General features: G+C 64.1%; 118 protein-coding genes and 1 riboswitch (2 of these 119 cut by a window edge). Of the genes, 55 read left to right on the forward strand and 63 right to left on the reverse strand.

Annotated features, from left to right (window positions below):
• The 3 genes from glcF to L6637_RS22075 all read left to right on the forward strand — a co-directional run.
• A protein-coding gene (gene glcF / locus L6637_RS22065; RefSeq protein WP_237864555.1) for a glycolate oxidase subunit GlcF crosses the window boundary here: on the forward strand, positions 1-301 show its 3' portion. The gene continues 1,022 nt to the left of window position 1, outside the view; the window shows 301 of its 1,323 coding nt (coding positions 1,023-1,323); its start codon lies off the left edge, out of view; it ends in the stop codon at positions 299-301.
• Positions 302-370: 69 nt separating this feature from the next.
• The gene (locus tag L6637_RS22070; protein WP_237864554.1) at positions 371-727 is read left to right on the forward strand and encodes a histone; all 357 of its coding nucleotides are present in this window, start codon (positions 371-373) and stop codon (positions 725-727) included.
• Positions 728-1,156: 429 nt separating this feature from the next.
• Positions 1,157-2,161: a TorF family putative porin gene (locus L6637_RS22075; protein ID WP_237864553.1), complete on the forward strand. Its 1,005-nt coding sequence runs from the start codon at positions 1,157-1,159 to the stop codon at positions 2,159-2,161.
• A 338-nt stretch (positions 2,162-2,499) separates the two neighbouring features.
• Here the strand turns inward: L6637_RS22075 and L6637_RS22080 are convergent, their stop codons facing one another.
• Positions 2,500-4,263, reverse strand: a complete 1,764-nt coding sequence (locus tag L6637_RS22080; RefSeq protein ID WP_237864552.1) for an ABC transporter ATP-binding protein/permease — start codon at positions 4,261-4,263, stop codon at positions 2,500-2,502.
• 314 nt (positions 4,264-4,577) lie between these two features.
• Between L6637_RS22080 and L6637_RS22085 the strand changes: the two genes are divergently transcribed.
• The gene (locus L6637_RS22085; RefSeq protein ID WP_237864551.1) at positions 4,578-6,242 is read left to right on the forward strand and encodes an L-lactate permease; all 1,665 of its coding nucleotides are present in this window, start codon (positions 4,578-4,580) and stop codon (positions 6,240-6,242) included.
• A 137-nt stretch (positions 6,243-6,379) separates the two neighbouring features.
• A complete protein-coding gene (locus tag L6637_RS22090) occupies positions 6,380-6,778 on the forward strand; it encodes an META domain-containing protein (protein WP_237871978.1) in 399 nt (132 codons plus the stop codon).
• A 54-nt stretch (positions 6,779-6,832) separates the two neighbouring features.
• Here L6637_RS22090 and L6637_RS22095 read toward each other — a convergent pair whose 3' ends face one another.
• The 3 genes from L6637_RS22095 to L6637_RS22105 form a co-directional block, all read right to left on the reverse strand.
• A complete protein-coding gene (locus L6637_RS22095) occupies positions 6,833-8,038 on the reverse strand; it encodes a hypothetical protein (protein ID WP_237864549.1) in 1,206 nt (401 codons plus the stop codon).
• 136 nt (positions 8,039-8,174) lie between these two features.
• Complete coding sequence (gene groL / locus L6637_RS22100; RefSeq protein ID WP_237864548.1) at positions 8,175-9,806, reverse strand: chaperonin GroEL; 1,632 nt, start codon at positions 9,804-9,806, stop codon at positions 8,175-8,177.
• Positions 9,807-9,923: 117 nt separating this feature from the next.
• Positions 9,924-10,220 carry a co-chaperone GroES gene (locus L6637_RS22105; RefSeq protein WP_014491914.1) on the reverse strand — a complete coding sequence of 99 codons (297 nt, stop codon included), beginning with the start codon at positions 10,218-10,220 and terminating at the stop codon, positions 9,924-9,926.
• Positions 10,221-10,536: 316 nt separating this feature from the next.
• Between L6637_RS22105 and L6637_RS22110 the strand changes: the two genes are divergently transcribed.
• A complete protein-coding gene (locus L6637_RS22110; RefSeq protein ID WP_237864547.1) occupies positions 10,537-11,058 on the forward strand; it encodes a hypothetical protein in 522 nt (173 codons plus the stop codon).
• 197 nt (positions 11,059-11,255) lie between these two features.
• Here the strand turns inward: L6637_RS22110 and L6637_RS22115 are convergent, their stop codons facing one another.
• On the reverse strand, positions 11,256-12,020 hold the full coding sequence (locus L6637_RS22115) for a protein phosphatase CheZ (RefSeq protein ID WP_237864546.1): 765 nt from the start codon (positions 12,018-12,020) through the stop codon (positions 11,256-11,258).
• A 316-nt stretch (positions 12,021-12,336) separates the two neighbouring features.
• Between L6637_RS22115 and L6637_RS22120 the strand changes: the two genes are divergently transcribed.
• Positions 12,337-13,152, forward strand: a complete 816-nt coding sequence (locus L6637_RS22120; RefSeq protein WP_237864545.1) for a L,D-transpeptidase — start codon at positions 12,337-12,339, stop codon at positions 13,150-13,152.
• A gap of 69 nt (positions 13,153-13,221) precedes the next feature.
• Here L6637_RS22120 and L6637_RS22125 read toward each other — a convergent pair whose 3' ends face one another.
• The 6 genes from L6637_RS22125 to L6637_RS22150 all read right to left on the reverse strand — a co-directional run bounded on the left by L6637_RS22125 (position 13,222) and on the right by L6637_RS22150 (position 18,870).
• Entirely contained in the window at positions 13,222-14,061 is an 840-nt protein-coding gene (locus tag L6637_RS22125) for a DUF2076 domain-containing protein (protein WP_237864544.1), read from the reverse strand.
• A 139-nt stretch (positions 14,062-14,200) separates the two neighbouring features.
• Positions 14,201-15,046, reverse strand: a complete 846-nt coding sequence (locus L6637_RS22130) for a ChbG/HpnK family deacetylase (RefSeq protein ID WP_237864543.1) — start codon at positions 15,044-15,046, stop codon at positions 14,201-14,203.
• On the reverse strand, positions 15,043-16,164 hold the full coding sequence (locus tag L6637_RS22135; protein ID WP_237864542.1) for a glycosyltransferase family 2 protein: 1,122 nt from the start codon (positions 16,162-16,164) through the stop codon (positions 15,043-15,045). The genes L6637_RS22130 and L6637_RS22135 overlap by 4 nt, the downstream gene beginning before the upstream one ends.
• Before the next feature lie 104 nt (positions 16,165-16,268).
• Positions 16,269-17,243, reverse strand: a complete 975-nt coding sequence (hisG, locus tag L6637_RS22140; protein WP_237864541.1) for an ATP phosphoribosyltransferase — start codon at positions 17,241-17,243, stop codon at positions 16,269-16,271.
• 3 nt (positions 17,244-17,246) lie between these two features.
• A complete protein-coding gene (locus tag L6637_RS22145; RefSeq protein WP_237864540.1) occupies positions 17,247-18,398 on the reverse strand; it encodes an ATP phosphoribosyltransferase regulatory subunit in 1,152 nt (383 codons plus the stop codon).
• A 274-nt stretch (positions 18,399-18,672) separates the two neighbouring features.
• Complete coding sequence (locus L6637_RS22150) at positions 18,673-18,870, reverse strand: hypothetical protein (protein WP_237864539.1); 198 nt, start codon at positions 18,868-18,870, stop codon at positions 18,673-18,675.
• A gap of 228 nt (positions 18,871-19,098) precedes the next feature.
• Between L6637_RS22150 and L6637_RS22155 the strand changes: the two genes are divergently transcribed.
• Entirely contained in the window at positions 19,099-19,665 is a 567-nt protein-coding gene (locus tag L6637_RS22155; RefSeq protein WP_237864538.1) for a hypothetical protein, read from the forward strand.
• Between the two features lie 10 nt (positions 19,666-19,675).
• Complete coding sequence (locus L6637_RS22160; protein ID WP_237864537.1) at positions 19,676-20,683, forward strand: helix-turn-helix domain-containing protein; 1,008 nt, start codon at positions 19,676-19,678, stop codon at positions 20,681-20,683.
• Positions 20,684-20,712: 29 nt separating this feature from the next.
• Here the strand turns inward: L6637_RS22160 and L6637_RS22165 are convergent, their stop codons facing one another.
• The gene (locus tag L6637_RS22165; RefSeq protein WP_237864536.1) at positions 20,713-21,459 is read right to left on the reverse strand and encodes a 16S rRNA (uracil(1498)-N(3))-methyltransferase; all 747 of its coding nucleotides are present in this window, start codon (positions 21,457-21,459) and stop codon (positions 20,713-20,715) included.
• 210 nt (positions 21,460-21,669) lie between these two features.
• Between L6637_RS22165 and L6637_RS22170 the strand changes: the two genes are divergently transcribed.
• Both L6637_RS22170 and ubiA read left to right on the forward strand, forming a co-directional pair.
• Positions 21,670-22,329, forward strand: coding sequence for a hypothetical protein (locus L6637_RS22170; RefSeq protein ID WP_237864535.1), 660 nt, complete (start codon positions 21,670-21,672; stop codon positions 22,327-22,329).
• A 141-nt stretch (positions 22,330-22,470) separates the two neighbouring features.
• Complete coding sequence (ubiA, locus tag L6637_RS22175; protein ID WP_237864534.1) at positions 22,471-23,427, forward strand: 4-hydroxybenzoate octaprenyltransferase; 957 nt, start codon at positions 22,471-22,473, stop codon at positions 23,425-23,427.
• A 119-nt stretch (positions 23,428-23,546) separates the two neighbouring features.
• Here the strand turns inward: ubiA and L6637_RS22180 are convergent, their stop codons facing one another.
• Positions 23,547-24,065, reverse strand: coding sequence for a DUF6101 family protein (locus tag L6637_RS22180; RefSeq protein WP_237864533.1), 519 nt, complete (start codon positions 24,063-24,065; stop codon positions 23,547-23,549).
• A gap of 279 nt (positions 24,066-24,344) precedes the next feature.
• Between L6637_RS22180 and L6637_RS22185 the strand changes: the two genes are divergently transcribed.
• From L6637_RS22185 to L6637_RS22215, 7 genes are all read left to right on the forward strand, one after another.
• On the forward strand, positions 24,345-25,742 hold the full coding sequence (locus L6637_RS22185) for a TldD/PmbA family protein (protein ID WP_237864532.1): 1,398 nt from the start codon (positions 24,345-24,347) through the stop codon (positions 25,740-25,742).
• Positions 25,729-26,541, forward strand: a complete 813-nt coding sequence (locus L6637_RS22190) for a 3'(2'),5'-bisphosphate nucleotidase CysQ (protein WP_237864531.1) — start codon at positions 25,729-25,731, stop codon at positions 26,539-26,541. Before L6637_RS22185 ends, L6637_RS22190 begins: the two co-directional genes overlap by 14 nt.
• 62 nt (positions 26,542-26,603) lie before the next feature.
• The gene (locus tag L6637_RS22195; RefSeq protein WP_237864530.1) at positions 26,604-26,849 is read left to right on the forward strand and encodes a DUF4170 domain-containing protein; all 246 of its coding nucleotides are present in this window, start codon (positions 26,604-26,606) and stop codon (positions 26,847-26,849) included.
• Positions 26,846-27,559 (forward strand): lysophospholipid acyltransferase family protein, encoded by a 714-nt coding sequence (locus L6637_RS22200; protein WP_237864529.1) that lies wholly within the window; start codon positions 26,846-26,848, stop codon positions 27,557-27,559. Before L6637_RS22195 ends, L6637_RS22200 begins: the two co-directional genes overlap by 4 nt.
• Positions 27,522-28,886, forward strand: coding sequence for a 3-deoxy-D-manno-octulosonic acid transferase (locus L6637_RS22205; protein ID WP_237864528.1), 1,365 nt, complete (start codon positions 27,522-27,524; stop codon positions 28,884-28,886). Before L6637_RS22200 ends, L6637_RS22205 begins: the two co-directional genes overlap by 38 nt.
• Positions 28,879-29,895 (forward strand): tetraacyldisaccharide 4'-kinase, encoded by a 1,017-nt coding sequence (gene lpxK, locus L6637_RS22210; RefSeq protein ID WP_237864527.1) that lies wholly within the window; start codon positions 28,879-28,881, stop codon positions 29,893-29,895. Before L6637_RS22205 ends, lpxK begins: the two co-directional genes overlap by 8 nt.
• A gap of 136 nt (positions 29,896-30,031) precedes the next feature.
• Positions 30,032-30,334, forward strand: a complete 303-nt coding sequence (locus L6637_RS22215) for a hypothetical protein (protein ID WP_237864526.1) — start codon at positions 30,032-30,034, stop codon at positions 30,332-30,334.
• Between the two features lie 16 nt (positions 30,335-30,350).
• On the opposite strand, the gene L6637_RS22220 is transcribed toward L6637_RS22215, so the two are convergent.
• Positions 30,351-30,578: a DUF2093 domain-containing protein gene (locus tag L6637_RS22220; RefSeq protein WP_237864525.1), complete on the reverse strand. Its 228-nt coding sequence runs from the start codon at positions 30,576-30,578 to the stop codon at positions 30,351-30,353.
• A 158-nt stretch (positions 30,579-30,736) separates the two neighbouring features.
• Between L6637_RS22220 and L6637_RS22225 the strand changes: the two genes are divergently transcribed.
• Both L6637_RS22225 and L6637_RS22230 read left to right on the forward strand, forming a co-directional pair.
• The gene (locus L6637_RS22225) at positions 30,737-31,567 is read left to right on the forward strand and encodes a dienelactone hydrolase family protein (RefSeq protein ID WP_237864524.1); all 831 of its coding nucleotides are present in this window, start codon (positions 30,737-30,739) and stop codon (positions 31,565-31,567) included.
• A gap of 143 nt (positions 31,568-31,710) precedes the next feature.
• Positions 31,711-31,860, forward strand: coding sequence for a hypothetical protein (locus L6637_RS22230; RefSeq protein ID WP_237864523.1), 150 nt, complete (start codon positions 31,711-31,713; stop codon positions 31,858-31,860).
• A gap of 144 nt (positions 31,861-32,004) precedes the next feature.
• Here L6637_RS22230 and xseA read toward each other — a convergent pair whose 3' ends face one another.
• Entirely contained in the window at positions 32,005-33,645 is a 1,641-nt protein-coding gene (gene xseA, locus L6637_RS22235) for an exodeoxyribonuclease VII large subunit (protein ID WP_237864522.1), read from the reverse strand.
• 350 nt (positions 33,646-33,995) lie between these two features.
• Between xseA and L6637_RS22240 the strand changes: the two genes are divergently transcribed.
• From L6637_RS22240 to L6637_RS22255, 4 genes are all read left to right on the forward strand, one after another.
• Positions 33,996-35,006 carry an alpha/beta hydrolase gene (locus L6637_RS22240; RefSeq protein ID WP_237864521.1) on the forward strand — a complete coding sequence of 337 codons (1,011 nt, stop codon included), beginning with the start codon at positions 33,996-33,998 and terminating at the stop codon, positions 35,004-35,006.
• The gene (locus tag L6637_RS22245; RefSeq protein WP_237864520.1) at positions 35,003-35,560 is read left to right on the forward strand and encodes a hypothetical protein; all 558 of its coding nucleotides are present in this window, start codon (positions 35,003-35,005) and stop codon (positions 35,558-35,560) included. The genes L6637_RS22240 and L6637_RS22245 overlap by 4 nt, the downstream gene beginning before the upstream one ends.
• Positions 35,560-35,859, forward strand: a complete 300-nt coding sequence (locus L6637_RS22250; RefSeq protein ID WP_237864519.1) for a winged helix-turn-helix domain-containing protein — start codon at positions 35,560-35,562, stop codon at positions 35,857-35,859. The genes L6637_RS22245 and L6637_RS22250 overlap by 1 nt, the downstream gene beginning before the upstream one ends.
• 143 nt (positions 35,860-36,002) lie before the next feature.
• Positions 36,003-36,890, forward strand: coding sequence for a hypothetical protein (locus tag L6637_RS22255; protein ID WP_237871980.1), 888 nt, complete (start codon positions 36,003-36,005; stop codon positions 36,888-36,890).
• Positions 36,891-37,185: 295 nt separating this feature from the next.
• Here L6637_RS22255 and L6637_RS22260 read toward each other — a convergent pair whose 3' ends face one another.
• The 5 genes from L6637_RS22260 to L6637_RS22280 form a co-directional block, all read right to left on the reverse strand.
• Positions 37,186-38,091 (reverse strand): restriction endonuclease, encoded by a 906-nt coding sequence (locus tag L6637_RS22260; RefSeq protein ID WP_237864517.1) that lies wholly within the window; start codon positions 38,089-38,091, stop codon positions 37,186-37,188.
• Positions 38,092-38,184: 93 nt separating this feature from the next.
• The gene (locus L6637_RS22265; protein WP_237864516.1) at positions 38,185-38,661 is read right to left on the reverse strand and encodes a hypothetical protein; all 477 of its coding nucleotides are present in this window, start codon (positions 38,659-38,661) and stop codon (positions 38,185-38,187) included.
• A 19-nt stretch (positions 38,662-38,680) separates the two neighbouring features.
• Positions 38,681-39,196, reverse strand: coding sequence for a hypothetical protein (locus L6637_RS22270; RefSeq protein WP_237864515.1), 516 nt, complete (start codon positions 39,194-39,196; stop codon positions 38,681-38,683).
• 16 nt (positions 39,197-39,212) lie between these two features.
• Positions 39,213-39,713 (reverse strand): AbiU2 domain-containing protein, encoded by a 501-nt coding sequence (locus L6637_RS22275; RefSeq protein ID WP_237864514.1) that lies wholly within the window; start codon positions 39,711-39,713, stop codon positions 39,213-39,215.
• Positions 39,714-39,890: 177 nt separating this feature from the next.
• Positions 39,891-40,868: an Abi-alpha family protein gene (locus tag L6637_RS22280; protein WP_237864513.1), complete on the reverse strand. Its 978-nt coding sequence runs from the start codon at positions 40,866-40,868 to the stop codon at positions 39,891-39,893.
• 371 nt (positions 40,869-41,239) lie between these two features.
• Between L6637_RS22280 and purD the strand changes: the two genes are divergently transcribed.
• Together purD and L6637_RS22290 are read left to right on the forward strand one after the other, a co-directional pair.
• Positions 41,240-42,523: a phosphoribosylamine--glycine ligase gene (gene purD, locus L6637_RS22285; protein WP_237864512.1), complete on the forward strand. Its 1,284-nt coding sequence runs from the start codon at positions 41,240-41,242 to the stop codon at positions 42,521-42,523.
• Positions 42,524-42,739: 216 nt separating this feature from the next.
• On the forward strand, positions 42,740-43,645 hold the full coding sequence (locus tag L6637_RS22290) for an alpha/beta fold hydrolase (RefSeq protein ID WP_237864511.1): 906 nt from the start codon (positions 42,740-42,742) through the stop codon (positions 43,643-43,645).
• On the opposite strand, the gene L6637_RS22295 is transcribed toward L6637_RS22290, so the two are convergent.
• Positions 43,642-44,100 carry a nucleoside deaminase gene (locus tag L6637_RS22295; protein WP_092230031.1) on the reverse strand — a complete coding sequence of 153 codons (459 nt, stop codon included), beginning with the start codon at positions 44,098-44,100 and terminating at the stop codon, positions 43,642-43,644. The genes L6637_RS22290 and L6637_RS22295 overlap by 4 nt on opposite strands.
• A 119-nt stretch (positions 44,101-44,219) precedes the next feature.
• Here L6637_RS22295 and L6637_RS22300 point away from each other — a divergent pair, with 119 nt between their 5' ends.
• Positions 44,220-46,274, forward strand: a complete 2,055-nt coding sequence (locus L6637_RS22300) for a pseudouridine synthase (RefSeq protein ID WP_237864510.1) — start codon at positions 44,220-44,222, stop codon at positions 46,272-46,274.
• A 1-nt stretch (position 46,275) separates the two neighbouring features.
• Positions 46,276-46,833, forward strand: coding sequence for a 16S rRNA (guanine(966)-N(2))-methyltransferase RsmD (rsmD, locus tag L6637_RS22305; RefSeq protein WP_237864509.1), 558 nt, complete (start codon positions 46,276-46,278; stop codon positions 46,831-46,833).
• 1 nt (position 46,834) lies between these two features.
• Here rsmD and mutL read toward each other — a convergent pair whose 3' ends face one another.
• On the reverse strand, positions 46,835-48,649 hold the full coding sequence (gene mutL / locus L6637_RS22310) for a DNA mismatch repair endonuclease MutL (protein ID WP_237864508.1): 1,815 nt from the start codon (positions 48,647-48,649) through the stop codon (positions 46,835-46,837).
• Positions 48,650-48,899: 250 nt separating this feature from the next.
• Here mutL and L6637_RS22315 point away from each other — a divergent pair, with 250 nt between their 5' ends.
• Positions 48,900-49,250 carry a hypothetical protein gene (locus L6637_RS22315; RefSeq protein WP_237864507.1) on the forward strand — a complete coding sequence of 117 codons (351 nt, stop codon included), beginning with the start codon at positions 48,900-48,902 and terminating at the stop codon, positions 49,248-49,250.
• A 57-nt stretch (positions 49,251-49,307) separates the two neighbouring features.
• Here L6637_RS22315 and arfB read toward each other — a convergent pair whose 3' ends face one another.
• From arfB to L6637_RS22350, 7 genes are all read right to left on the reverse strand, one after another.
• Positions 49,308-49,724: an alternative ribosome rescue aminoacyl-tRNA hydrolase ArfB gene (gene arfB / locus L6637_RS22320; protein ID WP_237864506.1), complete on the reverse strand. Its 417-nt coding sequence runs from the start codon at positions 49,722-49,724 to the stop codon at positions 49,308-49,310.
• 117 nt (positions 49,725-49,841) lie between these two features.
• Entirely contained in the window at positions 49,842-51,215 is a 1,374-nt protein-coding gene (locus L6637_RS22325) for a M16 family metallopeptidase (RefSeq protein ID WP_237864505.1), read from the reverse strand.
• Positions 51,212-52,606 carry a M16 family metallopeptidase gene (locus L6637_RS22330; protein ID WP_237864504.1) on the reverse strand — a complete coding sequence of 465 codons (1,395 nt, stop codon included), beginning with the start codon at positions 52,604-52,606 and terminating at the stop codon, positions 51,212-51,214. The genes L6637_RS22325 and L6637_RS22330 overlap by 4 nt, the downstream gene beginning before the upstream one ends.
• A 193-nt stretch (positions 52,607-52,799) precedes the next feature.
• Positions 52,800-53,525, reverse strand: a complete 726-nt coding sequence (locus L6637_RS22335; RefSeq protein WP_237864503.1) for a hypothetical protein — start codon at positions 53,523-53,525, stop codon at positions 52,800-52,802.
• A 101-nt stretch (positions 53,526-53,626) separates the two neighbouring features.
• Entirely contained in the window at positions 53,627-54,121 is a 495-nt protein-coding gene (lspA, locus tag L6637_RS22340; RefSeq protein WP_237864502.1) for a signal peptidase II, read from the reverse strand.
• Between the two features lie 10 nt (positions 54,122-54,131).
• Positions 54,132-57,140: an isoleucine--tRNA ligase gene (ileS, locus tag L6637_RS22345; protein ID WP_237864501.1), complete on the reverse strand. Its 3,009-nt coding sequence runs from the start codon at positions 57,138-57,140 to the stop codon at positions 54,132-54,134.
• Between the two features lie 205 nt (positions 57,141-57,345).
• Entirely contained in the window at positions 57,346-58,317 is a 972-nt protein-coding gene (locus L6637_RS22350) for a bifunctional riboflavin kinase/FAD synthetase (protein WP_237864500.1), read from the reverse strand.
• A 232-nt stretch (positions 58,318-58,549) separates the two neighbouring features.
• Here L6637_RS22350 and L6637_RS22355 point away from each other — a divergent pair, with 232 nt between their 5' ends.
• Entirely contained in the window at positions 58,550-58,945 is a 396-nt protein-coding gene (locus L6637_RS22355; RefSeq protein WP_027551917.1) for a response regulator, read from the forward strand.
• A gap of 68 nt (positions 58,946-59,013) precedes the next feature.
• On the opposite strand, the gene L6637_RS22360 is transcribed toward L6637_RS22355, so the two are convergent.
• The 9 genes from L6637_RS22360 to uvrC all read right to left on the reverse strand — a co-directional run bounded on the left by L6637_RS22360 (position 59,014) and on the right by uvrC (position 67,798).
• Positions 59,014-59,868 carry a TIGR01459 family HAD-type hydrolase gene (locus tag L6637_RS22360; protein ID WP_237864499.1) on the reverse strand — a complete coding sequence of 285 codons (855 nt, stop codon included), beginning with the start codon at positions 59,866-59,868 and terminating at the stop codon, positions 59,014-59,016.
• A 15-nt stretch (positions 59,869-59,883) separates the two neighbouring features.
• Positions 59,884-61,371 carry an EAL domain-containing protein gene (locus tag L6637_RS22365; RefSeq protein ID WP_237871982.1) on the reverse strand — a complete coding sequence of 496 codons (1,488 nt, stop codon included), beginning with the start codon at positions 61,369-61,371 and terminating at the stop codon, positions 59,884-59,886.
• 154 nt (positions 61,372-61,525) lie between these two features.
• Positions 61,526-62,656, reverse strand: coding sequence for a YihY/virulence factor BrkB family protein (locus L6637_RS22370; protein ID WP_237864497.1), 1,131 nt, complete (start codon positions 62,654-62,656; stop codon positions 61,526-61,528).
• Complete coding sequence (locus L6637_RS22375; RefSeq protein ID WP_237864496.1) at positions 62,656-63,243, reverse strand: phage holin family protein; 588 nt, start codon at positions 63,241-63,243, stop codon at positions 62,656-62,658. Before L6637_RS22375 ends, L6637_RS22370 begins: the two co-directional genes overlap by 1 nt.
• 78 nt (positions 63,244-63,321) lie before the next feature.
• Entirely contained in the window at positions 63,322-64,281 is a 960-nt protein-coding gene (prmB, locus tag L6637_RS22380) for a 50S ribosomal protein L3 N(5)-glutamine methyltransferase (RefSeq protein ID WP_237864495.1), read from the reverse strand.
• A complete protein-coding gene (locus L6637_RS22385; protein ID WP_237864494.1) occupies positions 64,281-64,763 on the reverse strand; it encodes a molybdenum cofactor biosynthesis protein MoaE in 483 nt (160 codons plus the stop codon). The genes prmB and L6637_RS22385 overlap by 1 nt, the downstream gene beginning before the upstream one ends.
• 3 nt (positions 64,764-64,766) lie before the next feature.
• Positions 64,767-65,018, reverse strand: coding sequence for a molybdopterin converting factor subunit 1 (moaD, locus tag L6637_RS22390; protein ID WP_237864493.1), 252 nt, complete (start codon positions 65,016-65,018; stop codon positions 64,767-64,769).
• Complete coding sequence (gene pgsA / locus L6637_RS22395; RefSeq protein WP_212236107.1) at positions 65,015-65,632, reverse strand: CDP-diacylglycerol--glycerol-3-phosphate 3-phosphatidyltransferase; 618 nt, start codon at positions 65,630-65,632, stop codon at positions 65,015-65,017. Before pgsA ends, moaD begins: the two co-directional genes overlap by 4 nt.
• 93 nt (positions 65,633-65,725) lie before the next feature.
• Positions 65,726-67,798, reverse strand: a complete 2,073-nt coding sequence (gene uvrC / locus L6637_RS22400) for an excinuclease ABC subunit UvrC (RefSeq protein WP_237864492.1) — start codon at positions 67,796-67,798, stop codon at positions 65,726-65,728.
• 251 nt (positions 67,799-68,049) lie between these two features.
• On the opposite strand from uvrC, the gene L6637_RS22405 reads away from it, so the two are divergent.
• Positions 68,050-68,673 carry an outer membrane protein gene (locus L6637_RS22405; protein ID WP_237864491.1) on the forward strand — a complete coding sequence of 208 codons (624 nt, stop codon included), beginning with the start codon at positions 68,050-68,052 and terminating at the stop codon, positions 68,671-68,673.
• An 88-nt stretch (positions 68,674-68,761) separates the two neighbouring features.
• On the opposite strand, the gene L6637_RS22410 is transcribed toward L6637_RS22405, so the two are convergent.
• The 4 genes from L6637_RS22410 to L6637_RS22425 form a co-directional block, all read right to left on the reverse strand.
• A complete protein-coding gene (locus tag L6637_RS22410; RefSeq protein ID WP_027534220.1) occupies positions 68,762-68,977 on the reverse strand; it encodes a cold-shock protein in 216 nt (71 codons plus the stop codon).
• Between the two features lie 253 nt (positions 68,978-69,230).
• Positions 69,231-70,091 carry a 23S rRNA (adenine(2030)-N(6))-methyltransferase RlmJ gene (locus tag L6637_RS22415; RefSeq protein ID WP_237864490.1) on the reverse strand — a complete coding sequence of 287 codons (861 nt, stop codon included), beginning with the start codon at positions 70,089-70,091 and terminating at the stop codon, positions 69,231-69,233.
• A gap of 159 nt (positions 70,092-70,250) precedes the next feature.
• A complete protein-coding gene (locus L6637_RS22420; RefSeq protein ID WP_237864489.1) occupies positions 70,251-70,949 on the reverse strand; it encodes a ribonuclease T2 family protein in 699 nt (232 codons plus the stop codon).
• Positions 70,950-71,068: 119 nt separating this feature from the next.
• Positions 71,069-71,530 (reverse strand): hypothetical protein, encoded by a 462-nt coding sequence (locus tag L6637_RS22425; protein WP_237864488.1) that lies wholly within the window; start codon positions 71,528-71,530, stop codon positions 71,069-71,071.
• A 182-nt stretch (positions 71,531-71,712) separates the two neighbouring features.
• On the opposite strand from L6637_RS22425, the gene L6637_RS22430 reads away from it, so the two are divergent.
• A complete protein-coding gene (locus L6637_RS22430) occupies positions 71,713-72,021 on the forward strand; it encodes a hypothetical protein (protein WP_237864487.1) in 309 nt (102 codons plus the stop codon).
• Positions 72,022-72,091: 70 nt separating this feature from the next.
• Positions 72,092-72,622 carry a DUF3617 domain-containing protein gene (locus tag L6637_RS22435; protein ID WP_237864486.1) on the forward strand — a complete coding sequence of 177 codons (531 nt, stop codon included), beginning with the start codon at positions 72,092-72,094 and terminating at the stop codon, positions 72,620-72,622.
• A 45-nt stretch (positions 72,623-72,667) separates the two neighbouring features.
• On the opposite strand, the gene L6637_RS22440 is transcribed toward L6637_RS22435, so the two are convergent.
• Genes L6637_RS22440 through L6637_RS22450 form a run of 3 tightly spaced genes read right to left on the reverse strand, consistent with a single transcriptional unit; the run spans position 72,668 to position 75,339 of the window.
• Positions 72,668-74,053 carry an ATP-binding protein gene (locus tag L6637_RS22440; protein WP_237871984.1) on the reverse strand — a complete coding sequence of 462 codons (1,386 nt, stop codon included), beginning with the start codon at positions 74,051-74,053 and terminating at the stop codon, positions 72,668-72,670.
• A gap of 18 nt (positions 74,054-74,071) precedes the next feature.
• Positions 74,072-74,803: a response regulator transcription factor gene (locus L6637_RS22445; protein WP_237864484.1), complete on the reverse strand. Its 732-nt coding sequence runs from the start codon at positions 74,801-74,803 to the stop codon at positions 74,072-74,074.
• A complete protein-coding gene (locus L6637_RS22450) occupies positions 74,800-75,339 on the reverse strand; it encodes a MarR family winged helix-turn-helix transcriptional regulator (RefSeq protein ID WP_237864483.1) in 540 nt (179 codons plus the stop codon). Before L6637_RS22450 ends, L6637_RS22445 begins: the two co-directional genes overlap by 4 nt.
• A 339-nt stretch (positions 75,340-75,678) precedes the next feature.
• Here L6637_RS22450 and L6637_RS22455 point away from each other — a divergent pair, with 339 nt between their 5' ends.
• From L6637_RS22455 to L6637_RS22470, 4 genes are all read left to right on the forward strand, one after another.
• Positions 75,679-76,761 (forward strand): branched-chain amino acid aminotransferase, encoded by a 1,083-nt coding sequence (locus tag L6637_RS22455; RefSeq protein WP_237864482.1) that lies wholly within the window; start codon positions 75,679-75,681, stop codon positions 76,759-76,761.
• A gap of 199 nt (positions 76,762-76,960) precedes the next feature.
• Positions 76,961-78,481, forward strand: a complete 1,521-nt coding sequence (gene hisS, locus L6637_RS22460) for a histidine--tRNA ligase (protein WP_237864481.1) — start codon at positions 76,961-76,963, stop codon at positions 78,479-78,481.
• Positions 78,482-78,595: 114 nt separating this feature from the next.
• A complete protein-coding gene (locus L6637_RS22465; protein ID WP_008144861.1) occupies positions 78,596-78,799 on the forward strand; it encodes a tautomerase family protein in 204 nt (67 codons plus the stop codon).
• 174 nt (positions 78,800-78,973) lie between these two features.
• Positions 78,974-79,366, forward strand: a complete 393-nt coding sequence (locus L6637_RS22470; RefSeq protein WP_237864480.1) for a thioesterase family protein — start codon at positions 78,974-78,976, stop codon at positions 79,364-79,366.
• 122 nt (positions 79,367-79,488) lie between these two features.
• Here the strand turns inward: L6637_RS22470 and proC are convergent, their stop codons facing one another.
• Positions 79,489-80,313 (reverse strand): pyrroline-5-carboxylate reductase, encoded by an 825-nt coding sequence (gene proC, locus L6637_RS22475; RefSeq protein WP_237864479.1) that lies wholly within the window; start codon positions 80,311-80,313, stop codon positions 79,489-79,491.
• A gap of 198 nt (positions 80,314-80,511) precedes the next feature.
• On the reverse strand, positions 80,512-81,012 hold the full coding sequence (locus tag L6637_RS22480; RefSeq protein ID WP_220006469.1) for a type III secretion system chaperone family protein: 501 nt from the start codon (positions 81,010-81,012) through the stop codon (positions 80,512-80,514).
• Positions 81,013-81,405: 393 nt separating this feature from the next.
• A riboswitch (FMN riboswitch) is annotated at positions 81,406-81,565 on the forward strand.
• A gap of 74 nt (positions 81,566-81,639) precedes the next feature.
• On the opposite strand from L6637_RS22480, the gene L6637_RS22485 reads away from it, so the two are divergent.
• From L6637_RS22485 to L6637_RS22525, 9 genes are all read left to right on the forward strand, one after another.
• Positions 81,640-82,194, forward strand: coding sequence for a 6,7-dimethyl-8-ribityllumazine synthase (locus tag L6637_RS22485; protein WP_237864478.1), 555 nt, complete (start codon positions 81,640-81,642; stop codon positions 82,192-82,194).
• Between the two features lie 100 nt (positions 82,195-82,294).
• Complete coding sequence (locus L6637_RS22490) at positions 82,295-83,482, forward strand: MHYT domain-containing protein (protein WP_237864661.1); 1,188 nt, start codon at positions 82,295-82,297, stop codon at positions 83,480-83,482.
• 165 nt (positions 83,483-83,647) lie between these two features.
• A complete protein-coding gene (locus L6637_RS22495; protein ID WP_237864477.1) occupies positions 83,648-84,511 on the forward strand; it encodes an FAD binding domain-containing protein in 864 nt (287 codons plus the stop codon).
• Between the two features lie 12 nt (positions 84,512-84,523).
• On the forward strand, positions 84,524-85,024 hold the full coding sequence (locus L6637_RS22500; RefSeq protein ID WP_237864476.1) for a (2Fe-2S)-binding protein: 501 nt from the start codon (positions 84,524-84,526) through the stop codon (positions 85,022-85,024).
• Entirely contained in the window at positions 85,021-87,441 is a 2,421-nt protein-coding gene (locus tag L6637_RS22505; protein ID WP_237864475.1) for an aerobic carbon-monoxide dehydrogenase large subunit, read from the forward strand. The genes L6637_RS22500 and L6637_RS22505 overlap by 4 nt, the downstream gene beginning before the upstream one ends.
• Positions 87,442-87,543: 102 nt before the next feature.
• The gene (locus L6637_RS22510) at positions 87,544-88,410 is read left to right on the forward strand and encodes an AAA family ATPase (protein ID WP_237864474.1); all 867 of its coding nucleotides are present in this window, start codon (positions 87,544-87,546) and stop codon (positions 88,408-88,410) included.
• Entirely contained in the window at positions 88,407-89,615 is a 1,209-nt protein-coding gene (locus tag L6637_RS22515; protein WP_237864473.1) for a vWA domain-containing protein, read from the forward strand. Before L6637_RS22510 ends, L6637_RS22515 begins: the two co-directional genes overlap by 4 nt.
• A gap of 11 nt (positions 89,616-89,626) precedes the next feature.
• Positions 89,627-90,466, forward strand: a complete 840-nt coding sequence (locus L6637_RS22520; protein ID WP_237864472.1) for an XdhC family protein — start codon at positions 89,627-89,629, stop codon at positions 90,464-90,466.
• 10 nt (positions 90,467-90,476) lie between these two features.
• Positions 90,477-90,935 carry an SRPBCC family protein gene (locus L6637_RS22525; protein ID WP_237864471.1) on the forward strand — a complete coding sequence of 153 codons (459 nt, stop codon included), beginning with the start codon at positions 90,477-90,479 and terminating at the stop codon, positions 90,933-90,935.
• Positions 90,936-91,054: 119 nt separating this feature from the next.
• On the opposite strand, the gene L6637_RS22530 is transcribed toward L6637_RS22525, so the two are convergent.
• From L6637_RS22530 to L6637_RS22565, 8 genes are all read right to left on the reverse strand, one after another.
• Entirely contained in the window at positions 91,055-92,089 is a 1,035-nt protein-coding gene (locus L6637_RS22530) for a D-alanine--D-alanine ligase family protein (RefSeq protein WP_237864470.1), read from the reverse strand.
• Positions 92,086-93,114 (reverse strand): putative zinc-binding metallopeptidase, encoded by a 1,029-nt coding sequence (locus L6637_RS22535; protein ID WP_237864469.1) that lies wholly within the window; start codon positions 93,112-93,114, stop codon positions 92,086-92,088. Before L6637_RS22535 ends, L6637_RS22530 begins: the two co-directional genes overlap by 4 nt.
• A gap of 246 nt (positions 93,115-93,360) precedes the next feature.
• Entirely contained in the window at positions 93,361-94,314 is a 954-nt protein-coding gene (locus L6637_RS22540; protein ID WP_164933654.1) for a ribose-phosphate pyrophosphokinase, read from the reverse strand.
• Between the two features lie 216 nt (positions 94,315-94,530).
• Positions 94,531-95,148: a hypothetical protein gene (locus L6637_RS22545; RefSeq protein ID WP_237864468.1), complete on the reverse strand. Its 618-nt coding sequence runs from the start codon at positions 95,146-95,148 to the stop codon at positions 94,531-94,533.
• A 120-nt stretch (positions 95,149-95,268) separates the two neighbouring features.
• Positions 95,269-96,036: a peptidoglycan editing factor PgeF gene (gene pgeF, locus L6637_RS22550; protein WP_237864467.1), complete on the reverse strand. Its 768-nt coding sequence runs from the start codon at positions 96,034-96,036 to the stop codon at positions 95,269-95,271.
• Positions 96,036-97,154, reverse strand: a complete 1,119-nt coding sequence (locus tag L6637_RS22555; RefSeq protein ID WP_237864466.1) for a class I SAM-dependent methyltransferase — start codon at positions 97,152-97,154, stop codon at positions 96,036-96,038. Before L6637_RS22555 ends, pgeF begins: the two co-directional genes overlap by 1 nt.
• Before the next feature lie 21 nt (positions 97,155-97,175).
• Entirely contained in the window at positions 97,176-98,018 is an 843-nt protein-coding gene (lgt, locus tag L6637_RS22560; RefSeq protein ID WP_237864465.1) for a prolipoprotein diacylglyceryl transferase, read from the reverse strand.
• A gap of 14 nt (positions 98,019-98,032) precedes the next feature.
• Positions 98,033-98,764 (reverse strand): dienelactone hydrolase family protein, encoded by a 732-nt coding sequence (locus L6637_RS22565; protein ID WP_237864464.1) that lies wholly within the window; start codon positions 98,762-98,764, stop codon positions 98,033-98,035.
• Positions 98,765-98,970: 206 nt separating this feature from the next.
• On the opposite strand from L6637_RS22565, the gene L6637_RS22570 reads away from it, so the two are divergent.
• The 4 genes from L6637_RS22570 (at position 98,971) to ychF (ending at position 102,007) form a co-directional block, all read left to right on the forward strand.
• A complete protein-coding gene (locus tag L6637_RS22570) occupies positions 98,971-99,222 on the forward strand; it encodes an accessory factor UbiK family protein (RefSeq protein WP_128953911.1) in 252 nt (83 codons plus the stop codon).
• A 289-nt stretch (positions 99,223-99,511) separates the two neighbouring features.
• On the forward strand, positions 99,512-100,237 hold the full coding sequence (locus tag L6637_RS22575) for a 50S ribosomal protein L25/general stress protein Ctc (protein WP_237871986.1): 726 nt from the start codon (positions 99,512-99,514) through the stop codon (positions 100,235-100,237).
• Positions 100,238-100,298: 61 nt separating this feature from the next.
• On the forward strand, positions 100,299-100,904 hold the full coding sequence (gene pth, locus L6637_RS22580; RefSeq protein ID WP_237864462.1) for an aminoacyl-tRNA hydrolase: 606 nt from the start codon (positions 100,299-100,301) through the stop codon (positions 100,902-100,904).
• A 5-nt stretch (positions 100,905-100,909) separates the two neighbouring features.
• Positions 100,910-102,007, forward strand: coding sequence for a redox-regulated ATPase YchF (gene ychF / locus L6637_RS22585; protein WP_237864461.1), 1,098 nt, complete (start codon positions 100,910-100,912; stop codon positions 102,005-102,007).
• 23 nt (positions 102,008-102,030) lie between these two features.
• Here the strand turns inward: ychF and L6637_RS42420 are convergent, their stop codons facing one another.
• Both L6637_RS42420 and L6637_RS22595 read right to left on the reverse strand, forming a co-directional pair.
• Positions 102,031-102,591, reverse strand: a complete 561-nt coding sequence (locus tag L6637_RS42420) for an acyltransferase (RefSeq protein WP_338076556.1) — start codon at positions 102,589-102,591, stop codon at positions 102,031-102,033.
• Between the two features lie 190 nt (positions 102,592-102,781).
• Complete coding sequence (locus L6637_RS22595) at positions 102,782-103,078, reverse strand: DUF4282 domain-containing protein (protein ID WP_027534247.1); 297 nt, start codon at positions 103,076-103,078, stop codon at positions 102,782-102,784.
• 153 nt (positions 103,079-103,231) lie between these two features.
• On the opposite strand from L6637_RS22595, the gene L6637_RS22600 reads away from it, so the two are divergent.
• The 3 genes from L6637_RS22600 (at position 103,232) to L6637_RS22610 (ending at position 104,510) form a co-directional block, all read left to right on the forward strand.
• Positions 103,232-103,684 carry a MaoC family dehydratase gene (locus L6637_RS22600; protein WP_237864460.1) on the forward strand — a complete coding sequence of 151 codons (453 nt, stop codon included), beginning with the start codon at positions 103,232-103,234 and terminating at the stop codon, positions 103,682-103,684.
• A complete protein-coding gene (locus L6637_RS22605) occupies positions 103,684-104,163 on the forward strand; it encodes a MaoC family dehydratase (RefSeq protein WP_237864459.1) in 480 nt (159 codons plus the stop codon). The genes L6637_RS22600 and L6637_RS22605 overlap by 1 nt, the downstream gene beginning before the upstream one ends.
• A gap of 200 nt (positions 104,164-104,363) precedes the next feature.
• Positions 104,364-104,510, forward strand: a complete 147-nt coding sequence (locus L6637_RS22610) for a hypothetical protein (RefSeq protein ID WP_237864458.1) — start codon at positions 104,364-104,366, stop codon at positions 104,508-104,510.
• A gap of 42 nt (positions 104,511-104,552) precedes the next feature.
• Here the strand turns inward: L6637_RS22610 and L6637_RS22615 are convergent, their stop codons facing one another.
• From L6637_RS22615 to L6637_RS22635, 5 genes are all read right to left on the reverse strand, one after another.
• Complete coding sequence (locus L6637_RS22615) at positions 104,553-104,690, reverse strand: hypothetical protein (RefSeq protein WP_237864457.1); 138 nt, start codon at positions 104,688-104,690, stop codon at positions 104,553-104,555.
• Positions 104,691-104,841: 151 nt separating this feature from the next.
• A complete protein-coding gene (locus L6637_RS22620) occupies positions 104,842-105,267 on the reverse strand; it encodes a hypothetical protein (protein ID WP_237864456.1) in 426 nt (141 codons plus the stop codon).
• A 173-nt stretch (positions 105,268-105,440) separates the two neighbouring features.
• Positions 105,441-106,361, reverse strand: coding sequence for a hypothetical protein (locus tag L6637_RS22625; RefSeq protein WP_237864455.1), 921 nt, complete (start codon positions 106,359-106,361; stop codon positions 105,441-105,443).
• A gap of 281 nt (positions 106,362-106,642) precedes the next feature.
• Positions 106,643-107,083, reverse strand: coding sequence for a nuclear transport factor 2 family protein (locus L6637_RS22630; RefSeq protein WP_237864454.1), 441 nt, complete (start codon positions 107,081-107,083; stop codon positions 106,643-106,645).
• A 276-nt stretch (positions 107,084-107,359) separates the two neighbouring features.
• Positions 107,360-107,809, reverse strand: a complete 450-nt coding sequence (locus L6637_RS22635; protein ID WP_237864453.1) for a nuclear transport factor 2 family protein — start codon at positions 107,807-107,809, stop codon at positions 107,360-107,362.
• A gap of 277 nt (positions 107,810-108,086) precedes the next feature.
• On the opposite strand from L6637_RS22635, the gene L6637_RS22640 reads away from it, so the two are divergent.
• Together L6637_RS22640 and L6637_RS22645 are read left to right on the forward strand one after the other, a co-directional pair.
• Positions 108,087-108,320 carry a hypothetical protein gene (locus tag L6637_RS22640; RefSeq protein ID WP_237864452.1) on the forward strand — a complete coding sequence of 78 codons (234 nt, stop codon included), beginning with the start codon at positions 108,087-108,089 and terminating at the stop codon, positions 108,318-108,320.
• Between the two features lie 147 nt (positions 108,321-108,467).
• The gene (locus L6637_RS22645; RefSeq protein WP_237871988.1) at positions 108,468-108,854 is read left to right on the forward strand and encodes a hypothetical protein; all 387 of its coding nucleotides are present in this window, start codon (positions 108,468-108,470) and stop codon (positions 108,852-108,854) included.
• 15 nt (positions 108,855-108,869) lie between these two features.
• On the opposite strand, the gene L6637_RS22650 is transcribed toward L6637_RS22645, so the two are convergent.
• On the reverse strand, positions 108,870-110,098 hold the 3' portion of the coding sequence (locus tag L6637_RS22650; protein WP_237864450.1) for a non-canonical purine NTP pyrophosphatase. It continues 352 nt past the right edge of the window; only the last 1,229 of its 1,581 coding nucleotides appear in the window; its start codon lies beyond the right edge, outside the window; it ends in the stop codon at positions 108,870-108,872.

Here is a 110,098-nt window from a genome sequence, read left to right on the forward strand (position 1 = left end):
CACAGGCCTTCCGAAAGAATTGCTTTCCAAGAATGGATTCGTGGTGAAAGATGTGCCGGAGAGCCATTTGTGTTGCGGTTCGGCGGGGACCTACAACATTCTCCAGCCCGAGCTTGCGGGCAGGTTGCGTGATCGCAAGGTCGCCAACATCGCCAGCGTCAAGCCGGACATGATTGCCGCAGGCAATATCGGCTGCATGGTGCAGATTGCCAGTGGCACGTCAGTTCCGGTCGTACACACGATTGAGCTTCTCGATTGGGCTACGGGCGGGTCGCGGCCGGCATTGAATGCGTCGAGCTGAGCCCTCGTCCCGAGGTGACAGCTGAAGGCGCCCGATCGACCATTGTTCGGCGGCAACAGGAGGACCACGATGGCGAAAGCGAGCAAGAAGAAAAGCAAGAAGGCTAAAAAGGCCAAGAAGGTTGTAGCGGCGAAGAAGGCGACGAAGAAGAAGGCGGCCAAGAAGTCTGCCAAGAAGGCAGCGAAGAAATCGGCCAAGAAAGCCGCACCGAAGAAGACAGCGAAGAAGGCCGCTGCCAAGAAGGCGGCGCCGAAAAAGGCCGCCAAGAAGACTGCGAAGAAGGCGGCACCGAAGAAGGCGAAGGCAGCTCCCGCTCCGAAGCCGGCGGCCCCAGTAGCCGCACCAGCTCCCGAGCCCGCCGCCGAGACCAGCTGGGCGATGCCTTCGTCTTCTGCGGAACCGACGCCGGCCGAAGGGCAGGGTTAGGCCCAGAGTTCGGCCAAGGCCAGGTTCACCGGACCAGGCTTCCCCCTCGGGCGACCGATCGACAACAGGAAGGCCGCAGCGGCGATGCTGCGGCCTTTTTGCATCTACGTCAGGGATTACCGGAGGCTGCCCGTTTTTGAGTCAGCTGATTCGTAGCGCGCGGGCCACGGAGCAACGGGCCTCCGTAGTATCCCGGCCGCCTCTGTGCACTTCGGCGTGAAAATAATGTGATCGAGAAGCAACACCGGCTGACAACCTTTCGCGGAATCGTCAGAACGCCCAAAAAGTCGGCAAATGCTCGTGTTTTTTGCTTCTCGCTTTGCGTCTGTCCATCCAAATTGCCTCAGTTACGAAATTTGCAAACAGGTCGGGTGCTCTGGGGGGCTTCCGGAGCTCGGCCGGGGTCAGAACTTGGTGATGGGGATCGAAATGAAGAAAGTGGCTTTGTTGGCAACGGCGCTGGCAATGGTGACGGGTTCGGCTTTCGCGGCGGACATGCCCTTGAAGGCTGTGAAGGCTCCTCCCGTGCCCGCGTTCGATCCCTGGGATGTCGCCTTCGGCGGCGCGATCATGAACGACTACATCTTCCGCGGCGTGACCCAGTCGAACCACAAACCGTCGGTCGCGGCCTATTTCGAGCCGCGCTACAACGTCACCAAGGACCTCCAATTGTACGCCGGCGTGTCCGCGGAGAGCATCTCCTTCGCCAACCGCGCCGCGGCTGAAGTCGACATCTACGGCGGTATCCGCCCGACCTTCGGCGCCTGGGCCTTCGATATCGGCGTGTGGGGCTATCTGTATCCGGGCGGAAGCTGCGCCGACAACGTGCTCACCGGCGGCGTCCCCGGCGGCGGCGTCTGCCCCGTCAGCACCACGACCATCTTCCTCGCCGACGGCAACGTCATGAAGAAGGACGTCAGCTTCTTCGAAGTCTACGGCAAGGTGAACTACACCATCAACGACAGCTTCACGGTTGGCGCGACCGAGTTCTACTCGCCGAACTTCCTGAACTCCGGAGCCTGGGGCAACTACGCGTCGTTGACCGCCAAGTACACGGCGCCCAGCACGATGTTCGGTGCTTCCGGCGTTGGCATGTACGTGTCGGGTGAATTCGGCCGGCAGTGGTTCGGCACCTCGGATGCCTTCTACGGCACCGGTGCTGGCACCGTGTTCGCCAACGGCATTCCCTACAAGGATTACAACACCTGGAATATCGGCGTCGGCTTCACCTACAAGGTGTTCACGCTCGATCTGCGTTACTCCGACACCGATCTGAACAAGGGTGATTGCAACGCCTTCACCAGCGCCTTCAACGCCACCGGCACCACCAACGTCACCCCGATCAACCCGGGCGGCGCCGGCTCCAACTGGTGCGGCGCGGCGGGTATTGCCAAGCTGTCCTTCGACCTGACGGCGATGACCAATCTGAAGTAAGTTTTGTCCCGAGACGACTAACAAGGGCGGCAGAGCGATCTGCCGCCCTTTTGTTTTGGGGGACTGTGCGAGCGGGAGAACGGAGCCGGAGCGTCACACTCCGTTCATTGCGAGCGCAGCGAAGCAATCCAGAGTCTTTCCGCCGAGACAGTCTGGATTGCTTCGCTGCGCTCGCAATGACGAGGTCTGAGCTGGGACCTCGCCCTCAGCGCGCGTAGCCCGGATGGAGTGCAGCGAAATCCGGGTCTATCGGCGCAGTGAGATATTCCCCGGATTGCGGGGAGCCTGTCATCGGGCGGCGCTTCGCGCCGACCCGTTGGCTCCCTCCGGGCTACCCCTCAGCGCGCTGCGCTCGGCTCCGGTTCGACTGGGGTACTGTCCTTGCCCAGCACATGGATCGCTCCGTCCTTCATCATCGCCACCTTGCGGGTGTGGAAGGCATCGAGCGTCGAGCGATGGCCGATCGAGACGATGGTGGCCTGCGGCAGCTTCTCGGCCAGCAGCCGGTAGAGGCGGGCCTCCGATGGTTCGTCGAGCGAGGCGGTGGCCTCGTCCAGGAACAGATAGTCCGGCGCATGCAGCAGCGCGCGGGCCAGCCCCAGGCGCTGCTGCTCGCCGAGCGACAGCATCCGGTTCCAGTGCCCGTCTTCGCCGAGCCGATCGGCGAGGTCGGGCAGGCCGACCGATATCACCGCGTCCCGGATCTGGCTTGCCTGGAATGCGCCGGGCGCTGCTGGATAGATCACGGCATCACCCAGCGCGCCGACCGGGAAATAGGGACGTTGCGGCAGCATCATCAGCTTCGCCTGGGCGGGGACGACGATGGTGCCGGTACCGAACGGCCAGATGCCGGCAATTGCCCGGAACAGCGTCGACTTGCCGGAGCCCGACGGCCCGGTCACGAGCACGCGCTCCGACGTCTGGATGGCAAAGCCGTCGGCTGCCACCAGCGGCTTGCCGTTGGGCAGATACACGCAAAGCTTCTCAAGCCCGATATTGCGGCTGCCGCCGGCCGCCTTGAGCTCGATCGTCGCCTGATGCGCCGGCAGGTTTACCGCGCTGTCGACCGACATCTCGAAGCCGTCGAGACGCGCGACGATCGCACGCCATTCGGCGATCGAACGATAGGCCGTGACGAAGAAGGACAGAGCATCCTGCACGCTGCCGAAAGCCGAGCCGGTCTGCATCATGTCGCCGAGCTGGATGCTCTTGGCGAAGTAAGCTGGCGCCACCACCACATAGGGAAAGATCACCGCTGCCTGACTGTAGCTCGCTGTGAAAGCGGTCAGGCGCTTGGTGCGCCCCATGATCGCATACCAATTGCCGATCACGAAGCCGAAGCGGTCCAGCAGGCGGCTGCGCTCGGCGCCTTCGCCCTTCAGCAGCGCGATCTGCTCGGAGTTTTCGCGGACGCGAACCAGATTGAAGCGGAAATCGGCCTCAAAGCGCTGCTGCTCGAAATTGAGGTTGATGAGCGGCGCGCCGATCCAGTGCGTCAGCGCCGTACCCAGCACCGCGTAAAGCAGCGCACACCAAAACAGAAAACCGGGGATGACGATATCGGTGCCGTAAAGGTGCAGTGGTGCCTTGTTGGACAGACCCCACAGGATCACGACGAACGAGGCCAGCGTCACGATGGACGACAGCAGGCCCAACCCGATCACCAGCGTTTGCTCGACGAAATTCTTGACGTCCTCGGTGATGCGCTGATCCGGGTTGTCGGCGGCGTCACCCGTGAGCTGCATGCGATAGTGCGTGGCCTCGTCGAGCCATTCGCCGAGGTAGTGCCTGGTCAGCCATTGCCGCCAGCGGATCTGCAGCCACTGGTTCAGATAGAGTTTGTAGACGGCGAGCGCGATGAAGACGGACGCGAGGCCGAGGAATATCCAGATCTCCGTGACGAACCGGGCCAGATCGTATTCCTGGATGGCCGTGAAAAACCGGTTCTGCCACTGGCTGACGAGGACATTGATCGCGACCAGCGCCAACTCCATCGCGATCACCGCGGCGAGCAGGCCGCGACCGGCCCATCTGTCCTCCGATCGGAAATAGGGGATGGCGATTCGCCAGACGATCGCGAGCGTGGCGCGGATGTTGTTCACAGAGGGATATCTCCTGAGGGATATTCACAGCGGCCCTGACGCCAGGCGGCTGAGGCCATGGCAGAAAGCGGCGCACTTAGACTAAAGTCGCAAGTTCTGCAATTTGCGTTGGCGAGCCGCAGCTTGCAACCCTAGCATGGGCATAACGGCGTGGGGTGGGGACCTCCAGATTTTCGCGAGCTTGTGAGCAGGGGCGGAACCGCTGCTTTCGCGAGGAATTCGCGTCCAACTCGGGGGTTATCGCTTGCAACGTCAAGCAGGTCTGGCCGTCCACGCGGGCCACCTGCCGCACACATGCGTGGGGGAGGAAGACCATGTGGAATCAAATCTATGATCCGTTGCACAGCCCCGTGCTGTCGACGATCGCGGCGGCGATACCTGTCGTCACGCTGCTGGTGCTGATCGCGAGCGGGCGCGTTCAGGCTCACATTGCGGCCATCGTCGCCGTGATCGTGACCAACCTGATCACGATCTTCGTGTTCACGATGCCGGTGAACATGTCGGTCCGCGCCTCGATCCTCGGCATCGTGACCGGCTTCTTCCCGATCGGCTGGATCGTTCTCAACGTCATCTTCCTCTACCAGGTGACGGTGACCACCGGTCGCTTCGAGCTGCTCAAGCGCGCGGTCGGCGGCGTCACCGAGGACCGGCGATTGCAATTGCTGCTGATCGCATTTTCGTTCGGTGCGTTCTTCGAGGGCGCCTCGGGCTTCGGTACGCCGGTGGCCATCACAGGTGCCGTGCTGATCGGTCTCGGCTTCTCGCCGCTTGCGGCCTCCGGCCTGTCGCTGATCGCCAACACCGCGCCGGTCGCCTTCGGCGCGCTGGGCACGCCGATCCAGGGCCTCGCCTCGGTCACCGGGCTTGATCCCTACATTCTCGGCGCGATGGTTGGACGGCAATTGCCGCTGTTCTCGCTGATCGTGCCGTTCTGGGTGGTGTGGGCGTTCGCGGGCTGGAGAGGCATGAAGGATGTCTGGCCGGCGATCCTCGTCACCGGCGTGTCGTTCGCGGTCCCGCAATTCGTGATCTCGAACTTCGTCAATCCCTGGATCGTCGACATCGGTGCGTCGCTGATCTCGATGGGCGCGCTGATCCTGTTCCTGAAGGTCTGGCAGCCGAAGCAACTCTGGCTGTCGCCGGCGCTGCGCGGGCACGATGAATCGGCGGCAACGATGGCGACGGCAAAACCGATCGACAAGACGCCGCTGACGCAAAGCGAGCTGTTCAGCGCGCTTCTGCCGTGGATCATCGTCTGCGTCGTGATGCTGGTCTGGGGCAATGGCGCCTTCAAGACCTGGGCGAACAACATCTTCGTCTGGAACTATCCCGTTCCCGAACTGCACCAGATGATCAACAAGATGCCGCCGGTCGCGCCGGCGCCGACCAAGGAAGCGGCGGTGTTCGGCTTCACCTACCTGTCCTTCACGGGCACCGGCATGTTGATCGCGGCGATCATCTCCGGCTTCCTGATGGGTGTCGGTCCGGGCCGGCTCTTGCTCGAATACGGCCGCACCATCCGGCTCTGCGCGATCTCGCTGATCACGATCTCGGCGATGCTCGCGATCGGTACGTTGACGCGGCTCTCCGGCGTCGACGCGACGCTGGGTCTCGCCTTTGCCGCAACCGGCGTGCTCTATCCCTTCTTCGGCACGCTGCTCGGCTGGTTGGGCGTGGCGCTGACGGGATCGGATACGTCGTCGAACATCCTGTTCGGCAACCTCCAGAAGATCACGTCGCAGCAGCTCGGCCTCTCGCCGATCCTGATGGCGGCGGCGAATTCATCCGGCGGCGTGATGGGCAAGATGATCGACGCGCAATCGATCGTCGTCGCCTCCACCGCGACCAACTGGTACGGCCACGAAGGCACCATCCTGCGCTTCGTGTTCTGGCATTCGATCGTGCTGGCCTGCCTCGTCGGTGTGTTCGTGACGTTGCAAGCCTATGTCTATCCGTTCACGGCCCTCGTCCTGAAGTAACAGGCGCCTCCGGCCCCGATACAAATCCCCGCGGGCTTGTCCCGCGGGGATTTTTGTATCTTGAACCGACGAACCTTCTCAAAGGCCTTGCCGTCTTATAGAAGACCCCCGGCAAATCGGGTCGGTTGAGAGGTCTCATGGTGTTGTTGAAGCGGATGGTGTGCACGGTCGCTGCAGTGCTTGCGATGTCCGCCGTTGCGCGTGCGCAAGAGGGCTTTCCCTTCGGCACCGAGATGACGCTGGAGGCCGTTCCTCAGCCCGGCTCCAAGCGGATTCCCAACCTCGAGATCGGCGACAATGGCGAGGTCGTGCTCGAGCTCTGGTGCAAGGGCGGAAAAGGCCAGTTCTCGGTGGCCGGCAATACCGTGATCTTCGTCCCCGGCCAGATCCAGGATCGTTCCTGTCCGCCGGCCAGGGCGCAAGCCGACGACGAACTCGTCGCCGCGCTAGCCGCCGTCGAGACCTGGAAGCGCCAGGGTGAGGTGCTCACGCTGATCGGCCCCAAGACGCTGCGCTTCCGCCAGAACGGGAATTAGCCCTCTCCGTCATGCCCCGCGAAGCGGGCAATGACAGCGAGTTTGTCGCTTCGCCTACTTCCACACCGACTTGTCGGCGTCCCAGCGCTGGCCTTTCAGCTCCTTGGCGAGCGCTTCGATCGAGCCGTTGTCGTCGGGCTGGTCGCCTTCCTCATCGGCCGTCGCCTCGTCAGAGACATTGAGCTTGGCGCCGGTGCTTTCGTCGGCGGTCGTGGTCGAGGGGCTGCCGATCCAGAGGATCAGCTTGTCTGATGTCCCCGGCTTGTCGGCGGAAACGAGGCCCGCGACCTCGATCGTGTCGGTGAGCTCGAGCGCCGGGAAATCCTGGTTCGGCCGCTTGAACACCAGCTTGAGCTTGCCGGTGGCGGCGTTGAAGCTCTGCGAGACCGGCTTGGCCGCGAGCGTCCTGCTGAGCACGCCGGCGATCGCGCCTGCGAGCTTGTCGCGGTTGATCTTGTCGCCGTCGCGCCAGTCGGCAGCGCCAACGCGGATGGTGCGATCCATTTCCACCAGTCCGGCGGTCCAGCCTGCGGCCGTGACGCCTGGCATCGCCTTGAATTTTGCGAGCAGCGCGGCCGCGCGCTCCGGATCGACCGACATGTTGATGGTCTGCTCGCCGGCGCGCAGCGCGTCACAGCCGACGGTCAGGCTTGCCAGCGTCACCTCGACGTCCTGGCCCTTGAGGCCTTTCAGGAAGTCGGTCGCGGCATCGAGCTTGACCTTGACCGCGATCGCCTCCGGCGAGACTTCAGTGAAATCCTTCGGCTGGGGCGTGATGCCGTCGTCGGTGGTCTGGTTGTCCAGAAACTCCTTCTCGCTGAGATCGGCATTATCAGGCGAGGTCACTTCGGTCACGGCCTGGCCGATGCCGATCTGGCCGCGGAATTCAAAGGTGTCGCCGGTGGGCTTGCGCGTAAGCTTGACCGTGACAGGCGCCTTCGCGCCGAGGCTCGTGGTCGTGCCGGTCAAGGTCTGGCCGGAGACCTGGAGATTGACGACGAAGCGATCCTTGCGATCGGAATTCTTCGCCACGGGATAGCAAACGTCGAGCACGGCCGCGGTGACCGTCTTGCCCTGCCGCGTCTCCTTCAGGATGACGTCGGCGTTGCCGTCCATCAGCCCGTCGATCGAGGTGAAATAGCGCGTCTCGGTGCCGCCGGGCGCCGCGGCCTTCGGCGACAGCTTCATCTGGGCTGATACGAGCCCTGGAGACATGACGAGCAGGCTTGCCAAGAGAGCCGTCGGAAAAAGCGCGCGCATTGACGAAATCCTCAAATCAGAATCGGCGCGCCACCGTAGTGGGTTTTGTCCGCCGGTTGAAGCGCGGGCCAGTCTCGACAAAAAAGAAGGCCGCCCGGAGGCGGCCTTCGCAACAGTGTCAGGGGGAAGGATGGGCTCAGAAGCCACCCATGCCGCCGCCGGCCGGCATGGCGGGCGGGGCATCCTTCTTCGGCGCCTCGGCGACCATGGCTTCGGTGGTCACCAGCAGGCCGGCCACGGAGGAGGCGTCCTGCAGCGCGGTGCGCACCACCTTGGCGGGATCGATGATGCCCTTCTCGATCATGTCGACATAGTCCTCGGTCTGGGCGTCGAAGCCGAAGGTCTCGGACTTGTTCTCCAGGATCTTGCCGACCACGATCGACCCCTCGACGCCGGCATTCTCCGAGATCTGGCGGATCGGAGCTTCGAGCGCCTTCAGCACGATGTTGATGCCGGCCTGCACGTCGGCGTTGGCGTTGGTGAGACGGCCGACCGCCTTCTTGGCGCGCAGCAGCGTCACGCCGCCGCCGGGGACGATGCCTTCCTGCACCGCGGCGCGGGTGGCGTTGAGCGCGTCCTCGACGCGGTCCTTCTTCTCCTTGACCTCGATCTCGGTCGCGCCGCCGACGCGGATAACCGCGACACCGCCGGCAAGCTTGGCCAGACGCTCCTGCAGCTTCTCACGGTCGTAGTCCGAGGTGGTCTCCTCGATCTGGGCCTTGATCTGCCCGACGCGGGCCTCGATCTCCGGCTTCTTGCCGGCGCCCTTGACGATCGTGGTGTTCTCCTTGTCGATCACGACCTTGCCGGCGCGGCCGAGCATCTTCACCGTGACGTTCTCGAGCTTCATGCCGAGATCGTCGGAGATCAGCTGGCCACCGGTGAGGATCGCGAGGTCTTCCAGCATGGCCTTGCGGCGATCGCCGAAGCCCGGCGCCTTGACGGCGGCGACCTTGAGGCCGCCACGCAGGCGGTTGACGACCAGGGTCGCCAGCGCCTCGCCCTCGACGTCCTCGGCGATGATGACGAGCGGCTTGCCCGACTGCACGACGGCTTCGAGCACCGGCAGCATGGCCTGCAGGCCGGAGAGCTTCTTCTCGTGCAGGAGGATGTAGGCGTCCTCGAGCTCGGCGGTCATCTTCTCGGGGTTGGTGACAAAGTACGGGCTGAGATAGCCGCGGTCGAACTTCATGCCCTCGACGATGTCGACTTCGGTGTCGAGCGACTTGTTTTCCTCGACGGTGATGACGCCTTCGTTGCCGACCTTCTGCATCGCCTGCGCGATCATCTTGCCGATGGCGGCATCGCCGTTGGCCGAGATGGTGCCGACCTGGGCGACCTCGGAAGAGGACGCGACCGGCTTGGCGCGCTTCTCGATGTCCTTGACGACGGCATGGACCGCGATGTCGATGCCGCGCTTGAGGTCCATCGGGTTCATGCCGGCGGCAACCGATTTGGCGCCTTCGCGCACGATGGCCTGGGCCAGCACGGTCGCGGTGGTGGTGCCGTCGCCGGCGAGGTCGTTGGTCTTGGAGGCGACCTCACGCACCATCTGGGCGCCCATGTTCTCGAACTTGTCCTCGAGCTCGATCTCCTTGGCGACGGTGACGCCGTCCTTGGTGATGCGGGGGGCGCCGAATGACTTCTCGATGACGACGTTGCGGCCCTTCGGACCGAGCGTCACCTTGACCGCGTTGGCGAGAATGTCGACGCCGCGCAGCATGCGATCGCGCGCGTCTCCGGAAAACTTGACGTCCTTGGCAGCCATTGTCTGCAATCCCTGTTGTGTCGTGATGTGTCGTGCGTGGTGATGTGCGGCGGAACGATGGATGCCCGGACCTGATGATCCGGGCATAGCATTCAGCGGCCGTTCAGGCTGACGGCCTTAGGCCATCACGCCCATGATGTCCGACTCCTTCATGATCAGGAGCTCTTCGTTGTCGATCTTGACCTCGGTGCCCGACCACTTGCCGAACAGCACGCGGTCGCCGACCTTGAGGTCGATCGGGATCAGCTTGCCAGCCTCGTCACGGCCGCCGGGGCCGACCGCGACGACTTCGCCCTGGGACGGCTTTTCCTTGGCTGTGTCGGGGATGATGATGCCGCCCTTGGTCTTTTCCTCGGCGTCGATACGTTTGACCACGACACGGTCATGCAGCGGACGAAATTTGGACTTAGCCATGACGTTTCCCTTTGGAGGCTCGCTTTTTTCGAAAGCAGCGGAAGTGGGTGGCGGCGCCGCCGTCCTTCCTCTTCCCGAGGGGCGAACGGCGCGCTTAGCAATCGGTCTTTCCGAGTGCTAATAGTGCGCAGGGGATATGGCTTGGCTGCGATCCTGTCAAGCAAAGGTGGTTAAGCGATTGGTGAGGCGGATATAGGATGGTGGCATTGGAAACTTGTTCGGGGCTCGGGCGTATCAAAGGACGTCATTGCTCTGGCAGCGGTTTTGCGCTTGGCTGCGGGAGGGGTGCGGCCATGGTCTTGTTCGGGGGAATGCCATGATCAGTTCAGCTCACGCGCGCACGGTTGCCAATCTGGCGGCGGCCTCTTGCCTGGCGCTGCTGTTGGGGGCCTGCGGCGGCGGCATGAGCCTGCCGTCCTTCTCTTCGTCCCAGCCTGCGCCTGAGGCCGAGCCCGGCGTCGCGCCGGAAATGCCGGCCTCGATCCGCGCCGACGAGATCGTCGGCCGCTGGGGCCTCGCCTCGTTCCAGAACCCGGCCGACCGCGCCCGCACCGAGGCGGCGGCGAGGGCCCAGTGCAAGAATCCCTACGTGATCGGCGCCGGGTCCTCCGGCGGGGTGGTCATGCATCTGGCCGACCAGGCAACGCCCCAGGAGCTGCGGCTGAAGGGCTCGCCGAGCGGCAAGAACTATATCGGCCCGTCCGGTCCGACGCCCGGCGAGCAGGACCGCGAGATCGTCTCTTTCGACGGCCGCGTCATGATCACCCGCTTCGTCGACAAGGACGCCGCCACCCGCTACGGCAACATGGTCTATGTCCGCTGCGCGCCGCGGGCGTGACCGGGGTTTCGGCCTAACCACTCGTCATTGCGAGCGAAGCGAAGCAATCCAGTCTGTCTCCGCGGAGGCAGCTTGGATTGCTTCGTCGCTTCAGCGCAAAATTGCTGCGCGATTTTGTCGCGAGCTCCTCGCAATGACGAGAAACAAAAAATGCCGGCCCGAGGGCCGGCATTTTGTTTGTCTGTTTGCGCGTCCGCTTAGTCGAACAGCGCGTCGATGTCGTCCTGCGAGGCATGGCCGACGTCGCCGGCGAGCTTCGGGCCGTTGAGGAGCTTGTCGTCCTCGCTGCGAGTGTCGACCGGAGCCGGCACGTGAGCCTTGATGGCGTCGACGCCGCCCCAGATCTCCATCATCGCGTTGATGTGCTGCTCGATGAACTTCATCGTGCTCATGACCTTGCTGATGCGCTGGCCGGTCAGGTCCTGGAAGTTGCAGGCTTCGAAGATCGAGATGACCCGTTCCTGGATGTCGTCGGCAAGCCGCTTCTGCTGGTCGGCCGATTGCACCTTGGACATCGCGCTGGCCGCCTGGTCGATCGACTCGGCGGCTTCGAGGATCTGCTGGGTCGCCTGTTCGGTGCCGCCGACCACTGCACCGAGCTCGCCATTGACCTTGGCCATCTCGCCGCCGTCGAAGCTCTTGCCGTGCAGGGTCGCGATCTCGCGCTTGGTGCGGTCGATGGCGTCGTGGATGAGGTCGAGCTCGACCTTCAGCTTCTCGCACTGTTCGATCTGGGCGCGGTAGGTTTCCAGCAGCGCGCGCGTATCGGCAACTTCCTGCGCCACGACGGCATCGCTCGGCGGCAGCGCGGCTTGGCTGCTTCGTGCCATCTGGGCGCGGATCGCGCGCAGCTCCGCCATGATTTCGCTATGCATCGGGCCGGCCTCTTCAGTCACGTCTAAAACTGGCATCTCGCCACCGGCGATATCCTCGACACGAAAACGCTTGCGGTGAACAGCCATCAGGATACTCCCCCCACCTCACTCACGCGTCTTTGTAGACAGAAGCAATTTAACACGAGGTTCACGTCAGGAACTGTTGTGCAGCCGCGCGCGACGGCGCGCAAACGCACGATTAACCATGAGGCTTTGCCTTTCATCGAAAATAAACGCTGATCGGGAAATTGCAGCGTTGCTCGCGACGTGGTGAATCGAAACGCCTGATCTGTTTACCAAACGCAACGGAGTTTGCTCTTTATTGACCACGTCGGGGACGCGAAAAATCAGCCAGCGCGTTCGGCGGCGAATGCAACTAGACGAAACAGTACAGAGTACGTCGATGTTCAAGAAAATGTCTGTTGCGCTGCTCGGCAGCGCATGCGCCTTCATTGTCGGCGCGACCAGCGCCAGCGCCTTCGACAATAGCGTGCCGAACGATCCGCCCGCGGTGCTCTACCAGCCGCGTGTAACCCCCGCGCCGGTGCGCGTCGCCTCCAATGCCAGTATGGGCGGCGGTTTCATCGAGTTCCTGTTCGGCGACGGACCCGGCCGCGGCCCGGCCTATGCGCCGGAGCAGCCGATCTATCAGCAGCAGCCCGCTTACGCCGATCCGCGTCGCATGCCGCCGATGGGCGAGCCGCAGATGCAGGGCGGTTATCAGCAAGGCGCAAGCTACCAGCAGGAAGCGATCGATCCGCGGCAGCGTCCGTTCGATCCGAAATTCGAGAAACAGCTGGTCGACTATAGCGGCAAGGAAGGCGCCGGCACCATCGTCGTCGATTCCAACAACAAGTTCCTCTACCTCGTCGAAGGCAACGGCCGGGCGCTGCGCTATGGCATCGGCGTCGGACGCGAGGGCTTCACCTGGACCGGCGTGAAGTCGATCACCGCCAAGCGCGAATGGCCCGATTGGACGCCGCCGGCGGAAATGATCGCCCGCCGTCCCGACTTGCCGAGGCACATGGAAGGCGGCCCGGAAAACCCGCTCGGCGCGCGTGCAATGTATCTCGGCTCCACGCTCTATCGCATCCACGGCTCCAACGAGCCCTGGACCATCGGCACCAACGTTTCCTCCGGTTGCATCCGCATGCGCAACGAGGACGTCATCGACCTCTATGGCCGCGTCAATGTCGGCACCAAGGTCGTGGTGATGTGAGACTCTGACGTTTGATGTGAAAACGGCCGCCTCATCGGCGGCCGTTTTTGTTTGGCGCGTCGCGCGGCTTTACGCGTAGTCGCTGCCGCCATCGTCACCGCCGCCGAAATCGCTGTCGTCGGCCGTGTCCATATTGTCGTTGTTGTCGTAGTTCTGGTCGTCGTTGTCGCGATCGTTCGAGGCCTGGTCGAAGAAGCCCTGACGGGAATCCCGGTTCGACCCGATGTCATCGAGGCCGGCGTCGCGCGCGAGCGAGCCGCCGGACTGGTCGCCGCCCCAGGGACTGCCACCCGTGGAGCCGCCACCGCGCTCCTCGATGATGGTGGTGTCGCCGAAAGCCTGATGCGATCCGCCGCCCATCATGCCGCGAATGCTGGAGAGCAGCAGCGAGCCGCCGACCACGCCGGCCGCGGCCGCCGCCGCGGTGCCGAGGAACGAGCCGCCGCCACCGCCGACCGGCGGCGCGCCATAGCCCTGTCCGTATCCTTGTCCGTATCCCTGGCCTTGTCCGTAAGCCTGACCGTAAGGCGGCTGGCCGTAGCCGGGCTGGGCCTGCTGCATCGCCTGACCGCTGTTCCAGACCGGCCGCTGCTCGCGCGGCGGCACATTCGGAACCGAGCCGCGCGATTGGCTCGTGCCAAACAGCGTGTCGCGCATGGTGTCGAGAAAACCGCCGGACTGCGGCTGCTCGGGCGCATGGGCCGCTTCCAGCTCCTGGATGCGGTTATGCGCGCGCTTGAGCGCTTCGTCCTGCAACAGCGTGGTCTGCACCAGCGCATAGACCGCGCCGGGTGCCTTGCGTAAGCCGTCCGAAATCGCGGCAATCGCGTCGGGATCGCGCGGTGCATTTTCCAGTTTCGAAAGCCGGTCGAAAAGCTCGTCGACGAGTTGGCGTTCCTGCGGCGTCATGGTCAGTCTCCCTCGCGCGAAACAAGCGCAAGCGGGATGTAGGGTTCCATTGTGGCCCCAACAGTGGCTGCAGGATTAAATTTCGGTATGCGACAGACTGCCCCAAAGCTTAGCCTTTCAGGGTCGGCTTTCGCCGATTTCATCCCAATGTCACATGGCTCGTCGCGAGGAGCTGTGCGAAGGCGTCGCTTGCAAGATAGGCATGCTCGCGTTCCCTGACATCGGTCATCGGGTCGAGACCGGCGAGAACCTCGTCGACAAAGCCGGGATGGCACATGACGAGGCCGCCTTCGGGCAGGCCTGCGAGGAATTGCCGCATCAGCTCGCCGAACTCGGCCGCGCGGGTGAAATCATAGGCGCCGGCAAAGGCGGGATTGAATGCAAGGCCGGCGCGGCCCGCACGGCGGCGGAACGGTGCGCTGAGCAGATCGAGCAACAGGGCTTTCGGAGAGGCCAGCCGCTGCATCAGCGGCAAATCGCGTCCGCCCTGGCGCACCCAGGCCTTTGGCGCGATCTCGCTGACGGCCTCGACAAAGCCGTCGCGCACTTGCGGAAACAGCTGCACGTGCTGATGGCCGTCGACGAAGTCGGGCGCCCGGCCGAAGGCTTCCGCGAACGCCAGCAGCTGCGCCCTCACTTCGTTGCGAAAGAACTCGCTGTCGAGCCGCCGCAAAAATCCTGCACGCAGCAGTTTTGGAAAGGCCATGAACATGTCGCCGTCCAAGGGGCGGAAATGCATGGTGAGGGGGCGGAACGGCGCCGACAGCGTCACATGCAATCCGATCGCGCAGCGCGGGCTCGCCGTCGCGGCGGCAGAAAGCGCGTCGACCTCGCGCTGCTCGATCGCGGGGCCGACCATCATCACAGACGTCGCGTTGAGGCGGCCGCGTTCGATCAGGTCGCGAATGGCGCGGTTGACGCCGGGGCTGATGCCGTAATCGTCGGCGCAGAGCCAGATCTGCCGCAAGCGCGCGGCCGTGCTCATTCGGCCGCGGTCCTGTTGGATGCGTCCTGGCTCGAAGCGTCCTGGCTCGAAGCGTCCTGGCTCGAAGCGTCCTGGCTTGAAGCGTCCTGACTTGAAGCGTCCTGGGCCTTGTCGGCACCAAAATGCTTTTCGCTGTGCTCGGCGACGAAGTAGATCGGACGCGCCTTCAGCTCGGAGAGGATCTTGCCGATATATTCGCCGACGATGCCGATCATGATCAGTTGCACGCCGCCGATCGTCATCAGGCCGACCACGAGCGAGGGATAGCCCGGCACCTGCTTGCCCGTCGTGAACACCTCCCACAGGATCGAGAGGCCGAACAGGAAGGCGACGCCGGCAAGCGCGACTCCGAGCAGGCTGGCGAAGCGCAGCGGCGCCACCGAGAACGAGGTCAGGCCCTCGATCGACAGGCCGAGCAGGCGGGCAGCGTTGAAAGTGGTGACGCCATGGGCGCGCGCCGCAGGCTCGTAATCGACGCGAATCTGGCGGAAGCCGATCCAGCTGGCCAACCCCTTGAAGAAGCGGTTGCGCTCCGGCAGTTGCCGAAGCGCGGTGACCGCGCGCGGCGAGAGCAAGCGGAAGTCGCCGGCGTCCTCCGGAATCTTCTGGCGCGCGCCCCAATTGATCAGCGCGTAGAAGCCGTGCACGGCGAGGCGGCGCAGGAAGGTCTCGTTGTCGCGATGCGCCTTGGCGGTGTAGACGACGTCATAGCCGTCATCGATCCAGTGCCGCACCAGCTGCTCGATCAGGGCGGGCGGATGCTGACCGTCGCCGTCCATGAACATGACAGCGCCGAGCCGGGCATGGTCGAGGCCGGCCATCAAAGCCGCCTCCTTGCCGAAATTGCGCGACAGCGAGACGACCTGGACGTCGATCGCGTCGGCTGGCAGCGAGCGTGCGATCGACAACGTGCTGTCCGTGCTGCCGTCGTCGACATAGACGACCTCGCAAGAGAGGCGGTAGCGCTGCCGCAAGGTCTTGGCGAGATCGCAGATGCGCTGGTGCAGGGCGGCCAGGCCCGCCGCCTCATTATAGACGGGGACGACAATCGACAGCCCCTTCGCAGCGGCATTCGCTGCGGTGGTCGTCAGGGCGGAAACATCAGAGCCCAGCGTCATCGATCAAGGTTCCAGAGCGCGTTCAGGATCATCGGGGCAGCATATGATAGCTGCAGCTTGCTGTCGCTACGCTGAACGGAGCTGCTCAACGAGCTTTGGGCTCACTACCGCAGGAAAGTCTCAAGCTTGGCGAACAGCGGGTTTTCCCGATCGAACACGTAGTCGAGCGAGACCACCGAGACGGTCTCGGCCCCGTGTTCGCGCAGGAAGCTCGCCAGCGCATAGATCTGCCCAGGTGGGCAGTGCAGCGTGAGCATGCCCGACGAGGTCGGCCCGCCGAACGGAGCCTCGACGCCGAAGCGGCTGTGAGCTTCGCCGAGCAGGGTGGCGTCGCATTGCCGGAAGCGGGTCCGGACCTCGCGGTATTTGTTGGCGCGCGCCCGGGCCGCGATGTGGTCGAGGATGATGCGCGCGGTCTCGCGGGCTTGCGGCGACCAGTCGGCATCTTTCGAGGCGACCAGATTGGCCTGGCTGCGCAGGATCACGCCGTCGTCGAGCACCCGCAGGCCGTTGGCGGCAAGCGTCGCACCCGTCGTGGTGATGTCGACGATCAGCTCGGCGCTGCCGGCCGCCGGCGCGCCCTCGGTCGCGCCCGCGCTTTCGACGATGCGGTAATCGCTGATGCCGCGCTGCGAGAAGAACGCGCGGGTGAGATTGATGAACTTGGTCGCGACCCGCATCCGCATGTGATGCTGCTCGCGGAAGCCGGTGGCGACGTCGTCGAGATCGGCCATGGTGCGGACGTCGATCCAGGCCTGCGGCACCGCGACCACGACGTCGGCATAGCCGAACCCCAGTCCGTCGATCAGCGACACGCGCTTCTCCGCGTCCGCGATGTTGTCGCGCACCAGGTCTTCTCCGGTGACGCCGAAATGCGCGTAGCCGCGCGACAATTGCGCGGCGATCTCGCTCGCCGAGAGATAGGCGACCTCGACATTGTCGAGGCCCGCGATCGTGCCGCGATAGTCGCGGGCGCCGCCGGCCTTCGACAGCTTGAGGCCGGCGCGGGCGAAGAAGGCTTCGGTATTTTCCTGAAGGCGGCCCTTGGAGGGAACGGCCAGGACGAACGGCGCGCTCATGGCTTAAGCTCCCACCTTGCGGCCGATGCTGGTCAGCGCATCCACCCAGACCGAGAAGCCGACCGCCGGTATAGGAGCGGCCGCTCCGAGCTGGGTCATCAGTCCATCATAGCGACCACCGGCAACCAGCGGCTCGGTGCCGTTACCCCTGTGATGCACTTCGAATTCAAACCCCGTGTAGTAGTCGAGGCCGCGCCCGAACGCGGTCGAGAAGCGCGTGCTCTTCACGTCGATACCGCGCGCGGCCATGAAGCCGACCCGGCTCTCGAGCTGGTCGATCGCGCCATTCAGATCGAGCCTTGCCTCAGCGGTGAGCGCCCGCAGCGCGGCGACCGCCTCGTCCGGATTGCCCGATATCGACAGAAAGCGCTTCAGCACGGCGATCGCCTCGCGCGGCAGCGCGCCACTCTTCAAGGTCGATTGCTCGAGGAAGCGGTCGGCGATCTCGGCCGTGGTGCGGCCGCCGACATTGGTGGTGCCGGCAATCGACATCAGGTCGGTGACGAAGGCCAGCGCCGCCTTGCGGTCGGAGCCGGCGAGCGCCGCCAGCACGCCCTCATATTCGCTACGGGTCGCGGTAGTCTCCGCTGCCAGCCGCTCCAGATCCTGATCGAGGCTGATCTTGCGATTGAAGTCCTTGACCAGGCGGCGGCGCCAGACCGGATAAAGATTGAGTGCGTCGAGCAGCGCGTTGAACAGCGCGACGTCGCCGGTGCGGACCTCGACGTCGCGCACGCCGAAAGCGGCGGTCGCCTCCAGCGCCAGCGCCAGCGTCTCGGCATCGGCGGCAGCGCGATCCTGGCGGCCGAACGATTCGATTCCGGCCTGAAGGAATTCGCTGGCCTGTCCGCTGCGGTAGCGGAACACGGGACCCAGATAGCTGAACCCGGCCGGCTGGCCGGCGCGGCTGGATGCGAGGTAGTCGCGCGCCACGGGGATGGTCAGGTCGGGGCGCAGGCAGAGCTCTTCGCCGGACAGGTCCGTCGTCAGATAGAGGCTCTTGCGGATGTCCTCGCCCGACAGGTCCAGGAATGGCTCGGCCGGCTGCAGAATGGCGGGCTCGGCCCTGACATAGCCGGCCTGCGCGAACGACAGCAGCAGCGTGTCCGCCCAGGCGGCGGAGCCGGCAGCATTTGAGGTGGCAGTCGCGGTCATAACAGGGGTCCATCATCCCGGGAGAGCCGGGCAGGCAAGGGGAGGCCAAAGAGAGGCCAAGGAAAGGCAGAGGAATTGGCGCAGCCCTTAGCATGGTCGGAAAACGGTTTCGACCTCCAAAGGATCAATCGCTTAACGACTTTGGGACGGCCCAGGCGGCCCAGGCTGGATTCCCTGCTGGGCTCACGAAGCCGGAGGGCGATTCGCGAGGAAGGTATTATTATACCTAAATCGGCCTTTGCAGCCTCGTCAGAGTGGCCGGAGCAGCCTTGCTTCACTCACAGCCAGGGCAGTCTCCGCGCTCTTCCACAATCGATGCTTCGTGCACGCCAGCTTCTGGGGCGTCGGAGATCGCGCCATCGGCGAGTTGCTCTGCCAGATCGAGAATTCTCTGCCTCTTGCGCGCGTCCGTGATGCCGCGAAAGGCTTTGATCAGACCTAGTGCCTGGCGCTCCCAAACATCGTCGTCCATGGCCATTCATTCCTGTCGGGCCGCCGGCTGAACGGAGCAGGCATCATCGAAAGAGTTGGATGCTGTCGTGCATCGAAGTCACAGCAGCCATCGACCTGACCGCCGTCTCGCAGCCGCGATGTCGATCGGAACATCGTCCGACGCGCGTCTCATCCATCCGCAACGTCACTGTCAGTCACAATGAGAGATTGAGAATACTTGGCAAGTTGTCACATACTCAATCTGGGTATGCCTGATGGTACGATCGCGGCTGCCTTCGTCTACAACATGAATGCTGGTTTTCGATTCATGCCCAATGCTTCTGATGTCATCCGGACGGTCTCGCGGCATACGCTGGCCTACATGCTGTTTTCGATCAGCGAGATGTTCCGGAACTACGAAGAATTCGATCCGATGGACCTTCTGATTGTTCATGCGATTCTCAATGCGAACGTCATCAGTGTGATGAACGATCCGTCGCTGGACGAGAAGTTTTCGAGCATTCACACGGTCGAGCCGGACGCGATCAAGCAGGGCGTGTCGCGAGCGGCGCTCTCCCGTTTCCTGAGCCTGCCGCTGGAGACGGTTCGCCGCCGCGTAGCGGGACTGAAGCGGCGGAAGATTCTCGCCGAGACCAAGGCCGGACTGATCGTGACCGAGCAGAACGCATTCAAGTTCGGCAACAACCACGAACTGCAGAAGACCAATATGCTGCTGCTCACAAAATTGCTTCGCGATCTCAAGCGCGCCGGCATCAACGGACCGGATGATCTGAGTGCAGCCAAATTCGCGGTCGCGGCGAAGGAAGCGAAGTAAGCGACGGGATATGGATCAAAGCCTTCTCAACATCACCCGCGACGGCGCGAACAAGAGTGCGGCGGAACGCTTGTTGTCGTTCCAGGGACTCAAGCCGTCCTCGGCGCTCGAGCTGCAGACCTACGACATCGATCATTTCGGCGACAGTGAGAAATATGCCGGCGCGTCGAGCATGCCGTTATCATCAGGCTCGACTGCGATCATGCGTGCGCGGCTCAGCCTGCCGAATCTGAGCCTGTCGCTGGTGAAGACCTTCCCGCGGATCATTCGCGGGTATCAATTGGCACACGCCGCGGCCGTGGTGGTGCCGATGGACCAGGTGACCTCGACGCGCATCAATGGGCAGTCAATCGGCAGCTCCATCGTCGTTCTGAAGGGCGCCTCCGACTGCCTGGTCCATGAGCCGGTCGGCCGTCTGATCGGTGTCATCTACTTCACGCCGCCGGCGTGCGAGCCCTGGTCTCGCCTGGATGGTTATCATTTGCTGAGCCCGGCATCGGACATGCTAGCGTCCCTGCGCGGCCAGATTTCCGCGACGCTTGAAACTGCGGCCAACGATCCGGACTTGCTGAACGAGCCGGAGTCGCGAGCGGCCGTCGAACAATCGCTGCTCAGCGTGATGAACGCTGCCATCGCAACCAGCGTGGACAGCCGTTCGGCCCACGCCACGACGTCGACCTATCTGCGGATCGTCGCCGAGATGGAAAGCTTGATCCGGCACGATCTGACGATCTGGCACAAGACCACCGAAATGGCGGAGCGGGTGGGCGTGTCGGTCCGGACTCTCCAGAGTGCGACGCAGGCTATCTGCGGCATGAGCCCGCATCGCTATTCCAGGGTCTTGCGCCTCTGGTCGGTGCGCCGGCAGCTGCGCACCGGCCCGGCACGGCGCAGCGTGAAGGCCTGCGCCATTGCGCACGGCTTCTGGCATTTGAGCGAGTTCGCCGCGAGCTACAGGGCGGCGTTCGGAGAGTTGCCATCCGAAACTCTGCATCGATCGCTGCGCGAGCATGGCTAGGGCCATGATCGTTCGCCCGGCGTGACGACCTAGCTGCCCCAATCGCCCAGCACGGCCTGGACCAGTGCCAGCGCCGCCACTGCGGCCGTATCGGCCCGCATGATTCGCGGGCCCAGGGCCAGCCGCAGGATTTTCGGCTGCCTCAGCAGCAGGGCACGCTCTTCCTCGGCAAAGCCGCCCTCCGGGCCGATCAGCACGTCGATACCTTGGCCCGCCTCGCTTGCGCCTTGCAGGCTTTGGATAGGGCTTTGGACCTCCGCCGCCTCGTCGCAGAAGATGAGCAGGCGGCCGGCAGGGCGCTGACCGAGATACCGCTCCAGCGGCACCGGTTCGGCAACCGCGGCGATGCTCAAAATGCCGCATTGCTCCGCGGCCTCGACGACGTTGGCGCGCATCCGCTCGGTGTTGACCCGGGAGGCCTGGGTGAACCGGGTCAGGACCGGTTGAAGCCTGGCGGCGCCCATCTCGATGGCCTTCTGCACCATATAGTCGAGCCTGGCGTGCTTGAGCGGGGCGAAGACATAGGCGAGGTCGGGCAGCCGGTCCTGGGGGCGGACCTGCTGGAGGATGATGAGGCTATCGGGTCGCTTGCGGCCCTCGATCGCGGCCTGCCATTCGCCATCGCGGCCGTTGAAGGCGAAAACCTCGGCTCCAGCGGCAAGCCGCAGCACATTGCCGAGATAATTGCTCTGGTCGCGGTCGAGCGGAACCCTGGCGTCCTGGGCCAGGGCGGCGTCAACGAACAGGCGGGGGCCGCGAAAATCGTGGGAGGGCATTCGCTCAGGTCCGGTTTGTGGCCGTTCTTAACCGAAAGCCGTAGATTGGGGGGTAAATATCGCCGGATTGGTGCGTCGGCGCGCCGCGCTATTGCCCTATTCGACGGGTTGTTAAGCGCTGGCGGGAATCGTAAAAACGCCAGCACGCTGGTCGCGCTTCAATTGGGAAGACGCCTGAACCCCGTAGCTCCTGCCGGAGAGACACTCTTGATGATCCGTCGTTTGATGGTTCCGATCACTGCCGCCATGGTCGTCATGGGCGCCGCGGGCGCTTATGCCCAGGGGTTCCCGGCCCCGCTGCCCAATCAATCCGCGGCCGATCCCGCATTTCCACCCGTGAACGGCCGGGCGCCGGTCGCCTCCGTCGGCGCCGCGCCACAGGCCTCGTTCCCGGTCAATGGTGCAGCTCCTATTGGCGGCGCAGGCGCCTTCAGCGCCGCTCCGCCGACCCAGGCCGGTCCCGGCGAGGAGTGCATGAAGGCCTTCGTGCCGCTGCGCGAGGACGCCGAGAAGCGCGGCAAGATGATCAAGGCCGCGAGCGATCGCCATGCCCCGCCTGACGAGGCCTGCAAGCTGATCAGGGGCTTCGGCCAGGCCGAGCTCAAGATGATCAAATACATCGAGACTCATGCCGCCAAATGCGGAATCCCGCCGACCGTCGCCGCGCAGATGAAGGAAGGTCACAAGAACACCGAGTCCATGCAGACCAAGGTCTGCAACGTCGCGCAGCAGATGGCGAACGGGCCGCGCGGTCCGGCCGGTCCGTCGCTGAGCGAGGTGGTGGGCACGGGCGCGGCGCCGGAAGCCAATGCCAGCAAGAAGGGCGGCAGCACCTTCGACACGCTCAACGGCAACGTCCTCACCCGATGATACACGTGCCGCCGATTTGAAGTTCCTACGGTGCATGCCGCGAGATCCTCATAGGAACTTCAAATCGATAAGCGGCACGTGAATTAAAATTTCTTGCTAGTGCCCTTGTAGTTTTCGAAGTTCGTACCGGAATACGCCGCGATGGAATACGAACTTCGAAAACTGGGCACTAGCACATCCGCCCGCGTTGCCGATTCCACCGGCAACTGGGTCGATACGCTCGCGCCACAATGGGCGCGGCCTTACTTGCGCGTCTCCCGCTTCGATCGCCCGATCGGGTCCTGGCTTTTGCTGATGCCGTGCTGGTGGTCGGTCGCGCTCGCGAGTGGCATGGCGCATGACACGAGCCGCCTGCCGCTCACCATCGTCCTGTTCTTCATCGGCGCCTTCGTGATGCGCGGGGCGGGCTGTACCTGGAACGACATCACCGACCGCGACCTGGATGCCAAGGTCGAGCGCACCCGCTCGCGGCCGCTGCCCGCGGGGCAGATCAGCGTGAAGCAAGCGCTGGCCTTCATGATCGCGCAAGCGCTGATCGGCCTCGTTGTGCTGCTCCAGTTCAACCGCTTTGCGGTGGCGACCGGCATCGCCTCGCTCGTGGTCGTCGCCATCTATCCTTTCATGAAGCGTGTCACCTGGTGGCCGCAGGTCTTCCTCGGTCTTGCCTTCTCCTGGGGCGCGTTGATGGGCTTTGCCGTCATCTTCGGACGCATCGACCTCACTGCGCTGGTGCTCTATGCAGGGTCGATCGCCTGGGTGATCGGCTATGACACCATCTATGCGCATCAAGACTCCGAGGACGACGCGCTGATCGGGGTCAAATCCACTGCGCGCCTGTTCGGCGCGCATACACACCAGGCGCTGATCCTGTTCTATGGACTTGCCGTAGTGCTGATCGGCGTTGCGCTGGCGTCAGGCGATGTGCGCTGGCCAGCCTGGCTTGGCCTTGCGGCCTTCGCCGGGCACCTGGCCTCGCAGATCATGCGTTTGAGGATCGAAGACCCGGAACTGTGCAAGCGCCTGTTCAAGTCGAACCGCGATGCAGGGCTTTTACTGTTTGCGGGATTACTGGTCGACGCGGTGATGCGGGCGGCGTAGGTGGTGTCGTAGGGTGGGCAAACGCGCCCTTGCGCCGTGCCCATGATCTCTCAATGATTTAGATGGAAAAGGTGGGCACGCTTTCGCTTTGCCCACCCTACTGCACCTGTGATTGCCGCTCAGTTCCGCGCGATGATCTCGCGTTCCTCGCGGTGGACCGGCAGTTCGCGCGCCGTGGCGGTGCGGCGGCGCATCAGGAATTTCGGACGGCGGGCGCGGATCGCGTTGGCGCGGCGGCGGCGCGGTGCCGGCTTGCGGGCGCCTTCGTCGAGCTGCGGCAGCGCGAAGATCTCGCTCCAGATCGCCCAGGCTTCTGTGAGTTCGTCGCCGTCGGTACTGACCAGCAGCGGAACGGAGAGCGAGGGATCGCGGTGCACGAGGACGAGGGTCTGTGCCTCGTCATTGCCGCGCAGTGCGAGCCCGGTGAAGTCGCTGACGCGGACGTTGATCGCCATCTGCATGCCGCGCACGGCACGGCGCAGCACGACACGCTCGCGATGAAGCTCGATCTGCCTGGTGTAGCCGTCGGCGCGCGGATCATGCGCATCGAAGCGGACCGGAAGGGAAAGAGGGTCGAGCCGCAGAGAGCGGCTCGACCCGGCGGGGTTGGCCCCGCATGTTGCTGTTTGACGCCTCACGGCTTTCGTTCTCCCCGCCAGGATTATGTTCCCGGTCGATGCGAGGACGTTAGCGCAGGCCGTTCCGAAACCGCTTAAAAAGGCTGGTTAATCCAACCTCACCGCCCGCCATGATTGACAAGACCTTGGCGCGCATGATTGACGAGACGTTGCGTAAGAGCAGCGAATCTGAGCCTTCTTCGGGCTGAAAGTGCTTGAAGTCCGCACCATTTGGGCACATCTGGTGTTCAGGGCCTAAGATCGCCCCGAAACCTCCCGCGCCCCAACAGGATTTCGTTCGTGAACTCTTCACCATCCGCAAGCTCGACGTTGTCCTCCAAAGCCAATCGCGACCTGTTTGACCAATCCGCGCTGTCGGATCTGGCGCAACGCCTGGTCGAGGCGGCGAAGCGCGCCGGCGCCGATGCGGCCGATGCGGTCGCGGTGCGCGGCATCTCGCAAGGCGTCGAGGTGCGCGACGGCCGCGTCGAGGAATCCGAGCGGTCCGAGGGCGACGATGTGGGCCTGCGCGTGCTCGTCGGCCAGCGTCAGGCCGTTGTCTCCACCAATGACGCCAGCGGCGATGCCGTCACCAAGCTTGCGGAACGCGCGGTGGCGATGGCGCGCGTCGCGCCCGACGACAAATTCGTCGGCCTCGCTGATCCGGCACTGCTGGCGCGCGACTTCCCCGATCTCGATCTGCTCGATCCCGATGTGCCCGCGACTTCAGAGCTGGAGCGCCGCGCGCTCGAAGCAGAGGCGGCTGCGCTTGCGGTGAAGGGCGTGTCGAAATCCGGCGGCGCTTCGGCGTCATCAGGCATGGGCGGCATGGTGCTGGTCACCTCGACCGGCTTCCACGGCTCTTACTTGCGTTCGAGCCAGGGCATCTCGGCGACCGCGATCGTCGGCGAAGGCACCGGCATGGAGCGCGACTACGATTTCACTTCGGCGCCGCACGCTGCCGATCTGTTGTCGCCGGAAGCCGTCGGCCGCTCCGCCGGCGAGCGCACCGTGGCACGCTACAATCCGCGCAAGGTCGAGACCTGCAAGGTGCCCGTGGTGTTCGACCCGCGCGTTGCCGGCTCGCTGGTCGGCCATGTCGTTGGAGCCATCAACGGCGCCTCGATCGCGCGCAAGACCAGCTTCCTGAAGGACAAGCTCGGCCAACAGCTGTTTTCGAACAACATCCGCATCATCGACGATCCCCTGCGCAAGCGCGGCCTGCGCTCGCAGACCTTCGATGCCGAAGGCGTCGCGGTGAAGCGGATCGCGCTGGTCGACGAAGGCGTGCTGACGACCTGGCTGCTCGATTGCGCAACCGCGCGCGAACTCGGCCTCACCACCACAGGCCACGCCCATCGCGGCGTCTCGTCCTCGCCGTCGCCCGGGCCGTATAATCTGCATCTCGAAGCCGGCACGCCGACGCCGGCCGAGCTCATCTCCGACATCAGCCAAGGCTTTTACGTCACTGATCTGATCGGCTCCGGCGTCAACGGCGTCACCGGCGATTACAGCCGCGGCGCCTCCGGCTTCTGGATCGAGAACGGCGAGCTCACCTATCCCGTCAGCGAGGTGACGATCGCCGGCCATCTGTTCGAGATCTTCAAGTCGATGCAGCCGGCCAACAATCTCGAGTTCCGCTACGGCATCAATGCGCCGACGGTGCGCATCGAAGGACTGACGCTTGGCGGACGCTGACTTTCCCGACGCAACCATTCTGACGCGTGACGCAGCGCTGCTGCAAGACACGGTGCGCGAGGCGGGGAGCCTCGCGCGGTCGATGTTCCGCACCGAGCTGAAGAAGTGGATCAAGGGCGCATCCTCGCCGGTCTCGGAAGCCGACATCGCCGTCAACGATCTGCTCGAAGCGCGCCTGCGCGGTGCCACGCCCGACTATGGCTGGCTGTCGGAGGAGAGCGCTGATGATCAGGCGCGGCTGTCACGGCGGCTGACCTGGGTGGTCGATCCCATCGACGGCACCCGCAACTACCTCAATGGCCATGACGAATGGTGCGTCAGCGTCGCGCTGGTCGAGGTTTCAGCGCCGGTGCTGGCCGCGGTCTACGCGCCGACCACGAACGAATTCTTTTTCGCGGTTCGCGGCCAGGGCACCACGCTGAATGGCCATCAGGTCCGGGCGACGCCCGGGTCCTTGCTCGACTTCGCCCGCATGGCCGGCCCCAAGCCGATGGTCGAGCGACTCAATATGAAAGACGGCGACATCAAGCTGCACCCGCGAATCGGCTCGCTCGCGCTGCGGCTGTGCCGGGTCGCCAATGGCTCCCTGGATGCGGCTTTTGCGGGCGGCAATAGCCATGATTGGGATCTTGCGGCCGCCGATTTGATCGTGCAGGAAGCGGATGGTAGGATGAGCGACCTCTCTGGAGATCCCATCCTCTATAATCGCCGGGAAGTGACGCACGGGGTGCTGGTGGCAGCGGGACGCGATCGTCATGCGAGCATTGTCGCGCATTTTCGCAATCGTCCCTTGCCCTGAAGCGCCCGTCGGCGTGCTTGTCGACCACTGCTTTGCCGGGCAGCCTGTTAGGAACCGAACTCATGTCAGATAGTGCCCCGCAACAACTGCTTCACCTCGTCATCGGCGGCGAGCTGCTCGACCTCGAGCACAACACCTTCAAGAACCTGGACGACGTCGAGATCGTCGGCCTCTATCCGAACTATGCGTCCGCCCATGTCGCCTGGCGCGCCAAGGCGCAGAGCACGGTCGACAACGCGCAGATGCGCTATTTCATCGTCCACCTGCACCGGTTGCTCGACCCGAACGAAGAAACGAAGGCGCGTTGAAAAAACTGCTTCGCAATACGCTGCGAAGCAGCTGGTTTCAGCGTGCCGTCGGGGTCCTGGCGGCCGAATATCTGCGTCTGGTCTGGCGGACCAACAGGTTCACGTTCGATCCGCCTGACGTCTATGAGCTCGTCGAGCCGCACATGCCGGCGATCTTCGCGTTCTGGCACGGTCAGCATTTCCTCACCCCCTTCATCAAGAACAAGGACTCTTACCGGGCCAAGGTGCTGATCTCCCGCCACCGCGACGGCGAGTTCAACGCGGTTGCCGCCGAGCGGCTCGGCATCGGCACCATCAGGGGGTCCGGGGATCACGGCGGCGCGTTCCACCGCAAGGGTGGTGTCGGCGCCTTCAGGGAAATGGTGTACACGCTTCAAGACGGTTGTAATGTCGCGTTGACCGCCGATGTGCCCAAGCGTTCGCGCGTGGCCGGCCTCGGCATCATCATGCTCGCGCGGGAATCGGGGCGGCCGATCATGCCTTTTGCGATGGCGACCAGCCGCTTTATCAGGCTCAAGAACTGGGACCGCACCACCATCAACCTGCCGTTCGGCCGGGGCGCTCTGGTCGGCATCAAGGAAATCCACGTTCCCGCAGACGCCGACGCAGCGAAGATGGAAGAGCTGCGGCAGGAGCTGGAAGACACGTTGAACGAAGCCACACGCCGCGCCTATGCGCAGCTCGGGCGCAAGGGGCCTGCAGATGGCTAGCTCGCTGCCCCATCCCCATGCGGTCCCGAAGTCCCTGCCGATGACGCTGCGGATGTATCGGCGCCTGGCGACGAGCCTCGTGCCGCTCGCGCCTGCACTGATCAAGCGGCGGCTGAAGCAGGGCAAGGAGGATCCCGCGCGCGTCGGCGAGCGGCGGGGGCTCAGCCGGGATGTGCGACCGCACGGCCCGCTGGTTTGGATCCACGGCGCCAGCGTCGGCGAGGTGCTGGCTGCGGCGGCGCTGATCGAGCGCCTGCGCGATCTCAATTTGCGCATCCTGCTCACCTCAGGCACGGTCACCTCGGCCGCGGTCGTCGCAAAACGCTTTCCGCCCGACGTCATCCATCAATACGTGCCGTATGATTCTCCGCGCTACGTCGCGCGCTTCCTCGACCATTGGAAGCCGTCGCTGGCGCTGTTCATCGAATCCGATCTGTGGCCGAACCTGATCCTGGCGGGCGCGGCGCGCCGGGTGCCGATGGTGCTGATCAACGGGCGGATGTCGCCGCGCTCCTTCCCGCGCTGGCGGCGGATGTACGGCACCATCTCGGCGCTGCTGTCGCGCTTCGATATCTGCCTCGCGCAGTCGAGGACCGATGCCGAACGCTTCTCCGCGCTCGGCGGCCGCGACGTGGTCACCACGGGCAATCTCAAGCTCGACGTGCCGGCGCCGCCGGCCGATCCCGTCAAGCTCGAACGGCTGATGACGATGACGCGCGGCCGGCCGATCATCGTCGCGGCCTCGACCCACCCGGGCGAGGACGAGATGCTGGTCGCGGCGCATCGCAGCCTCGTCGGCATCTTCCCGCAGCTCCTCACCGTGATCGTGCCGCGGCATCCGGATCGCGGCTCGTCGATCTCTGGCATGATCACGGCGTCGGGTCTGAAGCCGGCGCTGCGCTCGCGCGACGAGCAGCTGGCGGCCGCCACCGATGTCTATGTCGCCGACACCATGGGCGAGCTCGGCCTGTTCTATCGCCTCTCGCCTGTTGTTTTCATGGGCGGATCGTTGATCCGCCACGGCGGGCAGAATCCGATCGAGGCGATCAAGCTGGGGGCGGCCATCGTCCATGGCCCGCATGTGTTCAATTTCGCCGATGTCTACGCGGCGCTCGATCAAAGCGGCGGCGCGCGCCAGGCCGACACGCAGGAGGCGCTGACGAAGCAGCTCGGCCTGTTGCTGGCCGAGCCCAGCGTGCGCGACAAGATGCAGCGCGCGGGTGCTGGCGTGGTCGAGGAGCTCGGCGGCGCGCTCGATCGCACCATGACGGCACTCGAGCCGTATCTGATGCAGTTGCGGATCGAGATGGGAGCCGCCAATGCGTGAGCCGGCCTTCTGGTACCGGCCGCGTTCCCCGAAGTCGCATCTCCTCGGCCCATTGGGCGCACTCTATGGCGCCATCACCGCGCGCCGCATGGCGCGCCAGGGCTTTGACGCCGGCATCCCCGTGCTCTGCGTCGGCAATTACCATGTCGGCGGCGCCGGCAAGACGCCGACCGTGCTGGCGCTGACGAAGTTGCTGCGCGAGCTCGGCGAAACCCCTGTGGTGCTCAGCCGCGGCTATGGCGGGCGCCTGAAGGGGCCTGTCATGGTCGACCGCGAACGTCACACCGCCACTGACGTCGGCGACGAGCCCTTGATGATGGTCCGCGACGTACCCGTCGCGGTCGCACGCGATCGTCTCGAAGGCGTCGTGCTGGCGAAATCGCAAGGCGCCACCGTGATCCTGATGGACGACGGCTTCCAGAATCCAAAACTGCTGAAGGACGCCTCGCTGATCGTGATCGACAGCGAGCGCGGCCTCGGCAACGGCAAGGTGTTTCCCGCAGGTCCGCTGCGCGCGCCGCTGCGGGCGCAGCTTTCGCGTACCGATGCGCTGGTGATGATCGGCGACGGCCGCGCCGCCAACGATGTCGCGGCCGAGCTCGCCAAGCGCAACAAGCCCGAGCTGCGCGCTCGCCTGAAGCCGGATGCGGCCTCGGTCGCGCAACTCTTCGGCAAAAAGGTTCTCGCCTTCGCCGGCATCGGCGATCCCGAGCGTTTCTTCCGCACCCTGCGTGCCAGCGGCATCGAGGTCGCGCGCACGCGCCCCTTTGCCGATCATCACATGTTCTCGCAGCTCGAACTCGCCGCGCTCGCAACTGAGGCGCAGCGCGAGCAGCTCACCCTGGTGACGACGGAAAAGGATCTCGCGCGCCTGCGTGGCACCGAGGGCGTGCCCGATGGCATCGTGCCGTTCAAGGTAGCGCTCGAATTCGACGATCCGGCCAAGTTGAAGCAATTGATCAGCGACCATCTCTACAAGGCTCGCGAGCGCCGCTTCAGCCAGCGATAAGATGCTGCTCTCGTAGAGTGGGCAAAGGCGCTCTTGCGCCGTGCCCACGATCTGTCGCGATCGGAAACAGGTGGTGCTATTCAGCCGACATTCATCGCCAACTCTCTATCGATCTCATTCGATCCTGGAGACACCGATGAAACTGCCCTTTGCCGCCGTTGCCGCCAGCCTTGTGTGCCTGTCTGTCGCGTCGGCGCAAACGACGACGGCTCCCGCGGCTCCAGGCGCCGCGGTGCCGGTTCCTGCGACCAAGCGCGTGGGTTGCCTCGGCTCGACGCAGAATTTGCAGGGCCAGGACAAGCGCGACCAGATGCAGCTCTGCATGGCGCAGGCGCGGCTCGATTGCCTGAAGCAGGCGATCGATCAGAAGCTGGTCGGCGAGGCGCGCAAGAGCGCGATCAAGACCTGCGTGGGCACGGATGGCGCGGAGCAGCAATAGACGCGCGCCGGAGGCCTCAATTCTGCGGCTTCGGCGCGTTCGGAAAATGCCGCTGCAGCACGGCGGCTGGCGTGGCGTAGGCTTCCTGCAAATCCACGCTCCAATACTTCAATTCGTCGAGCGGGATCCGCGTGTCGGTGATGGCGCAGCGCACGAACGTCCCCGGCGAGATCACGCGGAAATCGCCGTCGAGATATTGCACCTGGGCTTCGCCATGGCCCGAGGGGCCGAACTTGTTCAGCACGGTCGAAAGTCTCCGTGGAAGGGCACGATGTGTTGGACCAGATGTAGCATAGATAGGGTGGCTTGTCCGCCCGTTAAACCCACCGGTTTGTGATGTTTTGCAACCGTTTGCGCGTGATAGTGCTTGAGGCTGTGCGGCACCTCCTGCGACGGAATCCGATGCGCCCCGTAACTTCCGCCCTGTTCCTGGCACTGCTGATGTCGGCCGCGCACGCCGCGCCGGCGCCTGCGCCGCAGGCCGTCGAAATTCCGCTGTCGTCAGGCGTCCTGCATGCGCAGCTGTTCAAGCCGGAGGGGGCGGGCCCATTCCCGACCGTGATCGCACTGCACGGCTGCGGCGGCCTCGGCAGTCATTCCGATTCCGTCCAGCCGCGCTATCGCGACTGGGCCGAGCGCCTGCTCAAGACAGGCAATGCCGTGCTGCTGCCGGATAGTTACGGTTCACGCGAGCTCGGCCCGCAATGTCGCGTCAAGGACATCCACGTCAAGGCGCGGCGCGAGCGCGTCACCGACATCGCGGCGTCGCGCGCCTGGCTGATGAAGCAGAACTGGGTGGCCCGCGACCGCGTCAGCCTGATCGGCTGGGCCAATGGCGCCAGCGCGCTGCTCTGGGCGGTGCGTCCGCAAAGCGCGGCGCGCGATGCGGGCCCGGATTTCCGCGCCGCGATCGCGTTCTATCCGGATTGCCGGATCTCCGCCGGTCTCGGCTGGAGCACGCGGGTGCCGACGCTGGTGCTGATCGGCGCCAATGACGACGTCTCCTCGCCGCCGGCCTGTCGCCAGATGGTGGACGGCGCGCACGGCCGCAGCGCGCTCGCGCGCATCGTGGTCTATCCCGGCGCCTATCACGATTTCGACCGCGCCAACACGCCGCTGCACGCAACAAGCGGCAGCTCTGACGCCGCCGTTCCCGAGCACGGCCATCTCGGCACCGATTCCGAGGCGCGTAACGAGTCGCAGAAGGAAGTCGCGGCGTGGCTGTCGCGATAGCGCGAATGAGCCGGCTCGCCGCGCCTTAGCTCGGTAGAGGCGGATGGGCGGGCTTGCCACGCCGCAGCTCGACGGAGCGAAGGCGGGTTTCATTCTGCGGCGGTGCCTTAGTTCGACCATGATGTCGGCTAAACGCATCTGTCATGCGCAACCGCATCCTCATCTTCTCATCCGCACTGGCCATCTTCACCGTCGCGGTCTTCCTGTTCGAAGCCCAGGCCGGCTCGCCCCAACTCGCGCCGGATCATTGCGGCTTCTGGACCACGATGGACGCGGGACTGTCCTGCCGGTAGGGCAGGGACGACGGACTGTCTCCACACCATGGCTGTCATCGCCCGGCTTGACCGGGCGATCCAGTACTCCGAGACGTCAGTGAGTCACCGAGAAGCCGCGGCGTACTGGATTCCCCGCTTTCGCGGGGAATGACAGAAGACGCCTCAGAACAAACTGCCCTGATCCACCGGCTTGGCCACGCGCTTCGGTGCAGCCTTTGTCTCCGGCGCGGCCGGCTTCGGCTGCGCCGGCGCACGCTTGGCCATCGGCTCGGCGCGGTCCGCATCCGCCGTCGCGCCCACGCGTCCATCCGCGAACTCGATCGCGATCCGCGCATTCGGTCCGACGCTGTCGGCCGAATGCAGGGGATGGCCTGAATCATCGCGCACCAGCGCAAAGCCGCGGGCGAGCACGCCGCGATAGGAGAGGGCGGAGAGCAGCTTGCCGCTGTTCTCGACGCGGGCATCGAGCCGCTGCAGCAACGTCACCAGCGCGCGGCCCGCGCGCTCGGAAAGCCGCTGCGTGCGCTCGCGCTGGCGGAGAATCGCGTTGCGCTGCGCCTGCGCGTTGGAGAGTTTTGAGGCACGCAGGCGCACCTCGAGCCCGGCGAAGCGGTCGCGCCGCCGTCGCAGCAGCGAGCGCGCGGACAGGCCGAGCCGCTCGCCGCACACGGTGAGCCGGTGCCCGGCCTGCGCGATCTGGCCGTGCAGCACCCGCAGCGTCAGCTTCGAGCTCGCCGCCGTGAACCTGCGGAAATGCGCATGCGTATTGGCCTTCAGCCCGCGGGGCAGGGCGCTGCCTGCCGAATCCAGCCGCTGCCGCGGAATCGCCAGCAGATCGCCAGCCGACGGCAGCGCGCGTGCGGCCGCGCGCAATTCGTTGCGGCGGCTCTCATGGGCGCGCATCCAATAGGCGTGGGTCCGGCGTCCGAGATCGGCGACCTCGACGAACAATTCGCTGCGCACCGGCACGGCCATCTCGGCGGCCGCCGTCGGCGTCGGCGCGCGCTTGTCGGCGACGAAGTCGATCAGCGTGATGTCGGTCTCGTGTCCCACCGCCGAGATCAGCGGGATCATGCTCTCGGCCGCCGCGCGCACCACGATCTCCTCGTTGAACGACCAGAGATCCTCCAGCGAGCCGCCGCCGCGCGCGACGATCAGCACGTCGGGCCGCGGAATCTTGCCGCCCTCGGGCAGCGCGTTGAAGCCGCGGATCGCGGCCGCGACCTGCTCGGCCGAGCCCTCGCCCTGCACCTTCACCGGCCACACCAGCACGTGGCGGGGGAAGCGGTCCTCCAGCCGATGCAGGATGTCGCGGATCACCGCGCCGGTCGGCGAGGTCACCACGCCGATCACCTCGGGCAGCCAGGGCAAGAGCTGCTTGCGCGCCTCGTCGAACAGGCCTTCGGCGGCGAGCTTCTTCTTGCGCTCTTCCATCAGCGCCATCAGCGCGCCGATGCCGGCCGGCTCCAGCGCCTCGATGACGATCTGGTATTTCGACGAGCCCGGATAGGTCGTGAGCTTGCCCGTCGCGATCACCTCAAGCCCCTCCTGGGGCTTGAAGCGCATGCGGCCGTGCACGCCCTTCCAGATCACCGCCTCGATCTTGGCGCTCTCGTCCTTGAGCGCGAAATAGCAATGGCCGGAGGAATGGGCGCCGCGAAAGCCGGAGATCTCGCCGCGGACCCGGACATGGCCATAGGTGTCCTCGACCGTCCGCTTCAGGGACTGGGACAGCTCGGAAACGGTGAATTCGGGTGCGTTGTGAAGTTGTTCCGCAGGCGGCATCGGCAAACGATTCGGCATTTTGGGATCAGTCTCGACGTTAAGGATTTTCGCCGGCTAGCGCCATCCAAAGCGCGACGAAATGAGATTCGGTCGGCTGTCCGTGGTTCACCTCTCCCCAGCGGGGAGAGGTCAGATTGCTCCTGGCGATGCGAAGCATCGTCCAGTGCAATCCGGGTGAGGGGGCGCGGCGCCCAGTGAGACCAGATCCCCTCACCCGGATCGCATCTTGCGATGCGATCCGACCTCTCCCTGCGGGAGAGGTGATCCGAGCTCTGGGTGCGCTTCGAAATCCCGATTTGGGGGGTCGTATAGAAGAGTACTCTGTATTATAGAGTTCTCTAACGATGATCTGGTCAGGGAGTTCGACCATGGCAACGCGTCTGCTGCGAGGGGTGCTGGGCTTGCTCAAATGGGGTCTGTGCGCAGTCGGCGCCGTGGCGCTGATCCTGACCGCCCTGATCGCGACGCCGCTGCAGCGGCCCGCGGAGATGCGCTCAGTCTCGGATTCCGCCAAGGGCATCGACTGGTCCACGCTGCCGCCGCTGGAGCGTTTCCAGGCCCGCGACGGCACCTGGCTCGGCTACCGCCATTATCAGGCGAAGGGCGCGGACACCGGTCGCGGTGCCATCTTCATCCATGGCTCGTCCGGCTCCTCCGCCACGGTCAATCACGCGCTGACCGCGGCGTTCGCCGCGCACGGCGTCGAGACCTGGGCACTGGATACGCGCGGCCACGGTGCTTCGGGCACGCGCGGCGACATCGGCTATGTCGGCCAGCTCGAGGACGACCTCGTCGATTTCGTCGCCCATGTCCGCAAAAGTGCGCCGGATCTGCCGCTGACGCTGGTCGGCCATTCCGCAGGCGCCGGCTTCTCGCTCCGCATCGCCGCGACGCCGATCATCCAGGATCTGTTCGTCCGCACCGTCTTGGTCGCGCCCTATCTCGGCTATGACGCGCCGACCAATGTCGCGCATTCCGGCGGCTGGGCCAATGCCGACATCCCGCGCTTCCTCGGTCTCACGGCGCTCCGCAAGCTCGGCATCGACTGCTGCTCGCAGCTTCCGGTACTCGCCTTCGCGGTGCCTGCGAATTCGGAGCGCATTCTCACCGCGACCTATTCCGACCGCCTGATGCGCAATTTCGCCACGCACGGCTATCGTCTCGATCTGCCTGCGGTGACGCATCCGATGACGATCTTCGGCGGCGGCGAGGACGAGATGATGATCTCGGCCAAATATGCGGAAGTCGTGCAGGCCATCAGGCCTGATATCGATGTCAAGATCATCGACGGCGTCAACCACATGGGCATGGTCACCAACCCGAAGGCCGTCAATGCGATTGCCGAGGACGTGGCAACGCGGGGAGCGGGCCAGTCATGATCGACAGCAAGGAGGCGTCCGCCGCGCTGGCCGAGATCGACGACATCGTCCAGCGCGTGAAGCAGTCGCAGCTCTATGAGCTGGCCAGCCTTGCGGCGCTGTGGTGGGGCGTTCTGGTCTTCGCCGGCAATCTGGTGACTTGGGCGTGGCCGTTCTACGCGCGCTACGCCTGGCCCGCCGTCGACATCCTCGGTGTCGGCGGCCTGATCGCCATCCGATTGCTGACGCCGTCGCAAATCCAGGGCCAAAGCCAAGCCTTCGACGTCAGGATCGTGCTGGTGTTCGCGCTGTTCTTCGCGTTCGGAAACATCTGCACCGATGTGCTCGGTCATTTCGGCCCGCGCGAGCTCGGCGCCTTCTGGCCGATCTACTTCATGTTGTTCTACACGCTCGCCGGCCTCTGGTTCGGCTATGCGTTCGTCGCCATCGGCCTCGGTATCATCGCGCTGACGCTGATCGGCTTCTTCTACATCGGCGAGGCCTTCCCGCTCTGGATGGCCTTCGTCAACGGCGGCGGCCTGATCCTCGGCGGCCTCTGGATGCGGCGGATCTGATGGCCGAGCTCGACGACATCATCCATCAGCCGCTGCGGCTGAAGATCATGGCGGCCCTGAACGCATTGCCTGTGGCGTCAGGCCTGGAATTCGCCCGCCTGAAAAAACTCACCGGCGCCACCGACGGCAATCTCGGCGCGCATATCGAGACCCTCGCCAAGGCCGGCTACGTCTCGGTGGAGAAGGCTTTTGTGGGCAAGAAGCCGCAGACGACGGTGACGGCCACAGCGGCGGGCCGCGGCGCGTTTGCGCGGCATGTGGCGACCTTGCAGGAGATCATTGCGGGGAAGCAGGCGTAGGGGCGGTCGTCATTCGGTAGGCTGCTTCACACTCTCCCCTTGTGGAATGATCCCCCTCTTGAGGGATGGAGGTCTTCGCCCTACCCTACAAGTAGGGGAGGCTATCCAGTGAATAGGGCAGTCTTCGCCCCTCGTGGGTGGTTATGTCTGATTCTGCTGTGCCGAAAACATGGGAGGATGCCCTCAATCTTGTTCTGGGCAACGCTCCCTGGATTTTGCTGCTAGTGGCAGTCGAGCGAGCAGTGGAGGGGCACTTCGTCCAAGCTGGCGGAGCCCTCATAGGTTGTTTCATCTCCCTCGGGGTCGCAATCTATTGGAAGGTCTTTGAAGGCCTGACCAAACCCGAGGGGAGGCAACGTTTGGCTTTCGTTTTCATAGCTATCGGGGCCGCTAATCTGGCAACAGGCATTTACATGCTCGCTAGTCAAGGTTCGGCGACCGTTGACAAGAGCCAATTGCATGTAGCGAAGCAGCAGTCGGCACCGGAACAGCCGCCGCTGACACCCAGCCAACCACTAACACAAAAGGAAGAAGAGGCGCTTCAAGGTCTATCAGTGATTTTGAACAGCAGGGGCCCAGAGGTCATCGCAGTCTCAGAGAAGCTCCTAACCGGATTCAGCCCCATCCCCCAATTGAATCTGAATCAAAAAACCGTCTTCGACATGCGCGACGGACTCCAAGAGATTTCGAGTGCCCTGCACTTGATGGAGAATGTTCTTTATCGCGAGTTCATTCCCAAAAATCGCTACTACCAATCCGAACTGCTGGCGGCCTTAGGTGCGCCAAATATGAACAGTGCGGATGTTGTCGAAACTCCGATCTATAGGTTTCAGCAGGTTGTCTCCGCCATTCATGGCAGGATGCAGTGGGCAACGAGCACGGCGGATGAGGCAAAGAATCCAGCTATAACATCGCGATTGATGGACCTTGCCTATCCCGACATACCAGCTCTGAAGACCGCCAAAGATGATTTCAAGGCTTGGATCGATAGCTGCAATTCGCGGATTGAGCAGAGGAAGGCTCAGAAATGAGCAGGCGCGCGCTCAGAACGGCAAATCGATTGGTGTGACAGCTCGTAGCAACCACCGTTTAATGGTTGCTACGAGCTTGCTCACATGGGGGAAATTGCCGGTCTGGTTTGGGGGCAAACGAGTCTGCCCGCCTCAATAAAATTGCGGCGCAATAGACGGGCGCGTCGATATTTCTCAGCGCCCTGTCGGCTGTGATCGGGTCATTTGCATAGTGAATTGGAGCGCGGCCTGCGCCAACGCGGCTGAGATAGCGACGGCGTGGCACGCAAAGCACGTGATACGTACTAACGATACTTCAAAGAATTTCGCCCGTCTCCGCGTCAATTTTACGCTGCTGCAATTGGTCGTCGAATATCAGAATATCGTGGTCGCCGACGCCAGCTAGGATCATTTCTGCAATACGGTCCGAGGTAATGTTTAATTCGATGGTCTGCACACCCATTTCATAGGTCGTTGAAATCAGATCAAACTGGATGAGAGGCCCGCTCTCGACTTGCAAAGACCATCCGTCGGGCAATGTCCTCACTTCGTAAAGGCCTGACGGAAGTTTCTGTGCCGGGCTGCTATTGACCTTATCTGACATGAACGACGTGAATTGGTGACGTTCGGCGCCGCGAACGAGGAAGACCGGGTGCATGATGTGAATTCCTCCGGTAATTCCTACTCGCAGGCATTCCGCAGCAAACAGGTCCCTGTTCGCCTCGGACATGTTCATAGTCATGCTGTGGTTCTTCGCGCTCTGGATATGGAGATTGACGACGACTGTCTTAATGCGGCCTTCCATGTCGCGCTCTTCGGCTCCGCGCAGAACCGCAAGCTTGATATTTTTCGCCTTGGCGTATTTCTGGGCGTCGCGCGTATAGCCTGTGCATGTGACAATAATGGCTTCATCGGCGTTTGTATCCTCGACGACTGAACGAAAGTTTCGAACAATATCGAGGCCCACCTTATCTCCCGATATGTCAAAATCCTTGCACTCGATGATGACCCGCCAGGCCTTTCCGTTTTTCTCGATCGACACGTCAATCTGGTGCGGGACGTCTGAGTCCCCCGTCAACTGCAAGTGATGAATAACCGTGTTTTTGTCTTCAAGACTTTTGAAGACCATGGCCGCCAGCATTTCGTAGCGGGTGCCAGCCTTCGTACTCAAGATCGCGTGGTAGCGATCGTGCAATTCGTCGTATTTTGAGCGTTGCGCCATTTCCGGCTCCTCTCCGATCCATCATAGCTCCGGCGCGGAGGCACGGTCATGGTCCTCGGATTACGGTGACAGTGCACTAAACGGAGCAACCCTCTAAGGCTGCGCCAACTTTGCTATTTCTCGGTTTGCAAGCCGAACGACAGCCGTGGTTCTCCTCAACAGCCGCTGCCGGTCGATTGTCTTTGGATCGATAAAGATGTCGGGAAGACCGTTATATCTGAGAAGGTTTCCCTTATAAAAAACATTCAGTGCCTTCACTTCCTGCGCAAGCGCCGGGCGCATGGGTTGGAGGCCAAAGACCTTTAGAGCCGCCAGTGCGACGCCTTCCAGGTCGTGCCCGTATCCCCTGATCACCTTGTCGTACTTCTTGTAGTCGAGCAGCAACAGCAGCGCCTTCGCGATGATTTCGGTACCTTGGCAGACTAGGTGGAGCACCACATATTCGTCGCCCCCATGGTCTTGCAGCAAAATAGACGCGCCAAGGAAACTTTGACCCTTTGCATAGAGGGCGAGCGCAATCCGCTGCCGAGCGTAGTCCGTCAAATCGCTACTGCCGATGGTGACTTCCATGAGTGCCGTCCGACCCGCGCTAGAGGAAGCCAAGTTTCCCTTTGCCCACGGCAGTCGCGACTTTAACGGGACTCTCCAGCACTGCCCTGATGTACTCGTGAATCTCCTCACAGACCCGTTCAACGTCATCTTCGCTGAAGTTGAGTGGAATGCCTCTAAGCGCGCGCGGGCTGTCACCGATCCTAACCGTTATGGCGTCGCCAATCATCTCGAATTCCAGGACCACGCGCGGCCAGAACTTGCCCTTGCCGTTTGTGCGCGGAATCCCCACAGCAACACCCATCTGGATAGGAGCTAGCCTCAAGGTTCCTTTGTCATGCGTGCTGAACTTTGCACCCCGGTAGTCGCCGACCTCCTCTCGATACTCGCCTTCAGGCGGTACACCCCGCGCTTCAGACCCTTCACCTAGATAGATCGGCAGATGCCGCACGACGGCATCTCCAAGCGCTTCGATGGTGCGGAAGCTCTTGACCGTCATGTCGCTGTAAGCGGACATTGCATCTTGTAGGATCTTCAGTCGTTCGCTGAGAGCCATCTGTTTCGTCCTCTTTCTAAAGTCCACGTGCCTTGTTGTCGCGATGTAACGAACGCACCAACATCCTACCGTAAGTCTTGCCGTCCTCTGAATGCTCCAGATAGTTCCACTCGTCGCCCTCCAACAAGAGCCTGATGTACTTAGCGACGCTCAACGCCAATCGAGACAGGCGCCAGATATCGCGAATGAGAATCCTCTGGCTTGGATCAAGCCCAGTGGTGGCGTGGGCGAGAACCTTGTTTCGGTAGTGCTTTGTCCTCGTTAGGGCGTCCTGCTCTGCCTTTAGGGCGGACCATCGCGCCTTTAGCGCCCGCATCAACTTCGGTATGTCTCTGGTCGGCCCTGCCCTATGACCGACGGCACGCTGCCACTGCGTTTCCTTGTCGATCAAGAATCGTTGGAAGTCGGAAGTGCTCACGTCCTCCACAAGCTGTCCAAGCGACGCGTCATCATTTCTGGTGCCGTTGTCGCATAGTGCGCATAGTCTGATCACCATAATCTGCAACTGGTCAAACAAGATGGTGCTTAGCGCGCCGATGGCCTCCCTTCGAGCTTCAGCTTTTGACCTGTTTCGTTCAGGCCGTGAAACACTCCGAGCGTCTGCGCTAGGTTCTCAGCGAAGTGGTGTATGATCTCAGCTTTCTTGCAGAATGTTCGATAGAGTTCCTCCGCAGCTTTTGTTTTTGGACTTGGTTTACTCTTCATGGTTTGCTTCTTGCGTGCAAGCCTCCGGTGCGTTCTCACGTCTGCACGCAGTTAGAAGGCCACTTCCAAGGGGCGTCAGCATGAAGTTTGCTTCAGGGAGCAGCGGCATCCCAAAGGTAAATTGGGAGATGGTGGATGTACCTCCGGTTGGAAAATCCATCATGCCGCTCGCCGCAAGTTGGCGCTCGATCAATTCCCCAAGTACTCGCTGAAACTTATCTGGATTGACGACCGCCCAATTCCCGACACTCACGCCCATGTCATTTTGGAGAGGGACGCGTCCAAACAAATTATGTAGGTCAACGGACCTAGCTCGGAAGGTCACGCACCGAAGACGCACAAGGTTCTGTATGGATATGGCTCGCTCATCGGGGAGAAACTGCCGCCAATGTGTATCGGCCAGAGCATTCATCGCGTTCACGAACGTCTGATGCTCTTGCTGGGTCTTAAATCTTTTCCGGCTTTGATCTTCGATCTTGGCAATTAGCTCCAGAAACAAAACCTCTCTGGTCGAAAGAGACTTCAGGATATCAATGTAGACCTTCTCAGGCTTAACCGAAGCCGAAGGATCGACAGCATTTGCCATTAATCGTGCCCATAGCTCTTGGACACTTTCGTCTTCCTCTAGAGAAGCGGCTTCCATAATCAGAAGCCCTTCCCCAAACCCCAGCGCCTTCAGCTGTTCTGGCTTTAGGCCCCGCTCGTCAACTATGGTCTGAGCCTTCTCTAGGATACGCACTCCGTTCTTGAAGCGCCAAAACCGCATCTGGTCGCCAAAGATATGACTTAGCTCGCGCGATGCGGGCTCAAACAGCCCTGCTAAATAGCCTCCCACGCGGCCCAAAAGGTCCAAACCGCGCTGATAGGTCTTTTGCGTCTCCTGCTCAGCCTTGGCGACTTCGGTGACGACCTCCGCACCCGCCTTAACCACTGACTTAACAACGCCGTTGGCGTCACTTTCTGTCATAGGGCCTCGCATGAATGGGCAATCGGGCGAATCACTCCGAAAGCTAGAATACCTAGAGGAGGGCAGAAGCAAGCACTTATGCAATTCGGAATCCATACGATTCCAGAATGCACGTTGCGCGATGTACGGAAATTCGCCTAACCTTCGTTGCGGCGTTCAGCATCGGCGATCTTCGTCATTTCACCGAAAGCGGAGATAGATTCCGGGGCGTTGCCAATCGCTCTGCGCGCATGGCGCGCGGCCCAACGGATCCCGGGCTCGCGGTTTCGCCGCGCCCCGGAATGCCGGGGAGTCCGCCCCCATCCCCCTTGAGCCCCACCCCGATTCGTGCGACCTCGGCCCCCAGCAAAACCCCTCATTTCGAGCCTTCGATGCACATTCTCCTGCTTGGTTCCGGCGGCCGCGAACATGCCCTGGCGTGGAAGATCGCAGCCTCTCCCCTGGTGACCAAATTCTGGTGCGCGCCCGGCAATGCCGGCATCGCGCGTGAGGCGGAGTGCGTGGCGCTCGATGTCGCCGACCATGCGGCCGTGATCGATTTCTGTAAAAAGAACGCGGTCGAGCTGGTCGTGGTCGGCCCGGAGACGCCGCTGGCGGCCGGTATCGTCGATGATCTCACCGCCGCGGGCATCAAGGCGTTCGGCCCGAACAAGATCCCGGCGCAGCTCGAAAGCTCCAAGGGCTTTACCAAGGCGCTGTGCACCGAGTTCGGCATTCCGACCGGCGCCTACAAGCGCTTCACCAATGCCGATGACGCGCGCGCCTACGTGCAGAGCCAGGGCGCGCCGATCGTGGTGAAGGCCGATGGCCTTGCCGCCGGCAAGGGCGTCGTCGTCGCGAAGTCAGTGCGCGAGGCGGAGGACGCCATCGCCATGATGTTCGAGGGCGCGTTTGGCGAGGCCGGCACTGAAGTCGTGATCGAGGAATTTTTGCCGGGCCGCGAGATCAGCTTCTTCGCGCTGTGCGACGGCGAGACCGCGATTCCGCTCGCCTCCGCGCAGGACCACAAGCGCGTGTTCGACCACGACGTCGGCCCGAACACCGGCGGCATGGGCGCCTATTCGCCGACGCCGCTGGTCACGCCTGTTATCCACGACGCGATCATGGCCAAGATCATCCTGCCGACGGTGGCGGGCATGAAGCAGCGCGGCACGCCGTTCCGCGGCATTCTCTATGCCGGCATCATGCTGACGACGCAGGGCCCAAAGCTGTTCGAGTTCAACGTCCGCTTCGGCGACCCTGAATGCCAGGTGCTGATGCTGCGCATGATGTCGGACATCGTGCCCGCGTTCCTCGCGGCGTGTGACGGCCAGCTGAAGAATTTTGATCTGCGCTGGTATCCGGAATCCGCGCTCACCGTGGTGATGGCCGCGAAGGGCTATCCCGGCGATTATCAGAAGGGCACTGAGATCAAGGGGCTCGATGACGCCGCCAAGGTCGACACCGTCGAGATCTTCCACGCCGGCACCGTCGCGAAGGACGGCGCCATCCTCGCCAATGGCGGCCGCGTGCTCAATGTCTGCGCGCTGGGCGCGACCGTGACTGAGGCGCAGGCGCGCGCCTATCAGGCGGTCGACCTGATCCGCTGGCCGGAAGGCTTTTGCCGCCGCGACATCGGCTGGCAGGCGGTGGAGGCCGAGAAGGCCAAGAGCTAGTTCCTTGTCATTCCGGACGGCGCACCGCGCCGATCCGGAATCCAGAGCTGTGGGCCCACTCCGACATCCCAGAAATGCGCAATCAGCTGTTGGGCTTAGCCACCCCGCTGATAATACCGCTACTGTGCATGGGGTTGTTTTCGATTCTCGTGTCGAGGTGCCCCCCAATGACTGAGCAGAGACTGAGCAGAGACTGACCAGATAAGGATGCAGAAGATGTCCGATCTCGCCGACCTCTATCCCGGCTTCGCCTCCGAATGGACCGACACCTCGTTCGGCCGCATCTTCGCCCGCGTCGGCGGCAAGGGCCCGCCGCTGCTGTTGCTGCACGGCTTCTCCGAGACGCATGTGATGTGGCACCGCGTCGCGCCCGCGCTCGCCGACCGGTTCACGCTGATCATCGCAGACCTGCCGGGCTATGGCTGGTCCGACATGCCCGAGAGCGACGCGCTGCACATGCCCTACAGCAAGCGCGCGATGGCGAAAGCGATGGTCGAGATGATGGAGCGCCTCGGCCACGTCCACTTCGCACTCGCCGGCCACGACCGCGGCGGCCGCGTGTCGTATCGTTTGGCGCTCGATCATCCCGGGCGGCTGTCGAAGCTCGCCGTGCTCGATATCCTGCCGACCTATAATTACTGGGAGCGGATGAACCGCGCCTATGCGCTGAAGATCTATCACTGGACGTTCCTCGCCCAGCCCGCGCCGCTGCCGGAGACGCTGATCGCAGGGCAAGGCGAATTCTTCCTGCGCTTCAAGATGGCGAGCCAGACCAAGTCGAAGAATCTGGATGCGATCGACAAGCGCGCGCTCGAGCACTACATCGCCCCGTTCCGCGATCCCGCCCGGATCCATGCGATGTGCGAGGATTACCGCGCCGGCGCCTATATCGACTACGATTTGGACAAGGCCGATTTCGAGGCGGGCAAGAAGATCACCGTGCCCATGCTGGCGCTGTGGGGCAACGCCGGCATCGCCCAGGCCGCCGCGACCCCGCTCGATGTCTGGAAGCAGTGGGCGACCAACGTCGAGGGCCAGCCGGTGGACTCCGGCCACTTCCTCACCGAGGAGAACCCCGACGTCACCGCGCGGGCCCTGCGTGCGTTCTTCGCAGGGACCTAGCGCCGCTCGCGAAAGAACTCCTTGAGCAGCCGCGCCGCCTCGCTCTCGCCGACCCCGGAGTAGACGTCCGGGGCGTGGTGGCAGGTCGGGGAGGCAAAGAACCGCACGCCCGATTCCACCGCGCCGCCCTTGGGGTCGGCCGCGCCGTAATAGAGCCGGCGCACCCTTGCAAAGGAGATCGCGCCCGCACACATGGTGCAGGGCTCCAGCGTCACGTAGAGGTCGCAGTCGACCAGCCGCTCGCTGCCGATCTTCTTCGCCGCCTCGCGCAGCGCAATGATCTCGGCGTGGCCGGTGGGGTCGTAATCGGTCAGCGTCCGGTTGGCGGCGGTGGCGATGACCTCGTAATTCCGGACCACCACGCAGCCGATCGGAACTTCGCCCGCCTTTCCGGCATTTTCGGCCGTTTTGAGCGCCAAATCCATGAAAGAGGGGGCTTTCAAGCCTCGTATCATCCGAAGAAACCTGCTAGTAGCTGCGCCTTCAGCAGAAGTGCTTATCGAATTTGCCTGAGCATGCGGCTCGCAATGAGCGCGCGCAATGCTTTCCGGCCACCCCCTGAGTGAGATTATTCATGCCTCGCGACAGCGACAAAGACAACGATTCCCGCGGCCGGCGAGGCCCCCCCAAAGGTGGCCGCAGCGGCAAGCCGCGCGGCCCCGAGAAGAAATTCGCCAAGCGCGGCTTCGAGGGCAAGAGCGAGGGCAGGGGCGATCACGACAGCCGCCCGCCCCGTGGCGACCGCGACAGCCGTCCGCCTCGTGAGGGTAAACCCTTCCGCCGCCGCGAGGAGGGCGATGCCCCGCGCCGTGATTTTTCCGACCGGCCCCGCTTCAAGCGCGACGATCGCAGTGGCGAGGGCCGCGGCGAGCGCAGCTTCAAGCCGCGTGGCGACCGCCCGTTCTCCGATCGCGGAGCGCGCGATGGCGAGAAGCGCTCCTTCAAGCCGCGTGGTGAGCGTCCGTCCTATGGCCGCGACGACCGTCCGCCGCGCCGGGATCGCGATGACTTTCGTCCGGCGGGCCGCTCCAGTGACAGGAAATTCGGCGACAAGAAGCCCTATGCGCCGCGCGGCGACCGTCCCGAGCGCAAGTTCGACGGCGAGCGGAAATTTTCGCGGGGCGGCGGGCCGGATCGCGAACGCGACCGTGGGGATCGCGGGCCGCGCGAGGATCGTGGCGAGCGCAGCTTCAAGCCGCGTGGCGACCGCCCGAATTTCGATCGCGGTGATCGCGCGCCCCGTGGAGAGCGCCCCGAACGCAAATTCGAGGACCGGAAGTTTTCCCGGGGCGGACCGGATCGCGGGCCGCGCAAGGATTTCGGCGGCCGCGATCGCGGCGAGGACAAGCCCTGGCAGAAGCGCGACGACCGTCGCGAAGGCGGTCGCGGCGATGACCGTCCGCGCTTCTCGCGCTCGCGCGAGGACCGTCCATCGGGCGATCGTCCGTTCCGTGACCGTCCCAAATTCGATCGTCCGCGTGAGCGGCCCGAAGGCCGCTCCGATTGGCACGAGCATCCGCGCAGCGAAGGCCGTTTCGGTGATCGTCCGCGCCGTGAAAACGAGGATGAGAGCAGGATCTTCGAGAAGCGTCCGGCCTTCGGTGGCCGCGGTGCCTATCGCGCGCGCGATCGGGATTTCGAGGGACGCCCACGTCGCGAAGAAGCACCTAAGCCGAAGAAGGAAGGCGAACGCATCGCCAAGGCGCTGGCGCGCGCCGGTCTCGCCTCGCGCAGGGATGCCGAGGAGATGGTCACGCAGGGCCGCGTCACCGTCAACGGCCGTGTCATCAACTCGCCGGCGCTCGACATCACCAAGAACGACGTCGTTCTGGTCGACGGCAAGCCGTTGCCGGAGCGCGAGCGCACGCGCCTGTTCCTCTATCACAAGCCGCGCGGGCTGATGACGACGCATGACGACCCCGAGGGCCGTCCGACCGTGTTCGACAATCTGCCCGAAGGCCTGCCGCGGTTGATCTCGATCGGCCGACTCGACTTCAACACCGAGGGCCTGTTGCTGCTCACCAATGACGGCGGCCTCGCGCGCACGCTTGAGCTGCCCGACACCGGCTGGCTGCGCCGCTACCGCGTTCGCGCCCATGGTGAGATCACCCAGGCGCAGCTCGACCAGCTCAAGGACGGCATCGAGGTTGAAGGCGTGAAGTACGGTCCGATCGAAGCGACGCTCGAACGCGACCAGGGCGCGAATGTCTGGCTGGTGTTCGCGATCCGCGAAGGCAAGAATCGCGAGGTGCGTAACGTCTGCGCCCATCTCGGGCTCGAGGTGAACCGGCTGATCCGCGTCTCCTACGGCCCGTTCCAACTCGGAGAAGTGCCCGAGGGCCAGGTCGAGGAGGTCCGCGCGCGTGTGCTGCGCGATCAGCTCGGCGACAAGATCATCGAGAAGTCTGGCGCGCAGTTCGACGTCGCGAAGAAATCCCCAGGCGAGGGCGAAAAGACCTCCACGCGCGCCGTGATCGCCGACCGCAAGGGCCGCCGCGTGCTGGTGCAGCGCACCGGCAGCGACGAGGCGCGCGAGCGCAACGAGGAAGAGGCGAGCGGCTACGGCCCGCCCCGCCGCCCCAAGCGCGGCTATCACGGCAAGCGCGACCTGACGCCGCGGGAGGACTAGCTTGCGTATCGTCGGCGGTCGCTTGAAGGGGCGCAATCTCGCCTCACCGTCTTCGCGTGACATCCGTCCGACGGCGGATCGCCTGCGCGAGTCCGTGTTCAACATCCTCGTGCATGCCTATGACGATCCGATCCAGGACGCGCGCGTGCTCGATCTCTTCGCCGGCACCGGGGCGCTCGGCATCGAGGCGTCCTCGCGTGGCGCGAAATTCACGCTGTTCGTGGATAACGGCGCGGAGGCGCGGGCGCTGCTGCGTAACAACGTCGAGTCGCTCGGCCTTGGCGGCGTCACCAAAGTCTATCGCCGCGATGCGACCGATCTCGGCCCCGCGCATCCCGTCGAGCCGTTCTCGCTGGTATTTCTCGATCCGCCCTATGGCAAGGGATTTGCGGAGAAGGCGTTGGCGAGCTTGCGCGATGGTGGCTGGCTCACGCCTGGCGCGCTGCTGGTGGTCGAGGAGGCAAAGGCCGCGCAGTTCGTGACGCCGGAAGGTTTCGAGGAGCTGGAGCGGCGGGCGTATGACGACACGGAGTTCGTGTTTTTGAAACGCAACGCGTAATTCATCGCCGCCCGAACAGCTTCTCCACATCGGCGAGCTTCAGCTCGACATAGGTCGGCCTGCCGTGATTGCACTGGCCGGAGTTCGGCGTCTCCTCCATCTCGCGGAGCAGTGCGTTCATCTCCTCGGGCCGTAGTCTGCGGCCGGCGCGCACCGAGCCGTGGCAGGCCATGGTGGCGGCGACATGCATCAAGCGGCGTTCCAAAGGCAGCGCCTCGTCCCACTCGGCCATGTGTTCGGAGAGATCGCGGAGCAGCCCGCCTGCATTGGTCTTCCCAAGCAGCGACGGCGTCTCGCGTACCGCGACCGCGCCGGGGCCGAAGGATTCGATTGCAAGGCCAAAGGATGTGAGCTCTTCGCTGCGCTCCAACAGGCGCTCGACCGTGGCCTCGTCCATTTCGACGATCTCGGGGATCAGCAGGATCTGCCGCTGCACGCCGTTTGCGGCGAGTGACGCCTTGAGCCGCTCATAGACGATGCGCTCATGCGCGGCGTGCTGGTCGACGATGATCAGACCGTCGCGGGTCTGCGACACGATATAGGTCTCGTGGAGCTGCGTGCGCGCCGCGCCGAGCGGACGATCGACGAGATCAGTCACCGGCTGCGTCTCAAACCGCACGTCCGCGCTGGGCGCGCCGACATCGAAGGCGGCCTGCGCGCGCTCGGCGAAAGCGGGCGCGGCTGGGCCCTCGAATGACGGCATCGAAGCGACCGGCGCGGACGGTGAGGCCCGCCAGTCCCAGCTTGCAGGACGCGGCGGCGTGAAGGCCGGCCGGAACGAGGACAAGGCGCTCTCGCCACTATTGGCGGCGGTGCGGCGGCCCTCGCGTGCGAGACCTTCCTTCAGCCCGTGCACGATCAGCGCGCGCACGAGGCCGGCGTTGCGGAAGCGCACCTCGGTCTTCGCCGGATGAACATTGGCGTCGACCTCGCGCGGATCGAGCGTCACGAACAACGCCAGCACCGGATGCCGGTCGCGCGGCAGATAATCGGCATAGGCGCCACGCACCGCGCCGAGGATCAGCTTGTCGCGCACCGGGCGGCCGTTGACGAAAAGATATTGCCCGAGTGCGTTGGCTTTGGTCAGCGCGGGAGCGGCGGCATAGCCGGCGACGACGACGCCGTCGCGCTCGGCACGGACCTCGAAGGCATGGCTGCGGAACTCCGCGCCCAGAATATCGCCAAGCCGGGTCAGCCGTCCGGCCGCGCCGGGTAGCGCGGCGGCCCAGGTCACCGGCGCGCGCTCTTCGCCCGCGAGCGTGAAGGCAATGTCAGGCCTTGCCATCGCAAGCCGTCGCACCACCTCGCGGATCGCTTCGGCCTCGGTGCGATCGGTCTTCAGAAATTTCAGCCGCGCGGGTGTCGCGTAGAAGAGGTCGTTGACCTCGACGCGAGTGCCGTGCGCGAGCGCGGCCGGCATGATCTCGGACTTTTCGCCGCCCTCGACAGTGAGCGCCCAGGCATGCGGCTCGCTGGCATGCCGCGTGGTGATCGAGAGCCGTGCCACCGAGCCGATCGACGGCAACGCCTCGCCGCGGAAGCCGAGGGTGCGGATCTGCAGCAGATCCTCGTCATCAAGCTTGGACGTCGCGTGGCGCTCGACGGCGAGCGCAAGGTCCTTCGCGGTCATGCCGCTACCGTCGTCGGTAATGCCGATCCGCCTCCGCCCGCCGCCATCGGTGAAGACGTCGATGCGGCTCGCGCCGGCATCGATAGCATTCTCGACAAGCTCCTTGACCACGCTCGCCGGGCGCTCGACCACCTCGCCGGCGGCGATGCGGTTGACGACCTGTTCTGGAAGCTGACGGACGGGCATGGATTCGCTCAATGACGGCGCAGTTTATCCCCGTCGGAACTCAAATGCATGGGATAAGTCCTGCTACCCACATATCAGATCTGGATTTTCAGCACGCACGTGTTCCTTGCCGCCGCATATGAGGAGCACAATTCCGCGAAAGCGCCGCGAAATCCCTAAACGATGACCACACGGCCCGGCTTGCATCGCGATCGCGCCGTTCAGCTCTTTGCGCGACGGGGCGGTCCGGTCCAGACGAACGGCGTGGGGAATGGCCGAACCGCTCATCGCGAATAAAATCCAGGAGACATGGATGAAGTTGGTGAAGACCTCAGTGATCGCTTGCGCGCTTTCCGCTCTGCTTGCGGGCCCCGTTCTCGCGCAAGGAATGTCGTCCGACAGCAAGTTGCATGGCGGCGCGCAGGGCAAGACGACGCAAGGTGGCGTCGCAGGCAATAGCGAGGAGGAGCTGGAAGCACAGTCGGGCGGTGCGGGCCAAACGGGCATGAAGCCAGCGAAGGGCACGAAAGGCGCGGTCGGCACCACGGGCAGTGCCACGCATAAGAGCGCCACCGACGGGTCGGCTCCCGGCGGGGCGACCACCAACGGCAAGCGCTACTGAGCGTGAGATCTGAGTAAACCAACCTCCGGTCGCGTGGCGGCCGGAGGTTTTTTCCAATCAATCGTCGAAGCGACCGCCGCGGCCGGCCTTGACGTCGCTGCGGCGCTTCTTGCCGTCGAGTCGGCGCTGCTTGGAGCCAAACGTCGGCTTGGTCGCGCGGCGTGGTGTCGGCCGGATCATCGCCTCGGTCAGGATCTCGACGAGTCGGTCGATAGCGTCCTGGCGGTTGCGTTCCTGGGTGCGGAAGCGCTGGGCATGGATTACGATCACGCCATCCTTGGTCATCCGCTGGCCAGCGATGCGGGCGAGCCGGATCGTCGCATCCTCCGGGATGGTCAACTTGCGTGTGTCGAAGCGCAGCTGGGCCGCGGTCGACAATTTGTTGACGTTCTGCCCGCCCGGGCCAGAGGCGCGGACAAAGCCGATCTCGATGTCGTCCTCGTCGATGACGAGATCGCGGGATATCCGCAGCATGATGGCACCATTCGTGACATCAGGACATATCTCGGAACATCCATCTTCGGCAATGGCGGGATGGCGGAAACGCAAATGGCCGGGCGAGCCCGGCCATTTCAGGTAACGTCGGAGGCGTCAGTTCGACTTCGTCGCCGGTGCCGCCGCCGGTTGCGCGGCAGCCTGCGGTGCGCGGCCGACGATGACCGTCAGGAGCCCCTGGCTCCACAGCCGCTTGGCCGCGGCCTTGGCATCGTCCAGGGTCACAGCATCGACGATGGCGTTGCGCTTCTCGATATAATCGATCGGCAGCTTGTCCTGCTGATATTGCAGCAGCGCCTGTGCGAGCTTGGAGGAGGTGTCGAGCACCAGCATCTGCGAGCCCTTGAGGTAGGACTTGGCCTCATCAAGCTCCTTCTGGGTCGGACCCTCGTCGGCGATGCGGCGGACTTCTTTCTCGATGGCATCCATGGTGTCGCCGGCACGGTCGGCGCGGGTGCCGGTGTTGCCGATGAAGATTCCCGAATGTTCCATCCAGAGCAGCGATTCGAACACCGAATAAGCCAGCCCGCGCTTCTCGCGGACTTCGCGGTAAAGCCGCGAGGACAGGCCGCCGCCACCGAGGATATGGTTGACGACATAGGCCGCCATGAAGTTCGGATCGCTGCGCATCACGCCGGGACCGCCGAAGGTGATCACGGTCTGCGGCACGTCAAGCGGCACGAAGGCACGCTGCGGCGGTTTTGCAGCCTCGACGTCGGGGACCGGTGCCAGGGTGGCTTTGGCAGGCAAGCTGCCAAACGTGTGGTCGAGCAGTTTGCCCAAGGTCGCCGGATCGACGTCGCCGACCACTGCGATCTTCAGCGTCTCCCGGGCGAGGACACGGCCGACATAATCCTTCATGTCGGCAACCGTGATGGTCGGCACGCTCTCCAGCGTGCCGGTGGTCTGCCGTCCATAGGGATGATCGCCGAAGGTCATCTCCAGGAATTTCCGGCTCGCGAGCGAGGTCGGGTTGGTGGTGTCGCGGCGCAGGCCCGAGATGACCTGCGAGCGAATGCGCTCGACATCGACCGTGTCGAAATGCGGCGAGGTCAGCGCGGACCGCAACAGATCGAAGGCCTCGTCCTTGTTGTCGCGCAGCATGCGCAGGCTGCCGCGGAAGGTATCGCGGGTAGCGCTGAAGGAGAGCTCGATGGCGCGGCGGTCGAGCCGCTCATGGAACGTCTTGGAATCGAGATCGCCCGAGCCCTCGTCGAGCAGGTCGCCGACGAGATTGGCAACGCCGGGCTTGTCCTTGGGGTCCTGCGCCGAGCCGCCGGCAAAGGAATATTCCATGGCGATCAGCGGCACGGTCGCGTCCTGGACGAACCATGCTTCGATGCCGCCCGGCGACACCAGGTGCTGGATCTTTGCTGCCGCCTGCGACGGCGAGACCGAGGCGAGCGCGAGCGCAGCGCCGGTGACGAAGGAGAGCGCAACGTGGCGCGCGCGAAGGAAAGGATAGGTCACGAACGCTTCTCCTCACGCTTGGCAGCGGTGCTGGTGTCTTTGATCAGATAGCCGGTCACTGAGCGGTTCTTCTCGAACCATTTTTGCGCAGCTTCACGGACCTGCTCGGCGGTGACGGCACGGATGCGGTCGGGCCAGCTCCTGATATCCTCGATCGACAGGCCCGTGGTCAGTGCGCCGCCGTACCAGCGTGCCAACACCGCCTGATTGTCCTGGGCGTAGATCGCCTCCGCGATGAGCTGGGTCTTGACCCGCTCGAGATCCTCGGCACGGATCGGGTTCTGCGCAACGTCGGCGATCACGCGGTCGATGGCCTGCTCGACTTCAGCAAAGCTGACACCTGATTTCGGCGAAGCCGAGATCGCGAATTGGGTCGGATCCAGCGAGATGCTGGAATAGCTGGCGCTGGCGGAGACTGCGAGCGGCTTGTCGACGACGAGCGCGCGGTAGAGATAGGAGTTGCTGCCGCTGCCGATCAACTGCGCGAGCACGTCGAGCGCAGCGCTCTCGCCAGCCGCGGCGGTCGTCGCCGAGGGCACCAGATAATAGCGGCGCAGGCTCGGCTGCTCGACGCGCGGGTCGGACAATGTGACGGTGCGCGGCGCCGCTGGCTCCGGCTCCTGTGGGCGGATGCGCCGAGCGGGGATCGCCGGCTGGGCCGGGATCGGGCCGAAATTGCGTTCGACCAGCGGACGCACATCGGCGGCCTCCACGTCGCCGGCGATGACCAGGATCGCATTGTTCGGCGCGTAGAACCGGCGATAGAAAGCCAGCGCGTCCTCGCGATTGAGCTTCTCGATCTCCTGGTGCCAGCCGATCACCGGCCGGCCATAGGGATGATTGAGATAGAGCGCGGCCATGATCTGTTCGTTGAGGCGCGCGTCGGGGCTGTTGGCAACGCGCATGTTGTACTCTTCGAGCACGACATCGCGCTCGGGCAGCACGTTCTCGTCCTTGAGGACGAGGCCCGTCATGCGATCGGCCTCGAACTCCATCATGGTCGGGAGCTGCTCTTTCGTCACGCGCTGGTAGTAGTTGGTGTAGTCGACCGAGGTCGAAGCGTTCTCGTTGCCGCCGACGCGGAGCACGGTCTGGGAGAATTCGCCGACGGGGTGCTTCTCGGTGCCCTTGAACATCAAATGTTCGAGGAAGTGGGCGAGGCCGGATTTGCCTGGCGTCTCGTCGGCCGAGCCGACCTTGTACCAGATCATCTCGGTGACCACGGGCGTGCGGTGATCCGGGATCACCACGACCTGGAGGCCGTTTGGAAGCGTGAAGCTCGCGGGCGGCGCGGAGGTGACCGTCGTCTGGGCGAATGCGCTGCCGACGTTGAGGGCAGATGTCGAGAGCAGCGCGACGAAGAGGCAGGCAATCGATCGGTGTGAGGACATCACGATCCTTGTGAAAGCCCGGACCCTGATGTCCAGGCGTGAAAGCGCGGCATGCTACACCGCGCGGCTTTGAGCTTCGGGTCACGAAGCAGAGAACGCCGGCGAGTTGTACTTAAAAATAGGTCATCTGCCGCATCCGGCCTATACCGGACGATTGCGGCGTGCGCGCGCCTGCGGGCGGCGGCCGAGGAGCTTATTGCTCCTTTTCCTTACCCGATCGGACGTCGAAATAGGTCCTGCGCGTCGTGTCCTCTCCGGAGCCATAGGCGTAGCTCGGCGAGGGCGTCTGATATCCCGGCGGCGGCTCGACCAGCGATTGGCGCGGCGGCTCGCTCGTAAACTGCTTGGATTCGGGCTGGCCGCCCTTGAACAATTTCAACAGACCTCCGGTGTAGCCCATCTCGGCCGGGCTCATCGTCGGGTTGTTGGGGTTGCTGCCCGGCGGGGGCGGATCATTGTTGGCCTGCTGCGGGCCCGACTTGTGGGCGTTCAACTCGGCGGGCGACAGCGGCTGGCCAATTTTCCAGAACTCGTTCGCCTTGGTGCCGGGCACCTTCTTCCGCTGGGCAATGGCCTCCTGGCGACGCTTCTCGTCGGGATCCTTCGGCCAGTTCGGCGCGTTCTTGGCTTCAGAGCTGGGCGGCGGCAGGTCGAGCTTCGGCGGGACCACCAGCGGTGACCGCTCGCGGTACTCGATGCCCTTCTTCTCCATGCTCTTGGCGCCGATGCCGGACATCAGATTGTCGATGAGCTTCTCTTCGAAGGTCATGTCGTCGTCGTCATCGTCGTCGCCGGCGCGGACCGGGCCTGCCGACATCACGAGACCGATGCCGAGTGCGACAGCTGACAATTTCAGCGCCAGCCAAAGACCCCGCCGGGCGTCTCGACCGATCGAACCGCTGGTTTCGAAGCTGCGCATACCTGTACCTGTTCCATATTGTGGCAGTAGCAATCTCGCCGCGTCTCGCGCGATCACGCCTCGCCAAGCAAGGTTCCGCCTCCGGCCCGTATCGGCCGGGATCAGGGCGCTTTTGCGGCGGGTACCCCCAGGAAGGAATCATACAATAGGGCCGCCACCCCAGCAACGATGGCCACGTCCGCGAGGTTGAAAACGTACCAATTATAGGTATTTCCGCCGATTTCGATGTGAAACAGGGCGAAATCGACCACCGCGCCATAGACGAAGCGGTCGATGCCATTGCCGATGGCGCCGCCGATGATCAGCCCCAGTGCGACGGTGGCGAGGTAGGTCTGCGACCGCGCCATCCAGATTCCCAGCGCAATCACCGCAACGACCTTCACCGCCATCAGCGCGATCTGTGCTGACTGGCTGTCGTTCTGCAGCCAGCCGAAGCTGATGCCGATATTCCAGGCCAGCACCAGGTCGAAGAACGGCGTCACCTTGACCACGCCCCGGCGGGCAAGGTCGAAGCCGTTCAGCAGCCAGAGCTTTGAGGCCTGGTCGGCCACGAGTGTCACCACGGCCGCGATGATGCCGGCACGGAGCGGGGTCATGGCAGGCCGATCAGACGCTCACCCCCAACGCCTTCCATTCGCGCAGCGCCTTGGCGTCGCGCGGGGTGACGTCGGGATATTCAGCGTCCTCGCCGACAGCAGGCGAGATCTTCCAGGAGCGGGCGCATTTGGTGCCGACGGCCTTCTCGACCACGACCGCGACGCCGGGCACCGCATCGAGGCGGAATGCAGAGGCGGGCGCTTCGCCCTCGCGCACCTCGTAATTCGAGGTGATGCAGATCTCGGCAAGATCGGTGTCGAACAATGTCGCCAGCATGCGGCGGTCGGCGACATAGATCACCGGCGAGGCCTCGAGTGAGGAGCCGATGTTCTTGGCAGCACGTTCAAGCTCGAGCGCCCCGGTGACGACACGGCGGACGTTGCGGATGGTCTCCCACTTCGCGGCGAGCTTGTCGTCGCGGAGCTTTTCGAGGCCTTCCGGGAACAGCGTCAGATGCACCGACGGTTCGGCATCCGGCCTGTACATGCGCCAGCCCTCTTCCGCGGTGAAGCTCAGGACCGGCGCCAGCCATTTCAGGATCGAATTGCACAGCAGGTCGATCGTGGTCAGCGCCGCCTTGCGCGTCAGCGAGGACGGTGGATCGCAATAGAGCGTGTCCTTGCGGATGTCGAAATAGAACGCCGAGAGCTCGCTGTTCATGAAGGCGGACAGGGTCGCGACCACGCTCTTGTAGTCGAACGTCTCATAGGCCTTGCGGACCAATTCTGCGCGGAGCGCGAGCTCGTGCAGCATCAGCCGTTCGAGCTCGGGCATCTCGGCGTCCGCGACGGCGTCGGCGGGCTTGTAATGATGCAGCGTGCCGAGCATCCAGCGCACGGTGTTGCGCAGCTTGCGGTAGGTCTCGACCGTGTTCTTCAGGATCTCGGGCCCGATGCGCTGGTCGTCGGTGTAGTCGCAGGATGCGACCCAGAGCCGCAGGATGTCGGCGCCGGATTCCTTGATGACGGCCTGCGGCTCGATGGTGTTGCCGAGCGACTTCGACATCTTGCGGCCGTCTTCGGCCTGGGTGAAGCCGTGGGTCAGCACGATGTCGTAGGGCGCGCGACCGCGCGTGCCGCAGCTCTCCAGCAGCGAGGAGTGGAACCAGCCGCGATGCTGGTCCGAGCCTTCGAGATACATCACGGTATCAGTGCCGCCGTCGACCTTGCGCTTGATGCCGGCGAGACCGGGGAATTGCACGGGGTCTTCCAGCACGAAGGCGTGCGTCGAGCCGGAATCGAACCAGACGTCGAGAATGTCGTCGACCTTCTGCCAGCCTTCGTTCGCGCGCGATCCAAGGAAGCGCTCGCGCGCGCCCGTCGCGTACCAGGCGTCAGCGCCTTCCTTTTCGAAGGCATCGCCAATGCGGGTGTTGACGGCCTCGTCCTGGAGGATCTCGGCGGAGCCGTCGCCCTTCTCGCGCACGAACACGGCGATCGGCACGCCCCAGGCGCGCTGACGCGAGATCACCCAGTCGGGGCGTGCCTCGATCATGCCGTTGATGCGGTTCTCGCCCGACGGCGGCACCCATTGCGTCACCGAGATCGCCTGCAGCGCGCGGGCGCGCAGCGTGTCGCCGGATTTGGCCTTGCCGCCCTCCGCAATGTCCTTGTCCATCGCGATGAACCATTGCGGCGTGTTGCGGAAGATCACCGGCTTCTTCGAGCGCCAGGAATGGGGATATTGGTGCTTGAGCCGGCCGCGCGCGAGCAGCTTGCCGCCCTCGATCAGCGCCTTGATCACGGCCTCGTTGGCGTCACCCTTCTCGCCCTTGTCGTTGATGACGCGCTTGCCGGTGAAGCCCGGTGCCTGGTCGGTATAGGCACCGTTCTCGTCGACAGTGTAGGGGATCGCGCTGTTGATGCCGCGCGCGTCGAGCTCGCGGGTGTTCGCCATCCAGACGTCGAAATCCTCGCGGCCGTGGCTCGGCGCGGTGTGCACGAAGCCGGTGCCGGTGTCGTCGGTGACGTGGTCGCCGGACAAGAGCGGCACGGTGAATTCATAGCCGCCGGCGAGGCCCTTGAGCGGATGGGCGCATTCGATCGCGTCCATGGTATCGCCGGGGATGTCGCGAACCTTCTCATAAGCGGTCACGCGCGCCTGCTTGAACACTTCTTCGGCGAGCCCGTCGGCCAGGATCAGGAGATCGCCGGTCTTGGCCCAGTTGTCGGCGGGCGCGTCCGTGACCTTGTAGAGGCCATAGGCGATCTTCGGCGAGAACGAGATGGCGCGGTTGCCGGGCAGCGTCCAGGGCGTGGTGGTCCAGATCACGACGCTCGCCGAGGCGAGCGCGCCATGCGCCGGCGAGGTCACCGGGAATTTCACCCAGACCATGTCGGAGGTGTAGTCCTCATACTCGACCTCGGCCTCGGCGAGCGCGGTCTTCTCGACCACGCTCCACATCACCGGCTTGGAGCCGCGATAGAGCGTGCCGTTGGCGGCGAACTTCATCAGTTCGCGCGCGATCTGGGCCTCAGCCGGATAGTTCATGGTGGCGTAGGGATGAGCCCAGTCGCCGATCACACCAAGCCGCTTGAACTCCTCGCGCTGCACGTTGAGCCAGTGCGTGGCGTAGGCGCGGCACTCTTTCCGGAAATCGATCATCGCGGCACTGTCGCGGAAATCGGGCTTCTGCTTGCCCTTCTTGCGATAGTTCTCCTCCTCGACCTTCCACTCGATCGGCAGGCCGTGGCAATCCCAGCCGGGCACGTAATTCGAATCGAAGCCGAGCATCTGCTGGCTCTTGGTGACGAGATCCTTGAGGATCTTGTTCAGCGCCGTGCCGATGTGGATGTTGCCGTTGGCATAGGGCGGGCCGTCATGCAGCACGAACTTGTCGCGGCCCTTCGCGGTCTCGCGCAGCTTCTCGTAGAGGCCGATCTCGTACCAGCGCTTGAGGATCTCCGGCTCGCGCTGCGGCAGGCCGGCGCGCATCGGGAATTCGGTCTGCGGCAGGAACAGGGTCTTGGAATAGTCTTTGGCTTCAGACTTTGGGGACTTTTGCGGCTTTTCGGACATGAGGCTGACTGGCTCGGAATGGCGCGGGAACGGATGGCGATGCGGAATCGCGGGGTGAAACGACCAAATCCCGGTCTTGCGCCGAGCCTTGAGGCTCAGGCGGAAGCCGGGCTGCTAATCCCTATGATGCGCCGCGCAAACATGGGCTCTCCATAGCAGCCGAACGGGGGAAGCGCAAAGGTCCGGCGGGCGAGGCTTTGGGCCCTTAATCGACTATCCCGAGCCGCGGAAACGCGTCGGGGGCGGCCGCCAGCATGGCGCGGGCCCGGGCGGAATCCTCGTCCATCTGGTGGATCAGGGCGTCGATATCGCCAAATTTCAGCTCCTCGCGGATGAAGCCGACAAAGGCGCAGTCCAGCGCCTGCCCGTAAAGATCGCCCTTGAAGTCGAACAGGAAGATTTCCAGCAGCGGCGCGCCATTATCGAAGGTCGGGCGGCGACCGAAGCTCGCCACCCCGTTCAGCCGCTCGGTGCCGCGACCGACCCGCACGGCGTAGATTCCGTGCTTCAAGCCGCAATTCGCATCGAGCCGGATATTGGCGGTGGGATAGCCGAGGTCGCGGCCGCGTTTTTCGCCGTGGATGACCTCGCCGGTGACGAACCAGGGCGCGCCCAGCATGGTCGTGGCCTCGTCGATGAGTCCCTCCGCGAGCGCGATCCGGATGGCGCTGGAGGAGACAGGCCGCTCGTCGATATCAACATGGGGCTGCACGTCGACCTCGATGCCGAGCCGGGGGGCCTCGTTCACCAGCAGGCCTGGCGAGCCGACCCGGCCCTTGCCGAAATGAAAGTCGTAACCGACCGCAATGCCGCTGACGCCAAGGCGCCCGATCAGCTCATGGTGAATGAAATCTTGCGCTGTGGTGCCGGCTCTCGCCTTGTCGAAGGTCATGACCACGGCGCCGGCGAGCCCGGTCCCGGCCAGCAGCCGCAGCTTGGCGCGCTCGTCCGTCAGGCGGAATTGCGGGGTGTTGGGGCTGAAAAACCGGCGTGGATGCGGCTCGAAGGTCAGTGCCAGCGCAGGCCGGCCATGCGCCCGGCCCATTTCCAGGGCTGCTGCAATGACGGCCCGGTGCCCGAGATGGACCCCGTCGAAATTGCCCATGGCGACCACCGCGCCCTTCAGGATGGCAGAATCCGGCGTGGTATCGCGGATAACGGTAAATTGCGGGGCCATCAGGGGAATTCTCGAGCCGGCGGGACCGGCGGGGACCGTGGCGTGACCCGGCGGATGAAGTCAAGCGGGAGGGGGGGGCGCCGCAAGGAGCCTCATTTCGGTCGGTCGCAGGCCACCCCAGTTAACGCGCTGTTTAACGCCTTGGTGCTAGTGCTTGGGAGATGGAACTGAGGGGCCGCGGTCCGTCAGGTCCGATTTTAGATATTCCTGGGTATGCGTTGGGGGAGTCGAGATGGCGGTTGATTTGTCGATGCCGGTTCTGGTGGTGGATGATTATAGCACCATGATCCGTATCATCCGGAATCTGCTGAAGCAGCTTGGCTTCGATAATATCGATGATGCCAGCGACGGTTCGGCGGCACTGAACAAGATGCGCGGCAAGAAGTACGGCCTCGTGATCTCCGACTGGAACATGGAGCCGATGACGGGTTACGACCTGCTCCGCGAAGTGCGCGCAGATCCCAACCTCGCCACCACGCCCTTCATCATGATCACGGCGGAATCGAAGACCGAGAACGTGATCGCGGCCAAGAAGGCCGGCGTGAACAATTACATCGTCAAGCCGTTCAACGCGGCGACGCTGAAGACCAAGATCGAGGCGGTCTTCCCGGACATGGCGAGCGCGTAAGCGTCAAAGCCATCAGCTGAATTTGGAAAGCCCGGGACGATCGTCCCGGGCTTTTTGCATTTCGGAGGTCACCACTTCAATTCGCGCATCAGAGCCTTCGGCGGGTGGCCGAACAATTCCATCACCGACTTGGGATCGAGCTGGTCGAGGCCCTCGAACTCCTCGGCATGGATGCCGCGGGTGACGAACAGGCAATCGATGCCGAATTCGCGCGCACCGGTGAGGTCGGTGCGGACGGAATCGCCGATCGCCAGCACCTTCTTCCGGTCGATCGTGTGGCCCTGGCGCTCGCCGGCGAGCGCCATCGCGCGCTCATAGATCGGCCGGTGCGGCTTGCCGTAAAAGATCACCTCGCCGCCGAGCTCGCGGTACAGCTCCGCGATCGCCCCGGCGCAATAGATCAGCCGGTCGCCGCGCTCGACCACGATGTCGGGGTTGGCGCAGACCAGCGTCAGCTTGCGCTCGCGCGCTTTCAGCATCATGCCGCGATAGTCTTCCGCGGTCTCGGTCTCGTCGTCATAGAGGCCGGTGCAGACGATGTAGTCGGCCTCTTCGAGCGGCGCAGTTGTCGTATCGAGGCCGCGATAGATCGAATTGTCGCGCTCGGGGCCGAGCCAGAACATCTTGCGGCCGGGATGCTCGGCGACATAGAGCCGCGTCAAATCGCCGGAGGAAACGATGGCGTCGTAGGTTTCGTCGGCGACGCCGAGCTTACGCAATTGCCGCTGCACCGAGTCGGCCGGGCGCGGCGCGTTGGTGATCAGGATCACCGTACCGCCGTGGCTGCGATAGGTGTGCAGCGCCTCGCAGGCCTCGGGGAAGGCTTCCAGGCCGTTATGGACCACGCCCCAGATGTCGCTGAGCACGACATCGACGCCGCCGACGAGCTCGCGCAGGCTTTGGGCAAAATGCAGCGTGGTCATGACGCGCGCGGCCGATCAGACGCGGCGCGCGAGCGCTGCGTTGCCGGTGATGCGCTGTGACGGGGCAGCAGGCGTCGCGGCTGACGTTCCGCTTGGGCTGGGCGTACCGGAACCATTGGATCCCTGAATATCTTGCGCCTGGTTTGGCGACGCCCCGCCGGTAGCAGATGGGCCCTCGGGCCGCAATGGCCGGGGCGGCGCGAACAGAAAGCCCTGGCCGAACCGCACGTCATAGTCGAGCAGGTCGACCACTGCGCGCTCGCCCTCGATCCGCTCCGCGATCAAATCGATGCCGAAGCGGCCGAGCAGGTCGGACAGGTCGGAGGGGTGAATGTCCGAGGTTGAAGCCTGCTTCGGGTCGAGCAGGAGTGACGCCGGAACCTTGATGAAGCGGACGCCGCGGTCCGCGAGCTCGCGCGGCTCGATCCCGAGGTCCGTGACATGGTCAATCGAGAAGCGGAAGCCGCGCTGCGCCAGCGCCGCCAGATTCTCGGTCTCGGCCGGACCGAGCGCGCGGAAGGTCGATTGCTTGAACTCAAGCACCAGCGACGGTGCCAGCGCGCGATTGGCCTCGAGGAAATCGAGGCATTGCGCAAAGGTGGTGGAATTGCCGAGCGTCGAAGCCGCGACGTTGCAGAACACGCCGACTTCCTTGTTGCGCACCATCAGCCGACGCAGCACCTGGACGCAGCGCAGCAACACCATGTTGTCGATCCGCCCGATCAACCCGGAGGCCTCGGCGAGGCTGATGAACTCCTCGGCGGCAATCAGCTGATCGCGCTCGTCGCGCACCCGGATGACGGCTTCGTAGAACCGGACCTTGCGCTGCGGCAGCGTCACCATCGGCTGGAGGAATATGTCGATGCGGTTCTCGTCGATGGCGCTGCGCAGCGTCGCCAGCATCTGGGTCTGGTTGCGGCCGTTGACGGCATGAACGGCGCTGGCGGTCTGGGGCGGGACCGCCGGCGGCGTCGGCCGCGGCGGCGCTGCAGGAAGCGGAGGAGGAGCCGCCGGTCGCTCATCGAAGGGGGCAATCAGGTCGATTGGCGCTTCCACCGCCGGCCTTGCGACCGGAGCAGCAGCCGGCGCTGGCGCATGACCGGCCAGCAGGTCCTCATGGGTCGACACCGTGGCGGCAAGCTGCCTGACCAGCCCGCCGAGCTCGTTGATCTCGCTGACCACCGACTGGACCCGATCCGAATTGGTCGAGTTGGACGAGGCGATCCGGCCCTCGATCGCAGCGAGCCGCCGTCCGAACTCGGCCACCTGGCGGGCGAGGTCGGCGGTGCCGCGCGAGAGGTCGGCGATCTGGCCGCCGACGTCGCTGCGGTCGCGCAGCCGCATCGAGACCGCGTTGTAGAGGATCAGGAAGGTCAGCGCAGTCAGCGCCACGATCGCGGATTCGGTTCCGTTGATGCCGGCGACCGAGTAGAGCACGAGCCCGAGCGATGCCGCGACCAGAACCATGCAGATGGCGATGAAGATCGTCGAAATGCGAATCATGCCGCGCGTTATGCCTCAAGAGCTGACTGCCTCACCCGGGAAAACACGGGCTGCCATTCGCACCCGTCGCGCCTCATGCTCCCCTAGGCATGCATGACCTTAACATCATTGTTGATTCGAGGGGATAGCGGGGCGCAGGCGCGCGTGGTGACAGTCAGGACGGCGCGGCGGCACCGACCGTGTCGGCCGAGACCGCCTCGCGGCTGCCGAGCGGCTTGGGCCGTCCGGTCGTCGTATCGCGCAGCGTTTGCCGTTCGATCTCCGAGTTCAGCTCGGCGCCGAACATGATGACGATCGCGGACATCCACATCCACGTCATCAGGCCGATCGCCGCCCCGAGCGAGCCGTAGGTCGCGTTGTAATTGGCAAAGGCCGACAGATACCAGGACAGCAGCGCGGAGCCTGCGATCCAGAGCAGGGCGGCGGTCACCGCGCCGATGCTCAGCCATTCCCAGCGCGGCGCGTCACGGCTCGGCGCGAAGCGGTAGAGGATGGCGAGCGCCGCCAGGAGGACGACGAGCAGCAGCGGCCAGCGCGCCAGCGCCACGATCAGCTTGCTGTCCGGCGGAATGCCGAGGTGATCGAGCGCGAGCGGGAAGGCGACGACGGCGGCCACCATCAGCAGGAGTGCGAGGATGCCGCCGACCGTGAACGACAGGGAGATCAGGTTCAGCTTGATGAAGCCGCGCTTCTCGCGCTCCTCATAGGCGACGTTAAGAGCGTCGAAGATCGATTTGACCCCGGCATTGGCGCTCCAGATCGCCAGCACGAAGCCGAACAGGAAGGTGGCGCCGAGTGCCGTGTTTCCCTTGGAGACCACCCGCGCGACCTGGTCCGCGACGATCTGGAACGAACCTTCCGGCAGCATCGTCGCGAGCGTCTGGAGATTGCCACTGATGGTCGAGGGATCGGCGAACAGTCCGTAAAACGAGACCAGCGCGGTCACTGCGGGAAAGATCGCGAGCAGTCCGAAGAACACCACGCCGCCGGCGGTGGCGAGCAGACGATCGTCGTCGATGCGCTGATAGGTACGCCAGAAAATATCCTTCCAGCCCGCCCAGGGAATTGCGAATGGGCTTTTCGAGCCACGGCCATGGCCCGGCTGCATAGCCGCCCTTGCCGGGTTCGTTTCCGGTGAGTTCGCTTCCTTGTTGCGATGGTCTTGAGGTGGTCCCGGGCGGATGAACCCGGACTCCTGGAAATAGCGCTCTGCGGTCAGCACGAACACGGCTGTGGCGGCGACCAGCAGCCAGCTGTCGAATTGCTCGGTCTGCCGCGCCGGCATCATGCATCCTGTCTGCGGGCTGGGCGCCGCCGGCGCGCCGCCGTGAAGCCGACCAGGGTGAGAGCCGCAAGCATCAGGCCAAGCTGCACGGGCCTGATGGTGCGAGCCGAAGAGCCGCTGCCTTCACGGCCGCGTTCGCCCGGTGCGAGCGGCACCAGCGGAATCGTCGTCGCCACTTCTCTCACCGCCTGCTTGACCGTTCCGCGCGGGATCCGCGGCGTCGCGATCGCCACGCGCATCCGGCTGGCGAGCGGCACGATCGGCTTGGTCCGGCGGTTCATTTGCGCCATCGCCACCCCGGCGCAGATTGCGGCCAGCACCAGCAGTACCGCTGCGACGGCACCAAAGCCCCAGAATTGCCCGTAGGTGATAGCCACCCAGCGATACAGCGCGACCAGGCCGACGAAGAAGGCCGCGATCACGAACAGCCCGGCCACAGCGAACAATCCCGCAGCGACTGCATAGGATGTCACGCGCCCGGTCGTCTGGCTGGTGCGGTCGCGCAGATAAGACTGCGCGGCGCGCTTGAGATGGTTGAGTTTCAGCGCCATGCCGGCGCGCAGCAATTCGCCCGATGGCGCGAGCATGCGGACATCCTCCGAGAACGAGAACTTCGTCGGGAGATGAACGTTGCGGAATTTGACTTGTTCCGCGCGTGCGCGCGATCAGCCGAGATCGGCGGCCGAGATCCAGAACACCTCGCCCTCGGAGTCCTCAGTGTCGAGCCAGAGCAGGGGCAGTTCCGAAAAGGCCTCGTCGACCAGTTCGCGGCCGCGGCCGATCTCGCAGATCAGGCCGCCATGCGGCGTCAAATGATCCGGTGCATCGCGCAGGATGCGGCGGACCACATCAAGACCGTCGGCGCCGCCGTCGAAGGCAAGTTTCGGCTCGGCCCGGCATTCCGGCGGCAACGCCGCCATGCCTTCCGCGTCGACATAGGGCGGGTTGGTGATGATCAGATCGTATTTGTTATCCCCGAGCGGCGCGAACAGATCGCCGCGATGGAGCGTGATGCGCTCATCGAGGCCATGATCGGCAACATTGCGCGCGGCGACTTCGAGCGCGCCCTTGGAGATATCGACCGCATCGACCACAGCATTCGGGAAATGATACGCAGCGAGGATCGCAAGGCATCCCGAGCCGGTGCAGAGATCGAGCACGCGCTCGACGGCGGTGGGATCGTCGATCAGCGAGCCCACCTCGCCGTCGCCGCCGAAATGCGAATCCAGGAGCTCGCCGATGAAGGAGCGCGGAACGATGACGCGCTCGTCGACATAGAAGGGCAGGCCGCGCATGTAGATCCTGTTGACGAGATAGGCGGCCGGTTTGCACGTCGTGACGCGCCGATGGATGAGATCGAGCAGGGTCTTGCCCTCCGCCGCGGTGACGCGCGCATGGGCAAAGCTCTCGAACTGGTCGGGATGCAGATGCAGGGCCTCGCAGACCAGGAAGGCAGCTTCGGCGACCGGATCGGTCGTGCCATGGGCGAAGGCCAGTTTCGCCTCATTGAAGCGGCTCACCCCATAGCGGACGAAATCGATCAGCGTAAGCAACTCGCCGCGGCCGACCTTCGCGAGTTTCGGCGCGGCGCGGCCGCGCGCGGGCGTCTTGGATGCTTTTGCCATCAGGATTTGGCCCAGCGTGCAGCGGCCTCGTCGTCACGGGCGTGGGCCTCGACCCAGCCGGTGCCGGTGGCGCTCTCTTCCTTCTTCCAGAACGGGGCGCTGGTCTTGAGATAATCCATCAAGAACTCGGCTGCCTCGAATGCCGCGCGGCGGTGCTGCGAGGCGGCGAGCACCAGCACGATGTTCTGGCCGGGCTCGAATCGCCCGACGCGATGAATGACCGTGACGCCGTTCAGCGGCCAACGCGAGATGGCCTCGTCGACGTGGCGCTTGATCTCTTCTTCCGCCATGCCGGGATAATGCTCGAGCGTGAGCGCTGCTATCTTCGAACTATCCTCATCGGCGCGGCAGATGCCGGAGAAGCTGACGACGGCGCCGATGTCGGTGCGGCTTTTGGTCAGGACCGCGATCTCGCGCGCAATGTCGAAATCGTCCTCCTGGATGCGGATCGCGATGGGGCAGGTGGCGACAGGGGAGCTCATGGCCTAGCCGCCGGTCATCGGCGGGAAGAACGCGATCTCGCGGGCGCCGGCGATGGCAGCGTCCGCCTTGACGTGGGCGTGGTCGATCGCGGTGCGGATCACCTTCGGCTTCTCGAAGGCATACGCATAGGCCTCGCTTCTCGCGGAGAGCCAGGCGATCAGCTCCTCGACGGTGCGCACGGTCGCGGGCGGCTCGATGATTTCCTCGGCCTTTCCGACGCGCTCGCGCACCCAGGCAAAATACTTCACCTTCATCCCTCATCCTCCTTGATGAGGTGGTGGATGCCGGCGCGGAAATAATCGTAGCCCGTGTACATCGTCAGGATCGCCGAGGCCCATAGCAGGACGAGGCCGATCAGCGAGACCACGGAGACGACCTCGTCACCCGCGGGACCGGCGAGCAGGAAACCGATGGCGACGAGCTGAACGGTGGTCTTCCACTTGGCGAGCTTGGTCACGGGCACGCTGACGCGCAGCGCCGCCAGATATTCGCGCAGGCCCGAGACCAGGATCTCGCGGCACAGGATCACGATGGCGGCCCACAGCGACCAGCCATGGATGATGCCGTCGGCGGCCAGCATGAGGAGGCAGGAGGCGACCAGCAGCTTGTCGGCGATCGGGTCGAGCATCCGGCCAAATGCCGATTGCTGATTCCAGATCCGGGCATAATAGCCGTCGAGATAATCCGTGACCGCGGCGCCGATGAAGATCGCGACCGCGACCCAGCGCAGCCACAACGGATAGTCCATGATCGATTGCGCATAGATGCATCCGACCACGACCGGGATCGCAGCGATCCGGCCATAGGTCAGGATGTTCGGGAGGGACATCGCGCGGCTGGTCGTCCCTCGTGTCGTGGCGATGTTCATCCGTCCTACCAATACCGCTCAAGCCTGAAGGTCAACCGTCCGTCCCCATTGGGGTACAGGATGCGACGACCATATGACTACAGCCCCTTTAGTTCACCCCGGCTGGGGATGGAAATAGTCGAATATCCTGCGGGCGCTCTCGGCGCTCACCCCAGGAACCTTGCCAAGATCGGCGATCGAGGCCCGTTCGATCTCCTTCAGGGTTCCGAAATGGTGCAGCAAGGCCCGTTTGCGTGACGGGCCGATGCCCGGAATCTCCTGCAAACCGGCCTCGCGGATGTCCTTCTTGCGCAGCTTGCGGTGCGAGCCGATGACGAAACGGTGGGCCTCGTCCCGCAGGCGCTGGATGAAATAGAGCACCGGGTCGCGCGGCTCCAGCTTGATCGCCTCGCGCTCCGGCATGAACAGGGTCTCGCGGCCGGCGTCACGGTCCGGACCCTTGGCGACCGACATCAGCGAGACCTGGGTCAGGCCGAGATTGGCAAATATCTCCCTGACGGCATTGAGCTGGCCACGGCCGCCGTCGATGATCACGAGATCGGGCCATTGCGGGAAATCATCGTCCTTGGCCTTGTTGCTGTCCTTGGTCGCACCCTCTTCGGGCGGGTTGATCAGGCGCTTGAAGCGGCGCTCCAGCACCTCGCGCATCATGGCGAAGTCGTCGCCCGGGGTGATCCCTTCCGACTTGATGTTGAACTTGCGGTACTGGTTCTTCACGAAACCATCCGGGCCGGCGACGATCATCGCGCCGACCGCGTTGGTACCCTGGATGTGGCTGTTGTCGTAGACCTCGATGCGCTTGGGCGCATGCGGCAGGTTCAGCGTCGCAGCCATGGCGTCGAGCAGGCGGCTCTGGGTTGCAGTATCGGCGAGCTTGCGGCCGAGCGCCTCGCGCGCATTAGTCAGCGCGTGGGTGACGAGCTCCTTCTTCTCGCCGCGCTTGGGCGCGATGACCTCGACCTTGTGGCCGGCCTTGATCGACAGCGCGTTGGCGAGCAGGTCGCTCTCTTCGATCTCGTGCGAGAGCAGGATGGTCTTCGGCGGCGGCTTGTCGTCGTAGAACTGGGCGAGGAAGGACCCGAGCACCTCCTCAGGCGTATAGGTCTTCTCGGCGCGCGGAAAATAAGCGCGGTTGCCCCAGTTCTGCCCGGTGCGGAAGAAGAACACTTCGACGCAGGAGAAGCCGCCCTCCTGGTGGATGGCGAACACGTCGGCTTCCTCGACCGTGCGCGGATTGATGCCCTGCTGCGACTGGATCGCCGATAGCGCAGCGAGGCGGTCGCGATAGAGCGCCGCGCTCTCGAACTCGAGCTCGCCTGAGGCTTTCTCCATCTCCGCGGCAAGCTCCTGCTTCACGGCATGGCTCTTGCCGGAGAGGAAGTCGGTGGCTTCGCGCACCAGCGTCGCATAGCCGCCGAAATCGATCTCGCGGGTGCAGGGGCCGGCACAGCGGCGGATCTGGTAGAGCAGGCAGGGCCGGGTGCGGCTCTCGAAGAACGAGTCCGTGCAGGAGCGGATCAGGAACGCGCGCTGAAGTGCGGTGATGGTGCGGTTGACTGCACCGGCGGAGGCGAACGGGCCGAAATAGCGCCCGGGGCGGGTCTGCGCGCCGCGATGCTTGAGAATTTGCGGAGCCCAATGGTCGCCGGTGATCAGGATATAGGGAAACGATTTGTCGTCGCGCAGCTGCACGTTGAAGCGCGGCCGCAGCTGCTTGATCAGATTGGCTTCCAGCAGCAGCGCCTCGGTCTCGGTCGTGGTCGAGACGATCTCCACGGTCACCGTGGCCGCGATCATGCGCAGGATGCGCGCCGGCAGCGGCGCGCTCTGGCGCGCATAGTTTGAGAGGCGCTTTTTGACGTTCTTGGCCTTGCCGACATAGAGCACGTCGGCGTTCGCACTGAGCATGCGATAGACGCCGGGCGAGGTGGGTGCCAGCCGGACGGCGCGCTCGATCGCCTCGTGACCTGACGCCAGCGGCTCTTCGCCGATCGCGCCGCTTTCCTCGAGAATGTCGGGCAGCCGCGCATCGTCCTCATCGTCGCCACCGCTGGTGGCGGGATCGAGGTCCGGCGGCGCCGTCTCCTGGGGTGGGGCGTCGGTCGCGGCTTGCCGCGATTTGCGCGCGCGTGCGTCGCCCGGCTTGTCGGAGGAATCGTGAACCATGGTGCGAATTTAGGCGCTGGGAGGGCCGATTTGAAGTTCCGGCCGTACCGCACGCACAGGATGGCGCGTGCAGTCCCCGGTAACGCTTCCTTAAGTCTGTTAACAGCGCGGTAACGGGTCTTAACAGCCCTTTAACTTAAAACTCTCGATAAATCTTACGCGATAAAGTGGTGGTTCCGTAACCAAGCGGTTTGGCCTGGCGCGGCGGTGCGGGCATCGCACCGGTTACGGCAGTTGCGTTGGAGTGTGGAATGAAGAGGCTCGTTGTAGGCGCAGCCGCGTTGGTTGCAGCCGCCTGGACGGCTTCGGCAGGGGCCGCCGATCTCAATTACGGGCAGCGTGCGCCCTATACGGTCAATCAGCCGCTCAATGCCTATAGCTGGGCCGGCCCGTATATCGGCGCCAATCTCGGCTACGAATGGGGCTCGGTGAGCAACAATCCCGCAAAGCCCTCCGGCTTCGTCGGCGGCGCGCAGGCGGGCTACAATTTCCAGAACGGCCCGTGGGTGTTCGGCGTCGAGGGCGACATCCAGGCCGCGGGTGCCGATGACACCTTTGCGCCGTGGAAGTTTTCCAATCCCTGGTTCGGCACGCTGCGCGGCCGCGCCGGCTATGCCTTCAGCAACGTTCTGGTCTACGGCACCGCCGGCCTCTCCTTCGGTGAGCTGCGCGCGCAGACTTTCGGCTGGACGGAGTCGCACACGACGGCGGGCTGGACCGCCGGCGTCGGCGCGGAAGTCGGCCTTGCGCCGAACTGGAGCGCGAAGCTCGAATATCTCTACATCGACCTATCGTCGAGTCAGTTCGCGATTACAGGCGTCTCAAATGGCTATAGCGCCAGCGTTGTGCGCGCAGGCGTGAATTATCACTTCTGATAGCGAAATAAGAAAATACCGGACTGAAGCCTCCCGGCCGCTCGCGGCCGGGACTTTTTTTGCGTCAGGTTTTTTTGGGGCAGGTCCGCTACGATAGGATCACGAGATTGACCGCCTTCGGCCCCTTCCCCTTCTTGTCCGGTTCGACTTCGAACGTGATACGCTGTCCTTCGGCAAGGTCCTTCAGTCCCGCCCGCTCCACTGCTGTGATGTGAACGAAGACATCGCGACCGCCATCGTCCGGCTTGATGAAGCCATAGCCGCGCTCGCCGTTGAAGAACTTGACCGTTCCCGTATTGGCCATCGGGAAACTCCCCCTCATTGCTCCTCCGTCGCAACGCAGACGCGCGCCGCGACATGACCGGGCGTTACGAAGCCCGGGAGAGCTGGCCATCCTTAGGCGGACCCATCGGTCCGACCGGGATCTTTCTTAGGCCTTCACTCCGCCGCAACCATTCGCGGAAGCGGAACGTAAAGCCAGTCACGGAAACAGCATAATACGGTTCTTTGCAGATTGACTACCGCTCCTGCATATTTTTCCCAAGAATGCCGGAGTGTTACGGGCGCGGTATCTCCAATCGGAATCTGGCAGCCCCACCTTGGCCGAGCGGCATTTCCAGCTCGGGCAGGATCGTCTTGAGCTCGCCTTGCAGCGTGTAGGGCGGATTGACGATCAGAAGTCCGGCCGAGGTGAGGGCCGCACCATCAAGCTGCGGCGCGACGCTGAATTCGAGGCGAAGACATTTTCCCGGAGTCTTTGCTGCCGCTGCGGTGCGTGCCACGAGCTGCGCCAGCGCGTCGGTGGCGCGCCTGGATTTGGCAGGGTACCAGATTACATAGATACCGGTCGGCCATTTCGCGAAGGCGGTGGAGAAGGCCTCGCCCAGACTTTCGAACTCGTCTTTCGCCTCGAAGGGCGGGTCGATCAGCACGAGTCCGCGCCGCTCCTTCGGCGGCACGAAAGCCGGCAGCGCCATCCAGCCGTCGAGATCGACCACGCGCGCCTGTTCGTCGCGCCGCAGCACATCGATCAGCGCCTTGCGCGCCTTCGGCTCCAGCTCGCAGGCCACGAGCCGGTCCTGCGGCCGCATCAGGCCACGGGCGATCAGGGGCGAGCCCGGATAAGCCTTGAGCTCGCCCTTCGGATTGAAGGCGCGCACGATGTCCAGATAGGGCTTGGTCAGCGCCACTGTCTCGTTTGAGAGGCGCGCCTGCAGCAGTCGCGCGATCCCGGTCAGCCACTCGCCGCTGCGGCGCGCCTCGTCGCTGTCGAGATCATAGAGGCCAGCACCCGCATGGGTGTCGATGACCCGGAAGGCGGCCGGCTTGTCCTGCAAATAAGTGAGGATGCGCGCCAGCACGATGTGCTTGATGACATCGGCGAAGTTGCCGGCGTGAAAGGCGTGGCGGTAGTTCATGAGATTAGGACTACGTTGTTCTGGCGCGATCCTAACCCCTTGTCATTGCGAGCGCAGCGAAGCAATCCAGAATCCAACCGCGGCGGCAGTCTGGATTGCTTCGCGGAGCCTGTCATCGGACCGCGCTACACGCGGACCCGGTGGCTCGCGATGACGGAACTAACCGCCCCTGATTGGCGGCATGGTCACCTGGTCGCGGCGACAGCTGTGGCGTTCGAGCTCCTCGCAGGCGCGGAATTGCAGGTCCTTGCTGAGGCAGATGCGAACCTCGGAGAGCCTCGTCCGGTTGCAGGTGACCGAGACGGCTGCGTTGCTCAGGCCCGGATTGGCCTTGATGAAGGCTTCTTCGACCTCGCCAGGCGCGACGGTCTTGGCCTGCGACAGGTCAAGATATTCGACCGGAATCTTGATCACGGCGCGGGCTTTGCGGATCGTCTCGAAATAGTTGCGGCCGTCGAGCCCGGAGCAGGTGCCATGCTTGTCCCACTCGTTGAAGATCAGGCCTGGCGCCGGCATCAAATCCAGCATCGAGGAGACGATGTTACGGTTCAGCCGCGGTGACGGCCGCTGGCAATATTCCGGAAAGCCGCTCTCATATTGCGGCCACAGCCCGTGCACCACAAAGGAATAGGGCCGTCCCTCGCACTGGATGTTCGAACGCCCGCCACTGCGACCGCGCTCGGCCGCTTCCTCGCAGAACGACGGCGACCACGACAATGATAGCACATAGAAGTCGAATTCGCCGGGCGCGTTCTGCCGCTTGTCCTGCGCGTTGGCGCCGCCGCCCAGCGAGATCAGCCCGGCAAAGGTCAGCGAGATCACGAGACGGGAGATCGATTGCAATCTAAAATGAAACATGGAGACGCCTCTCAACTAGACTGTGCAATCAGCCTAGCAGCCATCAAGAACATTTCAAGAACAAATTTCGAGCGACCGACGCGCAGGTCGCTGGATCGGCCCGAATCAGGCGCTTCGACTCAGGGCTTTGCGGCGCGGCAGGACGGATTGTAGGCCCAGTTGCGGTCGAGCCCGACCACGCACCATTCGACGCCCTGGCCGTAGCCGGCAAAGCCGCCATCCTCGATGATCGAGAAGTGCACCCGGCGCATCTTGCCGTCAGTGAGCATGGCCTCGCCGGTGCAGTAGCGGCGCGGAATGTTGTCCGATGCCCAGGGGCGGAAGGCGGTCTCGTGAACGTTTGCGAAGCCCGTGATCTGCAGCGGCGAATTCCAGAACGAGCTTTCCTTCTCCCAGAACTGGGTCGAGATCGTCGGCAGTGCCTTGTCGCATTCGGCGACATTGCCGTCGTAACGCGGCCCGCTCAGCCAGAAGTTCAGCTCCAGCGGATTGGCCGCCTTGGCCTGACCGAGCGACAGCGCCCCGAACACGAGGCCGAGAACGGCGGCAAAGCGGAGCGATTTCGGGGAGGGGGCGCGCATGGGCAATCCAGACAGCATGATCTGTGAGGACCGGACGGTGCCGCGAAGGGCGGGGGAGGTCAAGTGCAGCGCGGCAACACTTGGCCAGGAGTTGATCACAACGTCGCTGCCGACAGGCCTTCCGTTCTTTTCACCGCTGCGCGGGCACCGTAAACTGTTGCCAACCAATCGGAGTGACGGGAATGCGAATCATTGCGGCCGCGGGCCTTCTTGCCAGCCTGGTTTTTGTCTCGGGTATGATGGCGAGCCAGTCGGCGCGCGCCGACCTCCTGCCGGTGCCGCCGTTCAAGGGCAACGACACCGGCGGCATCATCGCCTATTCGATGGCGACGCAGGTCGATGCGCGCCAGGTCGCGGTCGATCACTGCGCGCGCTACGGCAAGGTGGTGAAATTCCTCGCGGTGCAGGCCTATGAGGGCGGCTACATCTCATTCTCCTGCCGCTGGGTGCCCTATGGCGCCGCCGACCGGCCGATCCGCACGCTCTATTGAGGCATTTCGGAACGCCGACAAGGTCACGCCAAAGAAAAAGCTAGGCCATTTCAGCCCGGGAGTCTCTCGCATGACGCGCAAGCTCGCTTTGCTCGGATCAGCCGTTTGCCTCGCGGTGTCGGCGAGTGGCGCCTTTGCCGACGATCTGCCGGTGCGCAAGGCCGGTCTCTGGGAAATGAAGATGGTCAGATCAGGCTCTGCGATGCCGGAGATGACCATGCAGCATTGCACCGATGAGGCCGTCGACAAGGAGATGAACAACAACGTCTCGCCGATGGCCAAGCAGGTCTGCTCCAAGCAGGACATCAAGAAGACGGCCACCGGCTATGTCAGCGATTCCGAATGCAGCGTCGCCGGCATGTCCACGACCTCGCATGCCGAGATCACCGGGGATTTCAATTCGGCCTACACCGTGAAGACTTCGTCGCATGCCCAGGGCGGCGTCGCCGGTACTGCCGGGCGCGACACCACCATGACGCTGGAAGCGAAATGGCTCGGCGCCTGCAAGCCCGACCAGAAGCCCGGCGACATCGTGATGCCCGGCGGCTTCAAGATGAACGTGCGCGACGTCGACAAGTTGAAGGCGCTGCTGCCGAAGTGAGTTCGCTTCACCCTCTCCCACAAGGGGGGAAGGAAAGGAACCCTCCTACACCGGTATTCTCACGCTCGCGCGTAACCCACCCATCGGACTGTCACCCAGCGTGATGTCGCCGCCATGGGAGCGGGCAATGTCGCGGGCGATCGCGAGCCCGAGGCCCGTGCCGCCTTCGTCCTGGTTGCGGGCGTTGTCCAGGCGGAGGAATGGCTTGAACACTTCTTCGCGCAAATGGGTGGGAATGCCGGGGCCGTCGTCGTCGACCGTGACGGTCAGATAGCGATGATCGCGCTGGCCGGAAATGGCGATGGCCTTGCCGTAGCGCGCGGCATTGGTGACGAGGTTGGCGAGGCATCGCTTGAACGAGGCCGGCTTCACCGTCACCACGGGCAGCCCAGTGAATGTCACGGTCGCGGTGTGACCGTGGCGTTCGGCGTCGCTGCGCAATTCCTCGAGCGCCTGCGCCATGTCGGTCGGTTGCGACTGCTCGCCGGAATCGCCGCGGGCAAAGGCGAGGTAATCCTCCAGCATCATCGACATCTCGTCGACGTCCCTGCGCATGCCCTCGAGTTCGGGACTGTCGCCGATCAGCTCCAGTTCGAGCTTGAAGCGGGTCAGGATCGTGCGCAGATCGTGGCTGACGCCGGCGAGCATCGCTGTGCGCTGCTCCATCGCGCGTTCGATGCGCGACTTCATCTCGAGGAAGGCGCCCGCCGCGCGTCGCACCTCGCGCGCGCCGCGCGGCCTGAAGTTCGGCGCCTCGCGGCCCTTGCCGAAACTTTCCGCGGCGTCCGCAAGCCGCAGGATCGGCTTGATCTGGTTGCGCAGGAACAGCACTGACACGATCAGCAGGATCGAGGACGTGCCGACCATCCAGAACAGGAAGATCTCCGAGTTCGAGGCATAGGCCGCGCTGCGCTGTGCGAACACGCGCATCACGGCATCGTCGAGCTGGATGCGGATCTCGACGAGGTTGGAACGGCCGACCGTGTCGATCCAGAACGAGCGTCCGATCTTTTGGCCGAGTTGCACCGACAACGTTTGGTCGAGCAGCGAGAAGAACGGCTTGGGTCCCGGTGGCGGCATGTCGCCGGGGGGCAGGAAATCGACCACCAATTGCAACCGCTGCCCGATGCTCTTGAGCTGCGCGCGGTCCTTGTCCTGCGGATAGCTCTTGTAAACGTCGATCAGCGCGGCGATGTCCTGCACCACTGCGGCCGACAGCCGCCGTGTCACCGTGTTCCAGTGCCGCTCCATGAACACGAAGGCGACCACGGTCTGCAGGATCACCATCGGTACGATCATGATCAGCAATGCGCGCGCATAGAGGCCGGTCGGCATCCAGCCCTTGAACGCGTTGCCCATCCAGCCATTGGCGGCAGAGACGCGCCCGGCGGCGCTTCGGAGTAGCGTCAGGCCGGTGTCGATCGTGCTCATCTCGCGCGCTTCACTTGACTATGGCGAGGCGACCAGCCGGTAGCCGATGCCGCGCACCGCTTGCAGGAACAGTGGATTGGCGGGATCGGTCTCGATCTTGCGCCTGAGGCGGTTGATCTGCACGTCAACGGCGCGCTCGTTGACGCTGCCATTGCCCGTGAGCGCGCTGCGCGGCACGGTCTCGCCTGGCGTCTCCGAGAGAATGCGCAGCATCTCGCGCTCGCGGTCGGTAAGATGGATGACCTCCTCGCCCTGGCGCAACTCGCCGCGATCCAGGTGATAGACGTACGTGCCGAACGCGATCTTCTCCACCGCCGCGGCCTGGACCGGCGGCGCGGCGCGCTTGAGGATGTTGTTGATGCGCAGCGCCAGCTCGCGCGGCTCGAACGGCTTTGCGACATAATCGTCAGCGCCGATCTGCAAGCCCTCGATGCGGGCCTCGGCTTCGTGCCGCGCCGTCAGCATCAAAATCGGCACCGAGGACGATGTGCGGATGAACCGGGCGAGATCGAAGCCGGTTTCGCCGGGCATCATCACGTCCAGGATCAGCAGGTCGAAATGCAGTCCGAGCAGTTTGGCGCGGGCATCGCCCGCGCTGGCGGCGGTGGTGACGCGATAACCCTCGGCCGCGAGAAAGCGCGAGAGGAGATCGCGGATGCGGCGATCGTCGTCGACCAGCAGCAGGTGCGGGGCATCGTCGGCCGGTTGCGCCGGCGGGCGGGCGAGCGTAGCAGCAAGCGGCACGGTCACTCCTTTGACTCTTGATTGGCGGCGAAGATCGTCTCCAGCACCTTGTCCGGATCGTCGCGGTCGATCATCGCGCGCAGGAAGCGCTTGACGGTCTCGGCATCATCAGGCGCCATCTCGGCGAGCGCCTTGGTGATCCGCGTGGTCTGGAGGCCGGCGAGCTTCTGCACCAGCGCCTCGCCCTTGGGCGTGGCGTAGAGCAGGCGCTGGCGGCGGTCGTTGTCGCCGGTCTTCTGCACGATGTAGCCCTCGTCCAGCAGCTGCTTGAGCACCCGGCCGAGCGACTGTTTTGTGATGCGCAGGACGTCGAGCAGGTCGGCGACCTTCAGTCCTGGATAGCGATAGACGAAGTGCATGACCCGGTGATGAGCCCGGCCGAAGCCGAAAGCCTCCAGCTCCTGGTCGGGATCGCCGACGAAATCGCGATAGGCGAAGAACAGCAGCTCGATGATATCCCAGCGCAAATTGCCTCCTTCACCTGCCGCCGGCCGTGGCTCGGCAACGTCTTGAGAGGGAGTCGCGAAATTTATGTCAGGCATATTGACGTATCTTGGGTTCAATGTTACAAAACCATCAGCCCGCACGAAATTTTAAATCGTTTCGCATCGGGTGGCATTCCTAACAGCGGCCGGAGAGAAGCCGGACAGGCGACGACGGCCGGAACAGATCTACCGTGCGATTGTCGAGCGGCATTTCGGCAAAACATACTGGACTTCCGCCTTCCGCAAAAGCATGTCCTCGAAGGACATGCTGGCCACGGAAACCGGCCGTAACAAGGCTGGCGGTGGTTCGGCCAGAAACCACATCAAGCCAGCCGGGCCCGAACAGGGGCGGCCGGCGCCAGAACAGCGCCGCCACCGGCAGCGGGAGGCAAGGACATGAGCATGAAATTCGACATCCAGCCCGCATCCAATCCGACACCCGAGAAGGACCGGGTCGCCAAGCTGGTGGACCCCGGCTTCGGACGTGTCTTCACCGATCACATGGCTGTGGTCCGCTACAACCAGGCCAAGGGTGGCTGGTACGAGGCGAAGGTCGAGGCGCGCGCGAACTTCCAGATCGATCCGGCGGGCGCGGTGCTGCACTACGCCCAGGAAATTTTCGAAGGTCTGAAGGCCTACAAGCGCGACGACGGCGGCGTGAACCTGTTCCGCCCCGACGCCAATGCGCGCCGCTTCAAGGATTCGGCCGACCGCATGGCGATGGCGCAATTGCCGGAAGACGTCTTCATCGAGGCGGTCGAGCAGGTCGTGCGCATCGATCGCGCCTGGATGCCGGGCGGCGAGGGCAGCCTTTATCTGCGGCCCTTCATGATCGCGAGCGAGACCTTCCTCGGCGTCAAGCCATCCTCCGAATACATCTTTGCGGTGATCGCTTCGCCCGTCGGCTCCTATTTCAAGGGCGGGCCCGCGCCGGTTTCGATCTGGGTCTCGGAGAATTACACCCGCGCCGCGGTCGGCGGCACCGGCGCCGTCAAGTGCGGCGGTAATTATGCGGCGAGCCTGCGCGCGCAGGCCGAAGCGATCCAGCATGGCTGTGATCAGGTCGTGTTCCTCGATGCGGTCGAGCGCCGCTACATCGAGGAGCTCGGCGGCATGAATGTGTTCTTCGTGTTCGACGACGGCTCGCTCTCGACGCCGCCGCTCGGCACCATCCTGCCCGGCATCACCCGCGACTCCATCATCGCGCTCGCCCGTGATGCCGGAAAGACGGTCCGCGAGGAGCCGTATTCGCTGGAGCAATGGCGCAAGGATGCGGCTAGCGGAAAGCTGAAGGAAGCGTTCGCCTGCGGCACCGCGGCCGTGATCTCGCCGATCGGCAAGGTGCGCTCGGTCAGCGGCGATTTCGAGATCTCGGGCGGCGCCGCCGGTCCCGTCGCGATGGGCCTGCGCAAGCAGCTCGTCGATATCCAGTACGGTCGCACCAACGATCCGCACAACTGGATCCGCAAGGTGTTTTGAGCCTTCATCTCTCACTCCCTCGCCCCGCTCTTGCAGGGAGAGGGTGGGGTGAGGGGCTCTCACCACGAGTTCGAGAGATCTGAGTCCGCGGAGACTCCCCCCCTCACCCGGTCGCTTCGCGACCGACCTCTCCCCGCAAGCGGGGCGAGGTGAAGAACACTCCGGTTGCCGCATCGCGCGTCGGCTGGTAAACGCCCGCATGGCCGAAAAACCCAAAAAACCCCAGAAACTGAAGGCGCGGCTGCCGCGCGGGCTCGAGGATCGCGACCCTGCCGCGATCCGGGCGACGCGCGAGATGGTCGAGAAGATCCGCGCCGTCTACGAGCTCTACGGCTTCGAGCCGGTGGAGACGCCGGCGATGGAGTACACCGACGCGCTCGGCAAGTTCCTGCCCGATCAGGATCGCCCGAATGAAGGCGTGTTCTCGTTCCAGGACGATGACGAGCAGTGGATTTCGCTCCGCTACGACCTGACCGCGCCGCTGGCGCGCTATGTCGGCGAGCGCTACGGCACCGACGGTCTGGTCCTGCCGTACCGCAGCTACCGCGTCGGCTACGTCTTCCGCAACGAGAAGCCCGGCCCGGGCCGCTTCCGTCAGTTCATGCAGTTTGACGCCGATACGGTCGGCTCGGCAACGCCCGCGGCGGATGCCGAGATCTGCATGATGGCAGCGGACACGATGGAAGCGCTCGGCGTTGCGCGCGGCCAGTATGTGGTGAAGGTCAACAACCGCAAGGTCCTCGACGGCGTTCTCGAAGCCATCGGGCTGGCGGGTGAGGAGAATGCGGCGCGCCGCCTGACCGTGCTGCGCGCGATCGACAAGCTCGACAAATTTTCCGCTGACGAAGTGCGCAAGCTGCTCGGTCCCGGACGATGGGATGGTGGCGAAGAAGGCAAGGGCGACTTCACTAAGGGCGCCAATCTCAGCGCGGCGGAGGCTGACGTCGTTCTCGCTATCACCAAGCCGCGCGAGGATTGGAAAGAAGCCATCGCTGCGGCGGAAACCTACCTGGCCAAGAGCGAGACCGGTCAAGCCGGCGTCAGCGAGCTGGAAGAGATTGCCAAGCTTGTCACAGCGTCCGGCTACGGCGCGGATCGGATCAAGATCGATCCGTCCGTCGTGCGCGGCCTCGAATATTACACCGGCCCCGTATACGAAGTCGAACTTCTGCTCGATACCAAGGACGAGAAGGGTCGGCCCGTGCGCTTCGGCTCCGTCGGTGGCGGTGGTCGTTATGACGGTCTCGTCTCCCGCTTCCGCGGCGAGCCGGTGCCGGCGACCGGTTTCTCGATTGGCGTGTCGCGGCTGCAGGCCGCGCTGACGTTGCTCGGCAAGCTCGACACGCGGCCCGAAGTCGGGCCCGTCGTCGTCACCGTGTTCGACCGAGATCGCGTCGCCGACTACCAGAAGATGGTCGCAAGCTTGCGCTCCGCCGGCATCCGCGCCGAGCTCTATCTCGGCAATCCCAAGAACATGGGCAACCAGCTCAAATATGCCGATCGCCGCAACTCACCTTGCGTGATCATCCAGGGCTCGGATGAAAAGGCGCGCGGCGAGCTCCAGATCAAGGATCTCGTCGAGGGCGCGAAAGCGGCCGCCGCGATCGCCTCCAACCAGGAATGGCGCGAGACGCGGCCAGCGCAGTTCTCCTGTAGCGAGGCCGATCTCGTTTCAAGAGTGCGCGAGGTCCTCGCGCGCCATGACGTGAGCTGGGGCTAGCCATTCGCGAACGCCGACATGCCCGGGCTTGTCCCGGGCATGTCAGTCCTGTTTGATGCGCACCTTCAGAACGACCGGGGTGTGCCTGGTCATCGCGACAGCAGGGAGAAGATAATGCCTGAGATTACCGTCAGCATGGCCGAAGGCCGCACCGACGAGCAGAAGGCCGGCATGATGCGCGACATCACGCAGGCACTGGTGAAGAATCTCGGCGTCGACGCCGATGCCGTCGTCATCCAGATCAACGAAGCCCCGCTCCGCCACAAGATGAAGGGCGGCAAGACGTTCGTGGAACGCGCAGCCGCGGCGAAGAAGTAAGCTGGCGCTAGCACGGCATTCACCGCCGTCGTCCCGGCGAAAGCCGGGACCCATAGCCGCAGGGAGTGGTTGTGGGGGCGCTGGTAACTCCGAGTCTTAGCAAAACTAATGCTGCGGCTATGGGTCCCGGATCGGCGCTTCGCTTGTCCGGGACGACACCGTGTGTGAGGCACGATGGACGCACGCGATTTCATCCAGATCGGCATGAGCGCCGAGCGTACGCTGGTGGTGCCGGCCGAGCGCACGGTCGGGCATTTCGTGCCCGGCATGCCGATGGTCTATGCGACCCCGATGATGATCCTGGAAATGGAGATGACGTCGGGCGATGCGATCCGCTCAGCGCTCCAGCCGGGCTGGGTCACTGTCGGTACCGAGGTCGACATCCGCCATCTCGCGGCCGCCCTCGTCGGCGCGACGGTGCGGACGACGGCGAAAGTGATCGCAGTCGAGCGCCGCGTGATCCGTTTCGAGGTCGAAGCGTTCGAAGGCGCGCGCAAGCTCGGCGAAGGCCGCCATGCGCGCGGGCTCGTCAACGTCGAGATGTTCAACAAGCGGCTCGGGGCTTAGCCAAGGGCGCGATGCTGTAGTGCCGTAGGGTGGGCAAAGCGAAGCGTGCCCACGATCTTTATCCACCACAAAGGAATGGTGGGCACGGCGCTTTGCGCCTTTGCCCACCCTACCGCACCTGCTTACTTCGCGAGCTCCTTCGATCGCTTTGTCGCGGCCGCGATGGCGCGGATCATCAGATCGCGCAAGCCGGGCTCGCCCATCAGCACGCCGAGGGCGGCAGCCGTGGTGCCGCCGGGCGAGGTGACGTTCTGGCGCAGCGTCGCGGAGGGAAGATCCGACTGGTGCAGCAGCTCGCCGGAGCCGGCGACCGTCTCGCGCGCGAGCTTGGTCGCCAGCGCTTCCGGCAATCCCGCCTCCACGCCGGCCCGCGCAAGCTCTTCGGCGAGCAGGAATACATAAGCGGGCCCGGAGCCGGAGACGGCGGTCACCGCATCCATCAGGCTTTCATCTTCGACCCACTCGACCGAGCCGGTGGCGCGCAGCAATGCATCGGCGACCGCGCGCTGTGCGGCGCTGACGTTCTTTGCAGCGACCGCGACCGTGATGCCGCGGCCGATCGCGGCCGGTGTGTTCGGCATCGCGCGCACCACGGCGCCGCCGCAAACCTCTTCGAGCGCGGCGATCGTGGTTCCCGCCATGATCGAGACCACCGACGTCTTGTCCGAGACGAATGATTTCAGCTTCGCGCCTGCCTCGCGAAACATCTGCGGCTTCACGGCGACGACCATCGTATCAACAAAGCCTGCTGCCTTCGCATCTGGATTGAGCGCAACGCCCTTGGCGGCGAGCGCGGTGATCTCAGGCGAGAGATGCGGTTCGACCACGGCGATGCGGCCCGGATCGAGCCCGCCCGCCAGCCATCCGGTCAGCATCGCGCCGCCCATCTTGCCGGCGCCGGCGAGCAGGATGGTGCCGGTGATATTTTGGAGAGTGCTGTTTGCCACTGTAGTCACCCAAACAAAAGGTGTCGTCCCGGCCTAGTGCGCGATTGCGCACGGGGGGCCGGGACCCATAACCACAGGGGGTTCTAGTGGACGAAGGCGTTGGCAACAAGCCGCGTGCCACAAGATGAATCACGCAGTATGGATCCCGGCCTTCGCCGGGACGATGCGAGGGAGCTGCGGCCCCCCACTTCTTGAGACCTACGCCTCGCCCACCGTATCGAACATCGCCGCGTCCATCGCCTGCGCTGTGGTCTTGCCCGCCCACACCACGAACTGGAACGCCGGGAAGTAGCGCTCGCAGGCGTGGATCGCGCCGGCGAGCATGGCTTCGCATTGCGCGGTCGAGGCGGTGAGGCCACCCGGCAGCACCAGGGCCTGACGGTGCATGATCATGCCGGTGTTGGTCCAGAGATCGAAATGGCCGATCCACAATTGCTCGTTGACCGCAGCAACGAGCTTCTGCACCTCGCCCCGTCGCGCGGCAGGAATCTTCATGTCGAAAGCGCAGGCCAGATGCAGTGCCTCGATTTCACCCATCCAGGTGAAGGAGATCTGGTAGTCAGTCCATTGCCCCTTCGAGACAATGGTCAGCTCGTCCTCGCCGGAGCGTTCGAACGGCCAGTTGTTGCTGGCAGCGATATCCTCGACCACCGCAAGCGGGTGATTTCGGGAATCGATGGTACCTTCGAGCAGGGACATGCCGTCTCGACCTCTTGCCTTCTTGTTGTCTTTGATACGCACGCGGTTGGTCCGGCGCGCGCTTCCTCAATTTCGCTTAAGGCGATCCCCGGGAGTCGCTGTTGCGATCCCGGGACCAGCGCGGGCTTGTCGCGGATCAACTGATGTGATTTGCGGAATCTGCGCAACTGGGTCGCGAGTCCGTCCACAAGCCATGACTCGTTCGTCCACAGCTCATCTCGGCCACAATTGTTAACGATTGAGAACAAACCGGAATCCAATCGTTAATTCCACTGCGCGAGGGCCGCACCGCCCTGGCGGCATGGGACCATGCGGTTTTTGCTGCGGAACTCGCTTGCTTGCGGCCCCGGACTGGCGGCATATTTCCGCTCAGGTCGCTCAATCCCGGGCGGCCGATGTTCTCAGGGCGGGGTGAAAGTCCCCACCGGCGGTAAGGGCCGAAAGGCCTGAGCCCGCGAGCGCCTTCCCCAAGGTCTTTGACTGACGGGAAGGGTCAGCAGATTCGGTGCAACTCCGAAGCCGACGGTTAAAGTCCGGATGAAAGAGAACGGTCGGTGGCAGACGCATCGCAAGGTGCGGCTGTTTGTCGTTCCGTGTGCCCTGATTCTGGTCCCTTGAAGGAAAGCCATGAATCAGATGTTGCAAGATCCCCAGACCGATACTTCCCAGACACAGCCGCCGGTTCCGCAAGGCCCCGCGACCGAGCATCCGCGTTTTGCAAAACCGCAGCGGGTGGCCTTCGTGCAGGCCTGCTGGCACCGCGACGTCGTCGCGGAAGCCCGCATCGCCTTCATGAAAGAAGCCGAGGCACGCCATCTCACCCATGTCGACGTGTTCGAGGTGCCGGGCTCGTTCGAGATCCCGTTGCATGCGCAGGTCCTCGCCAAGACGCGGCGCTACACCGCGATCGTTGCGGCAGGCCTGGTCGTTGACGGTGGCATCTATCGCCACGAATTCGTCGCCGACACCGTGATCAAGGCGCTGATGGACGTGCAGCTCCGCACCGAGGTCCCGGTGTTCTCGGCCGTGCTGACGCCCCAGCAATTCCACGAGACCGAAGTGCACTACGATTTCTTCCGCAGGCACTTTGCGATCAAGGGCGTCGAGGTCGCGGCCGCCTGTGCGGAGACGCTGCTCGGCCTCGAGCGCCTGCGCGGCCAGGTCGCGGCGGGAATTGTGTAAAGGTCCGCTCACACGCCGCTGATTGTCAATCCCGTCGCCGTCCCTATAAAGTCGGCGGCGGGAGGAGGCCGTGCCGTGGAGACGGGCGGCCGGCAAGATCATGTTCGAAGGACACGATCCCTTTCTCGTCGCGCTGTCAGTGGCGATCGCGAGTCTGGGTGGCTATACCGGCTTTGCGCTTGCTGCTCGCATCCGCAACACGCCCGGCGTCAGCAACCGCGTCCTGCTCGCGGGGGCGGCCGCGTTTCTGGCGGTCGGTATCTGGACCATGCATTTCGTCGGCATGCTGGCCGCACCACTGCCGCCAGATACGGTCTATCTCGTCCTTCCCACCATCATCTCGTTCCTGATCTGCGCGCTGGTGGTCGGCATCTCGCTCTTCTTTGTTTCGATCGGCGAGCCCACGCTGAAACGCGTGGCGTCGTCTGCCGTGCTGCTCGGCGTCGGCATCGCCAGCATGCATTACGTCGGCATTCATGGGTTGGCTGGCTCGTTCGGCATCGTGCATGACCCCTCGATGGTGCTGCTCTCGGTCGTGGTTGCCATCGTCACCGCCTATGGCGGCCTGCGCGCCTTCCTGGCGCAGCAGGAAGGCGTTCGGCTGATCGTTAGCTCCATTGCTTTCGGCATTGCCGTCTCCGGCATGCATTACACTGCGATGCTGGGCATGCATTTCGAGCCGCTGACCGATGCGGCGCATCACCATGGCGGCGGTCTTGCCGCGTCGCAGCAAATCCTGTCGATCGTCGTTGCGGTGCTGTGCTTCGTCATCGCAGCAGGCTTCCTGCTATCGCTCGTTCCGGACTCGCGGCGGCAGGCGCCCGTCGCTGCGGAGCCGTCCGCTGTCGCGCCTGTTAGCGCCGAGCCGCTTCTGGCCGCAAGCGCATCGCCACGCCCGATGGCGCCGCTCGGCGGTCTCGGTCAGCCGCCGCGCGCGCCGGTTCCCCGACTGCCGGTCGAGAGTGCCGACGGCACGCACTTCATCGACACCGCGAGCGTCCGCAGCGTCCGGGCGGATGCGCATTACACACGCGTCCATGACGGCACGCGGGAGCGGATGTGCCCGTGGTCGATCTCGGAGGCCGAGGCGCAGCTTGATCCCTCGCTGTTCCTGCGGGTGCACCGCAGCCATATCGTCGCCATTCCCCATGTCGCCCTGGTCCGGAAAGAGGGCGATGGCGCCGTGCTCGAGCTCGACGGCCCGTCGCCGCATCGGGTGCCCGTGAGCCGGGCCAAGATCGCCGAGGTGAAGGCCCGGCTCGGGCTGGCGAGCCGGCGGCAGGTGTAGCGCCGTCATACGTCGCCCAAGCTGACGCAATTCGTGCGTTGCCACCCGCAATTCGTGCAAAAAGCCCGCGCTTGTGCCCGAACGATTGCGGGCAGTTCGGTCCGGAGAGACCGTTTCCTCCAACGTCGGCGCCGTCACGCGCAGAGACGATCAGGGGAGGAGATGATGATCCCGGGCTCATTCAGCTATCACCGGCCGGCGAGCGTCGCCGATGCCGTCAAACTCTTGTCAGACCTCGGCGAGGAGGCGCGGCCGCTGGCCGGCGGGCACAGCCTGGTGCCGATGATGAAGCTTCGGCTCGCCACCCCCGCCCATTTGGTCGATCTGCACGGCATCGCCGCCCTCAAGGGCATCAGCCGTAACGGCAACAATCTGATCATCGGCGCGATGACCACCCAGCACGAGCTGCTGGCCTCCGACGAGGTCGCGAAGGCGATGCCAATCCTGCACGAGGCCGCGCTGCTGATCGCCGACCCGCAGGTGCGCTACCGCGGCACGATCGGCGGCAATGTCGCCAATGGCGATCCCGGCAACGACATGCCGGCGCTGATGATGACGCTGGAGGCGACCTATCGCCTCGAAGGTCCCGGCGGCACCCGGGACGTTGCGGCCGCTGACTTCTACCAGGGCGCCTACTTCACCGCGCTTGAGCCTGGTGAAATCCTTACCTCCGTCTCGGTACCCGTGCCGGCGGCCGGGCACGGCTACGCCTACGAAAAGCTCAAGCGCAAGGTCGGCGACTACGCGACGGCCGCTGCCGCAGTCGTCCTCACTATGTCCGGCGGCAAGGTCGTGACCTGCGCGATCGGTCTCACCAATGTTCACGAGACGCCGCTGCTCGCCATCGATGCCGCCAAGGCGGTGATCGGAACGAGCCTCGATGCGGCCACGCTGAAAAAAGCCGCTGCTGCGGCCTCGGCAATTATGGCGCCGGCTGCCGATGCGCGCGGTCCGGTCGAATACCGAAAGCATGTCGGCGGCATCATGGTGACGCGGGCGCTCCAGCGCGCCGCCGCCATCGCGAAATAGAGGAGGGGACCAATGGCCAAAACACACGTCACCATGAAGGTGAACGGCGCCGAGGTCGAAGGCCTCGTCGAGCCGCGCACGCTGCTGGTGCACTTCATCCGCGAGAACCTGCAGATGACCGGCACCCATATCGGCTGCGAGACCACGCATTGCGGCGCCTGCACCGTCGACATCGACGGCATGTCGGTGAAGTCCTGCACGATGTTCGCGGTGCAGGCCGACGGCTCCGACATCATCACGATCGAAGGCATCGCGAACGCCGACGGCACGCTGTCGGCGCTGCAGGAAGGTTTCCGCATGATGCACGGGCTGCAATGCGGCTTCTGCACGCCCGGCATGATCGTGCGCGCGCATCGGCTGCTGAAGGAGAATCCTTCGCCGAGCGAGGCGGAAATCCGCATGGGCATATCAGGCAATATCTGCCGCTGCACCGGCTACCAGAACATCGTCAAGGCAATCCAGTACGCGAGCGCCAAGATCAACGGCGTGGAATTCCAGGAGGCGGCAGAATGAATGACCTCACTCCCACGCGGGAACAACGCTCCGCCGCACTCGAAGGCATGGGCTGCAAGCGCAAGCGCGTCGAGGATATCCGCTTCACGCAGGGCAAGGGCAACTACGTCGACGACGTCAAGCTCCCGGGCATGCTGCATGGCGACTTCGTCCGCTCGCCGCATCCGCATGCGCGCGTCAAGAAGATCGACGATAGCGAGGCACTGAAGGTGCCTGGTGTGCTCGCGGTGATCACTGCCGAGACGCTGAAGACCGTCAACCTCGCCTGGATGCCGACCCTCGCGGGCGACGTGCAGATGGTTCTGGCCGACGGTAAGGTGCTGTTCCAGAACCAGGAGGTCGCCTTCGTCGTTGCCACCGACCGCTACGCTGCCGATGACGGCATCAACAAGGTGATCGTCGAATACGAGCCGCTGCCGCCGCTGGTCGATCCCTTCAAGTCGATGGACAAGGATGCGCCGGTGCTGCGCGAAGATCTTGCCGGCAAGACATCAGGCGCGCACGGCCCGCGCAAGCACCACAACCACATCTTCGAGTGGAGCGTCGGCGACAAGGAACTGACGGATGCCGCCTTCAAGAAGGCCGAGGTGACGATCAAGGAGATGATCTCCTATCACCGCACCCATCCGTCGCCGCTGGAGACCTGCCAGTGCGTCTGCTCTTTCGACAAGATCAAGGGCGAGCTGACAATCTATGGCACCTTCCAAGCCCCGCATGTGATTCGTACCGTGGTGTCGCTGATCGCAAAACTGCCGGAGCAGAAGATCCATGTGATTGCGCCCGATATCGGCGGCGGTTTCGGCAACAAGGTCGGTGCCTATCCCGGCTACATCTGCGCGGCCGTGGCCTCCATCGTCACTGGCAAGCCGGTGAAATGGGTCGAGGACCGCATCGAGAACCTGACCGCGACCTCGTTCGCGCGCGATTATCACATGACGACCGAGATCGCCGCGAGCAAGGACGGCAAAGTCACGGGCCTTCGCGTGCACGTGCTTGCCGATCACGGCGCGTTCGACGCCTGCGCAGACCCGTCGAAATGGCCGGCCGGTTTCTTCAACATCGTCACCGGCTCCTACGACTTCCCGACCGCGCATCTGGCGGTGGACGGCGTCTACACCAACAAGGCGCCCGGTGGCGTCGCCTACCGTTGCTCGTTCCGCGTCACGGAGGCGGCCTATTGCATCGAGCGGGCCATGGATATTCTGGCGCAAAAGCTCAACATGGATCCGGCTGAGCTGCGGCTGAAGAACTTCATCAAGCCGGAGCAGTTTCCGTATCACTCGGCATTGGGCTGGGAATACGATTCCGGCGACTACCACACCGCCATGCGCAAGATGATGGAGACCACCGGCTACGCCGCGCTCCGGAAGGAGCAGGCGGAGAAGCGGGCCGCGTTCAAGCGCGGCGAGACCCGCGAGATCATGGGGCTCGGCGTCTCATTCTTCACCGAGATCGTCGGTGCCGGTCCGTCGAAGAACTGCGACATCCTGGGCATCGCGATGTTCGACTCCTGCGAGATCCGCATGCATCCGACCGGTGCGGGCATCGCGCGGATGGGTACCAAGAGCCAGGGTCAGGGCCACGAGACCACCTGGGCCCAGATCATCGCGACCGAGATCGGCATACCCGCTGACAACATCATGGTCGAGGAGGGTAACACGGACACAGCGCCTTACGGGCTCGGCACCTACGGGTCGCGCTCGACGCCGGTGGCGGGCGCTGCGATCGCCATGGCTGCACGAAAAATCAAGGCCAAGGCGCAGATGATCGCGGCCTACAAGCTCGAGGTCCACGAGGATGACCTCGAATTCGACATCGACGGCTTCCGGGTGAAGGGCCTGCCGGAAAAATTCATGTCGATGAAGGATATCTGCTGGGCGGCCTATAACTCAGTGCCGCCGGGCATGGAGCCCGGGCTGGAGGCGGTCAGTTATTACGATCCGCCCAACATGACCTATCCGTTCGGCGCGTATCTCTGCGTGATGGACATCGACGTCGATACCGGCGTGTACAAGGTCAGGCGCTTCTATGCGCTCGATGATTGCGGCACCCGCATCAATCCGATGATCATCGAGGGGCAGGTGCACGGCGGCCTCACCGAGGCCTTCGCGATCGCGATGGGCCAGGAGATCCGCTACGACGACACCGGCAACGTGGTCACCGGCTCGTTCATGGACTTCTTCATGCCGACCGCGGTGGAGACGCCGCATTGGGAGACCGACTTCACCGTCACTCCGTCGCCGCATCACCCGATCGGCGCCAAGGGCGTTGGCGAAAGCCCGAATGTCGGCGGCGTGCCGGCCTTCTCCAATGCCGTCAACGACGCGTTCTCGTTCCTGGGGAGCACGCACATCCAGATGCCGCATGATTTCTGGCGCAACTGGAGGGCGGCGAAGGATCTGGGGGCGGTGGCTTAGTGGGTCGGTTCGTCATTCCGGGGCGCCTCGAAGAGGCGAACCCGGAATCTCGAGGTTCCGGGTTCGGTCCTACGGACCGTCCCGGAACGACGGAGAGGTTACATGAAGAACCGTGACGAGATCGCGCAAGCGCTGGCCGCATCGGGCTACATCGCCGATGCGGACCTCGCGACTGCGATCTCGCTGATGCAGCTGTTGCGGCGGCCGCTGCTGCTCGAGGGCGAGGCCGGCGTCGGCAAGACCGAGGTGGCGAAGGCGCTGGCGAAGGTACACGCGACCGAGCTGATCCGGCTGCAATGCTACGAGGGCCTCGACCAGTCATCCGCGCTCTATGAGTGGAACTACCAGCGCCAGCTATTGGCGATCCAGGCCCATCGCGGCACTGACAGCATCGAGGACCAGGTGTTCTCCGAAAAATATCTGCTGGAGCGTCCCTTGCTCGCGGCGATCCGTCGGCGGAAGGCGCCGGTGCTGTTGATTGACGAGATCGACCGCGCTGATGACGAGTTCGAAGCATTCCTGCTCGAGCTGCTGTCCGACTTCCAGGTCTCGATCCCCGAGCTCGGCACCATTCCAGCAGTCACGATCCCGCATGTGGTGCTGACCTCGAACGGCACGCGCGAACTCTCCGACGCGCTGCGCCGCCGTTGCCTCTATCACTACGTCGACTATCCCGATGTCGACCGCGAGACCCGCATCATCCTGGCGCGGGTCGCAGGTGCCAGCCCGTCGCTGTCGCTCCAGATCGCGCGCATGGTCGAAGGCGTGCGCAAGGAAGAGCTGCGAAAGGTCCCCGGTGTCGCCGAGACGCTGGACTGGGTGGCCGCCCTCGTCGGGCTTGATGTTCGCGATCTCCATGATGCTCCGGAGATCGTTCATGAGACACTGGTTTGTCTCTTGAAGACCCACGAGGACCGCGCCCGCGTCACGCCCGAGGTGACGCAGCGCCTGCTGGGGAAGGTTGCATGAGCTGCTGCGGCTCCAGCCCTGGATACGATGATCTCAACGAGGTCTCCAAGCTCGTGTCCGCACGGCTTGCCGCGTTCCTGCGCACGCTCCGCGACGCTGGCTTTCGCGTCGGGCTCGCCGAAGGGCAGGATGCGGCGACGCTGATGTCGGCCGGTTATGCAACGAAGCCGGGGCTGCTGCGCGCGGCGTTCAAGCATCTCTTCTCGGCGCGGAAGTCCGATTGGGACAAGTTCGACGGGCTGTTTGATGCGTTCTGGCTCGGCAAGCGCGTGCGCTCGCGGTCTCGCACCATGGGATCAACGCCGGGCGCCAGCAATCCGTCGCTGAAGAGCCTGCAAGACAAATCGGCCGAGCAGGGCGGCAACCAGTCCGTCACCGACCAGCTTCCGTCATCCGACGATGCGCCCGAAGGCCGCTCCGGCGAAGGTCGCATGGAGGGCGCCTCGCGTGCGGAGAATTTGGCGGAGGTCGATTTCCGAAAGCTCAGCGATCCTGATCAGGTCGCGCAGGCGCACGAAGCCGCCGCGCAGCTCGCGAAGGCGATGCGCACGCGCCTGACCCGACGCGATCTGGCGCGCCGGCGCGGCTACCGACTCGATCTCCGGCGCACCATTCATCGCAACATCAGCCATGGCGGCGTGCCGATCAGCCTGGTCAAGCGGCAGCGCAAGCACAAGCCGCTGCGGCTGATCGTGCTGCTCGATGCCTCGGGCTCGATGAGCATGTACACTAGCGTGTTCCTGCGCTTCATTCACGGCGTGCTCGACCAATTCCGCGAGGCGGAGGCGTTCTTGTTTCACACGCGCCTCGCCTATGTCTCCGATGCTATGAAGGAGCGAGACGCGAGCCGCGCGCTGGACCGTCTCTCGATCATGGCGCAGGGCGCGGGCGGCGGCACGAAAATCGGTGAGAGCCTGCAGACCTTCAACCGTTGGCACGCTTCGCGCGTCATCCATTCGCGCAGCTGCGTCATGATCGTGTCCGATGGGTACGAAACCGGCGATGCCGCGCTGCTCGGTCGCGAGATGGCGGCGTTGCACCGGCGCTGCCGCCGCATCGTCTGGCTCAATCCGATGATGGCCTGGGAGGGCTATGCGCCCGAGGCGCGCGGTATCAAAGCGGCGCTGCCGCATCTCGATCTCTACGCGCCCGCGAATTCGCTGCAAGGCCTGCGCGCGCTCGAGCCCTATCTGGCAAAACTCTGAGGGACATGTCGATGACCGCTCATGCCGAGGTGCTGGATATCGTCGCCCAGATGAAGGCTGCGGAGCGCGCCTTCGTGCTCGCGACGGTGGTGCGGACGGTGTCGGTGACCGCGGCGAAGGCTGGCGCCAAGGCGATCATCGCGGCCGACGGCACCATCGTCGCGGGTTGGATCGGCGGCGGCTGCGCCAAGGGCGCGGTGCTGAAGGCGGCGCGCGAGGCGCTGGCCGACGGCGAGCCGCGCATGGTGTCGGTGCAACCGGAAAACCTGCTGGCCGAGCTCGGTGTCAGCGCGGGCGAGAGCCGCGACGGCATCCGCTTCGCCAGCAACATGTGCCCCAGCAAGGGCACCATGGATATTTTCGTCGAGCCGGTGCTGCCGCATCCCTCGCTTGTCATCCTTGGCGCAAGTCCGGTGGCGCTGTCGCTCGCAGCCCAGGCGCGCGTGCTCGGCTATCACGTCACGCTGGCCGCGCCCGCCGCCGAGCTCACGGCGCAACCCGACGCCGATGCGATCATCGATGGCTACCAGCTCGGTGAACTCAATGACGCCAAGCGCTTCGTGGTGGTCTCGACGCAGGGTAAGGGCGACGAAGCTGCCTTACGCGCCGCGATCGCAACCAAGGCCTGTTATCACGCCTTCGTCGGCAGCCGCCGCAAGATGGCATCGCTGCGCGCCAAGCTGATGTCGGAAGGCGCCAGCGCTGCGGCGATCGACGATTTCAAGGCGCCGGCCGGGCTCGATCTCGGCGCCATCACGCCGGAAGAGATCGCGATGTCGATCCTCGCCGAGATCACCGTGGAGCGGCGACGCGGTCAGCGCGCGGCCAATCAGTCAGCAAGCAGAAAGTGAGATACCGATCATGCAGATGAACGACAGCCAGCGCATTCCCGCGTCACGCGAAGAGGTGTGGGCGGCGCTGAACGATCCCGCCGTGCTGAAGCAGTGTATCCCCGGCTGCCAGTCGCTCGAGGTGACCGCGCCGAACGAGATGACCGCCACCGTGATCTTCAAGGTCGGCCCGGTGAAGGCGACGTTCAGCGGCAAGGTGATCTTGTCCGATCTCGATCCGCCCAACTCCTATCGCATCTCCGGCGAAGGCTCGGGCGGAGTCGCCGGCTTTGCCAAGGGCGGCGCACTGGTGCGGCTGGAGTCCGAGAGCGCCGACGTCACCGTGCTGCACTACGACGTCGACGCGCAGATCGGCGGTAAGCTCGCCCAGTTGGGAGCGCGACTGATCAACTCGACCGCGACGAAGCTTGCGGGAGAATTCTTCAAGTCGTTTGCCGGCGTGGTGAGCGCAAAGGCTGAAGCGGGTTAGGTGCCGTAGGGTGGGCAAAGCGCAGCGTGCCCGCAATTCTTCATCGCAGACAAAGACCGTAGGCACGACGCTTTGCGCCTTTGCCCGCCTTACGATAGCTGCGCAAGCATCTCCAGCGTTTACCCCAGCGACACGCCCGCCTTCGCCCGGCTGATCCCGAGCGTCAGGATGCGATGGAGCAGATCCTTGTACTTCAGCCCGTCGTGCTGGGCCGCCGTGGCGAACTCCTGGCTCTTGGCGATCTCGGGGTTGGGATTGGCTTCGATGAAGTACGGTGTGCCATCGGCGGCGAGACGAAAATCGATGCGCGCGTAGCCATCGAGGCCTAGCGCCCGGTAGATGCGTTTGGCGGCGCGCTGGATGCGTGCGGTGACTTCGGGTGCAAGGTCCTTCGCCGGCCCGTCGACGATGCCAACGCGCTCCTGATAGTCGGTGTCGTGCTTGGCTTTTTCGGTGGCGATGTGCCGTGAGCTGCGCCCGCCCATGCTGCCGAATTTCAATTCCCAGACCGGCAGCACGCGCAGCCGGTTGTTGCCGAGCACGCCGACATAGAGCTCGCGTCCCTCGATGAACTGCTCGGCGATCGCGGCGGTCTCGACCCGCTCGTGGATGAAGGCGACGCGTTCTGCGAGCTTCTCGTCGGTATCGACGATGGAGGCCTGCGAGATGCCGAAGGAGCCATCCATGTTGAGAGCCTTGACGATCAGCGGCAGCGCAAGATGTTTCGGCCGTTTCACCTTGCGGCGCATCGGGAAGACGGCGAAGGCAGGTGCGGCGATGCGGCGGTGATGCACCAGCGTCTTGGACAGGTCCTTGCCGCGCGCCAGAATCAGGCCGCGCGGATTGCACCCGGTATAGGGCACCTTCATCAGCTCGAGATAGCTGGCGATGTGCTGGTCGTAGGCGACGTTGTAGTGGAACTCCTCCAGCAGCGTGAAGACCACGTGCGGCTTGAACTCCTCGATCGCTTCGCGGATCGGCCTGATCTCCTCCTGCGCGCCGAGCGGACGGACCTCATGTCCGGCTGCGCGCAAGGTGCTGACGACGTCGTATTCCGTTTTCCAGTTGTTGATTTCCTGCGGCGTGTAGCCGTCGGAAGAGTCCGGCGGCACGAAGTCCGGATGCATCAGCACGAGAATACGGAGTCGTCTCATAGCGCGATCCATTTGCGCCGAGACGGGCCGAACAGCGCGTGCATCGTCTTGGCGGTCACGAGGACGGTGAAATCGAGAACGAGCTTCTGTTCGGATCCCACCGCGCGCAGGTCGAGCTCGCGGCAGCGGGAGATCATGTCGTCGAGCACGGCATCGAGCGTGAGCTGGTTCTCGCCGGTCCATCGCGCCACCAGCTGCCTGATCTGGGCGCGGTGCCGCCTGATCAGGCTCGAAGCGGGCTTCGAGCGATGATGCCGTGGATCGGCGGAAAACAGCCGCGAGAGGTCGCGGTCGTAGGTCTTCGGTGGCGTGAAAGCGTAGAACGCCTGCTTCTTCTTGTAGTGGTCTTCGAGCGTCTGGCTCAGCTTGCTGAGGGGATCGATGCGCTCGCGCGTCGTGATCAGCGGACGTTTTCCCGCGATCTCGCCCATCAGTTCGTCGACATATTCGAGCTTCTTCAGCGCCGGCCAGCCGGCATATCGCGTTCGCCAGTTCGAGCGCGGTCGCAGCCACACCGCAAAGGTCTCGGCGAAATCCTCGTCCGGGTGGCTCTGCGCGTACCACAGCCGCAGATGCTGGACGTAGCGTCGGCTCGCCGGATTGGGTCGGTAGTAGCGCGGATAGTGCTTTGAGGACGGGCCGAACAGCTGCTGCCAGCGCCGGCGCCGCTGTAATTGGAAGCCGTGCTGCAGCGCATGGCCGGCCTCGTGGCGGAGGATGGCCATGCACTCGCGCCAGGTGCCGCCCTCGACGTCGAACATCATCTTCTTCTCGAGCTTCATCAGGCGTGGATGAGCGAGATAGAACGGGATCGCGATCCCGGGCACATCTCCCGGACTGAACCACTCGCTCGAGATCCATGTGTGCGGCCGCAGCCGGATGCCGCGCTCTTCGAGCTCTTCGTGGAGCGTGGCGACACAATCCTCGAGCCAGGTGCCTTCGACCGTAACCCTCAGGCTGGAGAGGCGCTGCTGGAGCAACTCGTCATCCGACAGTTTTTCCCAAGCAAATTTCCGGCGGGGCATCAGGCATCCAGAGGGCAGAGATGACTCAGATCACGATGATGTCATGGGCGGCAGCCGGCAACAACCCGTGGGGCGGGGCGTGCTGCGGCGCGTCAGAGCGCTGAGGTCGTAGCGTGAGATCGTAGGGTGGTTAGCGAAGGCGTAACCCACCACTGTGCGCTTCCGCGCAGACAAAAGAGGTGGGTTACGCCTTGCGGTCCGCGCTTCGCGCAGTCCGCATGGCTAACCCACCCTACAAGATCGAGTTCAGTCGAACAGGCTCGACACGGACTCTTCCGCCGCGGTGCGCGCGATCGCATCCGAGATCAGGCTGGCGATCGGCAGCGTGCGGATGTTCGGCGCCTTAGTCACCGCGTCCGTCGCCAGAATCGAGTCGGTGATGACGAGCTCTTTCAGCTTCGAGCCGGCGATGCGGGCGGCCGCGCCGCCGGAGAGCACGCCGTGGGTGATGTAGGCGTAGACCTCCTTGGCGCCCTTGGCGATCAGCGCATCGGCTGCGTTCACCAGCGTGCCGCCGGAATCGACGATGTCGTCGACCAGGATGCAGCTATAACCGGAGACGTCGCCGATCACGTTCATGACTTCGGACTCACCCGGACGTTCGCGGCGTTTGTCGACGATCGCGAGCGGGGTGTTGATGCGCTTGGCGAGGCCGCGGGCGCGGGCCACGCCGCCGACGTCGGGCGAGACCACCATCACCTTGCCGAGGTCGAAACGTTCGCGGATGTCGCGCACCATCACCGGCGCAGCGAACAAATTGTCGGTCGGGATATCGAAGAAGCCCTGGATCTGGCCGGCATGCAGATCGAGCGTCATGACGCGGTCGACGCCGGCATGGGTGATCAGGTTGGCAACGAGCTTGGCCGAGATCGGCGTGCGCGAGCCGGAACGGCGGTCCTGCCTGGCATAGCCGAAATAGGGGATCACCGCGGTGATGCGGCGCGCCGATGAGCGGCGCAGCGCGTCGGTGATGATCAGCAGCTCCATCAGATTGTCGTTCGCCGGAAACGAGGTCGACTGGATGATGAAGGCATCCGAGCCGCGGATGTTCTCCTGGACCTCGACGAAGATCTCCATGTCGGCGAAGCGCCGGACCACCGCTTTGGTCAGCGGCACGTTGAGGCCCTGCGCGATGGCCTGGGCGAGAGCCGGATTGGAGTTGCCGGCGACAAGCTTGATGGAGCCGTTCTTGGCCGACATGGACGCTTCCTCCCGCGCTTTGCTGGATACGACGTTCAACATCAGAGAATACCCACTGGCAGCACGGTTACGACGGGCGAGGAAATATCAGGCGAGAGGCCGCACTGGCAACCCGGGATGCTACGTTTTCCCTCTGAAAATCCTGAGTCGGGCCAACGGCTTGGCCAGGACTTGGTTAGGACTTGGTCGGGACTTGAACCCGTGGTCTCGCGGAGGTTATCGCTGGGCGTAGCCAAGTGCCGTCACCGGCATGTCCGGCGCCGGAGCCTCAGGCGTCACGCTTGCGACCGCGGGGCCGCGCAGGCCCGGAACCGAGCCCGGCGCGTCAGGCGTCCCGTTGATCATATTGGAAAGTCCGCTGAATCCGGCCTGGGCGATCCTGCGCAGCACGAGGTCATCAGCGGCAGCCCACGGATCCTTACCGCCCTTGGCCGCCGTTGGTTCCTCACCGGAGAGGCGCAGCGCCCGCTGCTGGTTGGCGTCGTAGACGTCCCAGACCCAGGCGATCACGGTCTTGCCGCGCACGATTTGGGCGGAGAGGTAGCTGCGCACGCGGTAGGCAGCCGTCCCCTCGCGAGAAACGATCGAGAGGCTGCGCAGCTTGGATTCGGTGTCGAGCACGCCGACCATGCGGTCGAACACCTGCGGCGGCGGTCCGTCGATCGATTCGAAAGCGACCGTCGCCCCGGAGCCGGCGCTCGGCGCCGCCATCGCATAGGAATTGGCGGGCGCGTTGCCGCCGGCGCAGCCGGCCAGCGCCGTCGCTGCTGCCAGCAGCATAACCGCCAGCACGCGCGAGCCCGCACGGCGCAAGTTGGATGACGCTTCCCTCATTGAGGGCAGCGATATCGTTAAAATCGATTAAGGTCTAGGGCAGGGGAGACACAGATGACGCCGTCATTCCGGGTTCGATGCTTCGCATCGCCCCGGAATGACACGGGGTTTCTGTTGTGTTCACCCCTCCAGCGCGATCGCGTGAATGTGCCGGCCGTAGTCCGGCTCCTTGCGATGCACCGAGCGGCGATAGCTGAAGAAGCGTTCGTCGGCGTAGGTGTCGAGACCAAGGTCGTCGATCATCAGAACGCCGGCAGCTTCCAGGCGCTTGCGAATGAGGCCGGCGAGGTCGAACATCGCGTGGCCTTCGCGCACCGATGGAATGAAGAAGACGGCGTTCTCGGCATCTGACTCGATAAAGCGCGCCACGAACTCGTTGCCGACCTCGTAGCTGTCCTGGCGGATCAAGGGCCCGATCGCGGCGATGATGCCGCTGCGTGTGGCACCGAGCTTCTCCATCGCCGCAATGGTGGATTCCAGCACGCCCGTCAGCGCACCTTTCCAGCCGGCATGGGCGCCGCCGATGACCCGCGCATTGGGATCGACGAACAGCACCGGACCGCAATCGGCGGTGGAGACGCCGAGCGCGATGCCCGGCGTTCTGGTCACCATCGCATCGCCCTTCGGCCGCGGCCCGCTCGGCCACGGCGCATCGGCGACGAGCACGTCTGGCGAGTGGATCTGGTGCAGGCTGACGAAGCGATCGGCCGCGACGCCGACATGCTCGGCCATGCGGCGGCGGTTCTCGGCGACGAGGGCCTGATCGTCGTTGGAGCCGAGCCCGCCGTTCAGCGCGGAATAGATGCCGGTCGAGACGCCGCCCTCGCGCGTGAAGAAAGCGTGGCGCAGGCCGGGCACTGCCGACAGCAGTGACGAAGTCAGCGTCATCAATTGCCTCCGGCCTGTTCGAGATCGCTGAGGCCGGCAAGGCCCGTCAATCTTGGTTCGGAGATGCCGAGCACCTTGAACATCGAACCCATGCCGCTGCGTCCGGTATCGGTCAGCCGCTTCAGCGCCACGGAAATGTCGGTGGCAACTTCGGGCGTCGCCTTCTGCATCAGCGCGGCCGCGCGGGTGTCGATGCCGACGCGCTTGAGGAAATCGCCTTGCGTCACCGGCCCGTGCGCACGCGCGCCGACGTCCTCGGCTGCCCGCGCCAGCGCCTGAAAGTCGACATGGGCGGTGACGTCGGCCTGGCCCGGCGCCTTCAAGGGATCGGTGAAGGTGTGGCGCGCGATGGCCTGGAAGGTGTCGCCGGCATCGCTGCGCAAATGGCCGTAATCGATGATCAGGGCGGCACCGTCCTGGTCGCGCACGCGGGTGGCAAGCTTCATGATTTCGGTGTCGGGCCGCCATTCGAACACGGCACCCACAGGCGCGGCCCGCACCAAAGGCGGCAGCAGCACGTCGAAGCGCGGCGTCGGCTCGGCTGCCGCGCCGAACTGGAGCTTGCCGTTGGGATCGATCTCGATCACGCGCTCGTGCCAGCCGCCCTCGCGCTTCACCATCTGGTGGATCGGCAGCACGTCGAAATATTCGTTGGCGAGGATGACGCTAGGACCCTCCGGCACGTCGTCGATGCTGTCGTGCCAGGTGATGCTGTTGCGTACGCCCGACAATGTCGCCTGCTGCCGCTCGCGCAGCACTGGATTGACCTCGACCAGATGAATGCTGAGCCCCTGATAGAGCGGCGGCAACACGCGAAGCGCGCGCAGCGCGTCCGCCATCATGGTGCCGCGGCCGGGGCCAAGCTCGATCAGCCGCAGGGATTGCGGCGAGCCTATCTGCTTCCAGACCGAGGCGGTCCACAATCCCAGGAGCTCGCCGAACATCTGGCTGACTTCGGGCGAGGTGGTGAAGTCGCCCTCACGCCCGAGCGGATCGCGCGAAACATAATAGCCGTAGCGCGGATGCATCAGGCACGTCTCCATGTACCGCCAGACCGGCATGGGGCCTGAGGATTTGATCAGCGCCTTGATCTCGTTGAGCAATGACTGTTCGGTCACGACCTGTTGTCTCGAAATGATTTAATGAATTGCGGTTGCCGGCTTCGGCGCACCGCGCCTGATTGCCAATACAATAAGTACGCCGCCGACAATAAGCATCGGGATCGACAGCAGCATCCCCATGGTTAATCCGCCCCAGAGGTAGCCGAGCTGGACGTCCGGCTCGCGGAAATGTTCGCCGACGATGCGGGTCAGGCCATAGATCAGGATGAAGCTGCCGAGGATAAGACCCGGCCGCTTCAAGGCGCCAAGGCGGATCATCACCGCGAGCACGGTAAAGAGCAGGAGGCCCTCCATGCCCGCTTCGTAAAGCTGGCTCGGATGGCGCGGCACGTCGCCGCCGGTCGGGAAGATCATGGCCCAGGGCAGGCTCGGGTCGGCTGCGCGGCCCCATAGCTCCCCGTTGATGAAGTTCGTCAGCCGCACCAGGAATATGCCGATCGGCGCGACGCCGCAGGTGATGTCGCCCAGCGACAGGATCGAGATGCCATTCTTCCGGGCGAACCACATCACCGCCACGACACAGCCGAGGAAGCCGCCGTGGAATGACATGCCGCCCTCCCACAATTTGAAGATGGCGGCCGGATGCTCGACGAAGAAGGGCAGATTGTAGAACAGCACGTAACCCGTGCGTCCGCCGACGATGATGCCGAGTGTCACCCACAGGATGAAGTCGTCGATCTGCACCAGCGAGATCGGCGCCGGCCCGCCCCACAGGCGCTGCTTCTTCAACAGCGAGCGCGCATAGAACCAGCCGAATGTGATCCCACAGATGTAGCCGAGCGCGTACCAGCGGATCGCGAACGGACCGATCTCGAGGGCGATGGGCTTGAACTTGGGGAAGTCGATCAGCAGGAAAAGCATCAGGCCTTCTATGTCTAGACGAGATTGCGGCGATAGAGCGCCAGAAGGCGCTCCCAGTGCCGTTCGGCGGCGTCGCGGTCATAGACCGGGCGCTTGGGGAAGGCGAAGCCGTGATGGGTGCCGGGATAGATTTCGACCTCGGCCTTGGCGCCGCTCATGCCCTGCTTGACCTTCTCGATGATCTCGGTCGGCGCGTAGATGTCGGTCTCGGCGCAGGCGAAATAGAGCTCGGCCTTGGTCTTGCCGGCCGCGAGATGCGGGCTGTCGGCCTGATCGGTCGCAAGCTGCGTGCCGTAGACCGAGGCGGCGGCCTTGACGCTTTCAGGGAAGTGCGTTGCGGCGTTCACGGCGTAGCGGCCGCTCATGCAATAGCCGACCGTGCCGATGATCTTGGTGTTCGCGGCCGTCTGGCCTTCGGCATAGGTGAGCAGCGCGCGGGTGTCGTCCATGATCATGGGAATGGTGAGCGAGCCCATCAGCGCGAACATGCGCTTGCGCTCCGGTGCGTTCGGATCGGCCGGCAGCGCGCCGAGCTCCATCACGCCCGAGCGGTAATAGAGGTTCGGCAGCATGACGTAATAGCCCGAGGTCGCAAGGCGCCGCGCCATGTCGCGCAGCTCTTCGCGGATCGCCGGCGCGTCCATGTAGAACAGGATGACCGGAAACGGTCCGCCGCGCTCGGGATGAACGATGAAGGTCGCGGTGTGGCCGTCCTTGGTGGGAATTGCGATCTGCTGCTCGATCATGTCTTGCGTTCCGCCTTGTGATTCTTGTTATGCAGGGACGTTGAATACGATTGCAAGGAAACCGGGGCATGACAAGGATACCGCCGCTCGGCCCTTGAACCTGCCACCGCGGATTGCCATTGTCCTCTCACGCGTTCGCGCAAAGTTTATCGGGCCGCCAAGAGACCTAATAAGACACCTAATAAGAGACCGATCAGGAGACCGACATGACCCAGACCACCAACCGGTTTTTCGACGAGATCGGCCGCTTGATGAACGACGCCGCCGGAGCTGCCCAGGGCGCCAAGCGGGAGTTCGATACGGTGCTGCGCAACCAGGCCGAAAAATTCCTGCGCGACATGGATCTGGTCAAGCGCGAGGAGTTCGAGGCCGTCAAGGACATGGCCCGTCTGGCGCGCGAGGAGAACGAGGCCCTGAAAGCGCGTATCGCGGCGCTGGAGGCCAAGCTCGGCGGGTAGGGCGCCTCGGCGTCATTTCGGGGCGCGACGAGTCGCGAACCTCAGGTGCGCAGTTGCGCACCGGGGAATCTCGAGGTTCCGGGTTCGATGCTCCGCATCGCCCCGGAACGACAGATGGGGGGCGGTGACATCGGCCCGCAAAAAATCCCCGCATTTCCTTGTCATTTCCGCATCTTCCGGGTAAAAGCCCGCCACGTTCACGGCCCCCGCACCCCTGGAGGCTTGCTGTGGACCATGCCATGGGCCGCGCTGCGGCCCATTAACTTTTGCAAAAACAAGGACTTAGACTATGGCGACGACCGTCAAGGAATTGAAGGCGACCGCACGTCCGAAGAGCGGCAAGGGGGCCGCCCGGGCTGAGCGTCGCGCCGGGCGCGTACCCGGAGTGATCTATGGTAACAACCAGCCCCCGCTCCCGATCTCGGTTGACGATCGTGAACTGCGCCAGCGCATCCTCGCGGGCCGGTTCCTGACCACGCTGGTGGACGTCGAGCTCGACGGCAAGAAGCACCGCGTCATTCCGCGCGACTATCATCTTGATCCGGTCAAGGACTTCCCGATCCATGTCGACTTCATGCGGCTCGGCGAAGGCGCCACCATCCGCATCAGCGTTCCCCTCCATGTCGTGAAGGCGGAAGGTTCGCCCGGCGTGAAGCGCGGCGGCACCGTCAACATCGTCGCCCACGCGATCGAGCTCGAATGCGGTGTCGAGAATATCCCGCAATACATCGAGGCCGACGTCGGCGCGCTGGAAATCGGTCACTCGCTGCATCTGTCTGATGTCAAGCTGCCGGCCGGCGTGAAGGCGCTGACCCGCGAGGACGCGACCCTCGTCACCATCGTGCCGCCGTCCGGCTACGCCGAAGAGCAGAAGGCCGCAGCTGCGGCTGCTGCTGGTGGTGCGGCTCCGGCGGCAGGTGCTGCTGCTCCGGCGGCAGGTGCGGCTCCGGCCGCGGGTGCTGCTGCTCCGGCTGCTGCTGCCAAGGCTTCGGCTGGCGGCGACAAGAAGAAGTAATCCTTCAGAAGAGCTGGCGCGCGGTCCCTGATCGCGTGCTGGCTGAGGGGCGCGCCGCGTCATGCGACTCTTTGTTGGGCTCGGCAATCCCGGCGCGAAATACGCACGTAACCGGCACAATATCGGCTTCATGGCCGTCGACGAGATTGCGCGGCGTCATGGTTTTTCACCATGGCGCCGTCGCTTTCAGGGCGAGACCTCGGAAGGCACGCTCGGCACGGAGCGCGTGATCCTGCTCAAGCCCACGACCTACATGAACGACTCCGGCCGCGCTGTTCAGGAAGCGGCGAGCTTCTTCAAGATCGCGCCTGGCGATACCACGGTGTTTCACGACGAGCTCGAACTGCCGCCGGGCAAGGTGCGGGTGAAGATCGGCGGCGGTATCGCCGGCCACAACGGCCTGCGCTCGATCTCGGCGCATATCGGCAACGAGTACCGCCGTGTCAGGCTCGGCATCGGTCATCCCGGCGTCAAGGAGATGGTGCACGGCCACGTGCTGTCGGACTTCGCCAAGGCCGACAACGACTGGGTGACGACGCTCTGCGACGCGGTGGCCGAGCACGCCGCCCTGGTCGCCAAAGGTACTGACGCGACCTTCGCCAACAGGGTGCATCTGGCGATGCAGGCGAAGGGATTTTTGACCAAGGACGAGAACGGCAAGGAATAACGCTCGTGGGATTCAAATGCGGAATCGTCGGATTGCCCAATGTCGGCAAGTCGACCTTGTTCAACGCGCTGACCGAGACGGCCGCGGCGCAAGCTGCGAACTATCCGTTCTGCACCATCGAGCCTAACGTCGGCGAGGTCGCCGTGCCTGATCCGCGGCTCGACAAGCTGGCGGCGATCGCCAAATCTGCGCAGATCATCCCGACCCGGCTGACCTTCGTCGACATCGCTGGCCTCGTGCGCGGCGCTTCCAAGGGCGAAGGCCTCGGCAACCAGTTCCTCGCCAACATTCGCGAGGTCGACGCCATCGTGCATGTCGTGCGCTGCTTCGAGGATTCCGACATCACCCATGTCGAGGGCAAGATCGCGCCGCTTGCCGACATCGAGACCATCGAGACCGAGCTGATGCTCGCCGACCTCGACAGCCTCGAGAAGCGCGTCGACAACCTCTCCAAGAAGTCCAAGGGCAACGACAAGGACGCCAAGGAGCAGCTCGACCTGGTCAATCGCACGCTGGTGCTGCTGCGTGACGGCAAGCCCGCGCGTCTGGTCGAGCGCAAGGCGGAGGAAGAGCGTGCCTTCGGCATGCTCGGCCTGCTGTCGTCAAAGCCGGTTCTCTACGTCTGCAACGTCGAGGAAGGCTCGGCGGCCACCGGCAACGCCTTCTCCAAGGCGGTCGAAGAGCAGGCGGCCAAGGAGGGCGCGGTCGCCGTCGTCATCTCTGCAAAAATCGAATCCGAGATCGCGACGATCTCGCGTGAGGAGCGTGCCGACTTCCTGGAGACGCTGGGTCTCGAAGAAGCGGGTCTCGATCGTCTGATCCGCGCTGGCTACAAGCTGCTCGAACTCATCACCTATTTCACGGTGGGCCCGAAGGAAGCACGCGCCTGGACCATTCATCGCGGCACCAAGGCGCCTGGCGCGGCCGGCGTGATCCACACCGATTTCGAAAAGGGCTTCATCCGCGCCGAGACGATTGCGTATGACGACTACGTCACGCTCGGCGGCGAGGCCGGCGCCCGCGATGCCGGCAAGCTGCGCCTCGAAGGCAAGGAATACGTCGTCGCCGACGGCGACGTGATGCATTTCAGGTTCAATACGTAACGCAACACGGCGTCCGTGCCTGCCTATTCGTCGTCGCGGAACTGCTTGACGACAACAGCCGGATTCCCGGCGACGACCACGCGCGAGGCGACGTCCTCACGCACCACCGCTCCGGCGCCCACGACCGAGTGGTCGCCGATCGTCACGCCCTTGAGCACGATCGAGCGCGCACCCACCCACACGTTGTCCCCGATGTGCACCGGGGCGACGGCCCGGGCAACCGCAGGCTCGTGCCGGAGCCGTGGGGGCAGGTTGTGAAAGTCCGTGTCGACGATGTCGCAGTCGCTGATCAAGCAAGACGACCCGATGTCGACCTTCTGCGCGCAGCCGATCCAGCAGCCGTTGAGCAGGGTGCTATCGCCGATTGTCACCTGGCCACGCCCGGTGATGAGCACGCGCTTGCCGATCCGGCAGTTCGCACCGATCGACACCCGGACCCCGCGACCGAGCACCAGCCAGCCCTTGAACACGATCCCGGGTCCGAGCTGGAGCCGGCTCCCGTACCGCACCGTCAGCCATGCGCGCGAACAGGCGAAGAACAGGAGGGCACCGGCCCGCAGCACCGGGTTCTCGATCTTGCCCACTACATTCGCTCCTGACCCTTGCGGCGGCCCGCACCTCTCGTGCCGAGCCTCGCATCCGCACGTAAATACGCGGTGAAGAACGACGTCGCACCCGGCGCGCCCGTCTGGGTGGCGGCCTATGTCGCGGGGGCGGCGACGTGATGCATTTTAGGTCTAATGCGCAGAGCGCCCTACGGCACCTGTGCCCGCCTCAACGCACTCCGCCGCCCTGATCCCTGATCGCGCCGAGATGCTCGTTGATGCGGAATACGATCAGGATCAATTCCGCGGCGATGCGCGAGAACACCACGCCAACGACCACGCCTGCGATCGATTCCAGCACGACCAGGAAGCCGGCAAACGGACTGATCGCCATCGCGGTGAGGCCGGCGAAGATTCCGGAGAGTCCGAACAGGCAGATCACGCCGATCACCAGCCAGTAGAAGGTCTTGATGATCGTCGGCGTGATGAAGCGGTCCCACTGAAACAGATCGCTGAATGAAAACATCTCTCTCCCCCGGGCGGATGGTGCCCCCGGCCGCGCCAATCCGACAATGAGGCAGGCCGACTCGCCGAATGTAGCACGAGCCATGCGGGCCGGCGGGTTGAGATTGCCGCAAAGTGCGGCCACAATCTGTCCTTCCCGCAAAGCTTTTCCAAGATGACCCTGACCTTCGAAGATTTTCCGCCCGGCCGCTATGGAACGTTCGGCCCGCGCCATGTCACCCGCGACGAGATTCTGGCGTTTGCCGCCGAGTTCGATCCGCAGCCGATGCATCTGGATGAGGAGGCCGCCGGCAGGAGCATGCTGCGCGGCCTTTCGGGCTCCGGCTGGCATCTCTGCTCGCTGATGATGCGGATGATGGCCGACGGTTTCATCACCCGCGCCGCCTCGCTGGGATCTCCGGGGGTCGACGAGGTGCGTTGGCTCTCGCCGCTCAGGCCGGGTGATGATCTCATGCTCGACGTCGACGTCGTGGAGGCGCGCACCTCGAAGAGCAGGCCGAACCTCGGCATCGTCAAGTTCAAATGCACGGTGCGCAACGCCAAAGGCGAAGCGCTGTGCGAGATGACCTCGCCGATCCTGATCGAACGGCGCACGGGAGCGGCGTGATGCGGTTCTTCGAAGAGATCGAGATCGGACAGCGCCGCGACATCGGCACCTACAATTTCACCGCGGAGTCCATCAAGACGTTTGCCGCGAAGTTCGATCCGCAGCGTTTTCACCTCGACGAGGAGGAGGGCAAGAACTCGCTGTTCGGCGGGCTGGCTGCCTCCGGCTGGCACGTCGGCTCGGCCTGCATGAGCCTGCTTGTCGCCGACGGACAGCGCCTGGCGCGCGAAGCCGCGAGCCGCGGCGAGGAGATCGCGGTGTGGGGGCCGTCACCGGGCTTTCGCGACCTGCGTTGGATCAGGCCGGTGCTGGCCGGCGACACGATCAGTTATTCCAATGTCGTCATCGACAAGCGCAGCTCCGCCTCGCGTCCGGGCTGGGGCATTTTGACGGCCCGCACCACTGGCACCAACCAGCGCGGCGAGGAGGTCTATTCCATCACCGCCAGTGCCTTCGTGCCGATGCGGAAAAGCGCTTAGACCAGTTCCAAGATGAACAGCTAAAACAGCGCGCGAGTGTTGCCCGCGCGCTATGGACGTGATTCAGGGTGGCTGCCATAAGCCTCCCCGAGATGGCCGGTCGCCGCGAAGCAGTTGCCGGAACCATCGAGTTGCTAACCAATTATGAACCTGTCGCTGTCTATTTGAACGAACTGGGCAGAGGACAGGGGACGAGAACGATGGCAGACCGCGGCGCACTGAAATTGGTCGGATTTATCTTCGCTACCGCGACGCTGGCCGTGATGCTGGTCGCCGGTATCGTGGTGAAGAGCTACGCCGACGGCGCCTACACCCTGGAAGCCTCGACGGTCGAAGCGAGCCGTTAAGGGCTCGTTAACTTTCGCGGGGTCGCGAGGCGGCCTCCGCCCTCAGCGGCTATAGACGAGCGCCAGAACCGCGATCGCAACCGCCAGCAGCCCGACAAAGCGCAGCATGATGGTCCCGAACTGGCTCGGCGCGGGCCGCAGCGGTATCGGGTCCGTAGTATCGGGCCGAATGCTTTCCATGTGAGATGTCCCCGAGGCCCGGCCGTCAGCGGCACGGGCGCCTGGCATTGGTCGCCGGGGACGGGCGGTGGGTTCAAGACCTCCCAGAATCAAAAAACCGCCGCGCTCCTTTGCGGAACGCGGCGGCTGGTGATGCTTGGCTAGCTTGCGATCAGCTGTTGCGCAGACCGTCGGCGGCGCGCTTCCACTGGGCGACGTTGTCCGCGATCATGCGGGTCGACTTCATCGCGGCCTGGCTGAGCTGGGCGTAGCCCGAGATCTCGCGCTGAACGCGCTGGCCTTCGGCATGGAGCAGGTCGCGCAGGCTCTCAAGCTCGGAGATCAGGTTCTCGATCTCGGCAAGCGAGGTGCCGGCGACGCGTTGGATCAGCGAGTTGACGTTGGTGACGGTGGCTTCCGCGCTCGGATCGAGCGGCGGCGAATCCGTGGTCGTGGTGGCGGCCGGCCGGCGCAGATAGGCGATATCGTTGCGCACGAAATCGCGGATGCCGGCTTCGACTTCCGTCACGGCGGCGAGATTGCTGTCGACGGTTTCGGTCTCGGTTGCTTCAACCTTTTCCGGACGGATGGCGTTCATCGTTATTCCCCTGTTCGCGTTGAGCGCAGCGCGAGTGTCCCCCGCACGACGATGTGTGTCAGGCCGGCGCATCTTGGGCGTCGGATTTTGACCGCAACAGGGCCGAGATGCGGCAAGGGCGGACCATTCGGGGGCCTTGCCGTGGCGTATGGTTAGGGAAGTCTAAAGAAGGCTCACCAGCTCTTCTTGAAGCCGGCGGTGACGCTCTTGTTGATCGCGCCTTGCGAGGTTTCGCCGACCGAGCCGGAGACGGTGACGTTGTCGAACAGTTTCTGCTCGGCACCGACCTTGCGCAGCCATTTGTCGTCGGTGGTCGATAGGGTCTGGCCCGCGGTGACGCTGGTGCCGGTGTCGGTAACCGTGACCTTGGCCGACTGGTCGGTCTCGTAATTGCGGGTGATGTGGCCGCCGACGCCGGGCAGCGCCGTGGTGCCCTGCTGGTTGACGCTGTAGCCGTTCTGCAGCGTCAGCGAGGTGTCGCTCGAGAGCGGCATTGATTTGGTCAGCGACGCCCCGAGCTTGCTCTGCTCACTGCCGGGATCGACGCGGGCTTCGACCGCAGTCTTGTCCCAGATCGCGCCCGCGCCCGGCGCGGTCGCGGTGGCCCAGGCGCTGCCGGAGGATTGCGGCAGGTTGCCGCCATTTTCGGCCTTCTGCGCCAGCAGCTCCGACATCGTGGTCGGCTCTTTGGTCACCGTCATGTCGGCGCCGATGCGGGTGTCCCAGAACGAGGACACCGACTGCTTGACCTTCACCCCCGAGGAGCCGTCGGCATTGGCGTTGGACGACCAGTCCATCCCGTCCTTGGCCGCGGCCTTTGCGCGCTTCTTGGCGGCGATGAGGTCGTTGAGCGTGCCCGCGTCGATCGCGAGCTGGCTCCAGTCGAGCTTGTCGACGTCGATGCCTTTGAGCACGTCGGGGTCGTTGACGTCAGGGGCCTCGGCGACCTCGGCCTCGTCGTCGTCAGGCGTGGTCGCGGCGGGGGGCGGGGAGAAGGGCGGAATGATCTGCGCTGTGGCCGTCAGCACCGAACCCAAAATGAACGCGGCCGCCAGCGGCAGCCTGATCCAGCCGAAACCTGTCGAGAATTCCATTGCCCTTGCCCGCGAGCCCAGTTCGCGCGGAAAATGCGGAACTATCGTTGCGAAATTGTGGCGTTCGCCTCGCCCAGAGCATGATCCGGAAAAGTGTGCAGCGGTTTTCCGAAAAGATCATGCTCAAACAATAGAATGACGAACCAACGGGCCGCGCGCAAATGGCGTGCGCCCGGTGACGAGCATCTCCATGACGGCGTCCGGCGGGGCTGGAGGCCAGCACGTGTCATGGGAGCATCAATCGACCGGTCCCGAACTCTCGGAGCCCGTTGGTGTCCCCCTCAGCCGACGCTGGCCATCTTTGGCAGATGAATGGCGCGGCCGAGTGCCTGTTCGACCAGGTCGAACGTGTCGACCAGCACGCGCAAGCTGATCAGCCTATCAGCCCTGAACTGGGCGAACTGCGCGACGCGCAGGCTGATCGGCTTGTCGGAATCCAGCGCCGTGAGTGAATAGCGCAGCATCGACGAGGCGGAATCGACGCCCAGCATGATGCTCTCGCGCTCGAAACGGCGGACGCGGAAATTGTCGGCGAGCTGGCGGATGACCTGGAGCACGGCGGCCTTGCCCTGGCGCGCGCCCAGGAATGGAAACATGTCGATCGGGCCATAGATCGCCCATTCGACGTCCTCGTCGATCAGGGCCTCGATATCCTCGAAATGCCGGTCGTTGATCGCACGGTGCAACGCGCGCGAGAAACGCCAGAGGCTGTGCTCTGTCATTTTGGGCCGTCCTGAAACTGAAGCGTAAAAACGGAAAACAACCCCATGCACAGTAAGGTGCCCCAGGGCTGCTCAATTCATTTGTGTACGAACAAATACGGGATTTCTGGAAAAACTCAAATCACGTTTTTGCAAGGCACAAGTGAGCGCAAAGTGTGAGATTTACAATAGAACCCCGTAATCCTACCGGGTCCGGAAGCGGGGGAGGGAGGTTCAAGCCCCCGATCGTGCCAAATCCTCAGTGTCGTCCTGGCTTTCGCCCAGGACGACACTGCGTCACCCCCCGTCTCCCGCCCCCACGATCAGCGGCCCGATCTCCCGCTCCAGCACCTGCTGCACCAGATCGTAGGAATCGATGATCTCGCGGATCTGTGCGATCTGCCCGTTCCGGAACGTATAGAACACCGCCATGTCGAACTGCACGATGCGGCCGTTGTCGCGCTTGGTGAAATAGCTGTGCAGATAGGTCGCGACCTCGTCGCCGTCGGCGACGATGTGCGGCGCCTTGTAGCGGATCTCGGAGTAGCGCGACCAGACCGTCTGCCAGAGCTGGCGCAGCTCGGCCTTGCCGTGGCGCGGGCCCATATGCGGCAGCACGTCGATCGGCGCGTGGGTGAGGAAGTCGACGTCGTCGGTGCAGCACGACAGCGCGGCCTCGAGATCGCCACGTGCAAAAGCATCGAGCAGATGCAGCGCGCGTTGCTTGTTCAACGACTCGACGCTCATGCCGCTCCCGCCCTCATTGGCCACGGATCATAAACGCTATCGCGCCGCGCGCGGGTTCATCAATCCGCAAAAACACAGGTATTCGCCAAAATGGTCGCGCCTCATTGTCTGGCGGTTCATGTCCTGCAAGGCCGGGTTGCGCTGACATGGGCATGCCCGAAATCGGGCGGGCGCTCTGACGCCGCACGCATGAGGGCTGACGTCTCTCACCATGTGGCGAGCGCGGGAACCCGGCCGGCTCGTAGTCGTTGAGACGCTGACACCGCAGGAGACATCCATGAAATCCCCGCTTCTAGCCGTCACTGCCGCGCTTCTCATGCTCGGCGCGACCTCCGCCGCCAACGCCAAGGGCTGCATCAAGGGCGCCATCGTCGGCGGCGTCGCCGGCCATTATGCCGGCCATCACGGCATGCTCGGCGCAGCCGCTGGCTGCCTCTACGGCCGTCATCACGCCAAGGAGCAGGAGAAGCAGCAGCAACAGAGCCAGGTGAACGGGCAGGGCAAGCTGTAGCCCATTGTCATTCAGGGGCGCGCGAAAGCGCGAGCCCGGAATCCATCACGTCTCTGATTCCGGGCGCGAAATGGGGCGTGAGCCAGCTCACATCGCGTGTCTTCCCTCTTCGGCTAACGTCACCCGCATGTATCAGGGAGACGTGCCATGGCCGTCACCGCCACCGCGAGAAAGTCCCGCCTGCGCAACGCGCTCGAAGGCTTTGCGCTGACGGCGATCCTCCAGAGCTTTCCGACCTTCGCCGCAGCCGCGCTGCTGCTCAAGTTGTGCGGCAACCACGACCTCGTCGGCGACCCCGGCATCGCCATCTTCGTCGCCTTCGCCCCGCTGGTTCACGCAACCATTGCCGTCACGCTCGGGCCGAGCGTCCCGGCGCTGTTCAAGACGCTCTACGAGCCGGCATTCTTCGACGGCACCCTGTCACTCTCTGACAAGATTGCCGAATGGCGCACCCACCCGATCGCCTCGCTGCAACTGGTCGCGATCGTGCTGTTGCTGTCGGTGATGGCTGTGGTGACGGCGAGCGTGGGGTGAGAGAGCCCGAGCAGGCTAGCGTCGATCCAGCCCGACCAACAGATCTAGGAGGGCCAGCAAGCTCAACGACCGCGCCGTGGGTTGATATCGAAGCTTTGCGCCTTTTCGCTCGATTCGTTGGGCAAATTCAGGAACAGTCTTTAGGGCCCGATTAGTATTGTACTTCCTGACGGGTGCTCCAAGTTCGCCGGTCAATGCAGAGATTTCTTCACACGTTGCGGCGAGGCCAATCGTGATCAGCGCCCGTAAGCTTCGGTGTAATTCGCTAAGTGCGCGATTCTCGCGTGGGCCAGTACTGCGCGCGGTCTGTAAGATTTGCCGGATCACATCCTCAATCTTTTGGCAGTATTGATTGTGGGTGCCCTCGTTGATGATAGTGATTTCAGCGATGTCACTCGCGAGCCGAAGCGTGCCGAACATTCGCTGCTTCTCATCTTCCGCCGAAAACGACTTTATGGTTGTAAGATCGCCGTCCCTTGCCCTCTTAATGTGACGTTCGAATCTTATGCGTTGATCCGCATCGATCAGTACCACTCGAGCAGAAGGAAACCTGCGCCTCAGGAATAACAATTCCTCTGGTGTTCGCAGGCCCGTAACAACGTTCAGACGCGCGTCATCCTTGTCGATATAATCTGCGATCTTGCGCGCTACTGAATCCCACCCGATCTCACTCAAAAAAACCAACGCTTCTTCAGAGTTACTCGGAATTACGCCAGTCTCTTGCCCAATGCCCCGAAGTACTGTGCTCGCTTCATACACCCTGACCGACTCGTAGTTCGCCATATAGTCACTGAACGTTGTCTTTCCGGAGCACTTTGCTCCGATGACCAAAATGACCTGACGATCAGGCTCTTCAATTAAGGACAGCTGTTCGGGATAGGGGTTTACGGCCCTACGAGTGGTGTAGAAGTTTGGCCGTAGGTTTATGCCCGCGTTCAGCAATTCAAGTGTTGATAAGAGTTCCGTGAGGGCTTTGGAACGAAAGTCATAGTGCAGGGACTCCTCAAACTCCATTTCACCGAGTCGTTTGGTCGATCCCTCTGGAATGATCCAGCCATTAAAGGTCTTTGATGTTAGCCAAGGATATTGGACGGATGGCTCGAATGTCGGAGACGTGTCGGCGATTCTTCCGACCGTCTCTCCGTGAAAGAACAGAGGGGATTTCAGCGTTGGTATGTAAAGTGCAATATCGGAGTTCACTTTGGCGCGACGGTCGTTACCCTTCTGACGAAGCTGTTTGTCGA

Origin of the sequence: Bradyrhizobium zhengyangense, assembly GCF_022012435.1 — a bacterium.
GTDB classification, from domain to species: Bacteria; Pseudomonadota; Alphaproteobacteria; order Rhizobiales; family Xanthobacteraceae; genus Bradyrhizobium; species Bradyrhizobium zhengyangense.

Excerpts from the sequence above, each read along its gene's own strand:
- L6637_RS22070 (WP_237864554.1), top strand. The coding sequence starts at position 371 with ATGGCGAAAGCGAGCAAGAAGAAAAGCAAGAAGGCTAAAAAGGCCAAG.
- L6637_RS22075 (WP_237864553.1), top strand. The coding sequence starts at position 1,157 with ATGAAGAAAGTGGCTTTGTTGGCAACGGCGCTGGCAATGGTGACGGGT.
- L6637_RS22085 (WP_237864551.1), top strand. The coding sequence starts at position 4,578 with ATGTGGAATCAAATCTATGATCCGTTGCACAGCCCCGTGCTGTCGACG.
- L6637_RS22090 (WP_237871978.1), top strand. The coding sequence starts at position 6,380 with ATGGTGTTGTTGAAGCGGATGGTGTGCACGGTCGCTGCAGTGCTTGCG.
- L6637_RS22095 (WP_237864549.1), bottom strand. The coding sequence starts at position 8,038 with ATGCGCGCGCTTTTTCCGACGGCTCTCTTGGCAAGCCTGCTCGTCATG.
- groL (WP_237864548.1), bottom strand. The coding sequence starts at position 9,806 with ATGGCTGCCAAGGACGTCAAGTTTTCCGGAGACGCGCGCGATCGCATG.
- L6637_RS22105 (WP_014491914.1), bottom strand. The coding sequence starts at position 10,220 with ATGGCTAAGTCCAAATTTCGTCCGCTGCATGACCGTGTCGTGGTCAAA.
- L6637_RS22110 (WP_237864547.1), top strand. The coding sequence starts at position 10,537 with ATGATCAGTTCAGCTCACGCGCGCACGGTTGCCAATCTGGCGGCGGCC.
- L6637_RS22115 (WP_237864546.1), bottom strand. The coding sequence starts at position 12,020 with ATGGCTGTTCACCGCAAGCGTTTTCGTGTCGAGGATATCGCCGGTGGC.
- L6637_RS22120 (WP_237864545.1), top strand. The coding sequence starts at position 12,337 with ATGTTCAAGAAAATGTCTGTTGCGCTGCTCGGCAGCGCATGCGCCTTC.
- L6637_RS22125 (WP_237864544.1), bottom strand. The coding sequence starts at position 14,061 with ATGACGCCGCAGGAACGCCAACTCGTCGACGAGCTTTTCGACCGGCTT.
- L6637_RS22130 (WP_237864543.1), bottom strand. The coding sequence starts at position 15,046 with ATGAGCACGGCCGCGCGCTTGCGGCAGATCTGGCTCTGCGCCGACGAT.
- L6637_RS22135 (WP_237864542.1), bottom strand. The coding sequence starts at position 16,164 with ATGACGCTGGGCTCTGATGTTTCCGCCCTGACGACCACCGCAGCGAAT.
- hisG (WP_237864541.1), bottom strand. The coding sequence starts at position 17,243 with ATGAGCGCGCCGTTCGTCCTGGCCGTTCCCTCCAAGGGCCGCCTTCAG.
- L6637_RS22145 (WP_237864540.1), bottom strand. The coding sequence starts at position 18,398 with ATGACCGCGACTGCCACCTCAAATGCTGCCGGCTCCGCCGCCTGGGCG.
- L6637_RS22150 (WP_237864539.1), bottom strand. The coding sequence starts at position 18,870 with ATGGACGACGATGTTTGGGAGCGCCAGGCACTAGGTCTGATCAAAGCC.
- L6637_RS22155 (WP_237864538.1), top strand. The coding sequence starts at position 19,099 with ATGCCTGATGGTACGATCGCGGCTGCCTTCGTCTACAACATGAATGCT.
- L6637_RS22160 (WP_237864537.1), top strand. The coding sequence starts at position 19,676 with ATGGATCAAAGCCTTCTCAACATCACCCGCGACGGCGCGAACAAGAGT.
- L6637_RS22165 (WP_237864536.1), bottom strand. The coding sequence starts at position 21,459 with ATGCCCTCCCACGATTTTCGCGGCCCCCGCCTGTTCGTTGACGCCGCC.
- L6637_RS22170 (WP_237864535.1), top strand. The coding sequence starts at position 21,670 with ATGATCCGTCGTTTGATGGTTCCGATCACTGCCGCCATGGTCGTCATG.
- ubiA (WP_237864534.1), top strand. The coding sequence starts at position 22,471 with ATGGAATACGAACTTCGAAAACTGGGCACTAGCACATCCGCCCGCGTT.
- L6637_RS22195 (WP_237864530.1), top strand. The coding sequence starts at position 26,604 with ATGTCAGATAGTGCCCCGCAACAACTGCTTCACCTCGTCATCGGCGGC.
- L6637_RS22205 (WP_237864528.1), top strand. The coding sequence starts at position 27,522 with ATGCGCAGCTCGGGCGCAAGGGGCCTGCAGATGGCTAGCTCGCTGCCC.
- lpxK (WP_237864527.1), top strand. The coding sequence starts at position 28,879 with ATGCGTGAGCCGGCCTTCTGGTACCGGCCGCGTTCCCCGAAGTCGCAT.
- L6637_RS22215 (WP_237864526.1), top strand. The coding sequence starts at position 30,032 with ATGAAACTGCCCTTTGCCGCCGTTGCCGCCAGCCTTGTGTGCCTGTCT.
- L6637_RS22225 (WP_237864524.1), top strand. The coding sequence starts at position 30,737 with ATGCGCCCCGTAACTTCCGCCCTGTTCCTGGCACTGCTGATGTCGGCC.
- L6637_RS22230 (WP_237864523.1), top strand. The coding sequence starts at position 31,711 with ATGCGCAACCGCATCCTCATCTTCTCATCCGCACTGGCCATCTTCACC.
- xseA (WP_237864522.1), bottom strand. The coding sequence starts at position 33,645 with ATGCCGAATCGTTTGCCGATGCCGCCTGCGGAACAACTTCACAACGCA.
- L6637_RS22240 (WP_237864521.1), top strand. The coding sequence starts at position 33,996 with ATGGCAACGCGTCTGCTGCGAGGGGTGCTGGGCTTGCTCAAATGGGGT.
- L6637_RS22245 (WP_237864520.1), top strand. The coding sequence starts at position 35,003 with ATGATCGACAGCAAGGAGGCGTCCGCCGCGCTGGCCGAGATCGACGAC.
- L6637_RS22250 (WP_237864519.1), top strand. The coding sequence starts at position 35,560 with ATGGCCGAGCTCGACGACATCATCCATCAGCCGCTGCGGCTGAAGATC.
- L6637_RS22255 (WP_237871980.1), top strand. The coding sequence starts at position 36,003 with ATGTCTGATTCTGCTGTGCCGAAAACATGGGAGGATGCCCTCAATCTT.
- L6637_RS22260 (WP_237864517.1), bottom strand. The coding sequence starts at position 38,091 with ATGGCGCAACGCTCAAAATACGACGAATTGCACGATCGCTACCACGCG.
- L6637_RS22265 (WP_237864516.1), bottom strand. The coding sequence starts at position 38,661 with ATGGAAGTCACCATCGGCAGTAGCGATTTGACGGACTACGCTCGGCAG.
- L6637_RS22270 (WP_237864515.1), bottom strand. The coding sequence starts at position 39,196 with ATGGCTCTCAGCGAACGACTGAAGATCCTACAAGATGCAATGTCCGCT.
- L6637_RS22280 (WP_237864513.1), bottom strand. The coding sequence starts at position 40,868 with ATGACAGAAAGTGACGCCAACGGCGTTGTTAAGTCAGTGGTTAAGGCG.
- purD (WP_237864512.1), top strand. The coding sequence starts at position 41,240 with ATGCACATTCTCCTGCTTGGTTCCGGCGGCCGCGAACATGCCCTGGCG.
- L6637_RS22290 (WP_237864511.1), top strand. The coding sequence starts at position 42,740 with ATGTCCGATCTCGCCGACCTCTATCCCGGCTTCGCCTCCGAATGGACC.
- L6637_RS22295 (WP_092230031.1), bottom strand. The coding sequence starts at position 44,100 with ATGATACGAGGCTTGAAAGCCCCCTCTTTCATGGATTTGGCGCTCAAA.
- L6637_RS22300 (WP_237864510.1), top strand. The coding sequence starts at position 44,220 with ATGCCTCGCGACAGCGACAAAGACAACGATTCCCGCGGCCGGCGAGGC.
- mutL (WP_237864508.1), bottom strand. The coding sequence starts at position 48,649 with ATGCCCGTCCGTCAGCTTCCAGAACAGGTCGTCAACCGCATCGCCGCC.
- L6637_RS22315 (WP_237864507.1), top strand. The coding sequence starts at position 48,900 with ATGGCCGAACCGCTCATCGCGAATAAAATCCAGGAGACATGGATGAAG.
- arfB (WP_237864506.1), bottom strand. The coding sequence starts at position 49,724 with ATGCTGCGGATATCCCGCGATCTCGTCATCGACGAGGACGACATCGAG.
- L6637_RS22330 (WP_237864504.1), bottom strand. The coding sequence starts at position 52,606 with ATGTCCTCACACCGATCGATTGCCTGCCTCTTCGTCGCGCTGCTCTCG.
- L6637_RS22335 (WP_237864503.1), bottom strand. The coding sequence starts at position 53,525 with ATGCGCAGCTTCGAAACCAGCGGTTCGATCGGTCGAGACGCCCGGCGG.
- lspA (WP_237864502.1), bottom strand. The coding sequence starts at position 54,121 with ATGACCCCGCTCCGTGCCGGCATCATCGCGGCCGTGGTGACACTCGTG.
- ileS (WP_237864501.1), bottom strand. The coding sequence starts at position 57,140 with ATGTCCGAAAAGCCGCAAAAGTCCCCAAAGTCTGAAGCCAAAGACTAT.
- L6637_RS22350 (WP_237864500.1), bottom strand. The coding sequence starts at position 58,317 with ATGGCCCCGCAATTTACCGTTATCCGCGATACCACGCCGGATTCTGCC.
- L6637_RS22355 (WP_027551917.1), top strand. The coding sequence starts at position 58,550 with ATGGCGGTTGATTTGTCGATGCCGGTTCTGGTGGTGGATGATTATAGC.
- L6637_RS22360 (WP_237864499.1), bottom strand. The coding sequence starts at position 59,868 with ATGACCACGCTGCATTTTGCCCAAAGCCTGCGCGAGCTCGTCGGCGGC.
- L6637_RS22365 (WP_237871982.1), bottom strand. The coding sequence starts at position 61,371 with ATGATTCGCATTTCGACGATCTTCATCGCCATCTGCATGGTTCTGGTC.
- L6637_RS22370 (WP_237864497.1), bottom strand. The coding sequence starts at position 62,656 with ATGCCGGCGCGGCAGACCGAGCAATTCGACAGCTGGCTGCTGGTCGCC.
- L6637_RS22375 (WP_237864496.1), bottom strand. The coding sequence starts at position 63,243 with ATGCTCGCGCCATCGGGCGAATTGCTGCGCGCCGGCATGGCGCTGAAA.
- prmB (WP_237864495.1), bottom strand. The coding sequence starts at position 64,281 with ATGGCAAAAGCATCCAAGACGCCCGCGCGCGGCCGCGCCGCGCCGAAA.
- L6637_RS22385 (WP_237864494.1), bottom strand. The coding sequence starts at position 64,763 with ATGAGCTCCCCTGTCGCCACCTGCCCCATCGCGATCCGCATCCAGGAG.
- moaD (WP_237864493.1), bottom strand. The coding sequence starts at position 65,018 with ATGAAGGTGAAGTATTTTGCCTGGGTGCGCGAGCGCGTCGGAAAGGCC.
- pgsA (WP_212236107.1), bottom strand. The coding sequence starts at position 65,632 with ATGAACATCGCCACGACACGAGGGACGACCAGCCGCGCGATGTCCCTC.
- uvrC (WP_237864492.1), bottom strand. The coding sequence starts at position 67,798 with ATGGTTCACGATTCCTCCGACAAGCCGGGCGACGCACGCGCGCGCAAA.
- L6637_RS22405 (WP_237864491.1), top strand. The coding sequence starts at position 68,050 with ATGAAGAGGCTCGTTGTAGGCGCAGCCGCGTTGGTTGCAGCCGCCTGG.
- L6637_RS22410 (WP_027534220.1), bottom strand. The coding sequence starts at position 68,977 with ATGGCCAATACGGGAACGGTCAAGTTCTTCAACGGCGAGCGCGGCTAT.
- L6637_RS22415 (WP_237864490.1), bottom strand. The coding sequence starts at position 70,091 with ATGAACTACCGCCACGCCTTTCACGCCGGCAACTTCGCCGATGTCATC.
- L6637_RS22420 (WP_237864489.1), bottom strand. The coding sequence starts at position 70,949 with ATGTTTCATTTTAGATTGCAATCGATCTCCCGTCTCGTGATCTCGCTG.
- L6637_RS22425 (WP_237864488.1), bottom strand. The coding sequence starts at position 71,530 with ATGCGCGCCCCCTCCCCGAAATCGCTCCGCTTTGCCGCCGTTCTCGGC.
- L6637_RS22430 (WP_237864487.1), top strand. The coding sequence starts at position 71,713 with ATGCGAATCATTGCGGCCGCGGGCCTTCTTGCCAGCCTGGTTTTTGTC.
- L6637_RS22435 (WP_237864486.1), top strand. The coding sequence starts at position 72,092 with ATGACGCGCAAGCTCGCTTTGCTCGGATCAGCCGTTTGCCTCGCGGTG.
- L6637_RS22440 (WP_237871984.1), bottom strand. The coding sequence starts at position 74,053 with ATGAGCACGATCGACACCGGCCTGACGCTACTCCGAAGCGCCGCCGGG.
- L6637_RS22450 (WP_237864483.1), bottom strand. The coding sequence starts at position 75,339 with ATGCCTGACATAAATTTCGCGACTCCCTCTCAAGACGTTGCCGAGCCA.
- L6637_RS22455 (WP_237864482.1), top strand. The coding sequence starts at position 75,679 with ATGAGCATGAAATTCGACATCCAGCCCGCATCCAATCCGACACCCGAG.
- hisS (WP_237864481.1), top strand. The coding sequence starts at position 76,961 with ATGGCCGAAAAACCCAAAAAACCCCAGAAACTGAAGGCGCGGCTGCCG.
- L6637_RS22465 (WP_008144861.1), top strand. The coding sequence starts at position 78,596 with ATGCCTGAGATTACCGTCAGCATGGCCGAAGGCCGCACCGACGAGCAG.
- L6637_RS22470 (WP_237864480.1), top strand. The coding sequence starts at position 78,974 with ATGGACGCACGCGATTTCATCCAGATCGGCATGAGCGCCGAGCGTACG.
- L6637_RS22480 (WP_220006469.1), bottom strand. The coding sequence starts at position 81,012 with ATGTCCCTGCTCGAAGGTACCATCGATTCCCGAAATCACCCGCTTGCG.
- L6637_RS22485 (WP_237864478.1), top strand. The coding sequence starts at position 81,640 with ATGAATCAGATGTTGCAAGATCCCCAGACCGATACTTCCCAGACACAG.
- L6637_RS22490 (WP_237864661.1), top strand. The coding sequence starts at position 82,295 with ATGTTCGAAGGACACGATCCCTTTCTCGTCGCGCTGTCAGTGGCGATC.
- L6637_RS22495 (WP_237864477.1), top strand. The coding sequence starts at position 83,648 with ATGATCCCGGGCTCATTCAGCTATCACCGGCCGGCGAGCGTCGCCGAT.
- L6637_RS22500 (WP_237864476.1), top strand. The coding sequence starts at position 84,524 with ATGGCCAAAACACACGTCACCATGAAGGTGAACGGCGCCGAGGTCGAA.
- L6637_RS22505 (WP_237864475.1), top strand. The coding sequence starts at position 85,021 with ATGAATGACCTCACTCCCACGCGGGAACAACGCTCCGCCGCACTCGAA.
- L6637_RS22510 (WP_237864474.1), top strand. The coding sequence starts at position 87,544 with ATGAAGAACCGTGACGAGATCGCGCAAGCGCTGGCCGCATCGGGCTAC.
- L6637_RS22515 (WP_237864473.1), top strand. The coding sequence starts at position 88,407 with ATGAGCTGCTGCGGCTCCAGCCCTGGATACGATGATCTCAACGAGGTC.
- L6637_RS22520 (WP_237864472.1), top strand. The coding sequence starts at position 89,627 with ATGACCGCTCATGCCGAGGTGCTGGATATCGTCGCCCAGATGAAGGCT.
- L6637_RS22525 (WP_237864471.1), top strand. The coding sequence starts at position 90,477 with ATGCAGATGAACGACAGCCAGCGCATTCCCGCGTCACGCGAAGAGGTG.
- L6637_RS22530 (WP_237864470.1), bottom strand. The coding sequence starts at position 92,089 with ATGAGACGACTCCGTATTCTCGTGCTGATGCATCCGGACTTCGTGCCG.
- L6637_RS22535 (WP_237864469.1), bottom strand. The coding sequence starts at position 93,114 with ATGCCCCGCCGGAAATTTGCTTGGGAAAAACTGTCGGATGACGAGTTG.
- L6637_RS22540 (WP_164933654.1), bottom strand. The coding sequence starts at position 94,314 with ATGTCGGCCAAGAACGGCTCCATCAAGCTTGTCGCCGGCAACTCCAAT.
- L6637_RS22545 (WP_237864468.1), bottom strand. The coding sequence starts at position 95,148 with ATGAGGGAAGCGTCATCCAACTTGCGCCGTGCGGGCTCGCGCGTGCTG.
- pgeF (WP_237864467.1), bottom strand. The coding sequence starts at position 96,036 with ATGACGCTGACTTCGTCACTGCTGTCGGCAGTGCCCGGCCTGCGCCAC.
- lgt (WP_237864465.1), bottom strand. The coding sequence starts at position 98,018 with ATGCTTTTCCTGCTGATCGACTTCCCCAAGTTCAAGCCCATCGCCCTC.
- L6637_RS22565 (WP_237864464.1), bottom strand. The coding sequence starts at position 98,764 with ATGATCGAGCAGCAGATCGCAATTCCCACCAAGGACGGCCACACCGCG.
- L6637_RS22570 (WP_128953911.1), top strand. The coding sequence starts at position 98,971 with ATGACCCAGACCACCAACCGGTTTTTCGACGAGATCGGCCGCTTGATG.
- L6637_RS22575 (WP_237871986.1), top strand. The coding sequence starts at position 99,512 with ATGGCGACGACCGTCAAGGAATTGAAGGCGACCGCACGTCCGAAGAGC.
- pth (WP_237864462.1), top strand. The coding sequence starts at position 100,299 with ATGCGACTCTTTGTTGGGCTCGGCAATCCCGGCGCGAAATACGCACGT.
- L6637_RS22595 (WP_027534247.1), bottom strand. The coding sequence starts at position 103,078 with ATGTTTTCATTCAGCGATCTGTTTCAGTGGGACCGCTTCATCACGCCG.
- L6637_RS22600 (WP_237864460.1), top strand. The coding sequence starts at position 103,232 with ATGACCCTGACCTTCGAAGATTTTCCGCCCGGCCGCTATGGAACGTTC.
- L6637_RS22605 (WP_237864459.1), top strand. The coding sequence starts at position 103,684 with ATGCGGTTCTTCGAAGAGATCGAGATCGGACAGCGCCGCGACATCGGC.
- L6637_RS22610 (WP_237864458.1), top strand. The coding sequence starts at position 104,364 with ATGGCAGACCGCGGCGCACTGAAATTGGTCGGATTTATCTTCGCTACC.
- L6637_RS22615 (WP_237864457.1), bottom strand. The coding sequence starts at position 104,690 with ATGGAAAGCATTCGGCCCGATACTACGGACCCGATACCGCTGCGGCCC.
- L6637_RS22620 (WP_237864456.1), bottom strand. The coding sequence starts at position 105,267 with ATGAACGCCATCCGTCCGGAAAAGGTTGAAGCAACCGAGACCGAAACC.
- L6637_RS22625 (WP_237864455.1), bottom strand. The coding sequence starts at position 106,361 with ATGGAATTCTCGACAGGTTTCGGCTGGATCAGGCTGCCGCTGGCGGCC.
- L6637_RS22630 (WP_237864454.1), bottom strand. The coding sequence starts at position 107,083 with ATGACAGAGCACAGCCTCTGGCGTTTCTCGCGCGCGTTGCACCGTGCG.
- L6637_RS22635 (WP_237864453.1), bottom strand. The coding sequence starts at position 107,809 with ATGAGCGTCGAGTCGTTGAACAAGCAACGCGCGCTGCATCTGCTCGAT.
- L6637_RS22640 (WP_237864452.1), top strand. The coding sequence starts at position 108,087 with ATGAAATCCCCGCTTCTAGCCGTCACTGCCGCGCTTCTCATGCTCGGC.
- L6637_RS22645 (WP_237871988.1), top strand. The coding sequence starts at position 108,468 with ATGGCCGTCACCGCCACCGCGAGAAAGTCCCGCCTGCGCAACGCGCTC.